113 protein-coding genes, 3 tRNA genes and 1 riboswitch (2 of these 117 only partly in view) are annotated in these 109,863 nt (G+C 70.4%); of the genes, 61 read left to right on the top strand and 55 right to left on the bottom strand.

From position 1 onward, the window contains the following. On the top strand, positions 1-218 hold the end of the coding sequence (gene motB / locus IE066_RS08155; protein WP_189448517.1) for a flagellar motor protein MotB. It extends 910 nt beyond the left edge of the window; 218 of the gene's 1,128 nt are visible here — the last part of the coding sequence; its start codon lies off the left edge, out of view; the stop codon is at positions 216-218. On the opposite strand, the gene IE066_RS08150 is transcribed toward motB, so the two are convergent. After that, on the bottom strand, positions 219-1,148 hold the full coding sequence (locus IE066_RS08150) for a peptidylprolyl isomerase (protein WP_189448515.1): 930 nt from the start codon (positions 1,146-1,148) through the stop codon (positions 219-221). Positions 1,149-1,299: 151 nt separating this feature from the next. On the opposite strand from IE066_RS08150, the gene IE066_RS08145 reads away from it, so the two are divergent. After that, a complete protein-coding gene (locus tag IE066_RS08145; RefSeq protein WP_189448512.1) occupies positions 1,300-1,728 on the top strand; it encodes a PadR family transcriptional regulator in 429 nt (142 codons plus the stop codon). Continuing rightward, positions 1,725-2,660 (top strand): sensor domain-containing protein, encoded by a 936-nt coding sequence (locus IE066_RS08140; RefSeq protein WP_189448508.1) that lies wholly within the window; start codon positions 1,725-1,727, stop codon positions 2,658-2,660. The genes IE066_RS08145 and IE066_RS08140 overlap by 4 nt, the downstream gene beginning before the upstream one ends. A 73-nt stretch (positions 2,661-2,733) precedes the next feature. Here the strand turns inward: IE066_RS08140 and IE066_RS08135 are convergent, their stop codons facing one another. Both IE066_RS08135 and IE066_RS08130 read right to left on the bottom strand, forming a co-directional pair. Beyond that, the gene (locus IE066_RS08135) at positions 2,734-3,975 is read right to left on the bottom strand and encodes a polyhydroxyalkanoate depolymerase (RefSeq protein WP_189448506.1); all 1,242 of its coding nucleotides are present in this window, start codon (positions 3,973-3,975) and stop codon (positions 2,734-2,736) included. 70 nt (positions 3,976-4,045) lie between these two features. Then, positions 4,046-4,654: a class I SAM-dependent DNA methyltransferase gene (locus IE066_RS08130; RefSeq protein WP_189448504.1), complete on the bottom strand. Its 609-nt coding sequence runs from the start codon at positions 4,652-4,654 to the stop codon at positions 4,046-4,048. Between the two features lie 91 nt (positions 4,655-4,745). Between IE066_RS08130 and IE066_RS08125 the strand changes: the two genes are divergently transcribed. Next, complete coding sequence (locus IE066_RS08125; RefSeq protein ID WP_189448501.1) at positions 4,746-5,195, top strand: CopD family protein; 450 nt, start codon at positions 4,746-4,748, stop codon at positions 5,193-5,195. Positions 5,196-5,211: 16 nt separating this feature from the next. Here the strand turns inward: IE066_RS08125 and IE066_RS08120 are convergent, their stop codons facing one another. After that, complete coding sequence (locus tag IE066_RS08120; RefSeq protein WP_189448498.1) at positions 5,212-6,894, bottom strand: alkaline phosphatase; 1,683 nt, start codon at positions 6,892-6,894, stop codon at positions 5,212-5,214. A 165-nt stretch (positions 6,895-7,059) separates the two neighbouring features. On the opposite strand from IE066_RS08120, the gene IE066_RS08115 reads away from it, so the two are divergent. After that, positions 7,060-8,385, top strand: coding sequence for a dicarboxylate/amino acid:cation symporter (locus IE066_RS08115; protein ID WP_189448496.1), 1,326 nt, complete (start codon positions 7,060-7,062; stop codon positions 8,383-8,385). Further along, entirely contained in the window at positions 8,385-8,879 is a 495-nt protein-coding gene (locus IE066_RS08110) for an acyl-CoA thioesterase (protein WP_189448493.1), read from the top strand. Before IE066_RS08115 ends, IE066_RS08110 begins: the two co-directional genes overlap by 1 nt. A gap of 52 nt (positions 8,880-8,931) precedes the next feature. Here the strand turns inward: IE066_RS08110 and IE066_RS08105 are convergent, their stop codons facing one another. Both IE066_RS08105 and IE066_RS08100 read right to left on the bottom strand, forming a co-directional pair. Continuing rightward, complete coding sequence (locus tag IE066_RS08105; protein WP_189448490.1) at positions 8,932-9,567, bottom strand: C40 family peptidase; 636 nt, start codon at positions 9,565-9,567, stop codon at positions 8,932-8,934. Positions 9,568-9,742: 175 nt separating this feature from the next. Further along, positions 9,743-10,318: a C40 family peptidase gene (locus IE066_RS08100; RefSeq protein WP_425488913.1), complete on the bottom strand. Its 576-nt coding sequence runs from the start codon at positions 10,316-10,318 to the stop codon at positions 9,743-9,745. A gap of 94 nt (positions 10,319-10,412) precedes the next feature. On the opposite strand from IE066_RS08100, the gene IE066_RS08095 reads away from it, so the two are divergent. The 4 genes from IE066_RS08095 to hutG all read left to right on the top strand — a co-directional run bounded on the left by IE066_RS08095 (position 10,413) and on the right by hutG (position 14,623). Further along, positions 10,413-10,892, top strand: a complete 480-nt coding sequence (locus IE066_RS08095) for an FKBP-type peptidyl-prolyl cis-trans isomerase (protein WP_189448485.1) — start codon at positions 10,413-10,415, stop codon at positions 10,890-10,892. A 217-nt stretch (positions 10,893-11,109) separates the two neighbouring features. Further along, entirely contained in the window at positions 11,110-12,381 is a 1,272-nt protein-coding gene (locus IE066_RS08090) for an NAD(P)/FAD-dependent oxidoreductase (protein WP_229790708.1), read from the top strand. Between the two features lie 63 nt (positions 12,382-12,444). Next, the gene (gene gorA / locus IE066_RS08085; RefSeq protein WP_189448481.1) at positions 12,445-13,800 is read left to right on the top strand and encodes a glutathione-disulfide reductase; all 1,356 of its coding nucleotides are present in this window, start codon (positions 12,445-12,447) and stop codon (positions 13,798-13,800) included. A gap of 13 nt (positions 13,801-13,813) precedes the next feature. Next, positions 13,814-14,623: an N-formylglutamate deformylase gene (hutG, locus tag IE066_RS08080; protein WP_189448478.1), complete on the top strand. Its 810-nt coding sequence runs from the start codon at positions 13,814-13,816 to the stop codon at positions 14,621-14,623. Positions 14,624-14,630: 7 nt separating this feature from the next. Here hutG and IE066_RS08075 read toward each other — a convergent pair whose 3' ends face one another. Further along, positions 14,631-15,035 (bottom strand): hypothetical protein, encoded by a 405-nt coding sequence (locus tag IE066_RS08075; RefSeq protein ID WP_189448476.1) that lies wholly within the window; start codon positions 15,033-15,035, stop codon positions 14,631-14,633. Positions 15,036-15,262: 227 nt separating this feature from the next. Continuing rightward, positions 15,263-17,173, bottom strand: coding sequence for a DNA topoisomerase IV subunit B (gene parE / locus IE066_RS08070; RefSeq protein WP_189448474.1), 1,911 nt, complete (start codon positions 17,171-17,173; stop codon positions 15,263-15,265). A 177-nt stretch (positions 17,174-17,350) separates the two neighbouring features. On the opposite strand from parE, the gene IE066_RS08065 reads away from it, so the two are divergent. The 9 genes from IE066_RS08065 (at position 17,351) to IE066_RS08025 (ending at position 24,730) form a co-directional block, all read left to right on the top strand. Further along, positions 17,351-17,821, top strand: coding sequence for a hypothetical protein (locus IE066_RS08065; protein WP_189448473.1), 471 nt, complete (start codon positions 17,351-17,353; stop codon positions 17,819-17,821). A 129-nt stretch (positions 17,822-17,950) separates the two neighbouring features. Continuing rightward, a complete protein-coding gene (gene pyrG, locus IE066_RS08060) occupies positions 17,951-19,624 on the top strand; it encodes a CTP synthase (RefSeq protein ID WP_189448471.1) in 1,674 nt (557 codons plus the stop codon). Between the two features lie 67 nt (positions 19,625-19,691). Then, positions 19,692-20,525 (top strand): 3-deoxy-8-phosphooctulonate synthase, encoded by an 834-nt coding sequence (gene kdsA / locus IE066_RS08055; RefSeq protein ID WP_189448469.1) that lies wholly within the window; start codon positions 19,692-19,694, stop codon positions 20,523-20,525. Between the two features lie 16 nt (positions 20,526-20,541). Further along, positions 20,542-21,828 carry a phosphopyruvate hydratase gene (gene eno, locus IE066_RS08050; protein WP_189448467.1) on the top strand — a complete coding sequence of 429 codons (1,287 nt, stop codon included), beginning with the start codon at positions 20,542-20,544 and terminating at the stop codon, positions 21,826-21,828. 3 nt (positions 21,829-21,831) lie between these two features. Continuing rightward, the gene (gene ftsB / locus IE066_RS08045; RefSeq protein WP_189448465.1) at positions 21,832-22,161 is read left to right on the top strand and encodes a cell division protein FtsB; all 330 of its coding nucleotides are present in this window, start codon (positions 21,832-21,834) and stop codon (positions 22,159-22,161) included. Continuing rightward, positions 22,158-22,850, top strand: a complete 693-nt coding sequence (ispD, locus tag IE066_RS08040) for a 2-C-methyl-D-erythritol 4-phosphate cytidylyltransferase (protein ID WP_189448463.1) — start codon at positions 22,158-22,160, stop codon at positions 22,848-22,850. The genes ftsB and ispD overlap by 4 nt, the downstream gene beginning before the upstream one ends. Before the next feature lie 13 nt (positions 22,851-22,863). Further along, on the top strand, positions 22,864-23,343 hold the full coding sequence (gene ispF / locus IE066_RS08035) for a 2-C-methyl-D-erythritol 2,4-cyclodiphosphate synthase (RefSeq protein WP_189448461.1): 480 nt from the start codon (positions 22,864-22,866) through the stop codon (positions 23,341-23,343). Beyond that, complete coding sequence (truD, locus tag IE066_RS08030; protein ID WP_189448459.1) at positions 23,343-24,377, top strand: tRNA pseudouridine(13) synthase TruD; 1,035 nt, start codon at positions 23,343-23,345, stop codon at positions 24,375-24,377. Before ispF ends, truD begins: the two co-directional genes overlap by 1 nt. Positions 24,378-24,490: 113 nt before the next feature. Beyond that, positions 24,491-24,730 carry a hypothetical protein gene (locus tag IE066_RS08025; RefSeq protein ID WP_189448456.1) on the top strand — a complete coding sequence of 80 codons (240 nt, stop codon included), beginning with the start codon at positions 24,491-24,493 and terminating at the stop codon, positions 24,728-24,730. Here the strand turns inward: IE066_RS08025 and IE066_RS08020 are convergent. Beyond that, complete coding sequence (locus IE066_RS08020; RefSeq protein WP_189448902.1) at positions 24,727-25,275, bottom strand: Smr/MutS family protein; 549 nt, start codon at positions 25,273-25,275, stop codon at positions 24,727-24,729. The genes IE066_RS08025 and IE066_RS08020 overlap by 4 nt on opposite strands. 133 nt (positions 25,276-25,408) lie before the next feature. Between IE066_RS08020 and surE the strand changes: the two genes are divergently transcribed. From surE to IE066_RS08000, 4 genes are read left to right on the top strand one after another with little or no spacing between them, the layout of a single operon-like run. After that, a complete protein-coding gene (surE, locus tag IE066_RS08015; RefSeq protein ID WP_189448454.1) occupies positions 25,409-26,194 on the top strand; it encodes a 5'/3'-nucleotidase SurE in 786 nt (261 codons plus the stop codon). Continuing rightward, positions 26,191-26,868, top strand: a complete 678-nt coding sequence (locus IE066_RS08010) for a protein-L-isoaspartate(D-aspartate) O-methyltransferase (RefSeq protein WP_189448452.1) — start codon at positions 26,191-26,193, stop codon at positions 26,866-26,868. Before surE ends, IE066_RS08010 begins: the two co-directional genes overlap by 4 nt. Positions 26,869-26,881: 13 nt before the next feature. After that, a complete protein-coding gene (locus tag IE066_RS08005) occupies positions 26,882-27,496 on the top strand; it encodes a YqaA family protein (RefSeq protein ID WP_189448450.1) in 615 nt (204 codons plus the stop codon). Next, positions 27,493-28,266 carry a peptidoglycan DD-metalloendopeptidase family protein gene (locus IE066_RS08000; protein ID WP_189448448.1) on the top strand — a complete coding sequence of 258 codons (774 nt, stop codon included), beginning with the start codon at positions 27,493-27,495 and terminating at the stop codon, positions 28,264-28,266. The genes IE066_RS08005 and IE066_RS08000 overlap by 4 nt, the downstream gene beginning before the upstream one ends. Positions 28,267-28,276: 10 nt before the next feature. Here IE066_RS08000 and IE066_RS07995 read toward each other — a convergent pair whose 3' ends face one another. Both IE066_RS07995 and yhbY read right to left on the bottom strand, forming a co-directional pair. Further along, a complete protein-coding gene (locus tag IE066_RS07995; RefSeq protein WP_189448446.1) occupies positions 28,277-28,660 on the bottom strand; it encodes an Mth938-like domain-containing protein in 384 nt (127 codons plus the stop codon). A gap of 37 nt (positions 28,661-28,697) precedes the next feature. After that, positions 28,698-29,006, bottom strand: a complete 309-nt coding sequence (gene yhbY / locus IE066_RS07990; protein WP_229790707.1) for a ribosome assembly RNA-binding protein YhbY — start codon at positions 29,004-29,006, stop codon at positions 28,698-28,700. Between the two features lie 79 nt (positions 29,007-29,085). Here yhbY and rlmE point away from each other — a divergent pair, with 79 nt between their 5' ends. The 12 genes from rlmE to IE066_RS07930 all read left to right on the top strand — a co-directional run bounded on the left by rlmE (position 29,086) and on the right by IE066_RS07930 (position 41,074). Further along, complete coding sequence (gene rlmE, locus IE066_RS07985; RefSeq protein WP_189448444.1) at positions 29,086-29,718, top strand: 23S rRNA (uridine(2552)-2'-O)-methyltransferase RlmE; 633 nt, start codon at positions 29,086-29,088, stop codon at positions 29,716-29,718. 165 nt (positions 29,719-29,883) lie between these two features. Next, positions 29,884-31,779: an ATP-dependent zinc metalloprotease FtsH gene (gene ftsH, locus IE066_RS07980; RefSeq protein WP_189448898.1), complete on the top strand. Its 1,896-nt coding sequence runs from the start codon at positions 29,884-29,886 to the stop codon at positions 31,777-31,779. A 64-nt stretch (positions 31,780-31,843) separates the two neighbouring features. After that, on the top strand, positions 31,844-31,999 hold the full coding sequence (locus IE066_RS07975; protein ID WP_189448442.1) for a hypothetical protein: 156 nt from the start codon (positions 31,844-31,846) through the stop codon (positions 31,997-31,999). Then, positions 31,999-32,895, top strand: a complete 897-nt coding sequence (gene folP / locus IE066_RS07970; protein ID WP_189448440.1) for a dihydropteroate synthase — start codon at positions 31,999-32,001, stop codon at positions 32,893-32,895. Before IE066_RS07975 ends, folP begins: the two co-directional genes overlap by 1 nt. A gap of 174 nt (positions 32,896-33,069) precedes the next feature. Continuing rightward, positions 33,070-34,572 (top strand): sodium/proline symporter PutP, encoded by a 1,503-nt coding sequence (putP, locus tag IE066_RS07965; RefSeq protein WP_189448438.1) that lies wholly within the window; start codon positions 33,070-33,072, stop codon positions 34,570-34,572. A gap of 3 nt (positions 34,573-34,575) precedes the next feature. Then, positions 34,576-35,532 carry a tRNA (adenosine(37)-N6)-dimethylallyltransferase MiaA gene (miaA, locus tag IE066_RS07960; RefSeq protein WP_189448436.1) on the top strand — a complete coding sequence of 319 codons (957 nt, stop codon included), beginning with the start codon at positions 34,576-34,578 and terminating at the stop codon, positions 35,530-35,532. Positions 35,533-35,681: 149 nt separating this feature from the next. Further along, a complete protein-coding gene (gene hfq / locus IE066_RS07955) occupies positions 35,682-35,960 on the top strand; it encodes an RNA chaperone Hfq (RefSeq protein ID WP_189448434.1) in 279 nt (92 codons plus the stop codon). Positions 35,961-35,984: 24 nt separating this feature from the next. Next, positions 35,985-37,289, top strand: coding sequence for a ribosome rescue GTPase HflX (gene hflX / locus IE066_RS07950; RefSeq protein WP_189448432.1), 1,305 nt, complete (start codon positions 35,985-35,987; stop codon positions 37,287-37,289). A gap of 118 nt (positions 37,290-37,407) precedes the next feature. Continuing rightward, positions 37,408-38,514, top strand: a complete 1,107-nt coding sequence (gene hflK / locus IE066_RS07945; protein WP_189448430.1) for an FtsH protease activity modulator HflK — start codon at positions 37,408-37,410, stop codon at positions 38,512-38,514. After that, positions 38,511-39,374 (top strand): protease modulator HflC, encoded by an 864-nt coding sequence (hflC, locus tag IE066_RS07940; protein WP_189448428.1) that lies wholly within the window; start codon positions 38,511-38,513, stop codon positions 39,372-39,374. Before hflK ends, hflC begins: the two co-directional genes overlap by 4 nt. Beyond that, positions 39,374-39,562 carry a DUF2065 domain-containing protein gene (locus tag IE066_RS07935; RefSeq protein ID WP_189448426.1) on the top strand — a complete coding sequence of 63 codons (189 nt, stop codon included), beginning with the start codon at positions 39,374-39,376 and terminating at the stop codon, positions 39,560-39,562. Before hflC ends, IE066_RS07935 begins: the two co-directional genes overlap by 1 nt. Positions 39,563-39,781: 219 nt before the next feature. Next, a complete protein-coding gene (locus IE066_RS07930; protein WP_189448424.1) occupies positions 39,782-41,074 on the top strand; it encodes an adenylosuccinate synthase in 1,293 nt (430 codons plus the stop codon). Between the two features lie 63 nt (positions 41,075-41,137). On the opposite strand, the gene IE066_RS07925 is transcribed toward IE066_RS07930, so the two are convergent. The 4 genes from IE066_RS07925 to IE066_RS07910 form a co-directional block, all read right to left on the bottom strand. Then, positions 41,138-43,183 carry a methyl-accepting chemotaxis protein gene (locus tag IE066_RS07925; RefSeq protein ID WP_229790706.1) on the bottom strand — a complete coding sequence of 682 codons (2,046 nt, stop codon included), beginning with the start codon at positions 43,181-43,183 and terminating at the stop codon, positions 41,138-41,140. Then, a complete protein-coding gene (locus tag IE066_RS07920; RefSeq protein WP_189448422.1) occupies positions 43,165-43,680 on the bottom strand; it encodes a hypothetical protein in 516 nt (171 codons plus the stop codon). Before IE066_RS07920 ends, IE066_RS07925 begins: the two co-directional genes overlap by 19 nt. Positions 43,681-43,801: 121 nt before the next feature. Continuing rightward, positions 43,802-44,437 (bottom strand): response regulator transcription factor, encoded by a 636-nt coding sequence (locus IE066_RS07915; RefSeq protein ID WP_189448420.1) that lies wholly within the window; start codon positions 44,435-44,437, stop codon positions 43,802-43,804. Continuing rightward, complete coding sequence (locus IE066_RS07910; RefSeq protein ID WP_189448418.1) at positions 44,425-45,789, bottom strand: CHASE3 domain-containing protein; 1,365 nt, start codon at positions 45,787-45,789, stop codon at positions 44,425-44,427. The genes IE066_RS07915 and IE066_RS07910 overlap by 13 nt, the downstream gene beginning before the upstream one ends. A 98-nt stretch (positions 45,790-45,887) precedes the next feature. Between IE066_RS07910 and IE066_RS07905 the strand changes: the two genes are divergently transcribed. Beyond that, on the top strand, positions 45,888-46,091 hold the full coding sequence (locus IE066_RS07905; protein WP_189448417.1) for a hypothetical protein: 204 nt from the start codon (positions 45,888-45,890) through the stop codon (positions 46,089-46,091). Here IE066_RS07905 and IE066_RS07900 read toward each other — a convergent pair. From IE066_RS07900 to modA, 3 genes are read right to left on the bottom strand one after another with little or no spacing between them, the layout of a single operon-like run. Then, positions 46,088-46,705, bottom strand: coding sequence for an ATP-binding cassette domain-containing protein (locus IE066_RS07900; protein WP_189448894.1), 618 nt, complete (start codon positions 46,703-46,705; stop codon positions 46,088-46,090). The genes IE066_RS07905 and IE066_RS07900 overlap by 4 nt on opposite strands. A gap of 5 nt (positions 46,706-46,710) precedes the next feature. After that, a complete protein-coding gene (gene modB / locus IE066_RS07895) occupies positions 46,711-47,403 on the bottom strand; it encodes a molybdate ABC transporter permease subunit (protein WP_189448414.1) in 693 nt (230 codons plus the stop codon). Further along, positions 47,400-48,173 carry a molybdate ABC transporter substrate-binding protein gene (modA, locus tag IE066_RS07890; protein WP_189448412.1) on the bottom strand — a complete coding sequence of 258 codons (774 nt, stop codon included), beginning with the start codon at positions 48,171-48,173 and terminating at the stop codon, positions 47,400-47,402. Before modA ends, modB begins: the two co-directional genes overlap by 4 nt. A 99-nt stretch (positions 48,174-48,272) precedes the next feature. Here modA and IE066_RS07885 point away from each other — a divergent pair, with 99 nt between their 5' ends. Next, a complete protein-coding gene (locus IE066_RS07885; protein ID WP_189448410.1) occupies positions 48,273-50,924 on the top strand; it encodes an excinuclease ABC subunit UvrA in 2,652 nt (883 codons plus the stop codon). Here the strand turns inward: IE066_RS07885 and IE066_RS07880 are convergent. Then, positions 50,894-52,384, bottom strand: a complete 1,491-nt coding sequence (locus IE066_RS07880) for an MATE family efflux transporter (protein ID WP_189448408.1) — start codon at positions 52,382-52,384, stop codon at positions 50,894-50,896. The genes IE066_RS07885 and IE066_RS07880 overlap by 31 nt on opposite strands. Before the next feature lie 106 nt (positions 52,385-52,490). On the opposite strand from IE066_RS07880, the gene IE066_RS07875 reads away from it, so the two are divergent. Continuing rightward, a complete protein-coding gene (locus IE066_RS07875; protein WP_189448406.1) occupies positions 52,491-53,669 on the top strand; it encodes a GGDEF domain-containing protein in 1,179 nt (392 codons plus the stop codon). Between the two features lie 202 nt (positions 53,670-53,871). After that, positions 53,872-54,243, top strand: coding sequence for a KGG domain-containing protein (locus IE066_RS07870; RefSeq protein ID WP_229790705.1), 372 nt, complete (start codon positions 53,872-53,874; stop codon positions 54,241-54,243). Between the two features lie 54 nt (positions 54,244-54,297). On the opposite strand, the gene gcvP is transcribed toward IE066_RS07870, so the two are convergent. After that, on the bottom strand, positions 54,298-57,210 hold the full coding sequence (gene gcvP / locus IE066_RS07865) for an aminomethyl-transferring glycine dehydrogenase (RefSeq protein ID WP_189448404.1): 2,913 nt from the start codon (positions 57,208-57,210) through the stop codon (positions 54,298-54,300). A 135-nt stretch (positions 57,211-57,345) separates the two neighbouring features. Further along, positions 57,346-57,461, bottom strand: a riboswitch (glycine riboswitch). A 172-nt stretch (positions 57,462-57,633) separates the two neighbouring features. Then, complete coding sequence (locus IE066_RS07860; protein ID WP_229790704.1) at positions 57,634-59,493, bottom strand: ABCB family ABC transporter ATP-binding protein/permease; 1,860 nt, start codon at positions 59,491-59,493, stop codon at positions 57,634-57,636. 163 nt (positions 59,494-59,656) lie between these two features. Between IE066_RS07860 and IE066_RS07855 the strand changes: the two genes are divergently transcribed. Beyond that, on the top strand, positions 59,657-60,886 hold the full coding sequence (locus IE066_RS07855) for a multidrug effflux MFS transporter (RefSeq protein WP_189448399.1): 1,230 nt from the start codon (positions 59,657-59,659) through the stop codon (positions 60,884-60,886). On the opposite strand, the gene IE066_RS07850 is transcribed toward IE066_RS07855, so the two are convergent. The 7 genes from IE066_RS07850 to IE066_RS07820 form a co-directional block, all read right to left on the bottom strand. Beyond that, positions 60,883-62,151, bottom strand: a complete 1,269-nt coding sequence (locus tag IE066_RS07850) for an amino acid permease (RefSeq protein ID WP_229790703.1) — start codon at positions 62,149-62,151, stop codon at positions 60,883-60,885. The genes IE066_RS07855 and IE066_RS07850 overlap by 4 nt on opposite strands. Positions 62,152-62,335: 184 nt before the next feature. Continuing rightward, positions 62,336-64,366, bottom strand: a complete 2,031-nt coding sequence (locus tag IE066_RS07845) for a M2 family metallopeptidase (protein ID WP_189448397.1) — start codon at positions 64,364-64,366, stop codon at positions 62,336-62,338. A 95-nt stretch (positions 64,367-64,461) separates the two neighbouring features. Then, positions 64,462-64,941, bottom strand: a complete 480-nt coding sequence (locus IE066_RS07840) for a hypothetical protein (protein ID WP_189448395.1) — start codon at positions 64,939-64,941, stop codon at positions 64,462-64,464. Between the two features lie 56 nt (positions 64,942-64,997). Next, positions 64,998-65,258, bottom strand: coding sequence for a cell division topological specificity factor MinE (gene minE, locus IE066_RS07835; protein WP_189448393.1), 261 nt, complete (start codon positions 65,256-65,258; stop codon positions 64,998-65,000). 2 nt (positions 65,259-65,260) lie between these two features. Next, complete coding sequence (gene minD / locus IE066_RS07830; protein ID WP_189448391.1) at positions 65,261-66,070, bottom strand: septum site-determining protein MinD; 810 nt, start codon at positions 66,068-66,070, stop codon at positions 65,261-65,263. An 85-nt stretch (positions 66,071-66,155) separates the two neighbouring features. Then, the gene (gene minC, locus IE066_RS07825; RefSeq protein ID WP_189448389.1) at positions 66,156-66,932 is read right to left on the bottom strand and encodes a septum site-determining protein MinC; all 777 of its coding nucleotides are present in this window, start codon (positions 66,930-66,932) and stop codon (positions 66,156-66,158) included. After that, complete coding sequence (locus IE066_RS07820; protein WP_189448387.1) at positions 66,929-67,531, bottom strand: GNAT family N-acetyltransferase; 603 nt, start codon at positions 67,529-67,531, stop codon at positions 66,929-66,931. Before IE066_RS07820 ends, minC begins: the two co-directional genes overlap by 4 nt. Positions 67,532-67,666: 135 nt before the next feature. Between IE066_RS07820 and IE066_RS07815 the strand changes: the two genes are divergently transcribed. The 5 genes from IE066_RS07815 to IE066_RS07795 all read left to right on the top strand — a co-directional run bounded on the left by IE066_RS07815 (position 67,667) and on the right by IE066_RS07795 (position 71,877). Continuing rightward, the gene (locus IE066_RS07815) at positions 67,667-68,872 is read left to right on the top strand and encodes a sensor histidine kinase (RefSeq protein WP_189448385.1); all 1,206 of its coding nucleotides are present in this window, start codon (positions 67,667-67,669) and stop codon (positions 68,870-68,872) included. Continuing rightward, on the top strand, positions 68,869-69,531 hold the full coding sequence (locus tag IE066_RS07810) for a response regulator (protein ID WP_189448383.1): 663 nt from the start codon (positions 68,869-68,871) through the stop codon (positions 69,529-69,531). The genes IE066_RS07815 and IE066_RS07810 overlap by 4 nt, the downstream gene beginning before the upstream one ends. A 186-nt stretch (positions 69,532-69,717) precedes the next feature. Then, the gene (locus tag IE066_RS07805) at positions 69,718-70,788 is read left to right on the top strand and encodes an SRPBCC family protein (protein WP_189448381.1); all 1,071 of its coding nucleotides are present in this window, start codon (positions 69,718-69,720) and stop codon (positions 70,786-70,788) included. 64 nt (positions 70,789-70,852) lie between these two features. Beyond that, a complete protein-coding gene (locus IE066_RS07800) occupies positions 70,853-71,203 on the top strand; it encodes a DUF423 domain-containing protein (RefSeq protein WP_189448379.1) in 351 nt (116 codons plus the stop codon). A gap of 2 nt (positions 71,204-71,205) precedes the next feature. Next, positions 71,206-71,877, top strand: coding sequence for a DNA-3-methyladenine glycosylase family protein (locus tag IE066_RS07795; RefSeq protein ID WP_189448377.1), 672 nt, complete (start codon positions 71,206-71,208; stop codon positions 71,875-71,877). Here the strand turns inward: IE066_RS07795 and IE066_RS07790 are convergent. From IE066_RS07790 to IE066_RS07755, 8 genes are all read right to left on the bottom strand, one after another. Continuing rightward, positions 71,814-72,242 (bottom strand): HAD hydrolase-like protein, encoded by a 429-nt coding sequence (locus IE066_RS07790; protein WP_189448376.1) that lies wholly within the window; start codon positions 72,240-72,242, stop codon positions 71,814-71,816. The two genes, IE066_RS07795 and IE066_RS07790, sit on opposite strands and share 64 nt — an antisense overlap. Then, positions 72,227-72,526, bottom strand: a complete 300-nt coding sequence (locus IE066_RS07785; protein WP_189448374.1) for an HAD family hydrolase — start codon at positions 72,524-72,526, stop codon at positions 72,227-72,229. Before IE066_RS07785 ends, IE066_RS07790 begins: the two co-directional genes overlap by 16 nt. A gap of 25 nt (positions 72,527-72,551) precedes the next feature. Beyond that, entirely contained in the window at positions 72,552-73,337 is a 786-nt protein-coding gene (locus tag IE066_RS07780; RefSeq protein ID WP_189448371.1) for a M15 family metallopeptidase, read from the bottom strand. A gap of 124 nt (positions 73,338-73,461) precedes the next feature. Continuing rightward, positions 73,462-73,638: a DUF4177 domain-containing protein gene (locus IE066_RS07775; RefSeq protein ID WP_189448369.1), complete on the bottom strand. Its 177-nt coding sequence runs from the start codon at positions 73,636-73,638 to the stop codon at positions 73,462-73,464. Then, a complete protein-coding gene (locus IE066_RS07770; RefSeq protein ID WP_189448367.1) occupies positions 73,635-73,823 on the bottom strand; it encodes a type II toxin-antitoxin system antitoxin in 189 nt (62 codons plus the stop codon). Before IE066_RS07770 ends, IE066_RS07775 begins: the two co-directional genes overlap by 4 nt. Then, entirely contained in the window at positions 73,820-74,128 is a 309-nt protein-coding gene (locus IE066_RS07765) for a hypothetical protein (protein WP_189448365.1), read from the bottom strand. The genes IE066_RS07770 and IE066_RS07765 overlap by 4 nt, the downstream gene beginning before the upstream one ends. Positions 74,129-74,231: 103 nt before the next feature. Then, positions 74,232-75,095 (bottom strand): SPFH domain-containing protein, encoded by an 864-nt coding sequence (locus IE066_RS07760; RefSeq protein WP_189448363.1) that lies wholly within the window; start codon positions 75,093-75,095, stop codon positions 74,232-74,234. A 49-nt stretch (positions 75,096-75,144) separates the two neighbouring features. Further along, entirely contained in the window at positions 75,145-76,077 is a 933-nt protein-coding gene (locus IE066_RS07755; RefSeq protein WP_189448361.1) for a hypothetical protein, read from the bottom strand. A 107-nt stretch (positions 76,078-76,184) separates the two neighbouring features. Between IE066_RS07755 and purT the strand changes: the two genes are divergently transcribed. Together purT and IE066_RS07745 are read left to right on the top strand one after the other, a co-directional pair. Further along, positions 76,185-77,384, top strand: a complete 1,200-nt coding sequence (gene purT, locus IE066_RS07750; RefSeq protein ID WP_189448359.1) for a formate-dependent phosphoribosylglycinamide formyltransferase — start codon at positions 76,185-76,187, stop codon at positions 77,382-77,384. A 7-nt stretch (positions 77,385-77,391) separates the two neighbouring features. Then, positions 77,392-77,814: a hypothetical protein gene (locus tag IE066_RS07745; protein ID WP_189448357.1), complete on the top strand. Its 423-nt coding sequence runs from the start codon at positions 77,392-77,394 to the stop codon at positions 77,812-77,814. A 6-nt stretch (positions 77,815-77,820) separates the two neighbouring features. Here the strand turns inward: IE066_RS07745 and IE066_RS07740 are convergent, their stop codons facing one another. Together IE066_RS07740 and IE066_RS07735 are read right to left on the bottom strand one after the other, a co-directional pair. Further along, positions 77,821-79,041, bottom strand: coding sequence for an endonuclease/exonuclease/phosphatase family protein (locus IE066_RS07740; protein WP_189448888.1), 1,221 nt, complete (start codon positions 79,039-79,041; stop codon positions 77,821-77,823). A 5-nt stretch (positions 79,042-79,046) separates the two neighbouring features. After that, a complete protein-coding gene (locus tag IE066_RS07735) occupies positions 79,047-79,790 on the bottom strand; it encodes an arginyltransferase (protein WP_189448355.1) in 744 nt (247 codons plus the stop codon). Positions 79,791-79,916: 126 nt separating this feature from the next. Between IE066_RS07735 and IE066_RS07730 the strand changes: the two genes are divergently transcribed. Continuing rightward, entirely contained in the window at positions 79,917-80,675 is a 759-nt protein-coding gene (locus IE066_RS07730) for an EF-hand domain-containing protein (RefSeq protein WP_189448352.1), read from the top strand. 54 nt (positions 80,676-80,729) lie between these two features. Here IE066_RS07730 and IE066_RS07725 read toward each other — a convergent pair whose 3' ends face one another. Genes IE066_RS07725 through IE066_RS07710 form a run of 4 tightly spaced genes read right to left on the bottom strand, consistent with a single transcriptional unit; the run spans position 80,730 to position 83,741 of the window. Next, positions 80,730-81,371, bottom strand: a complete 642-nt coding sequence (locus IE066_RS07725) for an HAD hydrolase-like protein (RefSeq protein ID WP_189448350.1) — start codon at positions 81,369-81,371, stop codon at positions 80,730-80,732. A 1-nt stretch (position 81,372) separates the two neighbouring features. Further along, positions 81,373-82,197: a putative signal transducing protein gene (locus IE066_RS07720; protein ID WP_189448348.1), complete on the bottom strand. Its 825-nt coding sequence runs from the start codon at positions 82,195-82,197 to the stop codon at positions 81,373-81,375. Then, entirely contained in the window at positions 82,197-83,096 is a 900-nt protein-coding gene (locus tag IE066_RS07715) for an acyl-CoA thioesterase (RefSeq protein ID WP_189448345.1), read from the bottom strand. The genes IE066_RS07720 and IE066_RS07715 overlap by 1 nt, the downstream gene beginning before the upstream one ends. 60 nt (positions 83,097-83,156) lie before the next feature. Then, positions 83,157-83,741 (bottom strand): N-acetylmuramoyl-L-alanine amidase, encoded by a 585-nt coding sequence (locus tag IE066_RS07710; RefSeq protein WP_425488910.1) that lies wholly within the window; start codon positions 83,739-83,741, stop codon positions 83,157-83,159. Between the two features lie 56 nt (positions 83,742-83,797). Between IE066_RS07710 and IE066_RS07705 the strand changes: the two genes are divergently transcribed. The 4 genes from IE066_RS07705 (at position 83,798) to IE066_RS07690 (ending at position 87,985) form a co-directional block, all read left to right on the top strand. After that, the gene (locus tag IE066_RS07705) at positions 83,798-84,295 is read left to right on the top strand and encodes an MOSC domain-containing protein (RefSeq protein WP_189448343.1); all 498 of its coding nucleotides are present in this window, start codon (positions 83,798-83,800) and stop codon (positions 84,293-84,295) included. Between the two features lie 55 nt (positions 84,296-84,350). Next, positions 84,351-84,875: an alpha/beta hydrolase gene (locus IE066_RS07700; RefSeq protein WP_189448341.1), complete on the top strand. Its 525-nt coding sequence runs from the start codon at positions 84,351-84,353 to the stop codon at positions 84,873-84,875. Further along, the gene (rlmKL, locus tag IE066_RS07695) at positions 84,875-87,046 is read left to right on the top strand and encodes a bifunctional 23S rRNA (guanine(2069)-N(7))-methyltransferase RlmK/23S rRNA (guanine(2445)-N(2))-methyltransferase RlmL (RefSeq protein ID WP_189448339.1); all 2,172 of its coding nucleotides are present in this window, start codon (positions 84,875-84,877) and stop codon (positions 87,044-87,046) included. Before IE066_RS07700 ends, rlmKL begins: the two co-directional genes overlap by 1 nt. Positions 87,047-87,145: 99 nt before the next feature. Continuing rightward, complete coding sequence (locus IE066_RS07690; RefSeq protein WP_189448337.1) at positions 87,146-87,985, top strand: pirin family protein; 840 nt, start codon at positions 87,146-87,148, stop codon at positions 87,983-87,985. A 32-nt stretch (positions 87,986-88,017) separates the two neighbouring features. Here IE066_RS07690 and IE066_RS07685 read toward each other — a convergent pair whose 3' ends face one another. The 7 genes from IE066_RS07685 to IE066_RS07655 form a co-directional block, all read right to left on the bottom strand. After that, positions 88,018-88,470 carry a hypothetical protein gene (locus IE066_RS07685; protein WP_189448335.1) on the bottom strand — a complete coding sequence of 151 codons (453 nt, stop codon included), beginning with the start codon at positions 88,468-88,470 and terminating at the stop codon, positions 88,018-88,020. A gap of 142 nt (positions 88,471-88,612) precedes the next feature. Further along, complete coding sequence (locus IE066_RS07680; RefSeq protein ID WP_189448333.1) at positions 88,613-88,981, bottom strand: hypothetical protein; 369 nt, start codon at positions 88,979-88,981, stop codon at positions 88,613-88,615. Between the two features lie 55 nt (positions 88,982-89,036). Then, complete coding sequence (locus tag IE066_RS07675; protein WP_189448331.1) at positions 89,037-89,555, bottom strand: histidine phosphatase family protein; 519 nt, start codon at positions 89,553-89,555, stop codon at positions 89,037-89,039. A gap of 72 nt (positions 89,556-89,627) precedes the next feature. Next, the gene (gene mfd, locus IE066_RS07670; RefSeq protein ID WP_189448329.1) at positions 89,628-93,143 is read right to left on the bottom strand and encodes a transcription-repair coupling factor; all 3,516 of its coding nucleotides are present in this window, start codon (positions 93,141-93,143) and stop codon (positions 89,628-89,630) included. A 46-nt stretch (positions 93,144-93,189) separates the two neighbouring features. Further along, on the bottom strand, positions 93,190-93,729 hold the full coding sequence (locus IE066_RS07665) for an N-acetyltransferase (protein ID WP_189448327.1): 540 nt from the start codon (positions 93,727-93,729) through the stop codon (positions 93,190-93,192). An 83-nt stretch (positions 93,730-93,812) separates the two neighbouring features. After that, positions 93,813-94,715 carry a DUF808 domain-containing protein gene (locus IE066_RS07660; RefSeq protein WP_189448325.1) on the bottom strand — a complete coding sequence of 301 codons (903 nt, stop codon included), beginning with the start codon at positions 94,713-94,715 and terminating at the stop codon, positions 93,813-93,815. 65 nt (positions 94,716-94,780) lie between these two features. After that, positions 94,781-95,638 (bottom strand): 23S rRNA (adenine(2030)-N(6))-methyltransferase RlmJ, encoded by an 858-nt coding sequence (locus IE066_RS07655; RefSeq protein ID WP_189448323.1) that lies wholly within the window; start codon positions 95,636-95,638, stop codon positions 94,781-94,783. A gap of 60 nt (positions 95,639-95,698) precedes the next feature. Between IE066_RS07655 and creB the strand changes: the two genes are divergently transcribed. From creB to creD, 3 genes are all read left to right on the top strand, one after another. After that, entirely contained in the window at positions 95,699-96,361 is a 663-nt protein-coding gene (gene creB / locus IE066_RS07650) for a two-component system response regulator CreB (RefSeq protein ID WP_189448321.1), read from the top strand. 1 nt (position 96,362) lies between these two features. Beyond that, entirely contained in the window at positions 96,363-97,790 is a 1,428-nt protein-coding gene (creC, locus tag IE066_RS07645; protein WP_189448320.1) for a two-component system sensor histidine kinase CreC, read from the top strand. 81 nt (positions 97,791-97,871) lie between these two features. Next, positions 97,872-99,230: a cell envelope integrity protein CreD gene (creD, locus tag IE066_RS07640; RefSeq protein ID WP_189448319.1), complete on the top strand. Its 1,359-nt coding sequence runs from the start codon at positions 97,872-97,874 to the stop codon at positions 99,228-99,230. Positions 99,231-99,273: 43 nt separating this feature from the next. Here the strand turns inward: creD and ppx are convergent, their stop codons facing one another. From ppx to IE066_RS07615, 5 genes are all read right to left on the bottom strand, one after another. After that, positions 99,274-100,803 (bottom strand): exopolyphosphatase, encoded by a 1,530-nt coding sequence (ppx, locus tag IE066_RS07635; RefSeq protein ID WP_189448318.1) that lies wholly within the window; start codon positions 100,801-100,803, stop codon positions 99,274-99,276. Beyond that, complete coding sequence (ppk1, locus tag IE066_RS07630) at positions 100,800-102,875, bottom strand: polyphosphate kinase 1 (RefSeq protein ID WP_189448317.1); 2,076 nt, start codon at positions 102,873-102,875, stop codon at positions 100,800-100,802. The genes ppx and ppk1 overlap by 4 nt, the downstream gene beginning before the upstream one ends. Next, on the bottom strand, positions 102,872-104,203 hold the full coding sequence (gene phoR, locus IE066_RS07625; protein ID WP_189448316.1) for a phosphate regulon sensor histidine kinase PhoR: 1,332 nt from the start codon (positions 104,201-104,203) through the stop codon (positions 102,872-102,874). Before phoR ends, ppk1 begins: the two co-directional genes overlap by 4 nt. A gap of 47 nt (positions 104,204-104,250) precedes the next feature. Next, positions 104,251-104,958, bottom strand: a complete 708-nt coding sequence (phoB, locus tag IE066_RS07620) for a phosphate regulon transcriptional regulator PhoB (protein WP_189448884.1) — start codon at positions 104,956-104,958, stop codon at positions 104,251-104,253. 65 nt (positions 104,959-105,023) lie between these two features. Beyond that, positions 105,024-106,628: a M48 family metalloprotease gene (locus tag IE066_RS07615; protein ID WP_189448315.1), complete on the bottom strand. Its 1,605-nt coding sequence runs from the start codon at positions 106,626-106,628 to the stop codon at positions 105,024-105,026. 162 nt (positions 106,629-106,790) lie between these two features. On the opposite strand from IE066_RS07615, the gene grxC reads away from it, so the two are divergent. The 3 genes from grxC to IE066_RS07600 all read left to right on the top strand — a co-directional run bounded on the left by grxC (position 106,791) and on the right by IE066_RS07600 (position 108,578). Next, the gene (gene grxC, locus IE066_RS07610) at positions 106,791-107,060 is read left to right on the top strand and encodes a glutaredoxin 3 (RefSeq protein WP_189448314.1); all 270 of its coding nucleotides are present in this window, start codon (positions 106,791-106,793) and stop codon (positions 107,058-107,060) included. Beyond that, positions 107,057-107,446 (top strand): carboxymuconolactone decarboxylase family protein, encoded by a 390-nt coding sequence (locus IE066_RS07605; RefSeq protein ID WP_189448313.1) that lies wholly within the window; start codon positions 107,057-107,059, stop codon positions 107,444-107,446. Before grxC ends, IE066_RS07605 begins: the two co-directional genes overlap by 4 nt. 124 nt (positions 107,447-107,570) lie before the next feature. After that, on the top strand, positions 107,571-108,578 hold the full coding sequence (locus IE066_RS07600; RefSeq protein WP_189448312.1) for an isocitrate dehydrogenase: 1,008 nt from the start codon (positions 107,571-107,573) through the stop codon (positions 108,576-108,578). A gap of 59 nt (positions 108,579-108,637) precedes the next feature. Here the strand turns inward: IE066_RS07600 and IE066_RS07595 are convergent, their stop codons facing one another. Further along, positions 108,638-109,396 (bottom strand): Bax inhibitor-1/YccA family protein, encoded by a 759-nt coding sequence (locus IE066_RS07595; RefSeq protein ID WP_189448311.1) that lies wholly within the window; start codon positions 109,394-109,396, stop codon positions 108,638-108,640. A gap of 132 nt (positions 109,397-109,528) precedes the next feature. On the opposite strand from IE066_RS07595, the gene IE066_RS07590 reads away from it, so the two are divergent. The 3 genes from IE066_RS07590 to IE066_RS07580 form a co-directional block, all read left to right on the top strand. Next, a tRNA-Pro gene (locus IE066_RS07590) sits at positions 109,529-109,605 on the top strand. A 39-nt stretch (positions 109,606-109,644) separates the two neighbouring features. Beyond that, positions 109,645-109,721 (top strand) — tRNA-Arg (locus IE066_RS07585). A 106-nt stretch (positions 109,722-109,827) separates the two neighbouring features. Next, positions 109,828-109,863: transfer RNA gene (locus IE066_RS07580), tRNA-His, on the top strand (it continues 41 nt past the right edge of the window).

The following is a 109,863-nucleotide window of genomic DNA, read 5'->3' as shown; positions in this document are numbered from 1 at the left end:
CGGACGATCCGCCGCCGTTGCCGAAGTCGCTGGACAACACGCCGCGCGCGGGGGCGCCTGCGCCGGCTGCAGCGGCACCCGCGACCGTAGCGGTGGCGCCGCCCGCCGCGAACGCCGGCAGCACCGCCGACGCCACGCGCGCCGCGCTCGAGGCCGCGAACGCGCGCATGCCGCGGCGCGCGCCGGAGCACGCGCCGCCGCCGGTGGTCACGCGCTGATCAGCGCTTCGCGTCGCGCACGGGCAGCGGCACGTTGCACAGGTCGATGTGCCCGGCCTGCACCTTGTAGAACGCATCGCGACGGTTGCGGCGCGCTTCCACCAGCTCGGCGAACAACGGGCTGTCGGTGCGCAGCAGCTCGACCTCGGTGCGCTCGGCGGCCGGCACGTCGCTCGCCAGGCGGATCGACCTGATCGCGACGCGCTGCTCCGGCTTCTCGAAGAAGCCCAGCGGTCCGGTACCGCGCGGGATCGTCGACAGCCATTCCATGCCCTGCACGACGCGGCCGACCATCGACATGTTGCGGTCGAGCTGGCGCGGCGACTGGCCGGTCACCACGTAGAGCTCGGTCGCGTCGCTGGAGTCCGCGGCCTCGTTGCGGCCGGCGCCCACCGCGCCGTAGCAGTGCGCCATCCAGTAGGTGCCGGCCTTCGGATCGCGGCCCACCGGCATGCCCGCCGCGAAGCCGACCTCCGGCGCCCAGCCGTCGACGTCGGGAAGGCGCGTCCAGCCCTTGGCCAGCGCGGCATCGCGGCTGGTGAACTCCGCCGGCAGCTTGGCCTTCGCGCTGCCGATCGGCTTGCGCTTCTTGGCGTCCTCTTCCGGGTCGCCCCATTGCACGACGAAATTGTCCTGCGAGCGCACGATCGACAGGCCGTTCCAGTAGCCCTCGCGCGCGAAGGTGCGCACGTTGGCGACGTGCTGCGGCGCCAGCGCGGGCGCGAGCTCGATCACCACGCGATGGCCGTCGGCGAGGTCCATGTACAGCGTGTCCTCGGGCGCCGGGCGCCGCCAGTCGGCGGGCGTCGAGGCGTCGAGGATCTCCTGCATCGAGCGCGGCTTGGCGGGAGCGGCGGGTCCGGCGGCCTGCGCGTCCAGGCAGGCAAGGACGAGGGACAGCGGGACGACGATCGTGCGCAGCTTCGGCATGGCGGGTTCCCCGGAAATGTCGACCGATTCTGTCGGAGCCGGCCGGTGGCTGCACGCGGGCGGCCATGACAATGGTGGTTATGACCAATGGCAGGTTCGGTATATCGGACTTCGCACTACATTGAAGTCGTACCCAGGGTGAGCCTCCGCCATGTCAGCCGAACCCCTTACCGATCCCGACCAGCAGTTGCGCAAATTCCAGAAGGAGCTGAGCGCCGGCACCGTCTCGCTGGCACTGCTCGCCGTGCTGGGCGAGGCCCGCGAGCCCATGTACGGCTACCAGATCGCCAAGCGGCTGGAGCAGCTCGAAGGCGTGCTCTCGGGCAAGCAGAGCGCGCTCTATCCCGTGCTGCGCGGGCTGGAAGGCGGGGGGCTGCTCGAGAGCTTCGTCGAGCCGTCCGTGTCCGGCCCGCCGCGCCGCTACTACCGCATCAACGACGGCGGCCGCGCCGTGCTCCAGCGTTGGGCCGCCGCCTGGCGCGGCACCCGCGACTCGGTCGACGCCGTGCTCGGCCCGCTCGCCACCGCCCCTTCCTCCGACCTTTCCGATACGACCGATCTCCGGGGAGATTCCGCATGAACGCCGCCCACTTCCAAGCCGACCCGCTGCGTGCGCCGGCCACCATCGCCGACTACCTCGACCGCCTGCGCGCTGCGCTCGCCGGTGCCGACCCCGCCCTGGTGCAGGACGCGCTCTACGACGCCGAGGACTACCTGCGCTCGGAGATGGCGGCCAATCCGGGCCGCTCCGAGGCGGAGGTGATCGCGGAGGTGGCGGGCAGCTACGGTGCGCCCGACGAGGTCGCCGACATCTACCGCGACACCGAAGCCCGCGTGCAGACCGCGCTGCAGCCCCCGAAGCCGCGCAAGCCGCGCACGCCGCTCGGCCGCTTCTTCGGCGTCGCGCTGGAGCCGCGCACGTATGCCGCGCTGTTCTACATGCTGCTGTCGATGGCGACCGGCATCTTCTACTTCACCTGGATCGTCACCGGCGCATCGATGTCGGTGGGGCTGTCGGTGCTGATCATCGGCATCCCGTTCCTGATCCTGTTCCTCGGCTCGGTGCGCGTGCTCTCGCTCGTCGAGGGGCGGCTGGTGGAAGTGATGCTCGGCGAGCGCATGCCGCGCAGGCCGACCTATGTCACGCGCGAAGGCACGGTGCTGCAGCGCATCGGCGCGATGTTCACCGACCCGCGCACGTGGGGAACGATGGTCTACATGCTGCTGATGCTGCCGCTGGGCATCCTTTACTTCAGTGTCGCGGTGACACTGCTGTCGGTCGCGCTCGCCTTCATCTTCGCGCCCGTCGCGGTGCTGCTGGACGCGCTGGGCTGGATCGGCTTCAGCAGCACCGTCGAGGTGAGCGGCGGGCCGTATTCGCTGCCCTTCCTGTTCGTCGGCGGCATCCTGCTGCTGTTCACCACGCTGCACCTCGCACGCGCGGTCGGCTATCTGCACGGCCAGCTCGCCAAGCATCTGCTGGTGCGTGCGGGCGCCGCGCAGGCGGTCTGACCGGCGCCATGCCGGAATGCGAAAACGAAAACGGGCGCCTTGGCGCCCGTTTTCGTTTGTGTCTGCCATCGCGTCAGGAATGCTCGGCGAAGAAGTCGCGCAACTTCGGATATACCTGCGTGCGCCAGCGGCGGCCGCTGAAGATGCCGTAATGCCCGGCGCCTTCGACGACGAAGTGCTCGCGGTCGGCATCGGGGATGCCGAGGCAGAGCTTCTGCGCCGCGCGCGTCTGGCCCCGGCCGGAAATGTCGTCGAGTTCGCCTTCGACGGTGAGCAGCGCGGTGCCCGTGATCCGTGACGGATCGACCTTCTGCCCGCGCACCTCCCATTCGCCCTTCGGCAGCAGGTGCTGCTGGAACACGATGCGCACGGTGTCGAGGTAGTACTCGGCCGGCATGTCGAGCACCGCGTTGTACTCGTCGTAGAAGCGCCGATGCGAGTCGGCGTCCTCGAGGTCGCCCTGCACGAGGTTCTGGTAGAAGTCCCAGTGCGACTGGAAATGCCGCTCGGGATTCATCGCCACGAAGCCCATGTGCTGCAGGAAGCCCGGATACACGCGGCGGCCCGCGCCCGGATACGGCGGCGGCACCGGATGGATCAGCTGCGTCTCGAACCACCACATCGGCTTGTGGGTGGCGAGGTCGTTGACCTGCGTGGGGTTCTCGCGGGTGTCGATCGGCCCGCCCATCATCACGAGCGACTTCGGCGTCGCCTCGCCGCGCGCGGCCATCAGCGACACCGCGGCCAGCACCGGCACCGTCGGCTGGCAGACGCTGACCACGTGCAGGGTCGAGGCGCCGATATGGCGGATGAACTCCTCGACGTAGGCGATGTAATCGTCGAGATGGAACGGGCCTTCGACGGCCGGCACCATGCGCGCGTCGATCCAGTCGGTGATGTAGACGTCGTGGTCGCGCAGCAGCGTGCGCACGGTGTCGCGCAGCAGGGTGGCGTGGTGACCGGAGAGCGGCGCGACCACCAGCACGGTGGGCGACTTCGCGAGCGTCTCGACGCCGGCCACGTCGTCGGCATAGCGCTTGAAGTGCAGCAGGCGGCAGAAGGGCCGGCGCAACGCCTCGCGCTCGACGACGGGAAACGCGCGGCCGTCGATCTCCACGTCGTGGATGTCGAATCGCGGCTTCTCGTAGTCCTTGGCGAGCCGGTAGAACAGCTCGTAGCCGGCAGAGAACTGCTGCGAGCCGGGCATGGCGTGCAGCCAGCTGCCCGGCGCGCCGAAGGCCTTGCTCATGGCATCGGCCCAGTAGGTCATCGGCGCGAGCCAGGCGCGGCCGATCTCGTGCATCTGATAGAGCATGGCGTCCCCTTGTCGCGCCGCAGCATAGCCCAGCGGCGCGGGCCCGGACCGTGAACCCGGTCGGGCGGGTTCAGCCCGCCGTTTCGAGCGCCGCGGCCTGCCCGGCGAGCGCCGGCGACAGCCAAAGGTGCGAGCCCAGCGCGACGAAGCCGGCGGCCTCGAAGCGATCACGGTAGAAGCGCGCCGGGCGGCGCCGGAAGCCCGCGGTATCGCCCTCGACCGCGTCCTCGCGGGTGAAGGTCTCTAGGAACGCGATGCCGGCGCAGAGCTCGGCGAGGCCCGGCAGGCCGGCGTCGAGCTCGCGGGTGTCGAGGTAGTGCATGACGTCGCTACAGACCAGAAGGTCGGCCGGCGCGCAGGGCCGCAGCATCGCGAAGTCGCCGAACGCGGCGCGATGCAGGCCGCGGCGACGCCCGAAGCGCTCGATCGCGTACTCGCTGCTGTCGAAGCCGAGGTAGGACGCGCGCGGCCGCAGCTTCTTCAGCGCGGGCTGCCAGGCGCCTTCGCCACAGCCCACGTCGAGCACGCTGCGCAGCGGGCGCTCCAGCCAGTACTCGGCCGTCGCCACGGCCAGCGCGACCTTGCGCGCGAGGCGCGCGCCGCCGCCGATCGCCTCGCGCTTCAGCGCGGGATCTCGGTACCAGCGTTCGAAGTAGTCGCGGTCGTACTGCTTGCTCATGGCGGTTCCGGCTTGTCGTGGCGTGCGCGCATCGGCGGGGGTCGCCGGCGGGCGTGGCATCCTAACGGCCCCGCAATGCCGACGCCGCGCCATGGCCTATTTCTGGATCAAGACCGCCCATCTCGTCTTCGTCATTGCGTGGATGGCGGCGGTGTTCTACCTGCCGCGCATCCTGGTCAACATCGCCGAGGCCGGCGACGTGGCCGTGGTGCGCGATCGACTGGTGCTGATGGGCCGACGGCTTTACCGCTTCGGCCACATGATGTTCGGCTTCGCCTTCGTGCTTGGCCTGCTGCTCGCACTGGGCGGCAAGGTGATCGCCGGCATGCCGGTGTGGTTCGCGCCGGGCAACGGCTGGCTGCACGCGAAGATCGGCCTGGTGATCGCGCTGCTGGTGTTCTTCGGCGTCACCGGACGCTGGCTCAAGCGCGCGGCCACCGGTGGCGCGCTGCCGTCGGCGCGCGCACTGCGTCTCTTCAACGAGATCCCGGTGCTGCTGCTGGTGGCGATCGTGTTCCTGGTGCTCGCCAAGCCGTTCTGATTCGGCGGCGCCCGGCTCAGATCTTCGGCGTGAGCGACGCCGGCATCGACACCGGCACGCCGTTGGCGTCGCAGCCGCCGGCCCGGCACACGGCCTCGCGCAGCCGCGGCGTGGCCTGCAGCAGGATGTGGAAGATCGCGTTCTCTTCCAGCGAGCCGCGAACCGCCTCGCTGCCCGGGCCGCGTGCCCAGATGCCCACGTCCTCGCCGCCATGCGATTCGTTGGCCATCGGCACCAGCGCTTCCTGCATGTAGCCCGGCGCCGTCGTATCGACGTTGCGAAGGTCCGGTCGACCGCTGGCGGCGCGCGCATCGGCGAGCGCATGCGGATAGCGCTTCGGCCCTTCGGGCTGCTGCGCGCTGGCCCCCACGTACCCGGGCCCGTTGGCATAGCTGAGCGTGGTGTAGGGCAGCCCGAGCGCATCGGTCGCGTAGGCGCCCGCGCCATCGCCTTCGCCGCTGCTGCCGCGCACCTTGTCGAGGATGGGATTGCCGCGCACCGGGTAGCCGACGAAGTTCAGCGTGTGCGAGTGGTCGGCGGTGACGAGGATCAGCGTGTCCTCCGGGGAGGTCGCCTGCATGGCCGCGCGTACCGCGTCGCTGAGCGCGATGGTCTCGTCGAGCGCGCGAAACGCATTGCCTTCGTGGTTCGCGTGGTCTATGCGACCGCTCTCGACGAGCAGCACGTAGCCGTCGCCACTGCGCGACAGGCGCGAGATCGCGGCGCGCGTCATCGTCGCCAGGTCGGGCTCGCCGCCGGCGTCCTTCGCGCGGTCGTGGGCGTACTGCATGTGGCTGGGGTCGAACAGGCCGAGCAGCGGCGCGTCGGGGCGCGCCTGCTCGAGCTGCTTCGCGTTCCACACGTAGGCGCCGCCAGGATGTCGCGCAGCCCAGGTGGCGATGAGGTCGCGGCCGTCCTCGCGCAGGCCGCGCTGCCCGGTCCATTCCGGGTCCTGCGCCGTGGCGGGCATGAAGTTCGCGCGGCCGCCGCCCATCAGCACCTTCACCCGGTCGGCGAGCGGCGATTCGACCAGCTGACGCGCGATATCCACGCACCCGGCCTCGCGCGCGGCCTGCGGCAGCTCGACATCGTTCTCCCAGCCGCGGCTGGGCACGTGGCTGAACGTGGCCGCCGGCGTGGCATGCGTGACGCGCGTGCTGGTGACGATGCCGACATCCATGCCGGTCGACGCGGCCAGCTCCCACAACGTGGTGCGCGGATGGCGGCGCGAAGCCTCGCAGTCGCCGCGCGGCACCTCGGGGCCCACCGAGATCATGCCCATGCGCGTCTTCACGCCGGTGGCGATCGCGCTCATGGTCCCGGCCGAGTCCGGCGTCTGCGCGTCCGTGTTGTACGTCTTGCTGAGCGCGGTGGCCGGGAAGGTCTCCCAGCTCAGGCGGTTCTCCTCGCCCGGACCGCCGCGGCGCTGGCCCTCGAGGATGCGCGCGGCCGCCACGGTGGTGAGGCTCATGCCGTCGCCGAGGAACACGATGACGTTCTTCGCACGCCCGCCCATCGCGCCGCGCGCCGCGGCCTGCGCCGCACCGTCGCGGAACCACCAGTCGCCGCTCTCGGCCTTGGGCCGCTCGACCACCGGCACGTCGACCGTGTAGGCGCGCGGCGCGGATGCGGTGGACGCGCAGGCGGCGCAGAGCAGGGCGGTGGCGAGCGCGAGGCCCGGGGCGACGTATCGGGACATGACAGGACGGCCGTGGTGCGAAGCCGTCGATTATGCCGAGTGCCGGCGACGGCCTTCGCCGGTGGTGCGCAACGCCGCGTCCGCGGGACGCTGCGACGCCACGGGCGTCGTCGTTCCATTACGCGCACCGCGCTATCGTGCCGGACCGACCCATCGGCCGCGCCCATGTCCCTCGTCCAGTCCTGGCTGAAAATCCGCTTCTGGAAGCGCGTGCTCGCCGGCTTCGTGCTCGGCGCGCTCGCCGGTTGGGCGCTGGGGCCCGACGCCGCGAAATGGTTCGGCCCGCTCGGCGACCTCTACGTCCGCCTGATCAAGATGATCGCGGTGCCGCTGGTGTTCTTCGCCGTGGTCAACGCGGTATCCGCGCTGCACGGGCAGAAGTCGATGGCGCGCCTCGGCGGCCGCACGTTCCTGTGGTTCGCATTGACCGCGGTGATGGCCGTCGCCATCGGCCTCGGTGTCGGCACGTTGATGCAACCGGGCACGGGCGTGGCGCGGCTGGCGGTCGATCCGTCGTTCGTCCCACGCGACGTCCCCAGCGTGGCCAACGTGCTGCTCTCGGTGGTGCCGGACAACCCGTTCCAGGCGATGACCGGCATCGGCGCGACCAGGAACGCGGCCGGCGAGACGATACTCGCGCTCGGCAAGGGTTCGATCCTGCCGGTGATCTTCTGGGCCGGCATCCTCGGCTTCGCGATGGTGAAGCTGGGCGAGCGCGTGCCGCGCATGCGCGAGCTGATGGGCGAAGGCCGCGACGTGATGGTGCAGGTCACGCGCTTCGTGCTCGAGGTCACGCCGATCGGCACGTTCGGCCTGATCGCCGCGCTGGTCGGCGAATTCGGCTTCGAGAAGCTGCTCCCGCTCGGCAATTTCGTGCTCGCGCTGTACATCGCCTGCGCGCTGCACATCGTGGTGACCTACGGCGGCCTGCTGGCGCTGCACCGGCTCAACCCGCTGCGCTTCTTCAAGGGCGCGTTCCCGGCGATGCAGGTCGCGTTCGTCAGCTCGTCGAGCTTCGCCGCCATGCCGGCCTCGCTCAACGCCGCCACGCGCAACCTCGGCGTCGACAAGGACTACGCGGCCTTCGCCGTGCCGCTCGGCGCATCGATCAAGATGGACGGCTGCGGCGCGATCTACCCGGCGCTGTGCGCGATCTTCATCTCGCAGTACACCGGCGTGCCGCTCACGCCCGATCAGTACCTGATCGTGCTGATCGCCTCGGTGCTTGGTAGCTTCGGCACCGCCGGCGTGCCGGGCACGGCGGTGATCATGGCGACGGTGGTGCTGTCGGCGGCGAACCTGCCGCTGGAGGTGATCGGCTACCTGTACGCGATCGACCGCGTGCTCGACATGATGCGCACCATGACCAACGTGACCGGGCAGGTGCTGGTGCCGGTGATCGTCGCGCGCGAGACCGGCCTGCTCGACCTCGAGCGCTACGACGCGGGCCACAGCGGCGTAGGCGCCGACGCGGACGCCGAGGTCGCCTGATGGCCGGGCGCGACCGCGAACTCACCCTGCGTTTCCTCGCGCAGCCCACCGACGTGAACTACGGCGGCAAGGTGCACGGCGGCGCCGTGATGAAGTGGATCGACCAGGCCGGCTATGCCGCGGCGGTCGCGTGGAGCGGGCACTACTCGGTGACGGTGGCCGTCGGCGGCATCCGCTTCCTCGCGCCGATCCGCATTTCCGACCTTGTCACGCTGCAGGCCAAGCTGGTGCATACCGGCACGTCGAGCATGCATTTCGTCGTCGAGGTGCGGGCGCGCGATCCGAAGGATCCGGCCTCGGGCGACCGCCTGTGCACGCACTGCGTCATCGTGTTCGTTGCCCTCGATGCGCCCGAGGGCCGGCCGGTGCCGGTACCGCCGTGGACGCCGGCCGACGAGGAGGACGTCCGGCTCGCCGGCTACGCGCAGCAGGTGATGGCGTTGAGCCGCGGCATCGAGCCGATGCTCGAACAGATCGCCGGCCAAGGTGCCTGAAACGACGAAGGCCGCCCGGAGGCGGCCTTCATGCGGCGTGCTGCGTCGAGGCTCAGATGCCGGCGACGCGGCGGCCCAGCAGGAACTTCTGGCTCCAGTAACCCGACTCCAGGCTCGAGACGGTCACGTCGCGGCCGGTGCGCGGGGCATGCAGGAACTTGCCCTCGCCGATGTAGATGCCGACGTGGTCGACGCCGTGGCTCTTGGTGCTGAAGAAGACCAGGTCGCCCGCGGTCAGCTGCGCACGCTCGACCTGCTCGCCGGTGCGCGCCATTTCGCGCGAGACGCGAGGCAGCTCGATGCCCAGCGAGTTGCGGAACACGTAGCCGACGAGGCCGCTGCAGTCGAAGCCGTCGGTCGACGTGCCGCCCCAGCGGTAGGGCGTGCCCAGCAGCGCGAAGGCGCGCGACAGCACGCTCTGCACGCGGCCGCTCGGCTGCGGGGCCGCATTGGCCTGGCGCGCGCCCGGCACGAGGAAGCGGTTGATGTCCGACGCCAGCATCAGCGCGCGGTCGGACAGGCTCTTCGATTCCGGCAGCGCGGCGCGCGTGTCGGCCACGCCGTCGGCGCTGTCCGCCGCCAGACCCGCCGTGTTCACCGGATCGGCGAACGCGGGGATCGCCGCCAGCGCCAGAAGGGCGGCCAGGGCGGCGCGGGTGAAGGAGCGGTTGAAATTCTTTCCGGTCATCACCGGGACCTCACAAGTTCGTCACCGGGGCATCATGCCCGCCGGACGGACCCGTTTGGTTAGCAACTCGTTAGGCGGGGTCTATCGAGTGTGGTCGTCGTCCCAAAAAGGGACTTCAGCGTTGTGATGGCGGCTGTAGTCCAGCCGCTTGCCGCAGCCGCTCGAAACGGCCGTTTCAACGCAGGATCCGGCGTGCGCCGCGGAAGTGATCGCGCCAGTACGGGCCGTCGATCCGGTCCAGCCGGACGGTGCCGCCGCTGCTGGGTGCGTGCACGAAACGGCCCTCGCCGACGTAGATGCCGACGTGGCTGACCGCCGCGGCGTCGCCGAAAATCACCAGGTCGCCCGTGGCCATGCGCTCCGGGCCGATGCCGGCGCCGGTACGCGCGAGTTCGCCGGAATTGCGCGGCAGGGCGCGGGCGAGCATGTCGCCGTAGACGTAGCCGACCAGCCCGCTGCAGTCGAAGCCGGTCTCCGGCGTGTTGCCGCCATATCTATAAGGTGTGCCGACCAGCGAAAGCGCGCGCATGAGCACCGCGTTCGCCGCGTCGGGCTGCTCGGGCGGCACGCTCGGCCAGACCGCCGGAAGCGCGATGCGGGCGGGCGCCGAGGCACGCACCGCCTTGGGCGCGGCGCCGCAGCCGGCCAGCAGCACGGCCAGCGCGAGCGCTGCGGCCATGCTCGCTGGCGCGGGGAAACGCTTGCCGGGATAATGCGACCCTTCCATCGTCGGCAAGCTTGACCGCTCCATCACGGGGCTTCAAGGCCGCTCGTCCAGCCTGCCGTCGCATCCGCGGCCCCGCCGGCGCCACCCTTTCCGCCGCCGGCGGTTCCAGGATTTCCCCATGAAGATCGATAAGAACAGCGTCGTCCGCTTCCATTACTCCGTCGCCGAGCAGGGCCAGGAGTCCATCGAGAGCTCCGAGGGCCGCGAGCCGATGGCGATCCTCGTCGGCCACGGCAACATCATCCCGGGCCTCGAGGAGGCCATGATGGGCCGCGAGGCGGGCGAGAAGTTCGAGGTGGACGTGCCGGCCGCGCAGGCCTACGGCGAGCGTCGCGAGGGCCTGACCCAGCGCGTGCCGAAGAAGCACTTCGAGGGCCAGCCGCTGCACCCGGGCATGCAGGTCGTGCTCAACACCAACTTCGGCCCGCGCGCCGTGACGATCGAGAAGGTCGGCATGACCGTCGTTGACGTCGACCTGAACCACCCGATGGCCGGCAAGGACCTGCACTTCGCGATCGAGATCGTCGACGTGCGCGAGGCCAATGCTGAGGAGCTGGAGCACGGCCACGTGCACGGCGACGGCGGTCACCACCACTGATCGACGCGCCCGCGCGTGATCGAAAGGCCCGCTTCGGCGGGCCTTTTTCGTGACTGCGATTGGCGGGAGCGGAACGCGGCGTGTCCCCGGCACCGGCGGGTAGCGGGTCACCGCATGCGAAAATCGCGGCATCGTCGTCGGCCGGTCGGTATCGAGACGCGCGCAGAGCGCGTCGGCAGGCGGTCGATCCACCCGCGAGGACACGATGGAAACGCCAGTGAGCCGGTCGACGCAGGACGTGCCCGATGTGCTGGTGATCGGCGCGGGTGCGGTCGGCCTCGCCAGCGCGCTCGCGCTCGCCGAATCGGGGCGCTCGGTGCGCGTACTGGACGCCGGCCGCATCGGCGGCGGCAGCTCGCACGGCAACTGCGGAACCATCACGCCCAGCCATGCGCCGCCGCTGGCCGCGCCGGGCATGGTGCTGCGCGCGCTGTCGATGATGCTGCGACCCGACGCGCCTCTTTACATCCGGCCGCGCGTCGACCCGCTGCTGTGGCGCTGGCTGTGGCGGCTGCGCGGGCGCTGCAATGCGGCGCACTGGCGCGAGAGCGCGCTGGCGAAGGCGTCGCTGCTGGCCGACTCGCGCCAGCGGCTGGAGGACTGGGTCGGCCGCCATGCACTGGACTGCGAATTCCTGCCCAGCGGCGAGGACTACGTGTTCCGCGACGCGCGCGCGTTCGCGCACGGGCAGGAGGAAATCCCGCTGCTGCGCGAGGTCGGCATCGACGTGCAGTTGCTCGACGGCCCCGCCTACGAGCGCGACGAGCCGGCGATGCGGCCGGGCGTCGCGGGCGCGATCCGCTTCGACGGCGATGCCGCGCTGCGGCCCGACCGCTACGTGGCCGAGCTCGCACGTGTGGCGCGCGCGAAGGGCGTCGTGATCGAGGAGCACCGCGCGGTGACCGCGCTGCAGGCCATGCGCGACGGTTTCGAGGTCGAGACCGCGGCCGGGCGCGTGCCGGCTCGGCGGGTGGTGGTCGCCACCGGTGCCTGGTCGGCGCGGTTCGCGCGCAGCCTGGGCCTGCCGTGGCTGGCACGCACGATCCAGCCGGGCAAGGGCTACTCGATCACCTACGACCCGCCGTCGTGGGCGCCGCGCCGCCCGCTGGTGCTGCGCGAGCGCGCGGTCTGCGTGACCGCCTGGGGCAGCGGCTACCGGCTCGGCAGCACGATGGAGTTCTCCGGTTTCGACGAGCGCCTCAACGAGCGTCGCCTCGGCGCGCTGGAGCGAGGCGCGGCCGAGTACCTGCGCGAACCGGTCGGCCCCCGCGTGCGCGAGCGCTGGTACGGCTGGCGCCCGATGTCGCTGGACGACGTGCCGCTGATCGGCGCGGTGCCGGGCCGACCGGGCCTGTGGCTGGCGACCGGGCACGGGATGATGGGCATCGGCATGAGCGCGGGCACCGGCCAGTTGCTGGCGGACCTGATGGCCGGGCGCGCGCCCGCGATCGACCCTGCGCCGTACCGCCCCGACCGTTTCGTGCACTGACACGCCGCGCGGCCGTGACGCGTTGTCGGGCCTAATGGCGGCAATGCTGCTGACCTACCGGACATGCCCCAACACAACGACTTCGATCTGATCGTCATCGGCGGCGGCTCCGGCGGCCTTGCCGGCGCCTTCCGCGCGGCCGAGCACGGCGCGCGCGTCGCGCTGCTCGAACCCGCCGCGCTCGGCGGCACCTGCGTCAACGTCGGCTGCGTGCCCAAGAAGGCGATGTGGCTGGCCGCCGAAGTGGCCGGCAAGCTGCGGCAGGCGTCGGTCCTGGGCTTCGACGCGCCCGACTGCGCGCTCGACTGGTCGACCTTCATCGGCCATCGCCAGCGCTACATCGAGGGCATCCATGCCGCCTACCGCCGTCGACTCGACGCTGCCGGCATCGCGCTGATGCCTACTCGCGGGCGGCTGCTGGATGCGCGGCGCGTCGTCACCGACGAGGGCCTGGTGTTGTCGGCCTCGCACGTTCTGCTCGCCACCGGCGGCCAGCCGGTGCGGCCCGATATCCCGGGTGCCGAGCTGGGCGGCGTGTCCGACGACTTCTTCACCTGGCGTGATGCGCCGGCCAGCGTCGCCGTGGTTGGCGGCGGCTACATCGCGGTCGAGCTCGCGGGCGTGCTGCAGGCGCTGGGCAGTCACGTGACGCTGCGCGTGCGCGGCCAGCGCGTGCTGGACGGCTTCGACGACGAGATCGCCGCGCAGCTCGTCGAGGACTACCGCCATCTCGGCGTGGACTGCCGCCTGTCCACCGCCACCACCGCGATCGAGCGGGTCGACGGCGGCCTGCGCCTGCGCGACGGCGCGGGTGAGTGGAGCGAGCCGGTCGACCGGGTGCTGTTCGCGACCGGGCGGCGGCCGAACCTCGTGGGCCTCGGCCTCGACGCGGCCGGCATCGCGCTGGACGCGCGCGGTTTCGTGCCCGTCGACGCGCATTTCCGCACCGCGGTGGACGGTGTCTACGCGGTCGGCGACATCACCCCGGCACCCGCGCTGACGCCGGTGGCGATCGCGGCGGCGCGTCGCCTGATGGACCGCGTGTTTGGTGGCCGCGAGCGCGCACCGCTGGCGCTCGACGACGTGCCGACCGTGGTGTTCTCGCATCCGCCGATCGGGCGCGTCGGCCTGTCGGAAGCACAGGCCCGCGCGCGCTTCGGCGATGACGTGCAGGTGCTGCGCGCGGGCTTCCGCCCGATGCTGCATGCGCTCGCCGGCTCGCCGCAGCGCAGCCTGTTCAAGATCGTCTGCACCGGCGAGGCGCGACGCGTGGTCGGCCTGCACCTGCTCGGCGAGGCCGCCGATGAGATGCTGCAGGGTTTCGCGGTCGCCATGCGCCGCGGCCTTACGCTGGACGACCTGCACGATACGATCGCGATCCATCCCACCAGTGCCGAGGAAGTCGTGCTCATGCGTTGAGCGCGCCATCGCGATGAACGACAACGACGTCGTCAGCACCGAGACATACACGCTCTACCGCGGCCGCGCGCCGTTGTTGGTGAGCCTGCCGCACGACGGCAGCGAGATTCCGACCGATCTCGCCTCGCGCATGACACCGCACGCGCAGCGCGCGCCCGACACCGACTGGCACGTCTCGCGCCTGTACGCTTTCGCACGCCACGAGCTCGGCGCGTCGATGCTGGTGCCGCGCTACTCGCGCTACGTCGTCGACCTCAACCGTCCGCCGGACGATACCTCGCTGTATCCCGGCCAGAACACGACGGGCCTGTGCCCCGCGCGCTGCTTCAGCGGCGATGATGTCTATGTCGACGGTGCGCAGCCGGACGAGGCCGAGGTCGCGCGGCGTGTCGACACGTACTGGCGTCCGTATCACGAGGCGCTGGCGGCGGAACTCGCGAGGCTGCGCGCCGCGCATGGCCGCGTGCTGCTGTGGGAAGGCCATTCGATCCGCGGAAGCGACCTGCCGTTCCTGTTCGAGGGGCGGCTGCCCGACCTCAATCTCGGAACGTCGGGCGGCGCGAGCTGCCGGCCGGCGATCCAGCAGTCACTCGAACTCGTGCTCGGCCGCCAGCACGCGTTCGACTGGGTGGCCAACGGGCGTTTCCGCGGCGGTTACATCACCCGCCATTACGGCCGGCCCGATGACGGCGTCGACGCCGTGCAGCTGGAAACCAGCCAGCGCACCTACATGGACGAGATGACGACCGACTACGACGACGAGGCCGCCGCACGGCTGCAGCCGCTGCTGTCGGAAATGCTGCGCGCCGCGCTCACGGCCTGACGCGCGTCTACCAGAGGCAGTCCTTGCAGCGGCGCTCGATCTGCGACACCACGCGGCCGAGGCCGTCGTGCGTGCGCAGCAGCGCCCGCGGCTTGTCGCCCAGCGACGGCTCGACGGCGTCCAGCCACTGGTTGGCCTGGTCGACCGAGCCGTAGACATCGCCCAGCGCACGCTGCAGCCGCACCAGCAGCAGCACGCGCGTCGCAAGCGCGCTGCCCGACTGGATACGCGCGCCGCCGGACCGGATGGACGCGGCGGTCGATGCGTCGATCTCCAGCAGCGCCTCGAGATCCGGCGCCGACAGCCCGAGCCCCGCCGCCGCGCGGCGCGCGTCGAGCGCGAGCGCCTCGGAGGACTCGCGCGCATTGCCGCGACGGACATCGACGGCCTGGGTCAGGGCATGGGTCTGCATGCCGTCAGCCTCGGCCATGGGCGATGACGGGGCCGTCGAATTCGACGAGATGACGGGGGGATCGTTCATCGATGGCGGGGCACATTCGCGTGGCATCAGCCCCGGCCGGTGCGCGCATCATCGCAGCCCTCGGCGTCCTTCAGGGCCGCCGCGATGCTCCTTGCGTATCGAATGCGGCAAGAAAAAGCCCGCCGAAGCGGGCCTTCTCGTCAACATGATCGACCAACTCAGACCTCGAGCGTCGCCAGGTCGCCCTTGGACTCCAGCCATGCCTTGCGGTCGGAGGCACGCTTCTTCGCCAGCAGCATGTCCATCAGCGCCTGGGTGGCGTCCTGGTCGTCGACGGTGAGCTGGACGAGGCGGCGCGTGTCCGGATGCATCGTCGACTCGCGCAGCTGCTCGGGGTTCATCTCGCCGAGGCCCTTGAAGCGGGTGACGCTGATCGCGCCCGTCGGCGTGCCCTTCTTCTTGGCCGCGCGGTCGCGTTCGATGCGGTCGATGAGGATGCGCTTCTCCTCCTCGTCCAACGCATAGAACACCTGCTTGCCGACGTCGACGCGGAACAGCGGCGGCATGGCGACGAACACGTGGCCGGCGGCGACGAGCGCGGGGAAGTGCTTGAGGAACAGCGCCGACAGCAGCGTGGCGATGTGCAGGCCGTCGGAGTCGGCGTCGGCGAGGATGATCACCTTGCCGTAGCGCAGGCCGGTGAGGTCGTCCTTGCCGGGATCGCAGCCGATGGCGACAGCCAGGTCATGCACTTCCTGCGACGCCAGCACGCCGCTGGACGCGACTTCCCAGGTGTTGAGGATCTTGCCGCGCAACGGAAGGATGGCCTGGAAGTCTTTTTCGCGGGCTTGGCGCGCGCTTCCGCCCGCCGAGTCGCCCTCGACGAGGAACAGCTCGGTGCGCGAGAGATCCTGCGAGGCGCAGTCGGCGAGCTTGCCGGGCAGGGCGGGCCCCTGCGTGACCTTCTTGCGCAGCACCACCTTCTCGCTCTTCAGGCGAGCCGCGGCGCGCTCGATCGCCAGCTGCGCGATCTTCATGCCGAGGTCGACGTGCTGGTTGAGCCAGAGCGAGAACGCGTCATGCGCGGCCGATTCGACGAAGCCCGCGGCCTGGCGCGACGACAGCCGTTCCTTGGTCTGCCCCGAGAACTGCGGGTCGGTCATCTTGATCGACAACACGAACGCGACCCGGTCCCACACGTCTTCCGGCGCGAGCTTCACGCCGCGCGGCAGCAGGTTGCGGAAGTCGCAGAACTCGCGCAGCGCGTCGGTAAAGCCCGTACGCAGGCCATTGACGTGCGTGCCGTGCTGCGCGGTCGGGATCAGGTTGACGTAGCTCTCCTGGACCAGCTCGCCTTCCGGCACCCAGGCCGCGGCCCAGTCCACGACCTCGGTTTCCTTCGCGAGATGGCCGACGAACAGCTGTTGCGGCAGCGCCTCGCGCTCGCCGAGCTCGCCGCGCAGGTAGTCACGCAGGCCGTCCTCGAAATACCACTCGTCGCGCTCGCCGGTGCTCTCGTCGATCAGGCGGACGGTCAGGCCCGGGCAGAGCACGGCTTTTGCGCGCAGCAGGTGGCGCAGTGCGCGGACGTTGATCTTCGGCGTGTCGAAGTACTTCGGGTCCGGCCAGAAATGCACGCGCGTGCCGGTGTTCTTCTTGCCGACGCTGCCGATGACCTCCAGTGGCGAGTCGCGGAAGCCGTCCTTGAACGTCATCCGGTACTCGTTGCCGTCGCGCTTGATGCGCACGTCGACGAGCGTGCTGAGCGCGTTGACCACGCTTACGCCGACGCCGTGCAGGCCGCCGGAGAACGTGTAGTTGTTGCCGCTGAACTTACCGCCCGCGTGCAGGCGGGTGAGGATCAATTCGACGCCGGGGATCTTCTCTTCCGGGTGGATGTCGACCGGCATGCCGCGGCCGTCGTCCTGCACGGAGCAGCTGCCGTCGGCGTGGAGCGTGACCTCGATGGTCTTCGCGTGGCCACCCAGGGCTTCGTCGACGGAGTTGTCGATGACCTCCTGGGCGAGGTGGTTGGGGCGGGCGGTGTCCGTGTACATGCCCGGGCGGCGCTTGACCGGGTCCAGCCCGGACAGCACCTCGATGTCGGCGGCGTTGTATCGCTTGTTCATTAGTCGAAATGCTAACAGAGCGCGTCGCACGGGCTTAGACCCGTCAACGAAAGATGAACGTCCGGTTGCAAGCTTAATTTCCGTTTCACGCGAGGGTTATGGGGAGGCCGCGTACGGTTCGCCCCCGAACGACGGCCCGTGACGGCCGCGTTCGTATCCCCCATGAAAGGAGGCTCCATGAAGAACCGCATTCTCGCCGCTTCGGTCCTGACCGCCCTTGCCCTGCCGGCTCTCGCCCAGGTCGCCGCGCCGGTCCCGGCACCGACGACCCCGCCGGTGGCCAACGCCCCGGTCGGCTCGACGGCCACCGGCAGCGAAGCGGTCGACGCCGTGACCGGTGCGGCCACCACGCCGCCGACGGCCACCGATGGCACGAAGCCGCGCACCGCCGCCACCACGACGACCACCACGATCCCGCCCGTGACCGGCGCCACGTCCACCACCGTCGACCCGGTGACGGGCACGACGACCACGACGGGTACCGCGTCGACCACCACGAGCGGCACCGTCGGTACGACGGCTACGACCACCACCACGTCGAACGACGACGCGCTGGCAGGCACCGGCCAGCTCAGCGAAAAGGCGGCAGCCGACAAGGACGCCAAGGACAAGGACAAGCGCGCCAAGAGCAAGGCCAAGCGCAAGTAAGCGTCCTGCCATGCGTCACGCCGCGCCCCGGTTCGCCGGGGCGCGGTCGTTTCCGGGCGTCGCGACGCGCCGGGTTAGCCCTCGGGCGAGCGGCCCGGTAAACTACGGGTTTCCAGCGCACCCCTGCCCATGACTTCCCCAAGCCATGTAACGCCGCTCGTGTTCGTCACCGGCGGCGTGGTGTCCTCGCTCGGCAAGGGCATCGCGGCGGCCTCGCTCGCGGCCATCCTCGAAGCGCGCGGCCTGCGCGTGACGATGATGAAGCTCGACCCGTACATCAACGTCGATCCGGGCACCATGAGCCCGTTCCAGCACGGCGAGGTGTACGTCACCGACGATGGCGCCGAAACCGACCTCGACCTCGGCCACTACGAGCGCTACGTGCGCACGCGGCTGAGCCGAAAGAACTCGATCACCACTGGCCGCATCTACGAATCGGTGATCCGCAAGGAGCGCCGCGGCGACTACCTCGGCGGCACGGTGCAGGTGATCCCGCACATCACCGACGAGATCAAGCGTGCGATCGTCGACGCGACGGACGGCTACGACATCGGCCTGGTCGAGATCGGCGGCACGGTGGGCGACATCGAGTCGCTGCCCTTCCTCGAGGCGATCCGCCAGCTGCGCAGCGAGCGTGGCCCCGAGTCGACGCTGTTCATGCACCTCACGCTGGTGCCGTGGATCGCCGCCGCCGGCGAGCTCAAGACCAAGCCGACGCAGCACTCGGTCAAGGAGCTGCGCTCGATCGGCATCCAGCCCGACGTGCTGCTCTGCCGCAGCGAGCAGCCGCTGCCGGATTCCGAGCGCCGCAAGATCGCGCTGTTCACCAACGTGTCCGAGCGCGCCGTGATCTCGGCGATCGACCTCGACAACATCTACAAGATGCCCCGCTTCTTCCACGAGCAGGGCCTGGACGACATCGTCATCCGCCGCCTCGGCCTTCAGGCCGGCCCGGCCGACCTCGCCGAATGGGACGCGGTTCTGGACGCCAGCGAGCATCCGGACGACGAGGTCACGATCGGCGTGGTCGGCAAGTACGTCGACCATCAGGACGCGTACAAGTCGGTCGCCGAGGCGCTCAAGCACGGCGGCCTGCGCCAGCGCACGCGCGTGCGGCTGAAGTGGCTGGAATCCAGCGATGTCGAGAAGCAGGGCGAAGCGGTGCTGGCCGATGTCGACGGCATCCTGGTGCCCGGCGGCTTTGGCGACCGCGGCTTCGAGGGGAAGGTGCTTACTTCGAAGTTCGCGCGCGAGCATGGCGTGCCGTACTTCGGCATCTGCTACGGCATGCAGGCGGCGGTGGTCGACTACGCGCGCAACGTCTGCGGACTCGAAGGCGCCAACAGCACCGAGAACGACAAGCACTCGCCGCACCCGGTGATCGGCCTGATTACCGAGTGGCGCACCCAGACCGGCGACGTCGAGCGCCGCAGCGAGGAGAGTGACCTCGGCGGCACCATGCGCCTGGGCCTGCAGGACCAGCGCATCAAACCCGGCACGCTCGCACACGAGATGTACGGCAGCACGGTGGTCGGCGAGCGTCATCGCCATCGCTACGAGTTCAACAACCGCTACCGCACGCAGCTCGAGGACGCCGGCCTGGTCATCTCGGCCAAGTCGATGGACGACCTGCTGGTGGAGATGGTGGAGCTGCCGCGCGATGCGCATCCGTGGTTCCTGGCCTGCCAGGCGCACCCGGAATTCCTCTCGACGCCGCGCGACGGGCATCCGCTTTTCATCGGTTTCATCCGCGCCGCGCGCGAGCATCGCAAGCGCGCCGGCGCGCGGGCCCCGCAGGCCTGACGCGCATGGCCGTCCCCCTTTCCAGCGCCGCGTGCGACATGCGCGACGCCCCGTTCCGGAGCATGCGATGAACCTTTGTGGATTCGAGGTCGGCCTCGACAAGCCGTTCTTCCTGATCGCCGGCCCCTGCGTCATCGAATCGATGGAGCTGCAGATGGAGACGGCCGGCAAGCTCAAGGAGATCACCTCCGAGCTCGGCATTCCCTTCATCTTCAAGTCGAGCTTCGACAAGGCCAACCGCACGTCGATCTCTGGCTTTCGCGGCCCGGGCGTCGAACAGGGCCTGAAGGTGCTGTCCGAAGTGAAGCGCCAGCTCGGCGTGCCGGTGCTGACCGACGTGCACGAGTACACGCCGATCGACGAGGTCGCGAGCGTCGTCGACGTGCTGCAGACGCCGGCCTTCCTCGTGCGCCAGACCGACTTCATCACCAAGGTCTGCAGCGCCGGCAAGCCGGTGAACATCAAGAAGGGCCAGTTCCTCGCGCCGTGGGACATGAAGCCGGTGGTCGAGAAGGCGAAATCGACCGGCAACCAGCAGATCATGGTCTGCGAGCGCGGTGCGAGCTTCGGCTACAACAACCTGGTGAGCGACATGCGCTCGCTCGCCGTGATGCGCGAAACCGGTTGCCCGGTCGTGTTCGACGCCACGCATTCGGTGCAGCTGCCGGGCGGGCAGGGCACGTCGAGCGGCGGACAGCGGCAGCACGTGCCGGTGCTCGCGCGGGCAGCGATCGCCGTCGGCATCGACGGCATCTTCATGGAGACGCATCCCGATCCGTCGAAGGCACTCTCCGACGGCCCGAACGCCTGGCCGCTGCCGAAGATGCGCGCGCTGCTCGAGACGCTCAAGGCGCTCGACGAAGTGACCAAGCGCAACGGTTTCCTCGAAAACTCCCTGTAAGGACGACGTTCCTCCGATGACGACGATCGCCAAGATCCACGCCCGCGAAATCCTCGACAGCCGCGGCAATCCCACGCTCGAAGCGGAAGTCACGCTCGCCGACGGCAGCTTCGGCCGCGCGATGGTGCCGTCCGGCGCCTCCACCGGCACCAAGGAAGCGGTGGAGCTGCGCGATGGCGACAAGACGCGCTACCTCGGCAAGGGCGTGAAGCAGGCGGTGGAGAACGTCAACACGACGATCGCCAAGGCGCTGGACGGTTTCGACGCCGCCGACCAGGCCGGCCTCGACCGTCGCCTGATCGATCTCGACGGCACCGACAACAAGGGCCGCCTCGGCGCGAACGCCCTGCTGGGCGTTTCCATGGCGAACGCGCACGCGATGGCGGCGTCGAAGAAGATGCCGCTGTGGCAGCACCTCGCGAACGGGCGCGAGGCGGTGCTGCCGGTGCCGATGATGAACATCATCAACGGCGGCGCGCATGCCGACAACAACGTCGACCTGCAGGAATTCATGGTGCTGCCGGTCGGTTTCGACCGCTTCTCCGAAGCGCTGCGCGCGGGTACCGAGATCTTCCACGCGCTCAAGAGCGTGCTGAAGGGCCGCGGCCTGTCGACGGCGGTCGGCGACGAAGGTGGCTTCGCGCCCGACCTGCGCAGTAACGAAGAGGCGCTGGAAACCATCCTCGAGGCGATCGGCAAGGCCGGTTACAAGGCCGGCGAGGACGTGCTGCTCGGCCTCGACGTGGCCTCCAGCGAGTTCTTCGAGAACGGCAAGTACAACCTCACCGGCGAGGGCAAGCGCCTGACGCCGGAGCAGTTCGTCGACTTCCTCGCCGACTGGACGCGCCGCTACCCGATCGTGACGATCGAGGACGGCATGGCCGAGCACGACTGGGCGGGCTGGAAGCTGCTCACCGAGCGCATCGGCGACAAGGTGCAGCTTGTGGGCGACGACCTATTCGTCACCAACCCGAAGATCTTCCGCGAGGGCATCGACCAGAACGTCGCCAACGCGATCCTGATCAAGGTCAACCAGATCGGCACGCTGACCGAGACGCTGGAAGCCATCGCGATGGCCGATGCCAACCGCTACGCCGCGATCGTCTCGCACCGCTCGGGCGAGACCGAGGACACGACGATCGCCGACATCGCCGTCGCCACGACCGCCACGCAGATCAAGACCGGTTCGCTGTGCCGTAGCGACCGCGTGGCCAAGTACAACCAGCTGCTGCGCATCGAGGAGCAGCTGGGTTCGGCCGCGCGCTACGCCGGCCGCGACGCGTTCGTTTCGCTCTCGCGCTGACCGATGACGCGCCCGCGCTACGGCCTGCTGATCCTGATCGGCCTGCTGGCGATGCTGCTGGTGGGCCTGCAGACGCGGCTGTGGCACGGCGAAGGCGGCCGCGAGGCGGTGGTCGCGCTGCAGGCGCAGGTCGATGCACTCGCGCACGAAAACGGCGGCCTGCGCCAGCGCAACGACGCGCTGGCCGCCGAGGTGCAGGACCTCAAGTCCGGCGAGGCGGCCGTCGAGGATCGCGCGCGCAGCGAGCTCGGCATGATCCGGCCGGGCGAGGTGTTCTACCGCGTGGTCGAGAACGTGCAGGCCGCCCCTGCGACGGCCGCGCCGGCGCCGTGACCGCGATCTGGGCGGTGGTGCCCGCGGCGGGATCGGGCAGCCGGTTCGGCGGCGATGTGCCGAAGCAGTACGTCGAAGTCGCGGGTCGGCCGCTGATCGCGCATGCACTCGACGCGCTGCTCGCGCATCCGCGCGTCGATGGCGCGATGGTCGCGCTCGCCGCGGACGACGCGCGATGGCCCGGTTGGACGTCGCATCACGACAAGCCGGTTCTGACCTGCCAAGGCGCCGCCGAGCGCGCGCTCTCCGTGCTCGCCGCGCTCGACGCCCTGCGCGAGCGCGCCGGCGACGATGCGCTCGTGCTGGTGCACGACGCCGCACGTCCAAACCTCGCTGCCGCGGATCTCGACCGAGTGATCGACGCCGCGCTGGAAACAGCGGATGGCGCTCTGCTCGCCGCGCCCGTGCGCGACACGCTCAAGCGTGGCGACCGCGACCGCAGCGCCGGCACCCAGCCACGGGACGGCCTGTGGCGCGCGCTCACGCCGCAGGCCGCGCGCCTTGGCGTGCTGCGCGACGCGCTGCGACGCGCGCTCGCCGACGGCATCGCCGTCACCGACGAGGCGATGGCGCTCGAGCACGCGGGCCTGCGTCCGCGCCTGGTCGAAGGCCGCGAGGACAACATCAAGGTGACGACGCCGGCCGACCGCGCGCTCGTCGAATACCTGCTGCGCGCAAGCGCTTCCTGACCCGGGAAATCCCATGAATCTGCGTATCGGCCAGGGCTTCGACGTCCACGCCTTCGGTGACGGCGACCACGTGATGCTCGGCGGCGTGCGCATCCCGCATGCGCGCGGCGTCGTTGCGCATTCCGATGGCGACGTCGTGCTGCACGCGATCTGCGACGCGATCCTAGGCGCGCTCGCGCTCGGCGACATCGGCCGCCATTTCCCGCCGTCCGACGAGCGCTGGCGCGACGCCGACAGCCGCGAATTCCTGCGCCACTGCCGCGCGCTCGCCGGCGAGCGCGGCTGGCACGTGGTCAACGTCGACGCCACCGTGCTCGCCGAGCGCCCGAAGGTCGGGCCGCATGCGCAGGCCATGCGCGAACGCATCGCCGAAGACCTCGGCATCGATGTCGACGCGGTCAGCATCAAGGCGACGACGACCGAGAAGCTCGGCTTCACCGGGCGCGAGGAAGGCATCGCCGCGATGGCGGTCTGCCTGCTGGCGACATCCTGATGAACGAACTGCCCCAGGCGCTGGGCCCGTCGGTCCTCACCGCGACGCTGCGCACGCGCCCCGAGGACTTCATCGTCGAGGAGATCGCCGGCTTCGAGGCCAGCGGCGTCGGCGAGCACCTGCTGCTCGACATCGAGAAGCGCGGCATGAACACCGCGTTCGCCGCGCGGCGCATCGCCGAATGGGCGGGCGTCAAGGAAATGGCCATCGGCTATGCGGGCCTGAAGGACCGCCACGCTGTCACGCGCCAGCGCATCAGCGTGCACCTGCCGGGGCGCGAGGCGCCGGACATCGCGACGCTGCAGGACGACTCGCTGCGCGTGCTGGCCGTGACGCGCCATTCGCGCAAGCTGCCGCGCGGCGCGCTGGCCGGCAACCGCTTCGTGCTGACGCTGCGCGAGGTGACGGGCGATCGCGACGCCGTCGACGCGCGCCTCGCCGCCATCGCCGCGCGCGGCGTGCCGAACTATTTCGGCGAGCAGCGCTTCGGCCGCGCGGGCGACAACGTGCAGCAGGCGATCGCGATGTTCGCGGGCCGTCGAGTTCGCCGCGAGGAGCGCAGCCTGCTGCTCTCGGCCGCGCGTTCGGAGTTGTTCAACCGCGTGCTCGCCGAGCGCGTGCGCCGCGACTGCTGGGACGCGCCGCTGGAGGGCGAGGTGTGGATGCTCGACGGCCGCCGCAGCATCTTCGGGCCCGAGCCGCTGACCGAGGCATTGCGCGAGCGCCTGGCGGCTTTCGACATCCATCCTACCGGTCCGCTCTGGGGGCGCGGCGAGCCGCGCACGACGGGCGAATGCCGGCAGCTGGAGGACACGGTGCTGGGCGACGACGTGCTGGCATTGCGTCGCGGCCTGGAGGCCGCCGGCCTCGAGCAGGAGCGCCGTGCGCTGCGGCTGCGCCCGGGCGCGCTGGCCTGGGCATGGCTCGACGCCGACGTCCTGCAGCTCACGTTCGAGCTGCCGCCGGGCGCCTACGCGACCACAGTGCTCGATGCGATCGGCGACACGCGGGCATCCGCCTCGCGCTACGCCTGACCGTTCGTCGACGCGCCGCCCGGGCCTGCGCCGGCGCTCTCCAGCGGGCGTATAACCGGGTCGACGCCCGCATCGGGCGGGCGCCGAACCGGATCTCCGAGGAGAAGACGGCCATGGCCATTTCGCGCATCGCCCTGATCGCCCTGACGGCATCGCTCTGCGCCGGTTGCGCCGGCACGCAGGAGCGCAGCGCCTATGTCCCGCCGCGGGCGGGCGCCAGCGGCACGATCTACACCGACGTCGCTTATATGCAGCGCGTGGAGGACCAGGCGCGCGCCCGCGGCATCGACGTCACCTGGATCAACCCGCCGATGAAGCGGACGGACCCGGCGTCGGCACCCACGCCGCGCTAGCGCTTCGCGAGCAGCACCACCACCGCGCCGGTGCCGCCCTGCGCGGGCGGCGCGGAGTGGAAACCGAGCACGTCGGCGCGGTGGCGCAGCACGCGGTCCACGAGGTTCTTCAGCACTGGTGCGCCGCTGCTGTCGAGCTCGGCCGCGCTGCGCCCCTTGCCGTGGATGATGCGCACGCAGCCCAGCCCGTGGCGGCGCGCGTCGGCGAGGAACTCGCGCAGCAGCGACTGCGCCTGCGTGGCGGTGAGCCCGTGCAGGTCGAGTTCCTCCTGCGCCGACAGCTCGCCGCGCTTGAGGCGCTGGAACGTCGCCGGCGGCAGCGATTCGGCGCGATGGCTGAGGACGTCGCCCGCACCGAGCAGTTGCTCGTCGAGCGCGAGGCGGAACTCGCTCGCCGCGGCGGCCTCGTCGCGTTCGGCCATGCGCGCGCGCGGCTTGGGCTTCGGCGGTGACGGCGGCAGCGGCGGCGCGTCGACCGGGCGCACCGGCCCGACGGCCTGCCGGAACAGTTCGAGGTCTTCGTCGCGCGGATCGTGCTCGCCCATGCGTTCAGCGTAGCGGCTCGCGATGCGGATCGTGCGACGACGCGACCGCGTGCCGGGAAGCGGGGCAGGGGGTTCGGCTATCATGGCCCCCCGCCGACGCCAGCGGTGCCCTCGACGCGGCGCCACGATCTTCATGCGAGTCCTGATCAGCAACGACGACGGCGTCGACGCGCCGGGCATCCGTGTCCTCGCGGAGCACCTGCGCGCCGCCGGCCATACCGTCATCACCGTCGCGCCCGATCGCGATAGATCCGGCGCGAGCAATTCGCTCACGCTCGATGCCCCGGTGCGCGTGCTCCAGCAGGACGAACACACCTGGCGCGTCTACGGCACCCCCACCGACTGCGTGCACGTCGCGCTGACCGGCATGCTCGAGGACGAGCCCGACATCGTCGTCTCCGGCATCAACAACACCGCCAATCTCGGCGACGACGTGATCTATTCCGGCACCGTCGCCGCGGCGATGGAAGGCCGCTTCCTCGGCCTGCCTGCGATCGCCGTGTCGCTCGCCACCGCCGACCACGTGGGGCTTCATTACGAGACGGCCGCGCGCGCGGCCGTCGAGCTGGTCGCGCGCCTGGCGACCGACCCGCTGCCGGCCGACACCATCCTCAACGTCAACGTGCCCGACGTGCCGTGGGACGCGGTGGCCGGCTTCGAGGTCGGGCGGCTGGGCAACCGCCACCGCGCCGAGGCCTGCATTCCGCAGGTCGATCCGCGCGGGCGGCAGTGGTACTGGATCGGCGCCGCCGGCGCCGAGCAGGACGCCGGCCCGGGCACCGACTTCCACGCGGTGCGCCGCGGCTGCATCTCCATCACGCCGATCCATGTCGACCTGACGCGCTACCAGGCGCTGGACCAGGTGGCCGGCTGGGTGGGCGGCCTTGCCGGCGCGCTGCGGCCGCGCGCGGAGGCATGAGCATGCGGATGCACATGAAGCCGGAAGCGACCGGCAGCGGACTGACCTCGCAACGCGTGCGCGACCGCCTGGTGGAGCGCCTGCGCGCGAACGGCATCAATGACGAGCGCGTGCTCAACGCGATCCGCACCGTGCCGCGCCACCTGTTCATCGACGAAGTGCTGGCCTCGCGGGCCTACGAGGACACTGCGCTGCCGATCGGCCAGGGGCAGACGATCTCGCAGCCGTGGGTGGTCGCGCGCATGACCGAGGCACTGATGGAGTCGGAGCCGCGGAAGGTGCTGGAAGTCGGCACCGGCTCGGGCTACCAGGCCGCGGTGCTCGCGGCGCTGGGCCTGGAGGTGCATACCGTCGAGCGCATCGGCGAACTGCTGCGCGTCGCGCGCAAGCGCTTCCGCACGCTCGGCCTCACCGTGCGCAGCAAACACGACGACGGCCGCGCGGGCTGGCCGGAGAACGGCCCGTTCGATGCCATCCTCGTCACCGCGGCGGCGCCCGCGCTGGTCGACGAGCTGAAGGCGCAGCTGGTGCCGGGCGGCGTGCTGATCGCGCCCGTCGGCCCCGCCAATTCGCAGTCGCTGGTCCGCATCCGCCAGCGCGCGGACGGCGGCTTCGACGAGGAAGTGCTCGCACCGGTGGTGTTCGTGCCGCTACTGTCGGGCACCGTGGACTGAACCGGAGACCGGCTTGAAGCTATTTGCCCCGTTGTACGACCGCGCCATCGGCTGGGCCCGTCACCGCCATGCGCAGCGCTACCTCGCCGGGCTGAGCTTCATCGAAGCGATCATCTTCCCGGTGATGCCGGAGGTGATGCTGGCGCCGATGAGCGTGGCGCAGCCGCGGCACGCGTTCCGCTTCGCGAGCATCAGCCTGGTGTTCTCGCTGCTGGGCTCGCTGGTCGGCTATGCGCTCGGCCACTACGCGTTCGAGGCGATCAAGCCGCTGTTCGCGACGCTCGGCATGCTGCCGGGCATCGAGTCGGGCATCGAGACCGTGCAGTCGCAGATGGCGGAATCGCCGTGGGCCGTGTTCTGGTTCCTGGTGCTCGGCGGTTTCATGCCGATCCCGATGAAGGTGTTCACCTGGGCCTCGGGCATCGTCGGCGTGCCGCTGCTTCCCTACGTGCTGGCGATGGCGGTCGGGCGCGGCAAGCGCGTCTACCTGCTGGCGCTGGTGATCCGCATCGGTGGCGAACGCGCGGAAGCGGCGCTGCGGCGTTACATCGAACCCATCGGCTGGATCGCGGTCCTACTCGTGGCGGCGGCGATCGGCTGGCTGCTCTGGAGGTCGCACGGCGCATGAGGCATACGATCGGTTTCCGCTCCCTCGCCTTGGGCGCCGCGCTGGCGGTGATCGCAGGCTGCTCCAGCACCGTGGTGCGCGAGAACGCGTCGTCCGGCCGTCCGGCGCCGCCGCGCGTGTCGACGCCCAAGCCCGGCGCTACCACGCTGGTGCAGCGCGGCGACACGCTGTATTCGATCGCCACGCGCAACGGCATCAGCGTGCTCGACCTCGCGTCGTGGAACTCGCTGGCGCCGCCGTACACGATCTATCCCGGCCAGCGCCTGCGCCTGTATCCGGGCGGCAGCCGCAGCGCGTCGCCCCCGCCGTCCCGCCCGTCCACCGGCAGCACCGCGGCGCCGCCGCGGCAAACGCCGCGGCCGGCGCCACCGCCGGTCGTGACCGCGCCGCCCGCCAGCGGCTTCGCGTGGCGCTGGCCTGCGGACGGCAGCCTTGTCGGACGCTTCGTCACCGGCGAGCCGACCAAACAGGGCATCGACATCGCCGGCAGCGAGGGCGCGCCGGTGCGCGCGGCCGCCGACGGCACCGTGGTCTATTCGGGCGCGGGGCTGGTCGGCTACGGCGAGCTGGTGATCATCAAGCACAACGAACAGTGGCTGTCGGCCTACGGCCACAACCGCAAGCGCCTGGTCAACGAAGGCCAGCTGGTGAAGGCGGGGCAGACCATCGCCGAGATGGGCCACAGCGGCGCACCGCGCGACATGCTGCACTTCGAGATCCGCTACACCGGCAAGCCGGTCGACCCGCTGCTCTACCTGCCCGCGCGCTGAGCGCGGGCGGTCAGGCGTCGGCCCGCGCCAGCACGAAGCCGGCCACCACGCGTCGCCCTTCGCCGGCCAGCACGACGAACGTGCGCGCCGCCGCGGCATTGGCCATCACCTCGAAGCCCACGCCGGCCTGCAGGCAGGCGGCCTGCGTGGCCGCGGGTGCGAACACCTGGCGGTCGCCGCTGCCGATCACGATCACGTCCGGGCCGAGTGCCAGCAGCGGCTGCAGCTGCTCGGGCGTCAGTGCGCCGGCATCGGTCACCGGCCAGTCCTCGATCAGCGTCTCGGTGGACACGGCGAAGCTGCTCGCCAGGCGGCGGTCGTTCACCAGCGCCGACCGGCCGTCGACGCTGCGCAGCACGTAGCGGTGGTCGGGGCTTTCGAGATTCAGTTGCATGCGGTCGCCTCGGGATCGGTGCGCTCGCGGCGCGGCCTCAGGGTCGCGGCAGGACGATCTGTCGCTTCTCGCGGCTCGGGCGGTAGAGCACTGCCGTATGGCCGATGCGCTGCACCAGTGCGGCCCCGGCCTCGCCGGCGAGCGCTTCGATCAGCGCCTCGCGCGTCTCGCGGTCCTCGGCGGCGACCTTGATCTTGATCAGCTCATGGTCCTCGAGCGCCTGGCCGACCTCCGCCACCAGCGCGGGCGTGACGCCCTTGCCGCCCACCTGCAGCATCGCCTTCAAGCCGTGGGCCTGGCCGCGAAGGAACCGGATCTGGGCATTGGTAAGGCTGGGAGCGGTCAAGCGGACGTTCCGGGAGCGTGGGGAGGCGCAGGGTATCATGCGGCTCCGCGCCGCTTTTTTCCGGCGCGTGCACACGCCGATGCCCACGCGCAGCAAGTCCAGCCACCGCTGGCTCAAGGAACATTTCTCCGACCCCTACGTGAAGAAGGCGAAGGCCGAGGGTCTGCGCTCGCGCGCCGCCTACAAGCTCGAGGAACTGGTCGAGCGCGACCGGCTGCTCAAGCCCGGAATGGTGGTGGTCGACCTGGGCGCCGCACCCGGCGGCTGGTCGCAATGGGTCCGCCAGGAACTCGGCGACCGCGGCCGCGTGATCGCGCTGGACATCCTCGCCATGCCGCCGCTCGCGGGCGTCGAATTCCTTCATGGCGATTTCAGGGAGGATGACGTCCTATCGCAGCTGGAAGCCATGCTCGGTGGACAGCCGGTGGACCTTGTCCTCTCGGACATGGCCCCCAACATGAGTGGAGTGGATTCGGTCGACCTGCCGCGCGCGATGTACCTGTCCGAGCTCGCGATGGATTTCGCCGACAAGCACCTGCGGGTCGGCGGCAACTTCCTGATCAAGCTCTTCCAGGGCGTGGGGTTCGACGAGTACGTGAAGGAGCTGCGGCGGCGCTACGACAAGGTGGTGATCCGCAAGCCGGCAGCCTCGCGCAAGCGCTCGCCCGAGGTGTACGCGCTCGCGCAGGGTCGGCGAGCGGCCATGAAGTAAGGTGCTTCGCGGGTCGTCATGGCCCGGGAGACAGCCACCGGCAGCGGTGGACGAATGCGACGGCGGCCGTGCAGCGGCCGTGGTCATCGAGGGCCGGTCGACCGGCCCGAAGCTTGAAGGGACGTACAGCCAGTACGTGCTCCAATGGCTCGACAAGGTATGAAGATGAACGACTTGGCCAAGAATCTTTTGCTGTGGGTGGTGGTCGCCGTCGTGCTGATGGTGGTCTTCCAGGCCTTCGGCCCGCGCAGCGCCGCCACGGAGACACTGGCCTATGACCAGTTCATCCAGCAGGTGCAGACCGACCGCGTCCAGGACGTGGTCATCAGCGACGACAAGACCACGATTACCGGCAAGCGCAAGGACGGCTCGCAGTTCGTGACCTATGCGCCGGCCGACCCGGGAATGATGTACGACCTGATGCATCACAAGGTCTCCATCACCCAGCGTCCGCCGCCGTCTGGTCCGTCGATCTGGGGCATCCTGCTGAACTTCCTTCCGATCCTGCTGATCATCGGCGCCTGGATCTTCGTCATGCGGCAGATGCAGCAGGGCGGAAGCAAGGGCGCGATGAGCTTCGGCAAGTCGCGCGCGAAGATGCAGGGCGAAAACGAGGTCAAGGTGACGCTGGCCGACGTCGCGGGCTGCGACGAGGCCAAGCAGGAAGTCGGCGAGCTCGTCGAGTTCCTGCGCGACCCGACGCGCTTCCAGAAGCTCGGCGGCAAGATCCCGCGCGGCGTGCTGATGGTCGGCCCGCCGGGCACCGGCAAGACGCTGCTCGCCCGCGCGATCGCCGGCGAGGCGAAGGTGCCGTTCTTCTCGATCTCGGGCTCGGACTTCGTCGAGATGTTCGTGGGCGTCGGCGCCAGCCGCGTGCGCGACATGTTCGACCAGGCGAAGAAGCACGCGCCCTGCATCATCTTCATCGACGAGATCGACGCGGTCGGCCGCCATCGCGGCGCGGGCCTCGGCGGCGGTCACGACGAGCGCGAGCAGACGCTCAACCAGCTGCTGGTCGAGATGGACGGCTTCGAGGGCGGCGAGGGCGTGATCGTCATCGCCGCGACCAACCGTCCGGACGTGCTCGATCCGGCGCTGCTGCGCCCGGGCCGCTTCGACCGACAGGTCACCGTGGGCCTTGCTGACGTCAAGGGCCGTGAGCAGATCCTCAAGGTCCACATGCGCAAGCTGCCGCTCGGCGACGACGTCGACGCGATGGTGGTGGCGCGCGGCACCCCGGGCTTCTCCGGTGCCGACCTCGCGAACCTCTGCAACGAGGCCGCGCTGTTCGCCGCGCGCGATAACGCCAAGCAGGTGCACATGGAGCACTTCGACAAGGCCCGCGACAAGATCCTGATGGGCGCTGAGCGCCGCTCGATGGCGATGAGCGAGGACGAGAAGCGCCTGACCGCGTACCACGAGGCGGGCCATGCGATCGTCGGCCGCCTCGTGCCCGAGCACGATCCGGTCTACAAGGTCACCATCATCCCGCGCGGCCGCGCGCTGGGCGTCACGATGTACCTGCCGGAAGGCGACAAGTACTCGTACAACAAGCAGACGATCGAGTCGCAGCTGTGCTCGCTGTACGGCGGCCGCGTCGCCGAGGAGCTGATCTTCGGCGCGAACAAGGTCACCACGGGCGCGTCGAACGACATCGAGCGGGCGACCAAGATGGCGCGCAACATGGTCACCAAGTGGGGCCTGTCGGACGAGCTCGGCCCGATCGCCTACGGCGAGGAGGAGGACGAGGTCTTCCTCGGCCGTTCGGTCACGCAGCACAAGAACGTCTCCGACGAGACGGCGCGCAAGATCGACGAGGTCGTGCGCGGGATCCTCGACCGGGCGTACGCGCGGTCGACGACGATCCTCACCGACAACATCGACAAGCTGCACGCGATGGCGAAGGCCCTGCTGGAGTACGAGACCATCGACGCCAGCCAGATCGACGCGATCATGGACGGGCGCGATCCGCCGCCGCCGAGCGGCTGGGGCCGCGGCGGCCCGGCGACCGAGGAGCCCAAGCGTCTCCACCTCGGCGGTGTTCAGCCCAGCGGCACCTGATCGACGTTGCCAGCAACACACGGAAAGGCCAGAGTCCGCTCTGGCCTTTTTCGTTGGAGCAGGCATGGACAGGCGTCGCCGCGGCGGCTTCCTCGCGATCGGACTCGGCGCGGGCATCGCGATCGGAGTGGGCATGCGCAACATCGCCGTCGGCGCGGCGCTCGGGTTGGCGTTCGGGCTTCTGCTGATGCGCCTCGCCGAACGACGCGAGGGCCGCTGATGTTCGACATCGCACCGTCCCTGGACTGCGGCGGCCGCCGCCTCCTGCTCGACGTGCCGCGCGTGATGGGCATCGTCAACGTCACGCCGGATTCGTTCTCCGACGGCGGCGAGCACTTCGACACGGACGCCGCGATCGCCCACGGCCTGCGCCTGGTGGAGGAGGGCGCGGACGTGCTCGACGTGGGCGGCGAATCGACACGCCCGGGCGCCGGCGAGGTGCCGGTCGACGAGGAGCTGCGCCGCGTCGTGCCGGTGATCGAGGCGCTGGCGGCACGCACGCAGGTGCCGGTGTCGGTCGACACGTCCAAGCCCGAGGTGATGCGCGCGGCGGTGGCGGCGGGCGCAGGCATGATCAACGACGTCTACGCGCTGCGGCGCGAGGGGGCGCTCGACGCGGCGGCCGCGCTCGGCGTGCCGGTGGTGCTGATGCACATGCTCGGTGAGCCGCGCTCGATGCAGGACGACCCGCGCTACGACGAGGTGGTGGACGAGGTGCATCGCTTCCTCGCCGAGCGCATTTTCGCCGCGCAGATGGCGGGCATCGACAAGAAGCACATCGTCGTCGACCCGGGCTTCGGCTTCGGCAAGACGCGCGAGGACAACCTGCAGTTGCTCGCGCGCCTCGAGCGGTTCACCGATCTCGGCGTGCCGGTGCTGGCCGGGCTGTCGCGCAAGCGCACGATCGGCGAGCTGACTGGACGCGACGCAGCGGAGCGGGTGCACGGATCGGTCGCGGCGCACCTGATCGCCGTGCAGCGCGGCGCGCGGATCGTGCGCGTGCACGACGTCGCGGCGACGGTGGACGCGCTGAAGGTGTGGAACGCGGTCGCCGCGCAGCCGATGCCCCGCGTCGCCGCGTCGATGCCGTCCATCCGATGGCCGGACGAGGACTGATTCGACCAGCGCGGTTATCGACAGGTGCTGTGGATAACCGCTTTGGTGGCCGTGTGGATAACCCGCGCAGCCCCCGCCACCACGGGCGGGCCCGCCATGCTGGCGAAATATTCGCCAGTCATGCGGAGGCATCGCCCGGTTAAAGTGCGCGCGGGGACTCCAGCAGGAACGCGAATGACCGCCAGCACTCCGCTTCTCGTCACATTCGGCCTGTACCTGGCGGCCATGGTGCTGATCGGCTTCCTCGCCTGGCGGTCCACCCGAAGCTTCGACGACTACATCCTCGGTGGGCGCTCGCTCGGCAGCTTCGTCACCGCGCTGTCGGCAGGCGCCTCGGACATGAGCGGCTGGCTGCTGATGGGCCTGCCCGGCGCGCTTTACCTGGGCGGCGTGTCGGAAGCCTGGATCGCGATCGGCCTCGTGATCGGCGCCTGGGCGAACTGGAAGTTCGTCGCCGGCCCGCTGCGCCTCTATACCGAGCGCACGCATAACGCGCTGACGCTGCCGGACTATTTCACCCATCGCTTCGAGGACGGCAGCCGCGTGCTGCGCGTGCTCGCGGCGCTGGTCATTCTGGTGTTCTTCGCGGTGTACTGCGCGAGCGGCATCGTGGCCGGCGCGCGCATGTTCGAGAGCGTGTTCGGTCTGCCGTACGCGCAGGCGCTGTGGTGGGGCGCCGCGGCGACGATCCTCTACACGCTGGTCGGCGGCTTCCTCGCGGTGAGCTGGACCGACACCGTGCAGGCCTCGTTGATGATCTTCGCGCTGGTGCTCACGCCGATCGTGGTGGTGCTGGGCAGCGGCGGTCCGGAGGCCAGCCTCGCACTGGTCGAGCAGGTCGACCCCGGCAAGCTGGACTGGTTCAAGGGCGGTTCGCTCGGCGTCATCGGCATCGTTTCGCTGCTGGCGTGGGGGCTGGGCTATTTCGGCCAGCCACATATCCTCGCGCGCTTCATGGCGGCGGACGACCTGGAGACGATCCCCAAGGCGCGCCGCATCGGCATGACCTGGATGGTGCTCTGCTTGTTGGGCGCGATGGCGGTGGGCTTCTTCGGCAATGCGTATTTCGCCGCGCATCCGGCGCAGGCGGGCGCGGTCACGCAGAACCCGGAGCGCGTGTTCATCGTGCTCTCGCAGCTGCTGTTCAATCCGTGGGTGGCCGGCGTACTGCTGTCGGCGATCCTCGCCGCGATCATGAGCACCCTTTCCTGCCAGTTGCTGGTCTGTTCGAGCGCGCTGACCGAGGACCTCTATCGCGGGTTCCTGCGCCGCAACGCCGGCCAGCGCGAGCTCGTGTGGGTGGGGCGCGCGGCGGTGCTGGGCGTCGCGCTGCTGGCGATCTTCATCGCGCGCGACCCCGAAAGCCGCGTGCTCGGCCTCGTGTCCTACGCCTGGGCCGGCTTCGGCGCAGCGTTCGGGCCGGTCGTGCTGATCTCGCTGTTCTGGTCGCGCATGACCCGGAACGGCGCGCTCGCCGGGATGGTGGCCGGTGCCGCGACCGTGATCGTGTGGGAAACGCTCTTCGCGGAGTCCACCGGCCTGTACTCGATGGTGCCGGGCTTCGCGATCGGTTGCGTCGCCATCGTGCTGGGCAGCCTGCTGGGCCGCGCGCCGTCGCCGGCGATGGCCGCGCGCCACCTGCAGGTGCGGGCGGCGCTCGACGCGCGGGGCTACTGACACGTGACGGCGGACGGCCGTCCTCTCGCGATCGCGCTGATGGGCCCGACCGCGTCGGGCAAGACGGCGCTGGCGGTGGACTGGGCGCGACGCTTCGACGGCGAGGTGGTGAGCGTGGATTCCGCGCTGGTCTACCGCGGCCTCGACATCGGCGCGGCCAAGCCCGACGCGGCCGAGCGGGCCGGCGTGCCGCATCACCTGATCGACATCCGCGAGCCGTGGCAGCCCTATTCGGCCGCCGAGTTCGCCGTCGACGCGCGTGCGGCGGTCGAGGCGATCGTGTCGCGCGGACGGTTGCCGATCCTCGCCGGCGGCACCGGGCTCTACTTCCACGCGCTGCTGCGCGGGCTCGCGCCGATGCCCGAGGCCGCGCCGGCGATCCGCGCGGCCCTTGAAGCGGAGGCGGCGGAACGCGGCTGGGCGGCGCTGCACGCCGAACTGGCGAACGTCGACCCGGAAGCCGCCTCGCGCATCCATGCGACCGACGCGCAGCGCATCCAGCGCGCGCTGGAGGTCTGGCGCGCGTCCGGGCGCACCATCAGCGACTGGCGGCGCAGTGCGCCGACGCAGCGCTTTCCCTGCCGTGTCCTCAAGATCGTGGTCGCGCCGACCGCCCGCGCGGTGCTGCACGAGCGCATCGCACGCCGGTTCGACGCGATGCTCGCAGCGGGCTTTCTCGACGAGGTACGACGCCTGCGCGAGCTGCCGGCGCTGCGCGCGCACCCGCGTCCGCTCGACCTGCCGGCGCTGCGCGCGGTGGGCTATCGGCAGGCATGGGAACATCTCGACGGCGCGTTCGATGCGCGCGAGCTGCGCGAGCGCGGCATCCATGCCACGCGACAGCTCGCGAAGCGGCAGCTCACCTGGCTGCGCGGCGAGCTCGATGCCATCGGCGTCGATCCGCAGCTGGACGCCACGCGGCTCGATCGCATCGTGACCGCCTTCGTGGATCGCCGCTGATACGCGCGCCTGCACGCCGCGGCCACGGGAAATCAGCGACTTTGCGCTACCATCGGACCGTCGCCGCCGTGGGGACGACCGCGGCGACACGGTCCGGCGTCGTCCGCGACCGCCCATAACGAGAACAATAGAAAGGTGGGGACTACCCAATGTCGAAGGGGCAATCACTGCAGGATCCGTTTCTGAATGCACTGCGCCGCGAGCGCGTGCCGGTCTCGGTCTACCTGGTCAACGGCATCAAGCTGCAGGGCACGATCGAGTCCTTCGACCAGTTCGTGGTGCTGCTGCGGAACACGGTCAGCCAGATGGTCTACAAGCACGCGATCTCCACCGTCGTGCCGGCGCGCAACGTTCGCGTCGGGCCGGGCGGCGGCTACGTGCAGCCGGGCGAGGGCGAAGGCGCCTCGCCGGAGAACGCGCAGGAATGACACATCGGCGTGCGGAGGTGAGGCTTGTTTGAGCGCTCCAAGAAGGGCGAGAACGCGCTGCTGATCCAGCCGCACGCCGGCCCCCTCGACGAGGCTGTGCTGGAAGAGTTCCAGGAGCTCGCCAGTTCGGCGGGCGCGAGCATCGCCGCCGTCGTCACCGCGCGCATCGACCGTCCGAACGCCGCCACGCTGATCGGCAGCGGCAAGCTGGACGAAGTCCGCGCCGCTGCCGAGGCGAGCGGCGCGGACCTCGTGATCGTCAACCATCCGCTCTCGCCGGGCCAGGAACGCAACCTCGAGCGCGCGCTCAGCCGCCGCGTCATCGACCGCACCGGCCTGATCCTCGATATCTTCGCGCAGCGTGCACGCAGCCACGAAGGCAAGCTGCAGGTCGAGCTTGCGCAGCTGCGCCACATGGCCACGCGCCTGGTGCGCGGCTGGACCCACCTCGAGCGCCAGCGCGGCGGCTCGATCGGCCTGCGCGGCCCCGGCGAAACCCAGCTCGAAACCGACCGTCGCCTGCTGCAGAAGCGGCTCGAGCAGTTGTCGAAGCGGCTCGACAAGGTCGAGGTGCAGCGCGCGCAGATGCGCCGCGCGCGCCTCAAGGGCGAGCTGCCGCGCGTTGCGCTGGTCGGCTATACGAATGCCGGCAAGTCCACCCTGTTCAACGCGCTCACCGGCGCCGAGGCCTACGCGGCCGACAAGCTGTTCGCCACGCTTGACCCGACCGTGCGCCGCATCGATCTGCCCGGCGGCGGCGTCGTGCTGGCCGACACGGTCGGCTTCGTACGCGACCTGCCGCACGAGCTCGTCGCCGCGTTCCGCTCCACGCTGTCGGAGGCCCGCGAGGCCGACCTGCTGCTGCACGTCGTCGACGCCGCCGACCCGCTGCGCACCGAGCGCATCGCGCAGGTGGACGCGGTACTGAAGGAGATCGGCGCCAGCGAGATCCCGCAGTTGCTGGTCTTCAACAAGATCGACCGGCTCGAGGACACCCCGCCGCGCTTCGACCGCTTTGTCGAGGAGCGTCCGCGGGTGTGGCTGTCGGCGCGCGACGGCACCGGGCTGGAGCTGCTGCACGATGCGCTCGGGCAGATGCTCGGCCTGGAGCGCATCGCCGGCCGCATCCACCTGCCCACCGAGGCGGCGCGACTGCGCGGGCGGCTGTACGAGATCGGCGCGATCCGGGCCGAGCGCGCGGAGGAGGACGGCTGGTGGCTGGACGTCGACCTGCCGCAGGCCGAGGCCCGCCGCATCGCCGCCGGCGCCGGGGGCCATCTGCTGGCCCCGCTGATTCCCGAACCGCCGGTCGAGCCGCCCCTTGGTTGAGGCGGCAGGACCCCCCACCTAGAATCCGACCATCCCAGCGCCGGCGAACCCGACGTCTCCATGAAGGCCCGCTCGCGCGCGCCGGTGACGGCGCCGCCGCGCATCCTCAGGAGCCCCCATGGCCTGGAACACGCCCGGCAGTGACAACGGCGACCGCGATCGACGCCCCCGCGGCGGCGGCCGTGGCCTCGCCCCCCTCGACCTGCTCGACCGCTTCCGCAACCTGCTCGACGGCAACGGCGGGCCGGTCCGCTGGATCCCACTGCTGCTCGGTGCGTGGCTGCTGTTCACCAGTTTCATCCTGATCTCCGAGCAGCAGCGCGGCGTGGTGCTGCGCTTCGGGCAGTTCGCCCGGGTGCTGCAGCCTGGCCCCCACTTCAAGCTGCCGTGGCCGATCGAGCGCGTGCAGAAGGTCAATGCGACGCAGATCAAGACCTTCACCCAGACCGTGCCGGTGCTGACTGCCGACGAGAACATCGTCCACGTCGACCTGAATGTGCAGTACCGCATCAGCGACCCGCAGCTCTACCTGTTCGGCGCGCGCGATGCCGACGCGGTGCTGCGCGAGGCGTCGCTCTCGACCGTGCGCGAGATGGTCGGCCGCTCCGACCTCGACACGGTGCTCGGCGCGCGCAATGCGCTCGCGGTGGCGGCGCGCACGCGCCTGCAGGACTCGCTGCGCGCCTACCGCACCGGGCTGGCCGTGACCGAACTCAACCTGCCGAACGCGCGCCCGCCGGAAGAGGTCAAGCCGGCCTTCGACGACGTCAACAGCGCCCAGCAGGACAAGGACCGCTTCATCAGTGAGGCGCGCGCCTACGCGGCCAAGGTCGTGCCGGAGGCCCGCGGCGAGGCGTCGCGCGTGCGTGCGACCGCCGAGGGCGAGAAGATCTCCGCCGTCGCCCGCGCGACCGGTGACGCCACGCGCTTCTCGCTGCTGGTGGAGCAGTACCGCGGCGCGCCCGAGGTCACCCGCAAGCGCCTGTGGCTGGAGACGGTGCAGCAGGTGCTTGGGAACAACCGCACGATCGTCGGCGGCGATTCGCGCCAGCTGATCTACGTGCCGATGGCGCAGCCGGGCGGCGCGACCACGCCGCCGCTGCTGTCGCCCGCGCAGCCGCAGTCCGCGCCTGCACTCGTGCCCGAGCTGCTCGAGCCGGTGACGGCCGAGGCCGATAGCCGTGGCCCGCGCGCGCCGCGTGCGCCCCGTGGAGAGACCCGATGAGATATCCCGCCCTGATCGCCCTCGCCGTCGCGACGCTGTTCGCGCTGATGGGCTCCGTGTTCGTGGTGCCCGAAGGCGGCGGCGCGATCGTGCTCAACCTCGGTCGCGTCGTGCGCACCGATCTCGGCCCCGGCCTGCACTTCAAGTGGCCGCTGGTGGAAACCCAGCTGACCTTCGACCGCCGCCTGATCGTGCTGCCGGCCGAGCCGGAGCGTTACCTCACGTCCGAGCGCAAGGACGTCAGCGTCGACTTCTTCGCGGTGGGCCGCATCGAGAACCTGCGCGCGTTCTACCGCGCCACCGGCGGCGACGAGAAGGTCGGCAACGAACGCCTCGCGCCGATCATCAAGGACTCGCTGCGCAACGAGATCAATACGCGCACGCTGTCGGAGGTGGTGTCGGGCGATCGTGGCGACATCGTCGCCAAGCAGCTGCAGGCCATCAACCAGGGCGCGGCCACGCTGGGCATCCGCATCGTCGACCTGCGCATCAAGCAGATCGACCTGCCGACCGACAGCCGCGTCATCAGCGACGTCTACAGCCGCATGCGTGCGCAGCGCCAGCAGGTAGCCAGCCGCCTGCGCGCCGAGGGCGCCGAGCAGGCCCAGCTGATCCGTGCGAATGCCGATCGCGATAGCGCCGTGATCGTGGCCGAGGCCGAGCGCGATGCGCAGCGCCTGCGCGGCGAGGGCGATGCCGAGGCCGCGCGCCTGTACGCCGACGCGGCGCAGAAGGACACCGGCTTCTACGCGTTCCAGCGCAGCCTCGAGGCTTACCGCCGCGCATTCGGCAATGGCCAGACGGTCATCGTCGTCGACAAGAACGACCCGTTCCTGCAGTACCTCAAGTCCGATCGTTGATGGCGCGTGAGTTGCTGTCGGCGCTGTGCCTGGTCGCGGTGCTGGAGGGCCTGTTCCTGTTCCTCACGCCTGAGGGCTGGAAGCGCACCGCCGAGCGGCTGTACGTGCTGACGACGCGGCAGTTGCGGGTGTTCGGCGCGGTGGTGGTGGCGTTGGGGCTGGCCTCGCTGTGGCTGGTTCGCCATTGAGCGACGGACGGGGTGGCCCCACCGGGACGAAACCCGGATAATGCACAAAAGCCGGACGGGGACACCCGCCGGCTTTTTCCGTGTCTGCGGCCCGCCATGGCGGGCCGGCCGGCAAAGGCGCGATGTGCACGCGCCATCGCGCACGCTGCTGCGCGTTGCCGGTGTCGCGCGTCGTCGCGGCCGGACGCCCTCATGCAAGCAGCGGTCTGGAGAGTGGTAATGGGTCAGTCAGTGGTGGTGCTCGGCGCGCAGTGGGGCGACGAGGGCAAGGGCAAGATCGTCGACCTTCTGACGAAGGAGATCGGCGGCGTCGTGCGCTTCCAGGGCGGCCATAACGCGGGCCATACGCTCGTGATCGGCGGCAAGAAGACCGTTCTGCACCTGATCCCCTCGGGCATCCTGCGTCCCGACGCGCTCTGCCTGATCGGCAACGGCGTGGTGCTGCATCCCGGCGCGCTGCAAAAGGAGATCGCCGAGCTCGAGGCCAACGGCGTCGAGGTGCGCTCGCGCCTGAAGATCTCGCCGGCCACGCCGCTGATCATGCCGTACCACATCGCGCTGGATCAGGCGCGCGAGAAGGCGGCGGGCGGCAAGGCGATCGGCACCACCGGCCGCGGCATCGGCCCGGCGTACGAGGACAAGGTCGCGCGCCGCGGCATCCGCGTCGCCGACCTGCATTACCCGCAGGAACTTGCCGAGAAGCTGCGCACGGCGCTCGACTACCACAACTTCGTGCTCACGAAGTACCTGGGCGTCGAGGGCGTGGACTTCCAGCAGACGCTCGACGAGGCTCTCGCGTTCGGCGAGTACGTCGAGCCGATGAAGGCCGACGTGGCAGGCATCCTTCATGACCTGCGCAAGCAGGGCAAGCGCGTGATGTTCGAAGGCGCGCAGGGCTCGCTGCTCGACATCGACCACGGCACCTATCCGTACGTCACGTCGTCGAACACGACGGTGGGCGGCGCCATCGCCGGCACCGGCGTGGGCGCGGATGCGATCGACTACGTGCTCGGCATCGCGAAGGCCTATGCCACGCGCGTCGGTGGCGGCCCGTTCCCGACCGAGCTCGACGACGAGGTCGGGCAGGGCATCCGCGACCGCGGCCAGGAATACGGCGCCACCACCGGCCGTCCGCGCCGCTGCGGCTGGATGGACATCGTCGCGCTCAAGCGCGCCGTGGCCATCAACGGCATCACCGGCCTGTGCATCACCAAGCTCGACATCCTCGACGGGATGGAGAAGCTCAAGATCTGCATCGCCTACGAGTACCGCGGCAAGCGCACCGAGTACGCGCCGCTGGACGCGGCGGGCTGGGAGGAATGCACGCCGGTCTACCTCGAATTCCCGGGTTGGGAAGAGACCACCGCCGGGATCACCGACTGGGACAAGCTGCCGGCCGCCGCACGCGCCTACCTGCGTGCGCTCGAGGAACTCGCGGGCTGCCCGATCGCGATCGTCTCGACCGGTCCCGATCGCGACGAGAACATCGTGCTCCACGACCCGTTCGCGTAAACGCCGCGTAGCGCCGAAGTTTCGAGGCCGCCTCCGGGCGGCCTCGTCCGTTCTGCGCCGGGATCAGGCCACCGCGCGCAGTGGCGCCGGCGCGCCCGATGTTCCCGTGCGGAAGCGCGCGATGGCGTCGGCGAGTTCGACCGCCTGGTCTTCGAGTGATTTAGCCGCCGCCGTCGCCTGCTCGACCAGCGTCGCGTTCTGCTGGGTCGAACCGTCCATATGGACGATCGCCTGGTTAACCTGTTCGATGCCGGCGCTCTGCTCCTTCGAGGCGGCGCTGATCTCCGCGACGATGTCGGCGGCGCGGGTGACGCTTCCAACGATGTCCTGCATGGTCCGGCCCGCCTGCGCCACCAGCGCCGTGCCTTCGCCCACGCGTTCGGCCGACTCGGCGATGAGCGCCTTGATTTCTTGCGCCGCGCGCGCCGAACGCTGGGCCAGTGCGCGCACTTCGGAGGCGACCACCGCGAAACCACGCCCCTCCTCGCCCGCGCGCGCCGCCTCCACCGCCGCGTTGAGGGCAAGGATGTTGGTCTGGAACGCGATGCTGTCGATGACGCCGACGATCTCCGCCACGCGGCGCGACGTCTCGGCGATCATGTCCATGGTGCTGACGACGCGTGCGACGACGTCGCCGCCCGCGGTCGCGACGTCCGCCGCGCCGGTGGCGAGATGATTGGCGCGCTGCGCGTTCTCGGCGTTCTGCCGCACCGTCGCGGTCAGCTCTTCCATCGAGGCCGCGGTCTCCTCCAGCGCCGCGGCCTGCTGTTCGGTACGGGTCGAGAGGTCCTGATTGCCGGTCGCGATCTCCGCGGCGGCGTTGCGCACGCGTCCACTGGTCGAACGGAACTGCTCGACGATCGACGCCAGTGCGTCGGCCGTCGAATTCGCCGCGCGCGCGAGGTCGCCGAAGACGCCCTGGGCGCCTTGGTCGATGCGCTGGCGCAGGTCATGGGCCGCCATGCGCTCGAGGAACGCGACGATCTCGACGAGGCTGCGGTCGGTGGTATCGAGCAGGCTGTTGAGCCCGGTGGCGATGTCGAGTGTGAAGCCGTCGAGCCCGTCGAGCGGGATGCGCACGGACAGGTCGCCGCTTGCGCCCGCGCGCACGGCGGCCGTCTGCGCGTCGATGAAGGTCGCGAGCGCGCGGGTGGTATCGGCGAGCTGATCGCGCAGGCGGGCGAAGTCGCCTTCCGCGGCGAAGTCGAAGTCATGGTCGAGCCGACCCGCGGACAGCGCTTCCAGCCCGTCCCGCACGTTGGCGATCGCCGTCGCGCTGCGCATGTTCGCCGCGTTGATGCGCTCGACCAGCGACAGCACGGTCCCTTCGCGCCCCTCGCGGGCGAGTGGGCGTCCGAAGTCGCCAGCGGCCTGGCGGTCCGCCGACTCGCAGACCTCGTCGAGCAACGATTTGACCTGTGCGGCGGCATTGCCCAGCGAGTCGGCGATGGAGCCGGCGGGGTAGGTGCGCGAGGCGTCTTCGGAGAGATCGCCGTTGGCGAGCGCGCGCGCCATGCCGGCCACCGCCTGCGGGGAAGCGCCCACGAGTTCCACTTCGGCGCGCAACTGCGCGCACATTACACACAGCACCGCCGTCTCCGCGACGACGTAGGCGGCATGGATTGCGACGATGCCGAACCCGCTGCCAGGCGCGAACGCATGCACCGGCAGACCGCCGGACTGCAGCAGGAAGAAACCGACGTGGTGGACGGCGATGGCCGCCGCGGCGGCCACGACGGGACGCCAGTCGCGGTAGTACAGCAACAGCGCCAGCAGCACGAACACGCCGAAGTGCATTTCCACAAGGCCGTTGGCCTGCTGGATCATCGCGGCCGTCAGCACCATGAAGCCGAGCGCGACGGTAAGCCGGGTCGACAGCGAGCCCGGTCGCAGGACGACCTGCGCGACGACGGCCGCCAGCGTGGGTGCCGTCACCGTCAGGAAGACCATCCAGTCGCCCTCGGTCCATGCGAGGCCAAGCGAGGCCGAGGCGAGCACGAGCGTGACGATGGCGAACAGCCGGTCGGCCTTCGCGCGTAGTTCGTCGAGGTAGGTGATGCCGGGCTGGCTCGCCGTCGAAGGCGGAACGGTCAGGGCGTGCGGGGACATGGACAGGGCTCGTCGAAATGAACGGGGATGCCGGAAATGAGTGCGAGCTCGGCGGGGTGATGGAGGCCGCAGCTGGCCGGTGCCGCGACCGGACCGGAGTAGATGACCTGACCGCGTGCGTCGAGCGCGAGCAGGCCGTTGGCCGCCAGGCCGGCGGGCAGGGGTGCGCCGGCGCGCAGTGCGAGGACCACGCCACGGGCGTTCCAGCGCTCGGCCAGCGCCGCCCAGTGGCGGTCGTCGTCGCAGCCGCACGGGGCGAGCCGCACCAGCAGGGGGCGATGCGCCTGGGCGCCGGGCAGCGCGCGAGCCCAGCGCGCCCAGCCTGCCGCGGTAGTTTCGGTGACGGCCGCTTGAGCCGGTGGCCGCGCGAACACCGCGAGGCCGCCGACCGCGACCGCCAGCCACAGCGCCAGCACCGCCCAGCCGAGGCGTCGGCCCGGGCGGGACGTGGTGGAAAGAACGCCCGTCGCAGCACGTGCTGCGGCGGAGCGCGACATTCGTGGGAGCCTGAGCATGACGTCGTTAACGGCGGCCCGCGGGCGCCGGCGGAGGGCGCGGACGCCGTATCCGACGAAGTCGATCGACGGATATGGATGTAGGGCGATCGCCTACACGGGGTCAGGGTTGGGGCAGCAGTCCGTGCTGAAGGCAGTAGCGGGCCATCTCGGCCGTGGTCCCCAGGCCCGTCTTCTCGATGATGCGCGCCCGGTAGGTGCCTACCGTCTTCACCGACAAGTGCATCGTCGATGCGATCTCCCCGGTGGCCTTGCCGGTGGCGACGAGGAGCAGCACGCGGTATTCCTGAGCGGACAGCGCTTCGTGCGGCAGGCCGGGCGGCGCTTCGCCCGCGAGCAGGCCGGCCAGCCGCTCGGCCAGCGTCGAGGTAACGTAGCGGCCGCCCTGCAGGATGCGGTCGATGGCGGTCAGCAACTCGGTGGTCGCGTGTTCCTTGGTGACGTAGCCCGAGGCGCCTGCCTGCAGCGCACGCGTCGCATAGGCCGACTCGTTGTGCATGCTCAGCACGAGGACGGGCACGGACGCCGTGCGGCGCAGCTTCATCAGCCCCTCCATGCCACTTGCATCGGGCAGCGAGAGGTCGAGCAGGACGAGATCCCAAGGGCCCTCCCGCACGCGCTCGAGGCCGGCGTGCAGGGTTTGCGCTTCGACGAAATCGCAGTCCGGCCAGTGCTGTTGCACAAGCTGGCGCACGCCGAAGCGCATCACCGGATGGTCCTCGATCATCAGGATTCGCACGATGTTTCCCCTTGCGGCCTCAACGGCAGGCGGACGTCGATCCGGGTTCCATGGCCGGGCGCGGAGTCCACCGCCAGCACGCCGCCCGACAGCAGCGTGCGTTCCAGGATGCTCAGCATGCCCAGCGAGGAGGGGCGTGGTTCGCCCATGCCGCGGCCGTCGTCCGCGACGACGAGCCGATAGGCCCCCTCGTCGATGCCGCCATCGATGGAGACCCGCGTCGCCCGCGCGTGCCGCGCCACGTTCGTGAGCGATTCCTGCACGATGCGGAACAACTGCAACGACTGCTCGGGCGTCAGCCGGTCCGCGTCGCGCAGGTCGACCTCGCAGCGCAACCCCGATTCCTCGTGGAAGCGCTGCGCACGATGCTCGATCGCGGCTGCCAGGCCGAGGTCGTCCAGCAACGGCGGCCGCAGCTCGCTGGCGATGCGGCGTGCGGTGACCACGCCCTCGTCGAGGAGGTCCATGGCGCCGCCGACCGGTGCGGCCGCTTCGGGATGCCGGGTCGCCAGGTTCGCCAGCGTGAGCTTCAGGGCCGTGAACACCTGGCCGAGCTGGTCGTGGACCTCTCGCGCGAGGCGCCGGCGCTCCCCTTCGACCTGGCGATCGAGCCGACGCGCGAACGTCTGCAGCTGCTCGCGCGCGAGTTCGAGCTCGGCGGTGCGCTGCGCGACCCGCGCCTCCAAACCGAGATTGGCTTCCTGCAGCGCCCTCTCGGCATCGCGCCGGCGCGAGCGTTCCTGTTCCATCACGAGGATGCCGGCGAGGATCAGCGCCGTGCCGAGCAGCGCGAGCGCCCCAGCGGTCCAGCGCGCGCGCAGGGTGACTTCCGCGGTGCGGGCCTCCCAGCCCGCGATCGCCTCCAGCAGACTGCGTTGCAGGCCCGCGACCTGGCGGCGGATCGCGTCGGTGACCTGTTTGCCCTGCAGCTCCTCCATCTGCCGGCGCGCGACACCCGCGCCGGCGGTCTCGCGCGTGGCGACGATGTGCCGCGCGATTCCGATGCGCTGGCGCACGCGCTCGTCCAGCCCGGCCAGGTGCGCGGCCATGCCGGGCAGCCCGGCGATGTCCCGATGCAGCGCCTGCAGCGCGCGGTCATGCCGCGCGAGTCCGCCGCGGTAGGGCTCGAGATAGGCGGGATCGCCGGTGAGGACGAAGCCGCGCTGGCCCGTTTCGACATCCACCACCGCCGCGAGCAGGCGCTCGCTGGAGAGAAGCGCGGCACGCGCGCTGTCGCGGGCACGGCTGGAGCGTTCGACCGACGCGACCGTGGCGAAGCCCACCACCGCGAGCAGTGCGAACAGGGCGAAGCCCAACAGGAGTGCGGCACCGGCGCGTGAGATCGTCGACACGGACGGATGTCGAAAGGCAAGCGGGCCTGCAGCCTATCGCAGGTTGGAAGCGGCCCGGCGTGACCGCCTCCTAACGGCGACGACCGCATGATCGCCGCATGCCGCATTCCGTCGAGTCGACCCCACGCCGTGCATCGCGCGGATGGCGCATCGCCGTCGCGACCGCGCCCCTGGGCCTCTGTACGGGCTGCAACATGCTCGGGGCGATGTTCGACGAGCACCCGCTCGGCGGCATCGCTTTCGTGGTGGTCGCGGTCGCGGCGCTCGGCTTCCTCGTGTCGCGCGGCGCGCGCAGGCGCTAGCCCAGGCGGTAGACGTCCTGCGCGATGCGCGCGACCTCGTCGGCGGCGTGGCTGACGTAGATCATCGGCAGTGCGTGCTCGTCGCGCACGCGCTGCAGGTAGGGCAGCAGCTCGTCGCGACGATCCGGGTCCAGCATCGAAAGCGGTTCGTCGAGCAGCAGCAGGCGCGGCGCCGAAAGCAGCGCGCGGCCGAGGGCGATGCGCTGGATCTCGCCGCCGGACAGGCCGACGGTGCGGCGCGACATCAGCGGGCCGAGCGCGAGCAGTTCGACGATGTGATCCAGCTGCGCGCGCGCCGCGGATGCGTCGCCGCGCGCGGCATAGAGGAGGTTGCCGCGGACGTCGAGATGCGGGAACAGGCGGCCGTCCTGGAACACGTAGCCGATGCGCCGCCGATGCGTGGGAACGTCGATGCGACGCCCGGCGTCGAACAGCCGCTCGCCGGCGATCTCGATATGTCCGCGCACGGGCCGCAACAGCCCCGCGATTGCATGCAGCAGCGAAGTCTTGCCGCTACCCGAGGCACCGACCAGCGCGAGCACGCGCGCGTCGCTCGACACCCGGACGTGGCGCTCGAAGCCGCCGCGCCTCAGCAGCACGTCGATGGAGTGCAGCGCGCTCACGCGGCGGGCTCGCGTCGCTGGCGCTGCGCCAGCGCCTCGGCGGCGAGCATCGCCGCGAACGAGATCGCCACCGACACGCCGCAGAGCAGCCAGACGCGTGCCTCCCCGCCGGGCACCTGCAGCAGCGCGTAGATCGCCGACGACAGCGTCTGCGTTTCGCCGGGAATGCTGGACACGAACGTGATCGTCGCGCCAAATTCGCCCACGGCCTTCGCGAAGCCCAGCACCGCGCCGGCGACGATCCCGGGCCATGCGAGCGGCAGCGTGATCCCGGTGAACACGCGCCAGGGCGATGCGCCCAGCGTGGCGGCGGCGTTCTCCAGCCGCGCGTCGACCGCTTCGATCGACAACCGGATCGCGCGCACCATCAGCGGAAAGCCCATCACCGCGCAGGCGAGCGCGGCGCCGGTCCAGCGGAACGCAAGGCTGACGCCGAGCGTGTCCTGCAGCCATGCACCGACGGTTCCCTGCCGGCCGAACAGCACGAGCAGCGCGTAACCGGTCACCACGGGGGGCAGCACGAGCGGCAGGTGCACGAGTGCGTCGAGCAGCAGCCGCCCGGGAAAGCGGCGGCGGGCCAGCAGCCAGCCCAGTGCGATGGCGAAGGGCAGGCTGGCGAGCGTCGCCACGCTCGCCACGCGCAGGCTCAGCACGACGGCCGCGATTTCCTCGGGCGTCAGCGCCGTCACGATGCGGGCGCGAAGCCGTGGCGGCGGAACACCGCCTGCGCCGCGGGCGATGCGAGCCACGCAACGAAGTCCGCCGCTCGCGGGTGTCGCGATGCGCGAACGCGAGCGGCGGGATACACGATCCGAGGATGCAGGCCCGGCGCGAAGCGCGCGACCACGCGCACGCGCGGCTCGGCGAGCGCGTCGCTGGCGTAGACCACGCCGAGCGCGGCCTCGCCGCGTGCGACGAGCTGCAGTGCCGCACGCACGTTTTCCGCTTCGACGACGCGCGGCCGCAGCGTCGACCACGCATCCAGCGACTGCAGTGCGAACTTGCCGTATTTTCCCGCGGGGACGCTGGCCGTGAGCGCCAGCGCGATGCGGCCGTCGCGGCCGAGGACTGGACGCAGGTCCACGCCGCGCCGCAACGCGATCGCCTGCGTGCGCGACGCGGCCGGCGCCACCAGCACCAGCGAATTTCCGGCGACGTCGCGGCGCGTGCGCGCGTCGATCAGGCCCCGGCGCTGCAGCGCGTCCATCCAGTCGCCATCCGCGGAGACGAAAACGTCCGCCGGTGCGCCGTCCTCGATCTGCCGCGCCAGCGCGGAACTCGCACCATAGGCCACGCGCACCGGGGCGCCGCCGCTGCGTGCATACAGTGCCGCGGCCTCGTCCAGCGTTTCCTTGAGGCTGGCCGCGGCGAACACCGTCAACGGCCGCGCGGCGCCGAATACCGGCAGCGCGAGGGCGAGCAGGCAGGCGAAGGCGATCAGGCGGGCGGAAAGGCGCATGCGTGGCGGTCCCGGGCAGGGCGGCATTACAGCAGACCGGCCCTTCACTGCGTTACCGTCGCGGCCGTTGTCCAATATCGCGCTCATCGCGAGGGCCGAATGCAGCAGGCAGACGCAGGCAAACCCGGGATCGCCCACGCGCAGGACGATGGCCACGTCCGCGTGCGCGGCGCGCGCGAGCACAACCTGCGCGACGTCGACGTGGCCATTCCGCGCCACGCGCTGGTGGTGTTCTCCGGCGTGTCGGGCTCGGGCAAGTCGTCGCTCGCGTTCGGCACGCTGTACGCGGAAGCGCAGCGGCGCTACTTCGAGTCGGTGGCGCCGTACGCGCGGCGGCTGATCGACCAGGTCGGCGTGCCCGACGTCGACGAGATCACCGGCCTGCCGCCTGCGGTGGCGTTGCAGCAGCAGCGCGGCACCGCGAGCGCGCGCTCGACGGTGGGCAGCGTCACCACGCTGTCGAGCCTGGTGCGGATGATGTACTCGCGCGCCGGCACGTATCCACCGGGGCAGGCCATGCTCTACGCCGAGGACTTTTCGCCGAACACGCCGCAGGGCGCGTGCCCGCACTGCCACGGCCTCGGGCACGTGTACGACGTCACCGAGGAATCGATGGTGCCCGACCCGTCGCTCTCGATCCGCGAGAAGGCGATCGCGTCGTGGCCGCCGGCCTGGCACGGGCAGAACCTACGCGACATCCTGGTGACGCTGGGCTACGACGTCGACCGGCCGTGGAGGGAGCTGCCGAAGAAGGACCGCGAGTGGATCCTCTTCACCGAGGAGACGCCGACGGTGCCGGTCTACCCCGGCTTCACCCCGGCCGAAACGCGCGCGGCGGTGAAGAAGAACGCCGAGCCCGCCTACATGGGCACCTACATGGGTGCGCGGCGCTACGTGCTGCACACCTTCGCCACCACGCAGAGCGCGCTGATGAAGCGGCGCGTGTCGCGCTTCCTCACCGGCACGCTGTGCCCCGTCTGCGATGGGCGCCGCCTCAAGCACGAGGCGCTGTCGGTGACGTTCGCCGGGCTCGACATCGGCACGCTGTCGCAGCTCTCGTTCGATCGTCTCGCCGACGTGCTGCGGCCCGTTGCGCAGGGCCGGTTCGACACGGTCGGGAGAAGGACCGGCGATGCCCGCGCCGCCGATGCCACGAAGCGCGACCGCGCGCGACGCAAGGCGGCGGGTGAGGCCACGCATGCGGCCGCGCCCGACGTGCACCGCACGCCGCCGCTGTCGGAGGAAAAGCGCCTCGCCGCGCAGCGCATCGCGGGCGATCTCGTGGCGCGGATCGACACGCTGCGTGCGCTCGGCCTCGGCTATCTGTCGATGGATCGCGCCACGCCGACGCTCTCGCCCGGCGAGGTGCAGCGCCTGCGGCTGGCCACGCAGATACGTTCGAACCTGTTCGGCGTGGTCTACGTGCTCGACGAGCCCTCGGCGGGCCTGCATCCGGCCGACAGCGAGGCGCTGTTCGACGCGCTGGAACAGCTGAAGGCGAGCGGCAACTCGATCTTCGTGGTCGAGCACGACCTCGCGATGATGCGTCGCGCCGATTGGCTGGTGGACGTCGGCCCCGGCGCGGGCGAGCGCGGCGGCTGCGTGCTCTACAGCGGCCCGCCGGACGGCCTCGCCGATGTCCGCGATTCCGAGACCGCGCGCTACCTGTTCAACCGCGCGCCGCCCGAGCCGCGCGAGCGCCGCGAACCCACGGGCTGGCTGGAGCTGCGGGACATCCATCGAAACAACCTGCACGGCCTGCGCGCGCGTATTCCGCTCGGCGTGCTGACCGCGGTGACGGGCATCTCCGGGTCGGGCAAGTCCAGCCTGATCAGCCAGGCACTGGTCGAGCTGGTCTGCGGCCACCTCGGCCACGAGCCCGAGGACGACGAGCCCGAGCCCGGCGATGCGCCCAGCGTCGTGCAGCGCACGCACGGTCACCTGGGCGGCGATGTCGATGCGATCCGTCGCCTGGTGCGCGTCGACCAGAAGCCGATCGGTCGCACGCCGCGCTCCAACCTCGCCACCTACACCGGCCTGTTCGACCACGTGCGCAAGTTGTTCGCGGCCACGCCGGACGCAAGGCGTCGTCGCTATGACGCCGGCCGTTTCTCGTTCAACGTCGCGAAGGGCCGCTGCCCGACCTGCGAGGGCGAGGGCTTCGTCAGCGTCGAACTGCTCTTCATGCCGAGCGTCTACGCGCCATGCCCCACCTGCCATGGCGCGCGCTACGACGAGGCCACGCTGAAGGTGCGCTGGAACGGCAGGAACGTCGCCGAGGTGCTGGCGCTCAACGTCGAGGAAGCCTGCGAGTTCTTCGCCGCCGAACCCGCGGTGCTGCGCCCGCTCGAGCTGCTGCGCGACATCGGCCTGGGCTACCTGCGGCTCGGCCAGCCGGCGACGGAACTGTCGGGCGGCGAAGCGCAGCGCATCAAGCTCGCGACCGAGCTGCAGCGCAGCCAGCGCGGGCGCGGCCTGTACGTGCTGGACGAGCCCACCACGGGCCTGCATGCCGCCGACGTCGACCGATTGATGGCGCAGTTGCACGGCCTCGTCGAGGCTGGCAACACGGTGGTGCTGGTCGAGCACGAGATGCGCGTGGTCGCGCAGAGCGACTGGGTGATCGATGTCGGCCCGGGCGCGGGCGAGGCGGGCGGCCGCATCGTCGTCGAAGGCACGCCCGAGGCGGTGGCGGCCAGCGACGCCAGCCGCACCGCGCCCTATTTGCGGACGGCGCTGGCGGCGGCGTAGGCGGGCGTCTCGGGCTCGCTCGTCGGGCCGACGTCGGCGACAGGCGAAGGCACCTGCGCGGGTACCTCGGCGGGAATGGCCACTTCCTCGGCCGCCGCGGGCAGCATGCGTGCGCGGCGCCAGCCGCCGTAGCGGTAGTACAGCACCGACAGCAGCATCGACACGAGCGCGCTGGCGGGAAAGCTCCACCAGATCGCATCGGCACCCATCGTCGGCTGCAGCAACGATGCGAACGGCACGCGCACGCCCCACAGCGCCAGCGCGAGGATGATCAGCGGCGGGACGACCGCGCCGGTCGCACGCACCACGCCCGACAGCACGAACGTGACGCCGAAGAACAGGAACGAGCTCACCACGATCGGATTCAGGTGGATGGCCTCGGCGAGCGCCGGGCTGCCGTCGGGCAGGAACAGCGAGAGCGTGTGCCGGTCGAACACGATCAGCGGCACGATCAGCGCGCCGGTCATGAGGAAGTTGAACAGCACGCCGGACTTCGCGGTCTGGTGCACGCGGTCCCAGCGGTCGGCGCCCACGTTCTGCGCCGCCATCGACGAGCAGGCCGCGCCGATCGCCATCGCCGGCATCTGCACGTAGGTCCACAGCTGCAGAGCCGCACCGTAGGCGGCCGTGGTGGCCACACCGTGGCGGTTGACCATGGTGATCATGGCCAGCATCGCCACCGAGATCAGCATCATCTGCAGGCCGATCGGCACTCCCTTGGAAATCAGCGACTTCAGTACCGTGAGGTTGGGCGCGTACAGCGCGCGGTCGTGGCGGCTGATCCACAGCCGATGGCGTCGATGGCGCAGCCAGAGCAGCATCGCGGCGAGACTCAGAGCATTGGCGACCAGCGTGGCGGTCGCCGCGCCCGCGATGCCCATGCGCGGGAAGGGCCCGAGGCCGAACAGCAGCACCGGGTTGAGGCCGATGTCGAACGCGACGGCGAGCAGCAGGAACAGGAACGGCGTGCGGGTGTCGCCCGAGCCGCGCAGGATCGCGGTGACGAAGGTGAAGGCATAAAGGAAGGGCAGGGCGAGAAAGATGATCCGCAGGTAGGCCTCGGCGAAGGGCAGCGCCGCCGGTGGCGTGTCCATCCACACCAGCACGTGGCGCGCCGCGGGCATGCCGATCGCGGCGATCACCACGGATAGCCCGATGAAGAACGTCGCGCTGGTGCCGATCACGCAGCGCGCCTGCTTCAGGTCGTCCCGGCCGATCGCCTGCGCGACCAGAATGCTCGCCGCCATGCCGACGCCGAACACCGCGCCCAGCAGCAGGAACATCACGTTGTTCGCATTGGCGGTGGCGGTGAGCGCCTGCTCGCCGAGGAAGCGGCCCACCCACACGGCGTTGATCGAGCCGTTGAGCGACTGCAGCACGTTGCCGCCGAGGATGGGCAGCGCGAATGCGAACAGGGTGCGGGCGATGGGCCCTTCGGTCAGGTTGGGGCGAACGGGCATGGAACCTCCTTGTCCTGCAGACTACGGATTGGCCGTGACCGTCGCGCAGCCTCAAGCCCTGCGACAACCGGCCGTTATCCTTGCGGACGCCTGACCTGGAGCGCGTGTGGATTCGGACGCAGTCGATTCGCTGGATCCATCGTCGGCCTCGCCGTTGCTTCCGGGCTGGGCGGCGCCGCGCTGGTTCGAGCGCGTGCTGCAGGCGCTCGCCGGTCGCGATCCGCGCCGCGCGATCCGCCTGGTCCAGTGGGTGACGGCCAGCGGCGTCTACCTGGGCTGCTTCCTGTTGATGGCGATCGGCGTGGCCGACGGCTGGATGGACTTGCCGCGCCTCGCCGGCTGGACCACCTTCGTGGTGCTGTCGACCGCCGTGTCCTACGCCGCGCTACGCAGCGGCTGGAGCGAACGCTTCTCCGATCCCGCGCTTACCGAGTGGCAGATCGTTATGGGCGTGATCGCCGCGGACTGGGGTTACCTGATCTGCGGGCCGCTGCGGACCATCGCGCTGTTGCCGCTGCTGGTGATCTTCCTGTTCGCCGCGTTCGCGCTGCGCTGGCGGCAGATCGCCATCCTCACCGTTTTCGCCTTGGCCAGCCTCGGGCTGGTGGTGTTCTGGCTCACCGCGTTCCCGCCGCCGTGGCGCGACAGCCCGGCCGCGGCCACGCTGCCGATTGACCAGCTGAACTACATCGTGGTGCTGGTGGTGCTACCGGCGCTCGCGGTGATCGCGGCGAGGCTGTCGGCGCTGCGCCGTGCGCTGCGCACGCGTCGCGAGGAACTCACCCAGCTGCTCGCCGAGGTGCAGCGCCTCGCGACCACCGATGAACTCACAGGGCTGCCCAATCGCCGCTGGATGACCGAGCGCCTGCGCCAGGAGCAGCAGCGCGCCGACGGCGAGGACACCACGTTCTGCGTCGCGATCGTCGACCTCGATCACTTCAAGCGCATCAACGACCGCCTCGGCCATGCCGAAGGCGACGCCGCGCTGGTCGCCTTCAGTCGCCGCGCGCGCAGCGTGCTGCCGGCGCGCGACGTGCTGGCGCGCTGGGGCGGCGAGGAATTCCTGCTGCTGATGCCCGCCGTCGAGATCGAGGAAGCGACGATCCGCATGGAATACCTGCGGCAGAGCATCCTGCGCATCATGGTCGACGGCCGCCCGCTGACGTTCTCCGCCGGCGTCGCGCAGCACGTGCCGGGGCAGGACGTGCTGGACGACCTGCGCACGGCCGACCAGCGCATGTACTCGGCCAAGCAGAGCGGCCGCGACCGCGTGCTCAACGCCTGACCGCACGCGGCTTAACCGTTTAGCGGGCGGCGACATGAACGGGCCTCGCGCACGTTTTCGCCACGCGCGATTGCCGCATCGATAACACGCCGCCGCCTAGCCTGATCGTGTTCGCGGCGCGGCGTCGATGCAGCGCATCGCGGGCGAAGGCCCTGCGTCGATCACGCGGCGCGGCCGGCGACACGACGATCGGAGAACGACCATGGCCAGCAACAAGGGCGGCGCCCACGGCGGCGGCTTCGGCAACATGGATCCGCAGAAGCAGCGCGAGATCTCGTCGATGGGCGGTCGTGCCGCCCACCAGAGCGGCCACGCGCACGAGTTCGATTCGCGCGAGGCCCGCGAGGCGGGCCGCAAGGGCGGTGAGGCGGTGAGCCAGGATCGCCAGCACATGTCGGACATCGGCCGCATGGGCGGCGAGGCCAGCCACGGCAGTGGACACGGGCGGAGCACCGGTGCGCGGCAGGGCGGCGGCCCGGGCAGCGGCCTGCAGGCGACGGGCCGTGAGGAGCAGCGCGAGCCTGCCCGCAAGGGCGGTGAATCCGGCCGCGGAGGCGGCAATCGCGACCGCTGAGCGCTGGCGAACAAAAAGCCCCGCCGGAGCGGGGCTTTTTCGTGGCGTCGCGGCTTACATCACGTTCGGTTCGCTGAAGGCCTCGGGCTCGCCCTCGAACGCCTCGATCGGCACGCAGGAGCAGAACACGTTCTTGTCGCCGTAGACGTTGTCCACGCGCGCCACCGGCGGCCAGTACTTGTGCTGGCGCAGCGTGGCGAGCGGGAACGCGGCGAGTTCGCGCGGATACGCATGCGTCCACTCGCTGGCCGACACCGCGGTCGCGGTATGCGGCGCATGGCGAAGCGGGTTGTCCTCGCGGTCGAGCTTGCCTTCCTCGATCGCACGGATCTCGTCGCGGATCTGGATCATCGCGTCGACGAAGCGGTCGAGCTCGTGCAGCGACTCGCTCTCGGTCGGCTCGACCATCAGCGTGCCGGCGACCGGGAAGCTCAGCGTCGGCGCGTGGAATCCGAAGTCGATCAGGCGCTTGGCGACGTCCTCGGCGGAAATGCCGGTGGCGTCCTTCAGCGGGCGCAGGTCGAGGATGCACTCGTGCGCGACAAGGTCGTTGCGGCCCGAATACAGCGTCGGGTAATGCGGCTCCAGGCGCTTGGCAATGTAGTTCGCATTGAGCAGCGCGACCTGCGTCGCGCGGCGCAGGCCCTCGGCGCCCATCATGGTGACGTACATCCAGCTGATCGGCAGGATCGACGCCGAGCCGAAGCTCGCCGCGGACACCATCCCGACGTCGCCATTGCCCACGCCCGGCGTGCGCACGCCGTCCTTGCTCAGCGCGCCCGGCAGGAACGGCGCGAGGTGCTCGCGCACCGCGCAGGGACCGACGCCCGGGCCGCCGCCGCCGTGCGGGATGCAGAACGTCTTGTGCAGGTTGAGGTGACTGACATCCGAGCCCCACTTGCCGGGCTTGGCCACGCCGACCAGCGCATTCATGTTCGCGCCGTCGGTGTACACCTGGCCGCCGTGCTTGTGCACGATCTCGCAGATCTCGACCACGTCCTCCTCGAACACGCCATGCGTGGACGGGTAGGTCATCATGATCGCGGCGAGGCGGTCGGAGTACTTTTCCGCCTTGGCGCGGATGTCGTTCACGTCGACGTTGCCGTTCGCATCGCACTTGGTGACGACGACCTGCATGCCGCACATCTGCGCCGATGCCGGGTTGGTGCCGTGCGCCGATTCGGGGATCAGGCAGATGTCGCGATGCGCCTCGCCGCGCGAGCGGTGATAGGCGCGGATCGCCAGCAGGCCGGCGTACTCGCCCTGCGCACCGGAGTTCGGCTGCAGCGACACGGCGTCGTAGCCGGTGCATTCGACGAGCATCTTTTCCAGGCTGTCGATCAGCTCGCGGTAACCGGCGGCCTGCTCGGCCGGCGCCAGCGGATGGATGTTGGCGAACTCCGGCCACGTCACCGGGATCATCTCGGCGGTGGCGTTGAGCTTCATCGTGCACGAGCCCAGCGGAATCATCGTGCGGTCGAGCGCGAGGTCCTTGTCGGCCAGCATGCGCATGTAGCGCAGCAGCTCGTGCTCGCTGTGGTGCGTGTTGAACGCGGGATGCGTGAGGAACGTCGACGTGCGCAGCAGCGACTGCGGCAGCGCATCGGCCGTCTCGCCGTCCAGCGCGTCGATGTCGCCGATCTCGGCGCCGAACACGCGGGCGAGGGCGGCCACGTCCTCGCGGGTGGCGGTCTCGTCGAGGCTGATGCCCAGGCTGCGGCCGTCGATGGCGCGCAGGTTGATGCCGGCCTCGATGGCACGGTCGTGGATCGTGTTCGCATCCACGCCGGTGACGTGCAGCGTGTCGAAGAAGTCGTCGCCGACTGCCACGCCCGCCTTGCGCAGCGAGGCGGCGAGAATCGCGGTGAGGCGATGCACGCGGCGCGCGATGCGGCGCAGCCCGTCGGGACCGTGGTAGACGGCGTACATCGAGGCCATCACCGCCAGCAGCACCTGCGCGGTGCAGATGTTGGACGTCGCCTTCTCGCGGCGGATGTGCTGCTCCCGGGTCTGCAGCGTCAGGCGGTAGGCGGGCTTGCCCTCGGCATCGATCGACACGCCGATAAGGCGGCCCGGCATCGAGCGCTTGAACGCGTCGCGGCAGGCCATGAATGCGGCATGCGGGCCGCCGAAGCCGAAGGGCACGCCGAAGCGCTGGCTGTTGCCGACGACGATGTCGGCGCCCCATTCGCCCGGCGCGGCGATCAGCGTCAGCGCGAGCAGGTCGGTGGCGACGGCGACTAGGCCGCCGCGCGCATGCACCGCGTCGGCGAGCGCGCGGTAGTCGCGGATCTCACCGAACGTGGTCGGGTACTGCAGCAGGATGCCGAACGCGTCGGCATCGGCGGCCTGCGCGTCGTCGCCGACCAGCAGCTCGATGCCCAGCGGCTCGGCGCGCGTGCGCAGCACCGCGAGCGTCTGCGGATGCACGCCGCTTGAGACGAAGAACAGGTTCGACTTCGATTTGGCCGAGCGCTTGGCCAGCGTCATCGCCTCGGCCGCCGCGGTGCCCTCGTCGAGCAGCGAGGCGTTGGCGATCTCCATGCCGGTGAGTTCGGCGCACATCGTCTGGAAGTTGATCAGAGCTTCCATGCGGCCCTGCGAGATCTCGGCCTGGTACGGCGTGTAGGCCGTGTACCACGCGGGGTTCTCGAGGATGTTGCGCAGGATGACGTTCGGCGTGTGCGTGCCGTAGTAGCCCTGGCCGATGAAGCTGCGGAAAACCTTGTTCTTCGACGCGATGGCGCGGATCTGGGCGAGCGCCTCGACCTCGGTCACCGGCTCGGGCAGCGCGAGCGGATTGCCGGACTTGATGGAGCCGGGGACGATCGCGTCGGTCAGCGCGTCGAGCGAGTCGTAGCCGACCGCCGCGAGCATGTGGGCGACCTCGGCATCGTTGGGGCCGATGTGGCGCTCGATGAAGCCGTCGTGGTGCTCGAGGGCGCGAAGGGAAGCGGGCTGGGTCATGGCGGACTCTGGGCGGCGACATGGAAGGGGAAGTGATCGCTTCGGCGACTTCCGTCGCGAATCGAACACCCGGCCCGCCGGCCTCGCGGCCGACGGGCGCTCGCAGGCTCGCGGCTGGCGCCGCTCGAAAGCCCTGCTCGCCCCTCTGTCCTTCTGCCTGAGAGTTTGGAAGCGCGGGGGAGGATGCGCTTCTTGCCCCTTCGGCGCCGGCGCGGGCCTCGCGGCCGTCCGGTCTCTCCAGAGTGTGTGCAACCGGCGGTGTGGGGGCCTGAGCGATTCCGGGCGATTGCGCCTTCGGCAGCGGGCCGGGGCCCGCTTCTCCCACCGGTTACGTCCATGCGGATTGTAGCCCGGCCGCGCGCCGCGACCGCATGTCGGCAGCCCCGGGGAAGCGGGAATTCAGGTGCCCGCGGCCGCTGGCGCTCAGGGCGCCGGATCGAGCCGGGCTTCCAGCAGCGCGCGCGCGGCGGCCGGCGGCGTCGGCGCGTTGGCCTGCTCCTGCGCGGCCTGCAACTGCAGCTGCCAGAGCTGCGCGTAATGGCCCAACGAGGCGATCAGTTCCTCGTGCGTGCCCTGCTCGACGATGCGGCCGGCGTCCATCACGAGGATGCGGTCGGCGTTCATCACCGTCGACAGCCGGTGCGCGATCACCAGCGTGGTGCGGCCCTCCGCGATGCGCTCCAGCTCGGCCTGGATCGCCTTCTCCGAGCGCGAGTCCAGCGCTGACGTCGCTTCATCGAAGATCATGATCGCCGGGTTCTTCAGCAGCGCCCGTGCGATCGCGACCCGCTGCTTCTCGCCGCCGGAGAGCTTCAGGCCGCGTTCGCCGACTTCCGTCTCGTAGCCATCGGGCATCGCGAGGATGAAATCGTGGATGTGCGCGGCCTTCGCCGCGGCTTCGACTTCCTCGCGGCTCGCGCCGGGGCGGCCGTAGAGGATGTTGTAGCGGATGGTGTCGTTGAACAGCACCGTGTCCTGCGGCACCGTCGCGATCGCCGCGCGCACGGACCCCTGGGTGAGGTCGCGCAGGTCGCGGCCGTCGATGGTGATGCGGCCGGCGTCGGGATCGTAGAAACGGTAGAGCAGCCGCGCCAGCGTCGACTTGCCCGAGCCCGAGTGGCCGACCACCGCGACCGTCTGCCCGGGGCGGATCTCGAAACTCACGCCCTTGAGGATCTCGCGGCGCGGGTCGTAGGCGAAGCGCACGTCCTCGAAGCGCACGTGCGCCTGACGCGTGTGCAGCGGTTCCGCGCCGGGGCGGTCCTGCACATCGAGCTTCTCGTCGAGCAGGCCGAACAGGCGCTCCATGTTGGTGAGCGCCTGCTTGATTTCGCGGTACATCATGCCGAGGTAGTTCAGCGGCGCCGCCAGCTGCAGCAGGTAGGCGTTGACCAGCACGAGGTCGCCCAGCGTGTAGTGCCCCGCGACGACGCCGGCCGCGGCGCGCCACATCAGCGCGGTGACGCCGAGCGAGACGATCGCGGTCTGGCCGACGTTGAGCACGGCCAGCGACTTGAGGCTCATCACCGTCGCTTCCTCGACGTGCTTGAGGTTCTCGTCGTAGCGGCCGGCCTCGTGTTCCTCGTTGTTGAAGTACTTCACCGTCTCGTAGTTGAGCAGCGAGTCGATCGCGCGCGCGTTCGCCTTCGTGTCCGCCTCGACCTTCGCGCGGTAGTAGCGCGTGCGCCACTCGGTCACCGCGAATGTCCAGCCGATGTAGCCGGCCAGCGTCAGCAAGGTGATGAGGCCGAACTGCCAGCCATAGGCGTAGACGAGAAAGCCGGTGACCAGCGTGACCTCGATGGCGGTCGGGATGATCGTGTAGATCGTCCAGTCGAGCAGGTCGGTGATTGCGGTTCCGCCGCGTTCGACGTCGCGCGACACGCCGCCGGTGCGGCGCTGCAGGTGGAAGCGCAGGCTGAGCGCGTGCAGGTGGCGGAACACCTCCAGAGTGACCTCGCGCGCGGTTCGCGCCATCACGCGCGCGAACACGACCTGCCGCAGCTCGGTGAACAGGTTCGAGCCGACGCGCGCGGCGCCGTAGGCGGCGAGCAGCAGCACCGGCAGCGCGCGCAGCGAGGCCTGGATGTCGAGCGAATCGACGATGCGCTTGAGCAGCATCGGCACCGTCAAACCCAGCAGCTTGGCGACCAGCAGGCAGCCGATCGCGATCGCGATGCGCGCGACGTGCGGCTTCAGGTAGGGCAGCAGCGAGGCGACGATGCCGAAATCGCTGCGCCGCGTGCCGCGCGCGGCAACGCTCAGGGGGTCGGGTGGACTCATGCGTACAACGTAGGCGCCGGCCGCGGGCGGAACAATCGCCATCCTGCCCACGGCCCGTTCCATGCGCCGTCACGAAGCGGTCACAACGGCGCGTTCGCACGATGATGACCGCCGCGGACGCCCGGGCGTTTACGCTGTCGCGCCCCGCCTGCCGTCCGCCCGCATGACGCCCATCGTTCCGCCGCCGACGCGCCGCCTCGCCCTGCTGCTGGGCGGCCTCGCGATGTTCGGGCCGTTCTCGATCGACACGATCTTCCCGGCGTTCCCGGCGATCGGGGTGCAGCTCGGCGCGGATCCCGTCGCCATGCAGCAGACGATCAGCGTGTACCTGATCGCCTATGCGCTGATGAGCATCGTGCACGGCCCGCTGTCGGACGCGATCGGCCGGCGGCGCGTGATCCTCGGTGGGCTGATCGTGTTCGCGCTCGCCTCGGCCGGCTGCGCGCTCGCCGAGGACCTGCCGACGCTGCTGGCCTTCCGCGCCCTGCAGGGCCTGTCGTCGGGCGTCGGGCTGATCGTCGGCCGTGCGGTGATTCGCGACGTGCTGCACGGGCCCGATGCGCAGCGCCTGATGAGCCAGGTATCGATGATCTTCGGCGTCGCGCCGGCGATCGCGCCGATCATCGGCGGCTGGATCCTCGGCTGGAGCCACTGGCCGATGATCTTCTGGTTCCTGGTCGTGTTCGCCGTCGTGCTGATCGTAGCGACGTGGAGCGTGCTGCCGGAAACGCATCCGCCATCGGCGCGGCTACCGTTCGTGCCGCGCTCGCTGCTGCGCGACTACGCGGCGATCTTCGTCAATCCGCGGTTCCAGCGCCTCGCCGCGGCGGCCTCGTTCAACTTCGGCGCGCTGTTCCTGTACATCGCCTCGGCGCCGGTGTTCGTGCTGGAGATGCTGCGGCTCGACGGCCGGCATCTGGACGAGACGCAGTTCGGCTGGTTCTTCGTGCCGACCATCGGCGGCATGATCGCCGGAGCTTTCGTCTCCGGGCGCGCGGCGGGGCGGCTCAGCGCCGATGCGTCCGTGCGCATCGGCTTCGCCTGCAGCGCGCTGGCGATGCTCTACAACGTCGTCTACAACGCGCTCGCGCCGGTGCCCGAAGTGCCGTGGGCGGTGCTGCCGATGACGCTGCACGCCTTCGGCATCGCGCTGGTGTTTCCGGTGCTCACGCTCGCCATCCTCGACATGTATCCGCGCCAGCGTGGCTCGGCCTCGTCGCTGCAGGCGTTCACCAGCCTGGTGATGAACGCGCTGCTGGCGGGCGCAGTGTCTCCGCTGGTCTCGCACCATCCGCGTTGGCTCGCGGCGGGCGCGGCGGCCATGATGCTGGTGGGCTGGCTGTTCTGGCGTTGGGAACGCGCGGTATCGGGCGCGGCGGTCGAAAGCGCCTAACGACGGCGCCTGCGCAGCAGCCAGTGCACCGGCAGGCCTGCCGCGACCAGCGCCGCGCCCCAGGCCAGCGATTCGCCACCGATGCCGGCGAGCGCGTACAGACCGTAGGCGAGCGCGGCGGCGGCGAGCCAGCGCGTCGGGCCCGTGCCTCGACGCAGCCAGGCCGCGCTGCCGGCCACGTAGGGCAGCAGCGTGGCGGCGGTCGACAGCAGGATCGAGAAGGTGAAGACCTGCACCAGCGAGCGGCTGTAGTTCGACATCACCAGCACCGAGGCGAGCAGGCTGCCCACCAGAACGCCCGGGACCGGGGTGCCGCGCGCATCGGTGCGGGCGAACAGCGACGGGAACAGGCCGTCGCGCGCGGCCGCCAGCGGCACCTGCGCCGACACCAGCACCCAGCCGTTGAGCGCGCCGAAGCAGGACACCGCCATCACTACCGCGAGCGCGATGCCTGCCCCGGGGCCCCACAGCGTGCGTGCCGCGTCGGCCATCGGCGCCGCGGAATTCTTCAGCGTTTCCGCCGGCAGAAGTCCGATGACGGCGGTGCAGGCCAGCACGGTGGCGAAGCCCGCGATCACGGTGCCGATCACCGTCGCGCGCGGCACGGTGCGCCCGGGGTTCTCGATGGTGCCGGCGGGCACGGTCGCCGCCTCAAGACCGATCAGCGCCCAGAGCGTGAGTGCGACGGTGGCATGCGCGACCTGCGGCAGCGAATCGGAGGTCGGATTGAACGGGACGAGGTTCGCCGGCTCGACGAACCACAACGCGACACCGCCGAACAGCACCAGCGGCAGCAGCTTCATCACCGTGGTGACGAGCTGCACGCGGCCGGCTTCGCGCACGCCGGCGATGTTGATCGCCGTGCAGGTCCACAGCGCCGCGAGTGCGCACAGCGCGCCACGCACCGGCGTGGCGGTGGCGGCGGGAACCAGCGCGCCGATGCTGCCGGCGAAGGCGACGGCGATCGCGGCGGTCGCACACCAGATCGAGATCCAGTAGCTCCACGCGACGAGGAAGCCCGGCAGCTCGCCGAACGCGTGGCGCGCGTAGACGTACGGCCCGCCGCTCTGCGGCCAGCGCATCGCCAGACGCGCGAAGGTGATCGCCAGCAGCACCGCACCGAGCAGGGTGATGCCCCAGCCGGTCAGGCTGGCGGCGCCGAACGGCGCGAGTGCGGCAGGCAGCAGGAACGCGCCGGAGCCGATCATGCTGCCGACCACCAGCGCGGTCGCGGACCAGAAGCCCAGGGGGCGTGAGGCGCTCATGCGCGTGCTCCGCAACTGCTGGGAGCGATGTGCATGGCGTAGGTGCGGGTCGGAGGTGTCATCGAGGTTTCGTTGCTGACGATCGCACTGCACGTACGCGATCGACGCGGCCATGGCGGACGCGATGGCCGGAAAGACGACAGGGCCGGCGAGCCGGCCCTGTCGAAGTGTCCCGCGGTGCGGATCAGCCCGCGGTCGGCTTCGCCGGTGCGGCCGGTGCCGTGGGCGCGGCGGGCGTCGCGGGTGCGGTGGCATTGGTCGACGCGGCCGCGTTCGCCTGCCAGCCGCAGGTCTTGCCCTCGTTCTGCTTCTTGAGCCATTCCTGCAGCGGTGCGAAGTACTCGAGCACGGCGGACGCGTCCATCTTCTCGCTGCCGGTCATGTCCTTGAGCGTCTTCTGCCACGGCTGGCTCGCGCCCTTCGACAGCATCGCCCAGTAGCGACGGCCGGCCTCGGGGTTCGCGTAGAAGCTGCATTCGTACAGCGGGCCCTTGTGGCCCGAGGCCTCGCACAGCGACTTGTAGAACTGGAACTGCAGCACGTGCGAGAGGAAGTAGCGCGTGTACGGCGTGTTGCCCGGCACGTGGTACTTGGCGCCCGCGTCGAAGAACTCCTCGCCGCGCGCGCTCACGGGCGCCACGCCCTGGTACTTCGCCTTCAGGTCCCACCACGCCTTGTTGTACTGGTCGGGCTTGATCGAGCCGTCGAACACGCCCCAGCGCCAGCGGTCGATCATCAGGCCGAACGGCAGGAACGAAACCTTCGCCAGCGCCATGCGCATCTGTGCGTTGATCAGCGCCTCGTTGCTCACCTGCGGCGTGTCGACCAGGCCGATGCGGTTGAGGTAGGCCGGCGTCATTCCGAGCACGATGGTGTCGCCGATCGCCTCGTGGAAGCCGTCGTGCGCGCCGGTCTGGAACAGCGGGGGGAGCTTGTTGTAGGCCAGGTAGTAATAGACGTGGCCGAGCTCGTGGTAGATCGTCGTGAAATCTTCCTCATTGAGCTTGGTGCACATCTTGGTGCGCACGTCGCCGGCCATGTTCATGTCCCAGGCCGACGCGTGGCAGACCACGTCGCGGTCGCGCGGCTTGATGAACTGCGCCTTGTCCCAGTAGCTCGCCGGTAGCTTGGGCATGCCCAGCGAGACGTAGAAATCCTGTGCGCGCTCGTTCATCTGCTTGGCGGTGACGAGCGCGGCGTCCTGCTCGGCCTGCGCGACGGCGGCCGGCGTGCGGGCACCCGGCTTGGCCATCTCGGCGTCGAGGTTGCGCTGGTACTGCGCCTTCAGCGCGCCGCTGATGTCGAGGCTGCCGGCGCCGGGGTAGGGCGCCATCAGGTCCCAGAGGTTGCTCCAGTCCTGCTGCCACATGTTGCCCATCAGGTGCGCCGGCAGCATGTGGCCTGCGACGTGGCCGCGCTGCGCGCCGTACTTGGCGTCGAGCTTGGTGCCGGCATAGCAGTGCAACTGCTCGTACAGCGGCTTGACCTGGCCCCACAGGCGATCGGTTTCCGCGGCCAGCTCGGCGGCCGGCATGTCATAGCCCGATCGCCACAGCTCGCCGGCGTCGGCATAGCCGAGGTCGCGCGCGCCCTCGTTCACCAGCGAGACGAAGCGCGTGTAGTCCTTGCGCTGGCCGACGGCGGTCGAGTGCCAGCCCTGCCATGCATCGAGCTGCGCGTCGTAGTCGCGGCTGGTCGCCAGCACTTCCTCGAGTTCGCCCAGCTGGCGGCAGGCCTTCGCGTCGGCATCGCCCGTGCAGTACTTGCCGGCGCCGTACGCGCCTTCCATTCGGGTGGCGATCTGCGTGAGCTCGGTGAGCTTGGCGGGATCGCGCGGCGGCGGCATCGCGGCCTGCAGTTTCAGCAGCTGGATGGCGCGCGCCGTCTCCGGCGACATCGGCTGGCCTTCGAAGCGGCGCGCCTGTTCGATCCAGCTGTTGAGCTGGGTCAGGAAGCGCTCGTTGGCCTTGGCGGCCAGCAGCTGGCTGTCGTCGTTGATGTAGGTCGAGGACAGCCACTGCGCGGCGGTGAGCTCGGGGTACATCGCCTTGAGTTCGGCATTGACGCGCGCGATGAACTGGTCGGCGTTCTCGTTGCCGCGGTCGGGCGTGGCGGCCGTGCCGCTGGCGGCATCGGGCGAAGGCTGACGGTCGCAGGCGGACAGGCCGAGGGCGGCGGCGATGCCCAGGACGAGAAGGGCGCGGACGGGTTTCATGCGTGGACTCCGGTGCGGGGGTGCGCGGTGAGGGCAGGCTAGAGGCCGCTTGTCGCGCGTGCAAGGCGGCGCTTAGGGTGGATCAGTCGAGGCGCTCAGCCCGGCAGGAGCAGCGTTCGCGTCGGCGCGTCGACCAGGCCTGCATGCGCGAGCCAGGTCCAGGCGTCGTCGGCATCGTGGTCGACGTAGGCCCGTGCCGAGCCGAGACGGAAGGTGTAGCCCCAGGCGTCCATGTCGGCCAGCACGCGATCGGCGCCGACGCCGGGCAGGGCGTCGCCAAGCAGCGCCTGCAGCACGCAGACGGCGTTCTCTTCCTCGATCGAGTCGGTGGCGTCGGTATGCACCAGCGCGCGCCGCTCCGGCGGCAGCACGATCAGGTGGCAGGCCTCGTGCAGCAGCGAATGCACGGGCGTGTCGCCGCGCGCGTAGACCGTCGCGCCGATCAGCCCGGCCTCGCAGTCGCCCCAGTAGCTGCCGGGGATCGGCTCGCGGTCGGCCACGCGCACGAGCGCGAGCCCGAAGCGCGCGAGCAGGGTGGCGGTGGCGTCGAAATCGATGTCGGCGAGGGTCAGCATGGCGGATACGAAAATGCCCCCGCGGGCGGGGGCATCATCGGTAACGTGCGTGAGGATCAGGACTGTGCGGTGTTCTCGGGCAGCGCCACCGAGATGTCGAGCACCTTGTTGTCGCCGTCGCCGATCAGGTCGACCTTGACGGCCTCCACGTCCACATTGACGTACTTGCGGATGACCTCGAGCAGCTCGCGCTGCAGCATCGGCAGGTAATCCGGGCCGCCGCGGCCGGCACGCTCGTGCGCGACGATGATGCGCAGGCGGTCCTTGGCGACGTTGGCGGTCGGCTTCTTGGCGGTGAGGAAATCGAAGATACCCATGGTCAGCCTCCGAAGAGCTTGCTGAGGAAGCCCTTCTTTTCCGCGGTGACGAAGCGCATCGGGCGGCTCTCGCCCAGCAGGCGCGCGACTGCGTCCTCGTAGGCCTGCGCGGCGTCGGAGGTGGTCTCGAGGATCACCGGCTCGCCCTTGTTCGACGCGTTGAGCACATCGCCGGATTCCGGAATGACGCCGATCGCCTTCAGGCCGAGGATCTCCTCGACGTCGCCGATGCTCAGCATCTCGCCGGTTTCCACGCGCTTGGGGCTGTAGCGCGTCAGCAGCAGGTGCTCCTTGACGCGCTCGCCGTTCTCTGCGCGGCGGGTCTTGGAGGCCAGCAGGCCGAGGATGCGGTCGGAGTCGCGCACCGAGGACACCTCCGGGTTCACCACGACGACCGCCTGGTCGGCGTAGTACATCGCGAGGAACGCGCCCTTCTCGATGCCGGCCGGGGAGTCGGCGACGATGTAGTCGAAGCCGTCGGCGGCGAGGTCGTTCAGCACCTTCTCCACGCCTTCCTTGGTCAGCGCGTCCTTGTCGCGCGTCTGGGAGGCGGCGAGCACGTAGAGGTTGTCGAAGCGCTTGTCCTTGATCAGCGCCTGCTTCAACGTCGCTTCGCCGTGCACGACGTTGACGAAGTCGTACACCACGCGGCGTTCGCAGCCCATGATCAGGTCGAGGTTGCGCAGGCCGACGTCGAAGTCGATGACGGCGACGCGGTGGCCGCGGCGCGCGAGGCCGGTGGCGAGGCTGGCACTGGTGGTGGTCTTGCCGACGCCGCCCTTGCCCGACGTGACTACGATGATTTCGGCCAACTGAGGTTCCTCCGGATTCGTTTGCCCGCCGGTCACGGCCGGTGCGGGCGACAGCATGCCTCAAAGCATGCGGATGTGTGACGGACTACGCGTCCAGCGCTTCGATCTTCAGCTGGCCGCGGTCGAGCCAGACCTGCACCGGCTTGCCGAGCAGTTCGGCCGGGATGTCTTCCGAGACCTTGTAGTGCCCGGCGATCGCGACGAGTTCGGCGTGGAATTCGCGGCAGAAGATGCGCGCCTGCTCGAAGCCCTGCGCGCCGGCGAGCGCGCGGCCGCGCAGCGCGCCGTAGATGTGGATCGAGCCGTCGGCGATGACTTCGGCGCCGGCGCCCACGGCGGAGAGCACGGTGAGGTCGCGGTTGTCGGCATAGACCTGCTGGCCCGAGCGGATCGGCGCGGCCTGCACCATGCCGGGGTTCGACGCATTCACGGCCGGCGCGGCCACCGGGGCCGGCTCGGGCGCGCGTTCGCGACGCGGCGGCGCCGGCTCGACCGGCGGCGGGACGGGCGCACCGTCGGCACGCTCGTACTGAGCGCGGAACTTGGCCAGCAGCGGCAGGCCGAGCTCGCGCGACAGCTCCTCGATCTCGGTGGTGCCATAGGCCAGCGCGACCGGCAGCGCGCCGGCGTCGCGCAGCGCATCGACCAGCGCCTGCGCGGTGGCCACGTCCGGCGTGCGCGTGAGGCCGCCGAAATCGATGACCACGGCGCCGCGCGCGAACAGGTTCGGTGCGCGCTGGACGCGGCTGCGCATCTCCTCGGCGAGGCGCTCGACGTCGAGCGTGCGCACGCGCAGGTTGGCGATGCCGACCTGGCCGATCTTGAGTTCGCCGGCGGGTTCGAAATCCATTTGCGCGCTCATGCGCGGCCTCCGGCGGCCCGGCTGCGGGCGACCTGCTGGGTGCGGGGGGTGTGGATCCACGGTTCCTGCGGCAGCTCGCGCCCGTAGGTATCGCGCACCCATTCGTAGCTGCACAGCGGCTTCATCAGCATCGACGCGCGCAGGCCGGTTTCCGGCATCACGTGCTGGCCGACCTCGGAAAAGCCGAACGTGCCGTGGAATAGCATCACCGGGTCGGTTCCGCCCTGCAGCAGGACCTCGCAGGCCATGCACGGGTAGCGCAGCTCGGCGTAGCTCTGCGCGTCGGCGTAGAACGCGCGGCCGACGCCGCCGCCGCGACGGCGGCTCGCCACCACGATGCGATCGATGTAGAAGAACTCGGAATGCCGTTCCTGGAACCAGCGGAAGTTCGAGCTGTCGTGGCCGGAGGCATCGCCCATGCCGACCAGGAAGCCGGCGAGCGAGCCGTCGCGCTCGGCCACGCGGAAATACTCCGCGCGCTCGAAGAAATACTGCAGGCGGTTCGCATCCAGCGGCAGGATCGCGGGTCCGGCGGCGTTGTTCAGGGCTAGGACGGAATCCAGCTCGTGCTCGCGCACGTCGCGGACGACGATCGACATTCTTTCCGGCTCCCGGGTGCAACCGCGCCAGTACGGCGCGGCCCCGGATTATCGCACGGCGGCCCGGGGCGGCCACCGCCGCCGCCATGACTTTCGGCCGGCAGGTCCCGCGGAAACCGAGCGTAGGATGCCTCGATGGCGGTCCAACTGAACCACACCCGACTTCTGCGCTACTCCGGCCTCGCCACTTGGGCGATGGTCGGGCTGCCGCTGGTCTACATGTCCCTCGGCCCCGACCTGCCGGTCGACGACCTCGCCGGCGAGGACGCACTCGGCCCACGCTCGATGTCGATGCTGGGCTGGTCGGTCTACCTGCTGTTCGGCGCGAGCTACTTCTGGCTCACGCGCGCGCTCGGCCGCCGCGAGGCGCGCCCGATCGACGTGGTGGGGCTGGTCGTGCTGACGCTCAGCGCGATCGGCGTCAGCTACTACAACCGCAGCGGCCTCGGCAGCGTGCTGCTGATGACCGCCGCCTGCCTGCTGCCGTGGCTGCTGCGGCTGCGCGCTGGCATCGCCTGGCTGGTGGCGAGCCAGTTCGCTGTGATGCCGGTGTTCGTCTACGGCTTCCATTTCCCGCTTTTCGAAGCGCTGATGCAGTCGCTTCTGTACACCGGCTTCTCGGTATTCGTGTTCGCCACCAGCCTGATCGCGCGCCAGCAGGCCGACGCGCGCGAGGAACAGCGCCGCCTCAACGCCGAACTGCGCGCCACGCGGCTGCTGCTGGCCGAGAGCGCGCGCGTCAACGAGCGCACGCGCATCTCGCGCGAGCTGCACGACCTCCTGGGCCACCACCTCACCGCGCTCAGTCTGAATCTCGAGGTCGCCGGCCACCTCTCCGAAGGGCGGGTCAAGGAGCACGTCACCCAGGCGCATACGCTCGCGCGCCTGTTGCTTACCGACGTGCGCGAGGCGGTGAGCCAGCTGCGCGAGGGCGGGGCGATGGACCTCTCCGTGGCGCTGCGCCCGCTCGCGGAGAACGTGCCGTCGCTGGACATCCGCATGGACATCGAGTCGCCGCTCACGCTCGACGACCCCGAGCGCGCGCACGTGCTGCTGCGCTGCACGCAGGAGATCATCACCAATGCCGTGCGCCATTCCGGCGCGCGCCACCTGTGGGTTGAGGCGCGCCGCGAGGACGGCCTGATCGTGATGACCGCGCGCGACGACGGCCGCGGCGCCGACCTGCTGGTCGCCGGCAACGGCCTGCGCGGCATGCGCGAGCGGCTGGCACAGCATGGCGGCGCGCTCGAAATCGATACCCGGCCGGGCGACGGTTTCCGTCTCCGGCTCGTCCTGCCCATCGCGGCCGTTCCGGCCGTCCGAGAAGGAGTTCACGCATGAACGCGTCATCCGCCCGCCGCATCCGCGTGATGCTGGTCGACGACCAGAACCTCGTCCGTCAGGGCGTGCGCTCGCTGCTCGCGCTGGCCGACGGCATCGACGTGGTCGCCGAGGCCGCCGACGGCCGCCAGGCCGTCGAGACGATCCCGCAGGTCAAGCCCGACGTCGTGCTGATGGACATGCGCATGCCGGTGATGTCGGGCCTGGAGGCGGTGCAGACGCTCGCCCGCCAGGGCCAGCTGCCGCCGACGATCATCCTCACCACGTTCGACGACGACCAGCTGGTGCTGGCCGGCATCAAGGCCGGCGCCAAGGGCTATCTGCTCAAGGACGTCTCGCTGGAGCAGCTGGTCGGGGCGATCCAGGCCGTGGCGGATGGCGGCTCGCTGGTGCAGCCGGCCGTCACCCAGCGCCTGCTTTCGGGCCTGGAACACATGCGCAACGACTTCGTCAGCCTCGACCGCCCGGACCCGCTGACCGAGCGCGAGACGGAGATCCTGCGGCTGATGGCCGGCGGCTTCTCGAACAAGGAGATCGCCAATTCGCTGGGCGTGGCGGAGGGCACGATCAAGAACCACGTCTCGAACATCCTCTCGAAGCTCGGCGTGCGCGACCGCACCCGTGCCGTGCTGAAGGCCTTCGAGCTGCAGCTGGTGTGACGCGGCGGGTAACGCCGACCAAGGCCGGCGCAGGCCAGCGCCGGTCCTCGAACCGCGCCGTGCTTCACGGCCTCGCCATCGCGTGCACACCGCCGTTCACGCCAGCGCCGCTGTCTTGATAGGATTGGCGGTCTGCGCCTCGGTCCTGAGACGGGTGGCGCGGGCCTGGCCCCGGAGAATCCCTGAATGACCCGTTTGATCGAGATCCTGATTTCCATCGCGATCGTGTTCGCACTGTTCGTGATCGTGGGCGTGTTCCTGCCCAGCAGCCGACACCTGTCGGAGTCCGTCCAGTCGAACCGCAGGCTCGCGATCGCGTTCGACCTGGTGAACAACGTCCGTCGCTTCACCGACTGGAACCCCATCCTTCTGCACGACCCGGCCGCGAAGATCCAGCTGTCCGGCAAGGACGAGGGCGTCGGCGCGAAGGTCGCGTACGAGTCCGACGTCCGCGGCGTCGGCAACGGCAGCTGGGAGATCGTCGAGAGCGAGCCGGGCCAGCGCATCGTCTACGCGATCGACACCGAATCGCCGGGCAGCAACAAGCGCAGCGTGTTCACCTTCAAGAAGGTGGGTAACCGCGGCCGCAACACCGAGATCACCCAGACGTACAACGTCGAGTACGGCTTCAACCCGATCGCGCGCTATGCCGGCCTGTACGTGAGCACCAGCGTGGGCGAGGACATCAAGCTGGGCCTCGGCCGCCTGAGCAATGCGCTCTCCGGCGTGCCGAACATCGACTACAGCCAGCTGCCGGTCGAGTACAAGTCGCCGGTGCCGAGCCTGGGCCAGCGCCCTGCCGAGACGCTGCTGACCGTCGGCGCCGTGGTGCCGATCGACCGCGACAAGATCCGCGGCCAGATGAACTCGAACCTGGAGTGGATCCGCAAGGTGATCGCCTCCAACGGCCTCGAGTCCGCCGGCCCGGTGCGCATCATCACCAACGAGCAGGGCTCGCAGAACTACTCGTTCGACGTCGCCGTGCCGGTGAAGAAGGCGGGCGCGGGCGAGAAGATCGAAGGCATCAACGTCGGCGGCACGCCGGTGAAGGTCGCCTACAACGACGCCTCGAAGGTGGTCGCGACCACGTTCACCGGCGACATGGGCAACCTGCAGCGCCTGCGCGACGCCATGCGCGCCTGGTCGCTGACGCACGGCTACGCCACGGTCGATCGTCCGTACGAGATCTGGAACGCGGGCATCGATGCCGGCTTCACCGAGAAGGGCGAGTTCACGATCCAGTGGGCCGTCAAGTAAGCCCTGATCGATTCGAAAACGCGCCGCTTGCGGCGCGTTTTTCGTTGTGCGCGGGCAATCGCGCATGAGCGTTGCCGACGCGCGCTGGCCGGGTGTCGTCGGCGGGCTGTTCGGGGCCGCGGGCGTCGGGCTGTCGGCCTATGCCGCGCATGCCGCCACCGCCGATGCGCAGCGCTGGCTGTATACCGCGGCGGCGATGGCGCTGGTGCACGGCCTGATGCTGGTCGCCTATGTCCCGCGCGGCGCGCGCCTCGGGCTGCTCGCGCGCCTGACGGTCGCGGGCGGCGTGCTGCTGTTCTCAGGCACCCTGGTCGGCGCGCACCTGTTCGGCTGGCCGACAAGGCTCGCGCCGAGCGGCGGCTCGCTGCTCATCCTCGGCTGGCTGCTGGTCGCAGCCGACCGCGCGAGGCGCTGACGATGCCGCGCTGGAGCCGGGGCTTCGACGTCGGCGCGGCCGCGCGCCATCTGCGCCGCCGCGATCGCGCGCTCGGTGCGTGGATGCGGCGCATCGGGCCGATCGAGGCCGAGCCGCGCTGGCGCCGCCCGTTCGATCCGGTCGACGCTCTGGCGCGCGCGATCCTCTACCAGCAGCTCTCGGGCAAGGCCGCGGCCACCATCGTCGGGCGCGTCGAGCAGGCCATCGGCAGCGATCGCCTGCATGCCGACACGCTGGGCCGCTGCGATGACGCCACGCTGCGCGCCTGCGGCGTGTCGGGCAACAAGCTGCTGGCGCTGCGGGATCTCGCACGGCGCGAGGCGACCGGCGAAATCCCCACGTTGCGGCAGATGTCGGTGATGGACGAGGCGTCGATCGTCGCCGCGCTGGTTCCGATCCGCGGCATCGGCCGCTGGACCGTCGAGATGATGCTCATGTTCCGCCTGGGCCGGCCGGACGTGCTGCCGGTGGACGACCTCGGCATCCGCAAGGGCGCGCAACTGCTCGACGGTCTCGATGCCATGCCGACGCCGAAGGCGCTGGCCGCGCGCGGCGAGGCCTGGGGTCCGTACCGCACCTACGCCAGCTTCTACCTTTGGCGGATCGCCGATTTCGCGGGACCGGCCGCGCCGGTGAAGCGCTCGCAGGACTGATCCGTCGCCGGCAGCGCGAAGCGATCGTGCAACTGCGCCGCGAGCGCCGCCAGATCGCGGGCCGTGTCGTCGAACAGGATCGTGTGGATGCCCATCGAGGCGGGCGCGACGAGATGGCGCGCGCTGTTGTCGATGAACACCGCGGCATTGGCCGGCACCTCCAGTCGACGCAAAACCTGCTCGAAGATCGGGGCGCTGGACTTGTCGCTGCCGCATTCGGCCGAAACCGCTACCACGTCGAACAGTTCGGCGAGCGAGTGCAGGCGGGCGAGGTGCGCGATGCGATCGGCTTTGTTGTCGGTGACGATGGCCAGACGGCAATGCGGCCGCAGGCGTCGCGCCAGGGCGATCATCGCCTCGTCCATGGCGTGGCGGCGAATGCGTCGTGCAGCCGTTCGATCGGCACGTCCTGGCCGATGGCCGCGCAGAACCCGGGCCAGATCGCCGCGTGCGTGGTGCGGCCCAGCAGCAGGTCGTGATTGAACGGTTGCAGCGCGGCCCAGATGCGGTCGCCGTCGAGCCCGGTCATCCGCGCCAGCGCCGCTACCGTGGTATGCGAGCCCGACGGGTCGGTCGTCAGCACGCCGTCGAAATCGAACAGGACGGCGCGGGCGAACAGCTGCGCCGCATTGCCGCCGTAGCCGCTCATGCGGACAGGGCGTGCAGCGTTCGCATCAACCCCGGAAGCACCAGTGCCACGGTTCGTAGACGATCCCGTGCGGGTTGTCGCGCGGATAGCTCATGACGAAGCCATGGCCGCCGGCGTTGCTCTGCAGCCAGGCGAAGGCGTCGGTGGCCTCGAAGGATTCCTCGGCGGGCGGCTCGCCGGGTGCGGAAATGTCGATGGCGAGGCCCGAGTGATGCTCGCTGTAGCCGGGGGCGGCATTGACGGTGAGGATTTCGGCCACGCACTGCCCGCGCGCGAGCTTCCGCTCGAAGATGCCGAGCTGGTAGTCGTGGCTGCGATAGCCGGAAATCGCCTCGAGCCGGATGCCGTCGCGCCGCGCGGCGTCGTGCAGGTGCTGCCAGGCGCGTGCGGCGGGAGGGCGCAACCAGAGCGGGCGGTGATAGCGGTCGAAGCCGGCGAGGGCGAGAGTGGCCGGCTCCGGCACAAGCACCAAGCCGCTGCGCTCGCCGTAGGCCTGCGCATCGAGGCCCAGCGCGTCGAGGCGGCGCTCGATGCGCGACAGAGGCAGGTCGCGGTCGTCCACGCGGCGCGGTGGGCCGTCGAGACGGCGCAGCGCGGCATCGATGCCCGGTTCGCGGCGCCAGGCGTCCGTCATGGGCACTGCGCCGCCGGCGGTGACGGCGACCAGGAAGCGGCCGTCGCGCTTGCGGCGCAGCACGTGCGAGGCGCGGGCCAGCAGGCGCGCATCGGCATTGGCGCGCGCGCGCAGCAGGTGCGCGGGCCAGACCTCGATATCGGGCGTGTTGAGCAGGAAGCGGGGGCGGACGTGCATGCGCGCAGGCGGTCGGCGGGTCGGGCGAGGCTAGCGCGTCGGCCGGGCGGGCGCGACGGCTGGCGTCACGACGTCGCGCATCCGCGGGCCGGAAGGCCGGCGCGAAGGCGCCATGCCAGCGTAGTCAGGCAGGCTTCTTGAAATACAGGCGGGTGGCGTCGGCCGGCGAGGCCTGCACGACCGACACCAGTTCCCATCCCTGCGCGCCTAGCCGATCGAGTTCGGCCTGCACGCGATCGGTGAGCTTGCCGAACATCTTGAAGGGCATTTCGACGACCTTGTACTGCCAGCGGTTGCTCATGGATCCGGGTCTCCTGAAGGGTTGTCGGCCTCCGGCTTCGGCAGCCGGCCGGCCTTGCGCAGCGCATCGCGCAGCACGTATTCGATCTGGGCGTTGAGGCTGCGCAGCTCGTCGTCGGCCCAGCGCTGCACCGCCGACAGCACGTCGGCATTGATGCGCAGCGGATAGGCCTTCTTCTCGCTCACCGGCGGCGCCCGCGCACGACGGCGACCAGCATGGCCACGGCGAGTCCGTTCACCGCCAGCGCGACGCCGAGCACCACCATGACCACGCGCGACGGGTCGTTGCCGGCCCAGAGCATCGCCGCGGCGGCGACCAGCATGGCGACGCCGACCACGCGCATCAGCCGTGCCAGCAGCAGCGCGAGGTTCGACTGGCGCGGGTCGGGATCGTGGCGCTGTCCGCTGCGTGCGAGGGAACGGGCGACGAGGAAGGCCGGCACGCTGGTGAGCGCGAAGGCCAGGGCGAGCGTGCCGCCGTCGAAGGCCATGATTCAGCGCTCCCGACGGCGGCGGCGCGCGGCCGCGGCGCCGAAGATCACGATGAAGACCACGGCGACGCCGCCGACTGCGGAAAGGCTCATGCGCGCGTCCTCAGTACAGGCTGCCGGCGTTGACCACGGGCTGGGTGCCGCGGTCGCCGCAGAGCACGACGAGCAGGTTGCTGACCATCTGCGCCTTGCGCTCCTCGTCGAGCTGCACCACGCCGTTCTTCTGCAGCTCCGCGAGCGCCATCTCGACCATGCCCACGGCGCCCGAGACGATGCGCGTGCGCGCGGCGATGACGGCATTGGCCTGCTGGCGCTGCAGCATCGCGTGGGCGATCTCCGGCGCGTAGGCGAGGTGGCTGATGCGTGCGTCGATCACCTCCACGCCGGCGTCGGCCAGGCGCTCGGCCAGTTCCTGCGCGAGGTGATGGCTGATCTCGGTGGCATGGCTGCGCAGCGCGAGCTGGCCGTCCTCGTGCTGGTCGTACGGATAGCTGGTGGCCATCGCGCGTAGCGCGGACTCGGCCTGGATGTGCACGAAGCTCTCGTAGTCGTCGACGTTGAACACGGCCTCGGCAGAGTCCGCGACCTGCCACACGATCACCGCGGCGATCTCGATCGGCGAGCCGTCGAGCTCGTTGACCTTGAGCTTGCCGCTCTCGAAGTTGCGCACGCGCATCGACACCTTCTTCTTCGAGTAGAAGGGGTTGTTCCAGCGCAGGCCGTCGGTGCGGTCGGTGCCGACGTAGCGGCCGAACAGGCTCAGCACCGCGGCCTGGTTGGGCTCGACCATGTAAAGGCCGAACAGGCAGACGAACAGCACGGCGCCGATCACCGCCGCGGCGACGATCTGCAGCGGCGACGGCCCGGCGACGGCATTGATGAAGAAGGCGGCGTCGGCAAGGCCGGCGACGATGAGCGCGAGCAGCACCGGAATACCGGACAGCGAGCGGGCCTGGATCTCTTTCATGGCATATCCCCTGATTGACGAGGGGAAGATATCAGACTGATATCAGAATCTACTGCCGTTCGTCGGCCGCGGCGTCGACGTCGATGCGGTATAGAGGCGCAGGGACGAATTCGCCGGTCGCGAAGACGTGGCGCGAGTCGGTGTCCCAGCCCATCGCCTCGGCCTGCGGCAGCCAAGGCAGGGCCTCGACCTTGGGCGACCGGGCGACGGCTCGCGCCCAGTCCTCGTCACCCTGACGGTCGTAGACCAGCAGGTAGCGGTAGGTCATCACTGCCAGACGGCGGCCGTCGGGCGACACCGAGGCGGCGGTGACCTGCGCGGCCAGCGGCGCGCGCTCGTCCGTGCCGCCGCGCGGTGCGAGCTCCGCCGGCATGCGCAGCCGGCCGATGCGCTCGGCGACGGCGGGCGGGTCGACATGCGGCTTCAGCGGCAGCCGGAACAGCTCCGGCGGCTGCCGGCGCTTGGACACCAGCAGCACCTCACCCCGGCGCGGGTCGACGGTGACCGCCTCGCAGTCGCGCGGGCCGTCCGGCCAGCGGAACACGATCGACCAGGCCGGCTTCAGTCGCGCGTTCTCGAGCTGGGTCGGCTCCTCGATCGCATGCAGCTGCAGCGTCTTGCGCAGCCCGCCGTTGTCGCCGGTGTCGGCGAGCAGCAGGTAGCTGCGACCGTCGCGCTCGAACGCGGCGATGTCTTCCCAGTCGGTCTTCGGCACGCCTTCCACGCGCAGCGTGGCCACGCGATCGCCGTCGCGGTTCACCGCGAACAGGCGCGCGGGATTGCCGCCATCGTCGTGCAGCCAGAGGATGCCGCGGTGGCGCCTCGAGACCACCAGCCCGCTGGTCTCGCGCAGCTGCGGGTCGAGCATCAGCCCGGTCACGCGGGTATCGCCGCTGCCGGTCGGGTTGCGCGAGCACGCCGCCGCCGCGAGCACGGCGCCCGCGATGACGATTCCCTTGCCCCAGACCCGGCGTCGACCCATGCGCACAGGATCGCATGCATGCGCACGCGCATCGACGACATCCGCGTGACGGATGCCGGCTGCCGATGCGCGTCCTAGACTGTGCGTTTTCCGCTGGACGCCGCCCCATGCCGACGATCGGAACGCCGCTTTCCCCGCATGCCACGCGCGTGCTCCTGCTCGGCTCGGGCGAGCTGGGCAAGGAGGTCGCCATCGAGCTGCAGCGCCTGGGCTGCGAGGTGATCGCCGCCGATCGCTATGCCGACGCGCCCGCGATGCACGTCGCGCACCGCAGCCACGTGCTGGACATGCTCGACGGCGAGGCGATCCGCAAGCTCATCGACCTCGAGAGGCCGCATCTGGTGGTGCCCGAGATCGAGGCCATCCACACCCAGACGCTGGTGGAGCTGGAACTGCAATACCGGGAGGACGGCACGCCCACCCGCATCGTGCCCACCGCGCGCGCCACGCGCCTGAGCATGGACCGCGAGGGCATCCGCCGCCTCGCCGCCGAGACGCTCAGCCTGCCGACCTCGCCTTACCGCTTCGTCGACACCTACGAGGAATACGTGGAGGCGGTGAAGGCCGTCGGACTGCCGTGCGTCGTCAAGCCGGTGATGTCGTCTTCGGGCAAGGGCCAGTCGACGGTGCGCGCCGAGGGCGAGGTCGACCGTGCCTGGGAATACGCGCAGACGGGCGGCCGCGCCGGCGCGGGGCGCGTGATCGTGGAGGGCTTCGTCGAGTTCGACTACGAGATCACGCTGCTCACCGTGCGCCACGCGGGCGGCACCACCTTCTGCGCGCCGGTCGGCCACCTGCAGCGCGACGGCGACTACCGCGAGAGCTGGATGCCGCAGCCGATGAGCACGCGCGCGCTGGCCACCGCGCAGCGCATCGCGCGTTCGATCACCGAGGAGCTCGGCGGCTGGGGCCTGTTCGGCGTCGAGCTGTTCGTGCGCGGCGACGAGGTCTGGTTCAGCGAGGTCTCGCCGCGCCCGCACGACACCGGGCTGGTGACGCTGGTCGCGCAGGATCTCTCCGAGTTCGCACTGCACGCGCGCGCCATCCTCGGCCTGCCTGTACCGGCGATCCGCGAGTACGGCGCGGCGGCTTCCTGCGCGGTACTGGCCGAGGGCCACGGGGTGCCGGTGTTCGGCAACCTCGGTGAAGCGCTGTCGCATCCGGACACGCACCTGCGCCTGTTCGGCAAGCCGCGCGTGGCGGGGCAGCGGCGCGTGGCCGTCACGCTCGCGCTCGGCGCCGACGTGGAAGATGCGCGCGAGCGCGCGCGGCAGGCCGCGGCCGCGCTGACCATCGATCTACGCTGAGGGCCGCATGAGCGAAACCACCGACGGCTATGCCGTATTCCTGTACGACCAGGCCATCGAGGTTCTGGGCGCCGCCATCAAGCCGCTGCTGGAGGAGGGGCCGGGCGGGCTGCACATTCCCTGCATCGAGGTCGATACCAGTGGCGCCTTCGTCGAGATGACGCTGCGCTCGCGCCCCGAGAACGCACAGGATGCGGAGATCGAAGTGATGGTGCCGACCGGCATGGTGCGCATGATCGCGTCGATGCGCACCAGCACGGCGTTCGGCTTCGCAGCCACGCACCTGGAGCCCGGGCTCACCGCGCTGCCAGCGGTGGGACCTGATGCGCCTGCGCCGGAGGCGCCGTCGACCGCGATGCCGCATGCAACGAGGCCGTCGGGCGCGAATGCCTCGGCGGGCGACGACCGCCGCGGCCCGCCGGAAGGCTGAGGCCGCCTAACGCGGCCCGATGTCCAGCCAGACCAGGTGATGGTCGCTGGCGTCGAGCAGTTCGCTACCAGGCGCGCCCTTCTCCGGCCAGAACACGCCGCCGCCGCGCACAGGCAGGTTCTTCGACGGCAGCACGTAGTCCAGCCGCAGCGTGCCCGTGTTCGGACCGAAGTCGCCGGTGTGCGTGGCGACGTCGCCACGACGCGGAAAGCCGTACTCGCGTGCGCGCTCGGCCGCGCCCTCGCTGGTCGGCGCCACGGCGGCGTTGACGCGCGGGTGGTCGATCATCTGTGCCGCGGCGCCCGGCTCGCCGTCGCCGTCCACGGGATCGGCGTTGTGGTCGCCGAGGATCACGAACGCGGCTTCGGCCGCCAGGCCGCCGCAGCGGCCCGCGTCGTCGCAGAGCCAGGGCCGGTCGCCCGACGACAGGTACTCGGCCCAGAAGCGGATTTCGTCGTGGTTGCGCAGGCCGTTGCGGTTCTCCGGGCCGTCGAACACCGGCGGCGTGGGATGCGCGGCCAGTACGTGGATGCGGCCGGCCGGTGTGTCGATCGGCAGGTCCCAGTGCGACTTCGACGACAGCGGGAAGCGGGCCCATACCTCCGGCGCGTACCAGGCCTCCCCGGTCTTCGGGTCGCGCGGCGCGCGCGCGCCGGGCAGGTCCTTCCAGCGGAAGCGCTGGAACGTGCGCGCCTCGCTGCTCGCGATCGGATACCGCGACAGCACCAGCATCCCGTACTGGCCGGGATGAAGGCCGAAGCCCCAGGCATCGTTGCCCGCCTCGCGGCCGTCGCCGCCGACGCGCCCGTTGCGGTCGAGGTCGTAACCGCTGGGCACGCCCGTGTTGACCGGCGCCAGGTAGCGGTACGGATAGCGCAGCGCCTCGCCGCCGCCCGCCTGCCGCACGTCGAGGTAGCGCTGCTGGAAGAGGTCGGCGGCGCGATGCGCCTCGTCGTAGTCGAACTCGTTGAGCAGTACGACGTCCGGCCGCACGCGCTGCAGCACGGCGGCGACCTTCATCGCATTGGCGTCGCCGGCTTCGAGCCGCGCGACCAGGCCGCCCGCGCGGTCGTCGTTGAGCGAGGTGTTGTAGGTGGCGATGCGCAGCGCGGCCGGGCCGTTGGCGAGCGTGTCGCGCGCCCAGGCGTCGCGGTCGCCGTGGGTGCGCACGCGCACGCAGGCGGCGACCAGGAGCAGCGCCGCGACGAGCAGCGCGGCCGTAAGCATTCGGGTCATGGGATCTCGTCGGGGAAAGGCAGCCACTGGCGGCCGTCGAAGGCTTCCAGCGGGCGGAAGCGCCGCTTGTAGTCCATCTTCGCGTGGCCGGCGATCCAGTAGCCGAGGTAGAGATGCGCGCGGCCCTCGTCAGCGGCCCATTGCAGCTGGCGCAGGATCGCGTACGTGCCAAGGCCGCGGTCGGCTTCGGCCGGGTCATAGAACGTGTAGACGGCCGACAGCGCGTCCGGCGTCATGTCGGTGACGGCCACCGCGAGCAGGCGGTGCTCGGGCGTGTCGGTGCGGAATTCGAGGAAACGCGTGCGGCTCCAGCGGCCGACGAGGAACTGGTCGAACTCGGTGCCACCGTGGCCGTCCATCCCGCCGCCGGCGTGGCGCGTGGAGAGATAGCGGCGGTAGAGCTCGAGATGCTCCTCGGTGCGCTCGGCCGGGCAGATACGCATCAGCACATCGGCATTGCGGCGCAGGTTCTTGCGCTGGCTGCGGTTGGGCGCGAAGGCATCGACTGGAATGCGCACCGGCGTGCACGCGCGACAGCTGGCGCAGTGCGGCCGGTAGACGATGTCGCCGGAGCGGCGGAAGCCCCACCCGAGGGCCAGCGGGTACCAGTCGGGCAGGCGCGGGTCGCGCGGATCGAGCACGAGGTCGCGCGCCTGCCGTTCCGGCCAGTAGCCGCATTCGTGCAGGCCCGTATGGAAGAGGCGGAGATCCTCGCCTTCGCGCGCCGGGGTGTTGCCCATGCAGGCAGCTTACCGCGCGCGGCGGCTGGCCCGTGGCTGAACGCGATAGGGAACACGTCAACGCCGCAGCAAGGCGGGCGTTTCCACCTGCATCGGCGGCAACGCCCGCAACCGGAGCCACTCCACGTGAAGAAGTCCAACATCCTCGTTCTCGCCATCGCCTCCGTCCTTGCCGCGGGCGTGGCCATCGCCGCTCCGGCCACCGCACCGGCGCAGAAGGCGCGCGTGGACGCTAACGGCGACGGCGTCATCAGTCGCGCCGAAGCGGCCGCGCATCCGCGCCTGGCCGAGCGCTTCGACCAGCTCGACAAGAACCGCGACGGCCGCCTCGATGCCTCCGAGCGTCCGCAGTTCAAGGGCCGTGGCTATCGCGGCGGTGGCATGGCGATGCTCGATGCCAACAAGGACGGCGTGATCGATCGCGCCGAGGCCGCCAAGTTGCCGAAGTTCGCGCAGCGCTTCGACCAGCTCGACAAGAACCGCGACGGCCGCATCGATGCCTCCGAGCGTCCGCAGTTCAAGGGCCACGGCCGCCACGGCCGCGGCATGGCGATGCTCGATGCCAACAAGGACGGCATGATCGATCGCACCGAGGCCGCCAAATTCCCGCAGTTCGCGCAGCGCTTCGACCAGCTCGACAAGAACCGCGACGGCCGCCTTGATGCTTCCGAGCGTCCGCAGCGCATGGGTCGCGGCGGTGGCATGGCGAAGATCGACAAGAACGGCGACGGCCGCATCAGCCGCAACGAGGCCGTGGGCTCGCCGTTCGCGCAGCGTTTCGACCAGCTCGATGCGAACCGCGACGGCTACATCACTCGCGAGGAAATGCGTGCCTCGTTCCAGAAGATGCGCGAAGCGCGCGCCACGGCGCCCGCCGTGCGCTGATCGCAGGCCTCGTCGCTTCGAGGGAGCCCGCGTCTTCGGACGCGGGCTTTTTTGTCAGGCCGCGGTGGATGCGCCCGCGATGCGCACGAGCTCGGCCGGCGTCTCGAACCACTCGCTCGGCTCGCAGCGCGCGAGGCCTTCGCGCGAGGCATAGCCCCAGGCGACCGCGCCGAATGCCATGCCGGCGGCGCGCGCGGCCTCGCCGTCGGGAATCTGGTCGCCGACGTAGATCGCGCGGTCGGCGGGTATCCCCGTCGCCTTCAGCACGCGTCGCAGGCGACGCGCCTTGCCGAACATCGACGCGCCGCATTCGACGTGGCGCAGGCGACTGAAATGCGGCTCGCCCAGCGCACCGCGCGCGTTGTCGACGGCATTCGAGGTGACCACCGCGAGCGTCACGCCCTGCGCGTGCAGCCGGCCCATCGCGTCGGCGATGCCGTCGAACAGTGGCACAGGCTCGGCGCGCTCGCGCATCAGCTGCATGAAGCCGCGCGCGACGAACGGCAGCTTCCAGCGCGGAAGGCCGACGTGCCGCATCAGCTCGCGCGGCGACAGCGCGCGCAGGCGCTCGACGTCGTCCGGATGGATCTCGGCGAAGCCGTGCCTGCGCGCGAGCGTGTTCTGCACGCTCACGAAGAATGGAAACGAATCGGCAAGCGTGCCGTCGAGGTCGAACACGGCAAGCTCGTAGCGCATGTCAGGGCGCGACCGTCTTCAGCGTGCGAGTCACCTGCCAGCGGCCTTGGACGCGTTTGACCTCGAGCGTCTTGTAGGTGGCCCACATGCGGTGGTGATAGGCGGTGTACTCGACGGTGCCGGCTTCCGGGCCTGTCGGGCGGAAGCTGTCGACCTCGACGAACGTGGCTTTCTGCTTCGACGGCGGATGCACGCTGCCGACGTCCTCGTCGGCGATTCGCTGGCAGTGCGAGGCCGGCACGATGGTCTCGCCCGAGCGCGGGCGCAGGACGTCGCGCACCTCGCGCGGCGCATCGCGGCGATCGACGGCGACGCAGGCCACCGGCGTGTCCACGGCGCCGATCTCCTTCTGCAGCACGGCCTGCGCGACCGGCACCAGCATCGGCACCGCGCGGCCGTCGAACGGGCCGGCGGCGACCTGCGGCGGCAGCGGCGTTCGGCCGGTGCGGAAGAAGGCCATCACGACCACGATCACGATGCCGGCGAGCAGCGCGAGCTTGATGCGCGTCGCGCGGCGCTGCGCGGGCGTGCGCGTGGTCTCGTCGCCGAACTGCGAGCGGAAGCTGAGCTTGGCGTCGGACGGGCGGGTGGAATCGAGCAGGCCCGCGTCGCGCAGGATCTCTCGCGCGCGCGCCGAGTCCTCCGAACGCACCACCCACAGCGCAGGGCGCACGGCTTCGCCTTGGTCGCGGTAGCTGATCGTGGCGCGGCGGCCGCCCTTGTAGGAGCGGCCATCGGTGATGCGCACCTCGATGTCGGCCTCGCGCAGCAGCGCGGCGACGCGTTCGACGTTCTCGAGGCGGGCGCTGGAGAAGACCTGGCGCATCAGCCCACCTGCGGCGGACGGCCCGCCGATTCGGGCAGCACGCGGATCATGCCTTCCTGCGCGGTGCTGGCCACCAGTCGGCCCCGGCGGTCGTAGATCGAGCCGCGGGCGAGGCCGCGCGCGTGCTGGGCGCTGGGGCTGTCGATCGAGTAGAGCAGCCAGTCGTCGGCGCGGAACGGGCGGTGGAACCACAGCGCGTGGTCGAGCGAGGCCATCTGCACGTTGGGCTGGTAGTAGCTGATGCCGTGCGGGAAGGTCGCGGTGCCGAGCAGGTGGAAGTCCGACGCGTAGGCCAGCAGCGCGCGGTGCAACTCGGGCGCGTCGTCGACCTTCTCGCTCAGGCGGAACCACACCTGCTGGTACGGCGGGCGCTTGGGCGGGCGCAGCTCGTCGCGGGGGTAGACATGACGGAACTCGAACGGTCCCTGGCGCGACAACCAGCGCTGCACCTTGGTCGGCAGTTTCGCAAGCACTTCCGGCGGCACCGCATGCGCGGGCTCGATGTCCTCGGGCATCGGCACTTCCGGCATCGACAACTGGTGCTCGCTGCCGTCCTCCTCGTGCTGGAACGAGGCGGCGAGGAACAGGATCGGCTGGCCGTGCTGGATCGCCGTCACGCGGCGCACCGAGAAGCTGCCGCCGTCGCGCGTGCGGTCCACGGTGTAGAGGATCGGTGCGTCGATGTCGCCGGCGCGCAGGAAGTAGGCGTGCAGGGAATGCGCGGCACGCGCGTCCTTGGCCGAATCCATCGTGCACTGGGCCGCCGACAGCGCCTGCCCGATCACCTGCCCGCCGAAGACGTACTTGGTGCCGATGTCGCGGCTCTGGCCGCGGAAATAATTGTCTTCGAGGCGTTCGACCGCGAGCAGGTCGACCAGCTCGGACACCGGAGAGGTCATGCGCGGGATTTCCAGGCGGAAAGGCGGCGAATTATAGCGGCCGCCTGCGCGTGCCCCGGTTCAGGGCGGCGGCGCGTTCAGGCGCTGCAGCGGGACCCGTTCGAGCACGTAGTCCCACGGGAACAGCGGGCCCGGGTCGCGCTTGCGGCGCACCTGCTTCGACGGGTCGTCGGTGGCCCCGACCATCGCGGTGTCCAGGTCCTCATGCCCGGCGATGAAGCGCAGCGACGGGTGCTCGGCCGCGAGCCGTGCCAGCAGCGCGACGAGCGTGTCGATCTGCGCGGGCGTGTAGGGCTCGTCCATCGCCTGGTGGTCGCTGTCGAGCCAGCGCGGATAGCGGCCGGTGTTGACGATCTCGATGCCGATCGAGCGCGGGTTGTAGCCGCGCACGTGGTGCGCGACGCGCTCTGGTGCCACGTAGCGATGCAGCGAGCCGTCCCGGTCGATGTAGAAGTGCCCGCTGTTGCCGGTGCCGCTGTCCTCGTACAGCACCTTCTCGCCGAACGTGCGCGACTCGGCGAGCGTGGGCACTTCGGTGCAGTGGATGACGACGAGGTCGATCTGCGACAGCGGGCGCGGCTCCAGCCGCGACTCGTAGGGCAGGGGATCGACGTGGACGGGCAGGGGCGGCAGGTCGGGCAGCATGGGCCGATGCTAGCGCGGCGGGCCGGCTTTCATCCGCGCCCGCCTATGCTCGGCGCATGGCACGTTTTCCCGACCGTTCGATGCTCGGCGAGCTGATGGCCCGCTTCCCCCGCGAGGGCCGCGTGGAGTGGCTGGGCGTGCGCCCGGCGCGCGAGGCGCCGGTCGAGGTGCGCGAGGCCGTCGAGGCGGTCGCGGAGAAGGGCCTCGTCGGCGATCGCTACGCCGGCGGCAGCGGCAAGCGTGGCGTCACCCTGCTGCAGGCCGAGCACCTGCCGGTGATCGCGGCGCTCGCCGGGCTGCCCGCGGTCGAGCCCGAATGGCTGCGGCGCAACGTGCTGGTCAGCGGCATTCCGCTGATCGCGCTCAAGGGCCGGCGCTTCCGCATCGGCGACGTGCTGCTGGAAGGCACCGGTCCCTGCGATCCCTGCTCGAAGATGGAGACCGCGCTGGGCCCCGGCGGCTACAACGCGATGCGCGGCCACGGCGGGCTGTGCGCGCGCATCGTCGAGGGCGGCAGGATGCGGCTGGGCGACGCCGTCGTCGCGGTGGACTGACGCGCCGTCGGCGCGGACAGGCGACAATGCCGGTCCTTCTTCGTACGACCCCGGCATGCGCGGACACTGCATCCTCTCCCACGGCTTCGAAAGCGGCCCCGACGCCACCAAGGTGACGGCGCTGGCCGAGGTCGCCGCGCGCCTGGGCTTCAGCCACGCACGGCCGGACTACACCGACCTCGACGCCAAACGCGAGATCAGCCCACTCGGCGACGTGGCGGCGCGCCTCGAGCGGCTGCGGGGTCTCGTGCGTGGGGCCGCCGCGAACGGGCCGGTCGTGCTCGCGGGATCGAGTCTCGGTGCCTGGATCAGCGGCCGCGTGTCGCAGGAGTTCGACATCGCCGGCCTGTTCCTGATGGCGCCGCCGGTGCGCCTGGATACCGCGCATCCCCTGGAGGCGGCGAACGTGCCCATGTCGATCGTGCACGGCTGGGGCGACGAGCTGATCCCCGCCGCCGATGTGGTGCAGTGGGCGCAGCCGCGGGGCGCGACGCTGCTGCTGGTCGACGACACGCACCGGCTGTCGAACCACGTCGAGGCGAGCGCGCGCGCGTTCGCCGCATTGCTGGAGACGCTGTGATGCGCTTCTTCGCCAGCTGCGGCAAGGGCCTGGAATACCTGCTGGTCGACGAACTGGTCGCGCTCGGCTGCACGCATGCCACCGCGACGGTCGCGGGCGCGAACGTCGAGGGCACGCTCGTCGACGCGCAGCGCGCCGTGATGTGGTCGCGTCTGGCCAGCCGCATCCTCTGGCCGATCGCCGAGTTCGACTGCCCCGATGAGCACGCGCTGTATGCGGGCGCATCGAAGGTCGACTGGACCGCGCATGTGCCGCCGCGCGCCACGATCGCCGTGGACGCGCACGTCTCCGGCAGCGCGCTGACGCACGCGCAGTACGCCGCGCAGCGCGTCAAGGACGCCGTCGTCGACACGCTGCGCGTCGCCACCGGCGAACGCCCCGACGTCGATCTCGAATCACCGGACGTGCGTTTGAACCTGGTGATCCGCAAGGGCCGCGCGATCCTGTCGATCGATCTCTCCGGCCGCCCGATGCACCGCCGTGGCTGGCGCCGCAAGCAGGTCGACGCGCCGCTGAAGGAGAACCTCGCCGCCGCCGTGCTGATGCGCGGTCGCTGGCCCGAGGTCTACCGCGAGGGCGGCGCGCTGCTCGACCCGATGTGCGGCAGCGGCACGTTGCTGATCGAAGGCGCGCTGATGGCCGGAGACGTCGCACCGGGCCTGCTGCGCCATATCGACGACGTGCCCACGCGCTGGGCCGGCTTCGACGTGGCGGCCTGGACGGACCTGCACGTCGAGGCGATCCGCCTCGAAGCCGAGGGCCTCGCGGCGCTGCGGCCCGTGTTCTTCGGCCGCGACGTCGACCCCAACGCGATCCGCGCCGCGCGCGACAACGCGATCACCGCGGGCCTCGTCGACGTCATCGACTGGAAGGCCGCCGACGTGCGCGACGTGGCCGCGACGCTGCCGCCGGAGATCACCGCGGGCCGCGGGCTGGTCGCCAGCAATCCGCCCTACGACGCGCGCCTGGCCGCCGATCCCGCGCTGTACCGCGCGCTCGGCGACGCGCTGCGCGCGGCGGTGCCAACCTGGCGCGCGAGCCTGCTCTGCGGCGACGAATCGCTCGCGCGCGCCACCGGCCTGCGCGCGAAGAAGACGTACGCGCTGTTCAACGGTGCGATCGAAACGGTGCTGCTGACGGTCGATCCCGTCGCGCCGCCCGGGCGTACCGTCGCGGCCGATGCGAACGGCGCGGCGCCCGTGCAGGCGTTGTCGCCCGGCGCGGAAATGGTGGCGAACCGACTGCGCAAGAACCTCAAGCGCCTGAAGGCATGGCGCGAGCGCGAGGGTGTCACCTGCTTCCGCGCCTACGACGCCGACCTGCCCGAGTACGCGGCCGCGATCGACGTCTACGCCACCGACGAGCGCGAGCCGCGCACCTTCCTGCACGTGCAGGAATACGCGGCGCCCGCCGACATCCCCGAGACCGACACCCGCCGCCGTCGCAACGAGCTGCTCGCCGCCGCGCGCGAGGTGTTCGGCGTGCCGCGCGAGAACGTCGCGGTAAAGACCCGCGAGCGCGGCAAGGGCGGCAGCAAGTACGGGCATTTCGATCGTCGCGGCGAGTTCGTCGCGGTGCGCGAGGGCCAGGCGCGCCTGCGCGTGAACCTGTTCGACTACCTCGACACCGGCCTGTTCCTCGACCACCGCCCGATGCGCCTGCGGCTGTTCGAGGAAGCCCGCGACGCCCGCTTCCTCAACCTGTTCGCCTACACCGGCGCGGCCACCGTGCATGCCGCGCTCGGCGGCGCGCGCTCGACGACCACGGTCGACCTCTCGGGCACGTACCTGGACTGGTGCGCGGACAACCTGCAGGAAAACGGCCTCGGCGGCGCGAAGCATCGCCTGGTGCAGGCCGACGCGATCGCGTGGCTGGAGGGTGACACGGGCCAGTACGACCTCGTCTTCTGCGACCCGCCGACGTTCTCGAATTCCAAGCGCGCCAGCGACTTCGACGTGCAGGCCTCGCACGTGCGGCTGCTGCGCGCGGCCGTCGCGCGGCTGGCGCCGGGCGGCGTGCTGTATTTCTCCAACAACTACCGCCGCTTCAAGCTCGACGAGGCGGAGATCGCGACGTTCGCGAACGTCGAGGACATCAGCGCGTCGACCATTCCGCCCGATTTCGAGCGCGACGCGCGCATCCACCGCTGCTGGCGGATCACGCGGGCCTGAGCCGTCGTCCCGGCGCTGCAACGACCCGTTGCAGGCCGGGTGCGTGGCGACGGGCCGCATGGCTCCACATTTGGTGTCGAACCCTCGCGAGGCACGACCATGACTTCCACCGAACCGCGTCCCGCGCGCATCGCGCGACTGGCCACCGGCATGCCCGCGTCCGATGGCGCCGGCGTCAAGCTCACGCGCGTGATCGGCACGCCGCAGCTCGACTATCTCGATCCGTTCCTGATGCTCGACGAGTTCGGTACCGACCGGCCGCAGGACTACCTCGCCGGCTTCCCGGACCATCCGCATCGCGGCTTCGAGACCGTCACCTACATGCTCGACGGCCGCATGCGCCATCGCGACAACCATGGCAACGAGGGCGTGCTGGTGCCCGGCAGCGTGCAGTGGATGACCGCGGGCCGCGGCCTCGTGCACTCGGAGATGCCGGAGCAGCAGGAGGGCCGCATGCGCGGCTTCCAGCTGTGGGTGAACCTGCCGGCGCGCGACAAGCTCTGCGAGCCGAAGTACCAGGAATTCGCGCCCGAGCGCATTCCGGTGGCGACGCCGGCCGCAGGCGTGTCGGTGAAGGTGATCGCGGGCGAGGTGGACGGCGCCGTCGGCCCGATCGCGCAGCCGGCGACGTCGCCGGTCTACCTCGACATCGCGCTCGACGAGGGCGCGACGTGGACGTATGCGCTGCCCGTCGGCCATGCCGGCTTCGTGTACGCCTACGAGGGCGCGGTCGAAGTGGGCGGCCAGCCCGTGGCCACGCGCCAGCTCGGCGTGCTCGACGGCGAGCTGGTGTCGCTGCGCGCGACGTCCACCGCGCGCCTGCTGCTGATCGCGGGCCGCCCGCTGCGCGAACCGGTGGCGCGTTACGGCCCGTTCGTCATGAATACGCGCGAGCAGCTCCAGCAGGCCTTCGCGGACTTCCAGGCCGGCAGGTTCTGAGCGACGGCCGGGCATGCCCGGCCGTCCTCACCTCAATTGCTCGACAGCTGCGCGCCGGTGCCGAAGCGCAGCGCGCTGGTCTGCTGCATGGCGCTGGCCAGGTCGTCTTTCGACTTGGCCTGGATCCACAGGTAGGCCACGCGGCCGTCGGGCAGGGCGATCGCGGTCTCGCGCGCCTGCAGGTCCGGCTGGCCGGCGATCTCGCTGCGGTACCAGTAGGTCTCGTGGCCGTCGATCCGCACTTCCTCGCTGCGCATGCTGCGGACCGGCTTGAACGCCGTCTGTGCCGCGATGTACAGCCCGAACGCCTCGCTTCCATCCGCGCGCAGTGCGCGGCAGAACTGGGTGTTCCCGGCGGTCTTGGTTTCCCACGTGAGGCCGGCGTCGGCCGGCAGGGCGGGACAGTTGCCCGCGGTTTGCGCCTGAGCGATGCCCACGAAGGCGAGCAGCGCCAGGCCCGTCGTTGCGCGAATGCGGTTGACCATGTTTTTCCCCTGCGTGCCGCGGCGACATCCGCGGCCACGCACCGACCATAGTCCAGCCGGCGGCGCTTGACAAATCAGGGGTGTTCAGGCCGTGAAGGCCTGCGCGTCCACCGCGCGGACGTCCGACGGACGGTTGCCGGGCTCAGCGCGCCGCGTCGATACGCACGGTGGCCTTGGGCGGCGCCGAGAAATCCAGCGATGCGAGCGTCAGCCGCCAGGCGCCGAGGTCGGCGGTGCCCTGGCGGGTATCGACTGCGACGTCGTGCGAGTCGGCGCCCGCCACGTGCCGGAACGCCACCACCGCGTGGCCGGCCTGGATGCACTGCACGTCCGGGCGGCAGCGCGAGTCGGAGGTCACGCCGACGTAGGTCAGCCGCGAGGCGTCGGGAAGCGCGACGGTTTCGCCGACCGACAGCGTCGCCTCGGTGCCGGCCACGAGCACGCGGGCGTCGCCGGCGGTGGCGCAGCCGGCGAGCAGGGCCAGGGGAAGCAGGAAGGCGAGGTGGCGCATGGGGCGGCTCCGGAGGGCGATGCGCGAGCCTAACCCCGGCCGCGTGGGCGCCGTTTCACGGCTCGCGGCGGTCGTCCACCGTGGTGCGGCCGTCCGGCAGCACGGTGACGGCGATGCGGCGCCCGTACTCGCTGTCCGACGTCGGTGCGATCGCGCAGCCGCACAGCGCCTGCGCGATCGGCGCCATCGTGTCGCTGTGCGCGACGATCAGCACCGTGCCGGCCGGATGCTGCCGGCGCAGCAGCGCCGCGAACTCGGCGGCGGGCTGCGCGGCGTCGTAGGACGACAGGGGCAGACCGTGATCCTGGGCGATCGGCTCGCCGGTCTGCCGCGAGCGGCGGTAGCCGGTGGCGTAGACGGCGACCAGCGCGTCGTAGTGCAGGCGGTCGACCAGTCGCTCGACGCGCTTGCGACCGAGCTCCGACAGCGACGGGTCGCGGGGATCGTCGCTCGCCTTCTCGGCGTGACGCACCACCACGTAGGTCGCGCCGTCCTCGGCCACCGGCCGCGAGACGCAGCCGGCGAGCAGCACGAGGGCGGAGAGCACGGCGAGCCGGAACATGAAGCGGCGCATGACGGTTTCCCCAAACCGGATCCGGTGCATCAGACCGCGTCCCGAGCGTCGTTGCATGTGACGCAGGTCATGTCAGCGCGCGGCCAGCGTGATCAGCAGGCCACGGGCGGCGGCGATGCGCTGGGCGGCCTCGGGCAGGTCCAGCGACAGCTTGAGCTTGTCCGGACCGTCCATGCGGTAGAGCTTGGGCTGGCCCTGGATGAGCTTGATGATGGCCATCGGGTCGACGTTCGGCTTCTCGGCGAACTGCACGCGCCCGGTGCTCTCTGCCATCTCCAGCTTGCGGATGCCCAGTTCGGTGGCGTCGAGCTTGAGCTCGGCGATCGCGAACAGGTTCTTCGCGGCATCGGGAAGCAGGCCGAAGCGGTCGATCATCTCCACCTGCAGCTCGCGCAGTTCCTCGGCGTTGCGAGCGCCGCTGATGCGTTTGTAGAGCGTCAGGCGCGTGTGCACGTCGGGCAGGTAGTCGTCGGGAATCAGCGCGGGGATGTGCAGCTCGACGTCGGCGCCACGCGCCTCGACCATGTCGACATCCGGCAGCTTGCCCTGGCGGATCGAGCGCACCGCGCGCTCGAGCAGCTCGGTGTACAGGCTGAAGCCGACCTCCGCCATCTGGCCGCTCTGCTCCTCGCCGAGCAGTTCGCCCGCGCCACGGATCTCGAGGTCGTGCGTGGCCAGGGTGAAGCCCGCGCCCAGCTCGTCCATCGCGCTGATCGCGTCGAGGCGCTTGCGCGCGTCCTCGGTGATCGCCTTGCGGTCGGGAATCACGAGGTAGGCGTAGGCGCGATGGTGCGAGCGGCCGACGCGGCCTCGCAGCTGGTGCAGCTGCGCCAGGCCGAACTTGTCGGCGCGGTTGATGATGATGGTGTTCGCGTTCGGGATGTCGATGCCCGACTCGATGATCGTCGTCGACAGCAGCACGTTGAAGCGCTGCTTGTGGAAGTCGAGCATCACCTTCTCGAGCTCGCGCTCCGGCATCTGCCCGTGCGCGACGCCGATGCGTGCGTCGGGCACCAGCTCCTGCAGCTCGCGCTGCATCCGCAGGATGCTTTCGACGTCGTTGTGCAGGAAATACACCTGGCCGCCGCGCGAGAGCTCGCGCTGGAAGGCCTCGCGCAGTTGCGCGTCGTCCCAGGGCACGACGAAGGTCTGCACGGCGAGGCGATGCGCAGGCGGCGTCGCGATGATCGAGAGATCGCGCAGGCCGGCCATGGCCATGTTGAGCGTGCGCGGGATCGGCGTCGCGGTCAGCGTGAGCAGGTGCACGTTGGCGCGCAGCGCCTTCAGCGCCTCCTTCTGGCGCACGCCGAAGCGCTGCTCCTCGTCGACGATGACGAGGCCCAGGTCCTTGAAGCGCACGTCGGGCTGCAACAGGCGATGCGTGCCGACGATGACGTCGATCTTGCCCTCGGCGACCTTCTCCAGCTCCGCCGCGATCTCCTTCTTCGACTTGAAGCGCGACAGCACCTCGACGCGGATCGGCCAGTCGGCGAAGCGGTCGCGGAAGTTGCGGTAGTGCTGCTCCGCGAGGAGCGTCGTGGGCACCAGCAGCGCGACCTGCTTGCCGCCCGCGGCCGCGGTGAACGCGGCGCGCACGGCGACTTCGGTCTTGCCGAAACCGACGTCGCCGCAGACCACGCGGTCCATCGGCTGGCTGCTCTGCAGATCGCGCACCACGGCGCTGATCGCGGCCGCCTGGTCCGGCGTTTCCTCGAACGGGAACGCGGCGGCGAAGGGCTCGTACATGCTGCGGTCGACGTCGATCGCGAGGCCCGCGCGCGCCTGGCGCTTGGCCTGGATCTCCAGCAGCTCGGCCGCCACGTCGCGGACCTTCTCCGCCGCCTTCTTCTTCGCCTTCTGCCACTGCTCGCCGCCGAGCGAATGCAGCGGTGCGGTTTCTTCGGACGCACCGGAGTAGCGATTGATGAGGTGCAGTTGCGAGACGGGAACGTAGAGCCGGTCGCCCTTGGCGTACTCGATGTCGAGGAATTCGCCCGGCGTGCCGCCGACGTCGAGGGTGACGAGGCCGCGGTAACGGCCGACGCCGTGATCCTCGTGGACGATCGGCGCGCCTTCCGTGAGTTCGCCGAGGTCGCGGATGATGGCTTCGGGCTCGCGACCCACCCGCTTGCGACGACGCGGCTGCGAGGCGCGCTCGGGGAACAGCTGGCGCTCGGTGAGGACGGTGAAGGTCGGCGTCGAGATCGCGAAGCCGTCGTCGAGCGCAGCGACGGCGATGGCGAACAGCTTCTCGGCCGGCTGGACGTCGGCCGGCGCCTCCTTGGTGGCCGGGCCGCGCTCGTAGAACGCGGTCCAGTCGGGCAGCACGGCGGGCTTGAGGCCGACGGCGTCGAGCAACTCCAGCAGCGCCTCGCGGCGGCCGGCCGAATCCGCGGCGATCAGGACGTCGCCCGGATAGGCGGCAAGGAACGACTTCAGCGAGTCGGCGGCGGCCGGATCGCGCGGCGCGAGCGGCAGCGGCATCGCCGGCTGGTCGCCCAGCGGCTGCGCGCGGTCGAGCTGCGCGTGCTCGGCGCCGCAGACTTCGATGCGCGAGGTCTCGTTGAAGATGCCGCGCAGCGCGTCGGGCGCGAGGTACAGCTCGGACGGCGGCAACACCGGGCGCTCGACGTCGTGGCGGCGCTGCTCGTAGCGGTCGCCGGTCTGCGTCCAGAAGTGCTCGGCCGCCTCGAAGCTGCCTTCGGTGACCACGGGCAGCACGTTCTCGTGCATGTAGTCGAACAGCGTCGCCGTCTCGTCGAAGAACAGCGGCAGGTAGTACTCCACGCCGCTCGGTGCGAGCCCGGACTTGAGGTCCTGGTAGAGCGAGCTGCGCCGCGTGTCGACGTCGAAGCGCTCGCGCAGGCGTTCCAGCGCGCCCTTCAGCGACGCCTCGTCGAGCGGAAGCTCGCGGCCAGGCAGCAGGTGGATGCGCTCGATCTTCTCCAGCGATCGCTGCGACTCGGGATCGAACACGCGGATGGTGTCGATCTCGTCGTCGAGCAGCTCGATGCGGTAGGGCTGATCGGCGCCCATCGGGTAGACGTCGAGCAGGCCGCCGCGCACGGCGAAGTCGCCCGGGTCGAGAACCTGCGGGACGTGGCGGTAGCCGGCCGATTCGAGGCGCCGCTTCTCGGCGTCCATGTCGAGCCGCTGGCCCACGCGCACGTCGAAGCTGCCGCCCACCACGTGCCGCGGCGGCGCGAGGCGCTGCATCAGCGTCTGCACGGGCAGCACCACCACGCCGCGCTTGAGCGGCGGCAGGCGGTGCAGTGTCGCCAGGCGCTGGCTGACGATGTCGGGATGCGGGCTGAAGGCGTCGTAGGGCAGCGTTTCCCAATCGGGGAAGGCGAGCACGGGGACGTCGCCCTCGACGCCGGCGCGCGCACCCAGCAGCGTGCGCAGGTCGCCTTCGAGCTGGTGCGCGGACTGGTTGTCGCGGGTGATCGCGAGCAGCGGGCCGTCGTGCGCGGTCGCGGCGGCGGCGATGTGGAAGGCAAGGGCCGAAGGCGAGGCGGGCGCGCGCCACCAGGCGCGCTGCTGGCCGGCCTTGGGCAGCGGCGGGGCGGGAAGGAGAGGGGCAGGCATCAGGCGCGCGATTCTACGCAAGCCGGTCGCACAGCCTGCGCGAAGCTCATCGCGCGGGCAGGGTGAGCGAGACCTGGACGAGCGCGGCGTCGGTGGTCGCGTCGTCGAGCTGGAAGCCGAGCGAGGACGCGAGGTCCAGCAGGGCAGGATCGCGCGGCAGTTCGCCCCGCAGCAGCCCCAGCCGGCGGCTGCGCGCCCATTTGACGATCCGCGTGAGCAGGTAGCGCCGCATGCCCAGTCCGGTGATGAAGCGGCTGACCAGCAGGATGAAGGCACCCTCGTGCGCGGCCGGGTCGGTGCGCACGTGCGCGACCGCCGCGATCACCGCCTCGCCCGGACCTTCGAGATCCGTCGTCACCAGCGTGAATTCGGTGCGCGGATTCGGCCGCGCCACGCGGCCGGCATCGGCCGTCCCGAGATCCCGGCCGCCGGCCAGCCGCGCCCGCAGCGACTCGGGCTCGAGCAACGCGAAACCCGCGCGCAGCGGTTCGGCGTCCTCGGGACGGATCGGTCGGATCAGCACCTCGCGGCCGTTGGCCAGGCGATGGTGCTCGTGCCAGGGCGGGAGACGTTCGCGAGCGGCCATGCGCCCGCATCATCCCCATTCGCCGTGATATCTCCGTCAGATGGCGGCGGTTGGCCGACCTCCGGCTAACCGGCGTTGCGTGTTCAGCGGCGGCCGCGCAGCTTCGAGAACGCCTGCACCGCGAGCAGCACGACGATGCCGGCGACGATGCCCACCGCGGCATCGAAGGCCATCGACAGCAGCCCACCGCCGGCGCGCGCCGTGTACGGCTCGATGATGTGATGCAGCGCCGGCACGCCGTGCACGAGGATGCCGCCGCCGACCAGGAACATCGCAACGGTGCCGGCGATCGCCAGGAACTTCATCAGCAGCGGTGCCGCGCTTACCAGGCCGCGGCCGATCGAGCGGCTGGCCGTGCCGCCACGACGCGCGAGCGCCAGGCCCATGTCGTCGAGCTTCACGATGCCGCCGACCAGGCCGTAGACGCCCACCGTCATCACCAGCGCGATCGCGGCCAGAACGGCCAGCTGCGTCATCACCGGCCGGCCGGTGACGGTGCCGAGGCTGATCACGATGATCTCCGCCGACAGGATGAAGTCGGTGCGGATCGCGCCCTTCACCTTGTCCTTCTCGAACGCGACCATGTCGACGTTCTCGTCCTGAACGGCGGCGCGGAGCTCGGCGTGCGCCTTCTCGTCCTCGTCCTTCGGATGTAGGAAGCGGTGCGCGAGCTTCTCCACGCCCTCGTAGCAGAGATAGGCGCCGCCGACCATCATCAGCGGGGTCACCGCCCATGGCGCGAACGCGCTGATCAGCAGCGCGGCCGGTACCAGGATGGCCTTGTTGACCAGCGAGCCCTTGGCGACCGCCCAGACCACCGGCAGCTCGCGGTCGGCGCGGATGCCCTGCACCTGCTGCGCGTTGAGCGCGAGGTCGTCGCCGAGCACGCCCGCGGTCTTCTTGGTCGCCACCTTGGTCATGGCGGCAACGTCGTCGAGGACGGTCGTGATGTCGTCGAGCAGGGCGAGGAGGCTGGCGCCGGCCATGGGTCTTCAGGTCTGGAAAGTGGGCGCCGAGTGTCGCATACGGCCGGTGTGGGACCGTGCGGTGATCATTCGGGTGCTTTCAGCCAGTCCATGCGCCAGCCGGCGCCCGCATCCTCGCCGAGCGCCTGGGTCAGCGCCGGCAGCAAGGCGCGCAGGCGCTCGTCGAATTTCCAAGGTGCGTTGAGCAGCAGCAGGCCACTGCCGTTCATGCGCAGCGGCGAGTCGTCGCGGCGCACCAGCAGCTCGGCCACCATCACCGACCTGGCCGGGATGGTCGCCGCGCGGCGGTACATCGACTGCAGCGCGCGGCGGGTCTTGATCGGATACCAGAGCGCGTACGTTGCCTGCGGCCAGCGGCCCATGGCCTCGCGCAGGGCCGAGAAGGCCTCGTCGTACTCGGCCAGCTGCGCCTCGTACGGCGGGTCGATGAGCACCAGCCCGCGGTTGAAGCGCTCGTCGCCGACGCGCGGCGGCAGCAGCGCGCGCATCGCGGCGTAGCCGTCGCGCTGGTGCACGCCCACGCGCGGGTCGTCGCCCACGCGCGATCGCAGCTCCGTCGCCTCGTCGGGCTGCAGTTCGCAGCAGGCGATGCGGTCCTGCGCGCGCAGCGCATGCGCGAGCAGCCACGGCGAGCCGGGATACGACTGCAGGCCGTGCGCGCGGCGGCAGGCGGCGATGGCCGACAGGTAGCGGCGCAGCGGCGCGGGCGCGGTGGCACCGTCGAAGCGGCCGATGCCGCCCTGCGCCTCCTGCGTGCGCTGCGCCTGCGGGTCGTTGAGGAAATAGAGCCCGCGCCCGGCATGGGTATCCAGCGCGAACAGCGGGGCCGGCTTGGCGCAGAGCGCGTCGCAGAGCTCCAGCAGGGCGGCGTGCTTGAGCACGTCGGCATGGTTGCCGGCGTGGAAGGTGTGGCGGTAGTTCATGCCGATAGGGTACGCGGACCGGCGATGGCACACTGGCGCCGGCAACTTACGGAGGCACGAATGGGGCGGATCCTGCTGGTCGAGGACGAGAGCGCGATCGCCAGGACGGTCGAGTTCGCGCTGCGCGAGGACGGCTTCGAGGTCGAGCACGCGCTTACGGGCCGCGACGCGCTCCGCCTGGCCGCGGCACGCCGGCACGACCTCGCCATCCTCGACGTCGGCCTGCCGGACATGGGCGGCTTCGCGCTCTGCCGCGAGCTGCGCCGCGGGCGCGACCTGCCGGTGATCTTCCTCACCGCGCGCGACGCCGAGGCCGACCGCGTGCTCGGATTCGAGATCGGCGCCGACGATTACGTCGCCAAGCCCTTTTCGCCACGTGAGCTGGTGGCGCGCGTGCGCGCCGTGCTGCGACGTGCGCGTGGCGCGGCGCCGAGCGGCGCATTCGTGCACGACGCCGAGGGCCATCGCATCAGCTGGCGCGGCCGCGCGCTCGACCTCACCCGCTACGAGTACGGCCTGCTGGCCGCGCTGCTGCAGCGGCCGGGCGCGATCCTCTCGCGCGCGCAGCTGATGGACCGCGTCTGGGGAACCGACAGCGACAGCACCGACCGTACCGTCGACACCCACATCAAGACGCTGCGCGCCAAACTGCGCGAGGTCGATGCCGAGGCCGATCCCATCCGCACCCAGCGCGGGCTCGGCTACTCGCTGCACGTGGACTGACATGCGCATCGGCCTGCGCATCTTCCTGGGTTACTTCGCCATCGTCGCGCTGGCCGGCCTGCTGGTGACGCGCGTGTTCGTGGCCGAGGTAAAGCCCGGCGTCCGGCAGGCGATGGAAGACACGCTGGTCGACACCGCCAACGTGCTGGCCGAGCTCGCCGCGGACGACTTCGCCGCGGGTCGCATCGCCGACGGCCGCTTCGCGCAGCGGGTGCGCGCGCTCCACGGGCGCGACCCGGGCGCCGCGATCTGGGGCTTTCCCAAGCGCACGGCGACCTACCGCATCTACGTCACCGATGCACGCGGCACCGTCGTTTTCGACAGCACGGGGCGCGACGTGGGCCGCGACTACTCGCGCTGGAACGACGTCTACCTGACCCTGCGCGGGCGCTACGGCGCGCGCTCAACGCTGGATGACCCGAATAATCCGCAGTCGAGCGTGATGCACGTGGCCGCGCCGGTGCGCGACGCGCAGGGCCGCATCATCGGCGTACTCACCGTCGCAAAGCCAAATCGCGTGCTGCAGCCCTTCATCGAGCGCAGCCAGTCGATCATCGGCCGCTGGGGCGCGCTGCTGCTGGGCGTCGCGCTGCTGACCGGCATCGCGGCGGCGTGGTGGCTGTCGCGCCAGCTGGGGCTGCTGCGCCGCTATGCGCAGGCGGTCACGGCGGGTGAGCGCGCCACGCTGCCCGAAACCGCCGGCGAATTCGCGGAACTCGGCCGCGCGCTGGAAACGATGCGCGCGCGGCTCGAGGGCAAGCAGTACGTCGAGCAGTACGTGCATTCGTTGACGCATGAGATGAAGAGCCCGCTCGCCGCGATCCGCGCCAGCGCCGAGCTGCTGGAGCGTCCGATGCCCGAAGCCGATCGCGCGGAGTTCGTCGCCGGCATCCGCGCGCAGAGCGAACGCCTCGCACAGATGATCGACAAGCTGCTCGCGCTGGCGGCCGTCGAGCATCGGCAGAAGCTCGACGACGCCATGCCGATCGACGTGAGCGCGCTGCTGCAGGACGTGGCCGGCGATTGCCGGGAAACGCTGCGCAGACGCGGCCAGACGCTATCCGTCCGCGTCGACGATGGCCTGGCGCCGCCGCGCGGCGATGCGTTCCTGCTGCGACAGGCGGTGGCCAACCTCGTCGAGAACGCGTCGGACTTTTCGCCGCAGGGCGCGTCGATCGAATTGCGGGCCGAACATGCGGACGGCGCTCTGGCGATCCGCGTGCTCGACCGCGGCGCCGGCGTGCCGGATTACGCCGCCGGCCGCGTATTCGAGCGCTTCTACTCGCTGCCGCGTCCGGACGGCGGCAGCCGCAGCAGCGGGCTCGGGCTGTGCTTCGTCGCGGAAGTCGCCGACCTGCACGGCGCCGCCGCCCAGCTTCTGCCGCGCGATGGCGGCGGCACCGAAGCGCGCCTCGTGCTGCCCGGCTGACTTCATACCCGCTTCACCGTCCGGCCATCGCCGGCGCACGTCGCGACGCGACAGTGGCCGCCTCTTCCACGGAGCGGTGCGATGCGGATCTGGCTGAAGATGGTGCTGGTGGCGGTGATGACGCTGGTCATCCTGATCCCGCTGGCGATGGTGAATGCGGTGATCACCGAGCGCGCGGCCTACCGGCGCGAGGCGGTTGCGGACGTCGTACGCGCCTACGCCGGCGCGCAGGCGGTGACGGGCCCCGTGCTCACGGTGCCCTATTCGGAGTTGGTCGACGTCGAGGAAACGGGGCGCGACGGCGTCGTGCGCACCGTACGCCGGCGGCAGGCGTCGCATTGGACGTTCTTCCCCACGCGCCTCGACGCCTCGGGCCCGCTCGCCCCTTCCACGCGTAAGCGCGGCCTCTACGAGGTGGCGGTCTACGAATGGGCGGGCGTGCTGGCCGCCGACTTCGACGTGCGCATTCCCGACGTCGCCGCGCCCGGCGCCGAGCGCATTGTCGGTACGCCGGTGCTCGGCTATGCGATCGCCGATGTGCGCGGTCTGCAGGGCACGCCGCGGCTGCGGGTGGAGGGCGCCGACGTCGCGCTGCGCGAAGGCTCCGGGGTGCGCGAGGGCAGCGGCGTGCATGCGCTGCTTGACCGCCCACAGCCGGGCGAGCGGCTGGCCTTCCAGGCTCGGCTCGACGTGCAACTGGCGGGCACGGAATCGCTCGCGATCGTGCCGATCGGCAAGCGCAACCGCATCGCGCTGTCCTCGCGTTGGCCGCATCCGAGCTTCCAGGGCAAGTCGCCGTGGCGCAGTTCGGTGTCGGGCACGGGCTTCAAGGCCGAGTGGCAGATCGCGTCCGTGGCCACCGACGCGCAGCGCCAGTACCTGGCAGGCGCGTCGGCCGCCCCGTTCGGTGATGCCTCGCGCGCGCAGGCGGCCGGCGACGGCGGGCTGGAGCGGCTCGGCGTCGTGCTGGCCGACCCCGTCGACGCGTACACGCGCGCCGACCGCGCGACCAAGTACGGCGTGCTGTTCGTCGTGCTGACATTCGTCGGGTTCTTCATGTTCGAGGCGGTCAAGCAGCTGCCGATCCACCCGGTCCAGTACGGTCTGGTGGGCCTCGCGCTGGTGATCTTCTTCCTCCTGCTGGTAAGCCTGAGCGAGCACGTGGGCTTCGACATCGCCTACGTGGCGGCGAGCCTCGCCTGCATCGGGCTGATCGGCTTCTACCTGAGCGCGGTACTGCGCAGCGCGCTGCGCGGAACGGCCTTCGCGACGATGCTGGCGCTTCTGTACGCCGCGCTCTACGGCCTCCTGATCTCGGAGAACAGCGCTCTGATGCTCGGCTCGGGCCTGCTGTTCGCGATCCTTGCCGGCATCATGATCGTCACGCGTCACTACGACTGGTACCGCCTGGGCGGCCAGTCGGCGACTCGAACAGACTGACACTGGGAGACAACGCCCGCGGCATGCGCCGCGGGCATTCCCGTCAGTGCGCCTCGATCTCCAGTGTCATGCCGAGCCCCGGGAAGTACGCCTGCTCGCCCTGCAGGTCCGCCTTGAGCAGCGGCCGGCGGTCGTACCAGCGCGCGGCGAGCGTCAGCACCAGGCCGTCCTTCCCGGCGCGCGCGCCCAGTTCCGGAATCGGGTCGGAATCGCGCGCGCGGTGCAGGACGACGGCTACGCGCAGCAGCGCCGCGAGGCGTCGTGCGGCCGGCAGAAGGCGGTCGGGCAGGGCATCGAAATCGGATTTGTGCACGCGGCGGCGATGCGTGCGCACCAGCGCCGCGAGGAACTGCTGCTGCTGTTGCGAGAAGCCGGCGATGTCGGAATTCTCGATCACGTACGCGCCGTGCAGGTGGTACTTGCTGTGCGCGATGGCGAGGCCGAGCTCGTGCAGGCGCGCGGCGCGGATCAGCATGAGGCGATCGTCCGCATCCAGTGCCCAGTCCTGCGCGACCTGGTCGAACAGGCGCAGCGCACTGCGCTCCACGCGCTCGGCCTGCGCGCGGTCGATGCCATAGCGCTCGGTCAGCGCGGTCACCGACGCCTCGCGCGGGTCGTCGGAGCCGCCGCGGCCGATCATGTCGTGCAGGATGCCCTCCCGCATCGCGGCCTTGCTGACCGCGAGGCGCGTCAGGCCGAGCGCGTCGAAGGCCGCTTCCATCACCATCAGCCCGCCCGCGATGATCGGGCGGCGCTCGTCCGACAGGCCGGGCAGGTCGATGTCGTCGACGTGGCCGGCGGCGAGCAGGCGGTCGCGCAGCTGCGGCAGGGCTTCGGCGGTGATTGCGCCCTTGGTGAGCTTCATCGCCGCGCAGATCTCGCCGAGCGCACGCGCGGTGCCCGACGAGCCCAGCGCCTCGTTCCAGCCCAGCGAGCGGTAGGTGCCGGTGAACTGCTGCAGCTCCGCGCGCACCGCCGCCATGCCCTGGCGCCACTGGCGCTTGGACAGGCGGCCGTCGGGAAAGAAGCGGCGTGTGGTGGCGATCGCGCCGACCTGCACGCTCTCGCGCTCGATCGCCTCGAAGCCGCTGCCGATAATGAATTCGGTCGAGCCGCCGCCGATGTCCATCACCAGCCGCAGGTGGCCCGGCTTGGGCGGTTGTTCGTGCGCGACGCCGAGATAGACCAGGCGCGCCTCCTCGCGGCCGGAGACGACTTCGATCGGGTGCCCGAGCGCGCTTTCGGCTGGCGTCAGATACGCCTGCGGCATCGACAGCCGCCGCACCGTATTGGTCGCGATCGCACGCACGTGCGAGGGCGGGATGTCGCGCAGGCGCTGGCCGAAGCGCGCGAGGCATTCCAGCGCGCGCTCGCGCACCGCCGGATCGAGCCCGCCCTTGCCGTCGAGGCCCTCGGCCAATCGCACCGTCTCCTTGATGCGATCGACGATGCGCAGCTGTCCCAGCAGATAGCTGGCCACCACCATGTGAAAGCTGTTGGAGCCGATGTCGACGGCGGCGAGCAGGTCGCCGTCCTTCAACGGAAGGCGGGCGGTGTGGAGGAGGCCATTCATCCGCAGATTTTATGCAGGAGCTTCATCTGCGCCGAGTGCGGCGCCGCGCCTTCGGCCGGCGCCACGCGCTCGTAGTGGCCGTCGGACATCAGCTCCCATGCATTGCAGTTGTCGGCCAGGTAGTTCTCCAGCGCCTCGGCGTGCACGCGACGCGCGACGCGCGGGTCGACGATGACGAAGCCGGTTTCCACGCGCCGCAGCAGGTTGCGCTCGAGCCAGTCCGCGCTGCCGCAGAGCAGTTCCGGCTCGCCGCCGTTCTCGAACCAGTAGACGCGCGAATGCTCGAGGAATCTGCCGACGATCGAACGCACGCGGATGTTCTCCGATACGCCCGGTACGCCCGGCCGTAGCGAGCAGGCGCCGCGCACGATCAGGTCGATGCGCACGCCGGCCTGCGAAGCCTTGTAGAGCGCGCGAATCACCTGCGGCTCGTTGAGCGCGTTCATCTTGGCAACGATGCGTGCCGGCAGCCCGGCCTTGGCGTTTCGCGCCTCGCGCTCGATGCGCATCAGCATCCCGCTGTGCAGCGTGAACGGTGCCTGCAGCATGCGCTTGAGCTCCAGCGACGGCGCGAGGCCGGAGATCTGCTGGAAAATCAGGTGCACGTCGTGGCCGATGTCCGCATCCGCCGTCAGCAGGCCGATGTCGGTGTACGCGCGCGCCGTGCCCGAGTGGTAGTTGCCCGTGCCCAGGTGAACGTAGCGGCAGAGCTTCGAGCCTTCGCGGCGCACGATCAGCATCATCTTCGCGTGCGTCTTGTAGCCCACCACGCCGTAGACGACCTGCACGCCAGCGGCCTGCAGGCGATCGGCCAGGCCGAGGTTCGCCTCCTCGTCGAAGCGTGCGCGCAACTCGACCACGACGGTGACGTCCTTGCCGTTGCGCGCCGCCTGGATCAGGTGCTCGACGATGGGCGAGTCCTTGCCGGCGCGGTAGAGCGTCTGCTTGATCGCGAGTACGTGCGGGTCCTCGGCCGCCTGCCGGATCAGCTCGAGTACTGGCGAGAACGAATCGAACGGGTGGTGCAGCACCACGTCGTGCGACGCGATGGTTTCGAACATCGCGTCGGTGCCCGGCAGCACGCGCGGGGTGAACGGCGGGAACTTGAGGTCGGGGCGCCTGACCAGGTCGTACACCTGGATGGCGCGATTGAGGTTCACCGGCCCGTTGATGCGATAGACGGCGCTCTCGTCGAGGTCGAAGTTCTCCAGCAGCAGCGCGACGATATCGGGCGGGCACTGCTCCGCAATTTCCAGACGCACCGCGCGCATGTAGCCGCGGCCGAGCAGCTCGTCCTTCAGTGCGAGCGCGAGGTTCTCGACCTCTTCCTCGTCGACCAGCAACTCCGAGTTGCGCGTGACGCGGAACTGGTACGCACCCTTGACCTCCATTCCCGGGAAGAGCTCGTCGACGAAGGCCGACAGCACTGCCGACAGAAATACGAAATCGCTGGCGCCGCCGGAGATCGCCTCGGGCAGCTGGATGATCCGCGGCAGCGAGCGCGGCGCGCGCACAATGGCGAGGTGGCCGGCGCGCCCGAATGCATCGCGGCCTTCGACCACCACCACGATGTTGAGCGACTTGTTGAGGATCTTCGGAAACGGATGCGCCGGATCGAGCCCCAGTGGCGACAGCACCGGCAGGATCTCGTCGAGGAAGTAGCCGCGCAGCCACTCGGTCTGCGCATCGGTCCAGCTGTCGCGATGCAGCACGCGCACGCCGGCATCGGACAGCGCCGGGCGCAGCACGTCGTTCCAGCATTCGTACTGCGCCTGCACGAGATCCGCGGAGCGCTCGTGGATACGCGCCAGCGTCGCCGACGGCACCAGCCCGTCTGGGCCGGCCGCGAGGCCGAGCTGCTGCGCGTGCTGCAGCGTGCCGGCGCGGATCTCGAAGAATTCGTCGAGGTTGGTGCAGCTGATGCACAGGTAGCGCAGGCGCTCCAGCAGCGGCACCGACGGGTCCTGCGCCTGCGCCAGCACGCGGAAGTTGAAGTCCAGCTGCGACAGCTCGCGGTTGAAGTAAAGCGATGGCTCGCGCAGCAGGTCGTCGTTCTCGACGGCGGAACTCATGCGAAATGCTCCAGTGGACGCCGCGTGCGCACGCGCGCGGCGCCGAAATGACAGGAGAACGTGCTGCCGCTGCCGACCTCGCTGCGGATCTCCAGCCGCGCCTGGTGCAGGGCGAGCACGTGCTTGACGATGGACAGCCCGAGCCCGGTGCCGCCGCTCTCGCGCGAGCGGCTGTTGGACACGCGGTAGAAGCGCTCGGTGATGCGCGGCAGGTGCGTGGCGGGAATGCCGTAGCCGGTGTCCGTGACAGACAGCGCAACGCCCACGCCGCCGTCCGCATCCGCCTCGCGCGCGAACGACACGCGGATGCGGCCGCCGGCCGGCGTGTAGCGCACCGCATTGGCGACGAGGTTGGAGAACGCGCTGTGCAGTTCCTTGGGCGAGCCCTGCAGGTCGACGCAGGCATCGTCGACCACGTCGATCTCATGCCGGCCCTGGCTGAGCGCGAGCGCCTCCCGGCGCAGCGCGGCGAGCATGCCCGCCATAGGCACCACCTCGTCGTTGGGCAGCTCGGCGCGCGATTCCAGTCGCGACAGCGTCAGCAGGTCCTCGACCAGCTGCGCCATGCGGGCAGACTGCCGCTGCATCTCGTCGATCATCGGCGCCCATTCCGGCTGCTCGGCCGGGTCCAGCATGTCGAGGTAGCCGTGCAGCACCGTCAGCGGCGTACGCAGTTCGTGCGACACATTGGCCACGAAATCGCGCCGCATCTGCTCGAGCTGCAGCAGGCGGCTGACGTCGCGCGCGACCAGCAGCCACAGCTCCTCCGAGTACGGCAGCAGGCGAAGGCTGAGCGTCACCGCCGGATCGAGCGGCGAGGGTATGTCGAGAGGCTCGGCGTTGCGCCCGCGGGCCAGCCAGGAGGCCAGCGGCAGCCCCGGGAGGCGCTCGACGATCGACGCTTCGATGTCCGGCGGATAGCGCAGGCCCAGCAGCGTCGTGCCTGCCTCGTTGAACCAGACGATGCGCTGCGTGTCGCGCTCGACCACGATGACCGCATCAGGCAGCACCGTCGCCGCGGCGCGATAGGCGCGCAGCATCGTGACCAGCCGGCGCTTGCGCAGGCGCGCACTGGTTTGCCGGCGATGCAGCAGGCGCTCGATGTCCCCGTAGAAGTCCCGCGACCCGTCGGGCCGCGCTCGCCGGGTCGAGGTCAGCCGGGCGACCAGCCGGCGCATGCGCCACATGTGCCAGCCCAGCGCAGCGAGGGCGCCGCAGGCCACGCCAAGTTCGGGCCGCCCCAGCGTCGCGCCCGCGAGCAGGCCGATGGCCGCCGGCAGCGCCAGCAGGCCGATCGTGCGCAGCCAAGCGGAGCGGGCACTGGACATGTCCCGCAGTCTAAACGCCGCCGGTCGACGGGCGGCCCGGGCCATTCTCAGCCCTCCGGCGAAGCGGAGAACCGGTAGCCGGCGCCGCGCACCGTCTGCACCATGCCGTCGAGCCCGTGCGGCTCCAGCGTCTTGCGCAGGCGACGGATGTGCACGTCGATGGTGCGTTCCTCGACGTAGACGCTGCCGCCCCACACGTGGTCGAGCAGCTGCGAGCGGGTATAGACGCGGTCCGGATGCGTCATGAAGAAGTGCAGCAGACGGTATTCGGTCGGGCCGATCTGCACCGGCTGCTCGGCGCCCTCGACACGCGCCATCACGCGGTGCGCGGCGCCGTCTATGCGCAGGTCGCCGATGGCGATCGAGCCGTCCTCGTCGTCCTCGCGGGTGCGCCGCAGCACGGCGCGGATGCGTGCGAGCAGCTCGCGGGCGGAAAACGGCTTGACCACGTAGTCGTCGACGCCGGCCTCCAGCCCGCCCACGCGGTCGTTCTCCTCGCCGCGCGCGGTGAGCATGATGATCGGCACCTCGCGGGTCAGCGACTCGCGCCGCCAGCGCCGCGCGAGCTCCAGCCCGCTGCTGCCCGGCAGCATCCAGTCCAGCAGGATCAGGTCGGGCACGCGCTCGGCGATGGCTTCCTGCGCCTGGCGCGCGTCGCCGGCATGGACGGGTTCGAACTCGCCCTTGCGCAGGGCGAAGGCGACCATGTCGCGGATCGCGGGCTCGTCTTCGACGATGAGGATGCGCTTGTGCACGCGGCTACCGGGCTGTTCGGACGCGGTCACTACACTACCGCCCGGTTACAGCGCGATGACAGTCGTCAGCGGCGCAGGTCGTCGTCGCGGATGCCCTGGCGGCGCAGTTCCAGCACCGTCGGCGTGATGGCGGCGATGCGCGCGTCGATGCGGGCGCGCGCGTAGTAGTCGAGGTCGTCGCGCTTCTTGAGCGTGTTGAGCTGCGCGAGCGCCAGTTCCGGCCGCCCGCTGAGGTAGGCCGCCTCGGCATGCGCCTCGCCCGCGCGGACGGGGTCGCCGGCGCTCTCGCTGGCGCGGGCGAAGGTGCGCTGGAACACCGGGTCGTCGGCGAGCGAGCCCATCAGCGGCCTAAGGATCGCCTGCGCGCGCTTGCCGGCCGCCGCGCCGCTGCGCTCGCCCAGCACCTGCGCGTAGGTCAGTGCCACGGCGCGGCTGGCCGGGGTCTTGGCCAGCAGGGCCTCGAAGCGGGCATCGGCCGCCGCCCCGTTGCCGCTCGCGGCCTCCGCCTGCCCGAGTGCGAGCTGTGGCCAGGCCTCGGCAGGCCGGCGCTCGACCAGCGCGGTCAGCAGGGGCATCGCCGACTTCGGCTGGCCCGCCCTGAGATGCGCGACGGCCAGCCCGTACTGCTCGGCGTCGGTCAGCGCACGTGCGCGACGGATGGCTTCGTATTCCTGGATCGCCATCGCCGGAGTGTCGGCGCTGAGTACCCGCAGCCGCTCGCGGGCGTAATCGAACAGGCCGGTCGGGCCCATGCCGGTGCTCGCGTCCACCCGCACGCCGCCGGGCAGCAGGGGATGGTCAGCGCCGAAACCGCCGCTGAACTCCGGCCGCGCACGCAGCCGCTCCGCGCGGTCCTTGGCCTCGGTGATGCGCGTGAGCGTCATCGGGTGGCTGCGCAGGTAATCCGGCGTCTCGCCGAACAGGCTGGCCTCGTTGGCGCGCGAGCGCGCCTGCAGCTTGGCGAAGAAGTCGGCCATGCCGGTCGGATCGAAACGGCTGCGCGAGAGCACCTGCATGCCGACGCGGTCGGCCTCGGACTCGTTCGAGCGCGTGTAGTTGATCTGCCGCTGCTGCGCGAGGCCCATCGCGGTGACGATTGCCGCCTGCGCCGCGTCGCCGGATGAGTTTCCGCCGGCCTGCTGCGCCACCACGATCGCGCCCAGCATCGCCAGCACCATCGGCAGCTGATCCTGCTTGGCGCGCTCGACGCTGCGCAGCACGTGTTGCTGGGTGACGTGCGAGATCTCGTGCGCCAGCACGCCGGCCACCTCGTCCTCGCGGTCCGCCGCGAGCACCAGCCCGGAGTTCATGCCGATGTAGCCACCGAGCGTCGCGAAAGCATTGATCTGCCGCTCTCGCAGCATGAAGAAGGTGTAACTGCGGCGGCTGTCGTCGCTCGCGCCGGCGAGGCGGTGGCCGAGCGTGTCGAGCCAGCTGTCGATCAGCGGGTCCTCGAGCACGTAGTCGTAATGGCGCAACTGGGCGAGCGTCATCGCGCCGTATTCGGCCTCCTGCGCGGGCGTGATGAGCCCGCCGGCGGACGAGCCGATGTCGGGCAGGCGGTTTTCCTGCGCGGCGACGGGCAGCGCGATCGCGGTGACGAGGCCGGCGGTGAGCAGGGCGGTGCGAAGCAAGGCGGTTCCCCGTTGGGCGCGGGCGGTGCCGCGCATCGCGAGGATGCCGTGGCGCCGGCCCGCAGGCGTGAATCCAGTGTTAAGCGTCCGACCGCGCGAGCGCCGCTTCGTTCCACGGCGCCGCAGCGTTCCGGCACCAGGGGTGGAAATGGTCGTTCGCGGTCGCCATAGTCCCGCGATCCCGACCGGAGAGTCCCTGTGAGCGCCCCCGCGAACATCGTCATCTACACCACCGCCGTCTGCCCCTACTGCGTGGCGGCGAAGAATTTCCTGCAGAGCAAGGGCCAGACCTGGGAGGAAGTCCGGGTCGACACCAATCCCGATATCCGCCGGAAAATGACCGAGATGACCGGCCGGACGAGCGTGCCGCAGATCTTCATCAATGACACCCACGTGGGTGGCTACGACGACATGATCGCGCTGCACCGCAAGGGCGGCCTCGAGCCGCTGCTGGAAGGCCGCGCATGAGCGGCGCGACCGAGAAGGATCGGGTCGCCGAGTTCACCGCGTTCCGCAAGCGCATGAATGAGCGGATCCTGGCCGAGCCGAACCAGGTCGTCCGCCGTTTCTTCGCGCTCGATACGCAGACCTACCAGCCCGGCGCGCTCGACGTGAAGACCAAGGAGCTGCTTGGCCTGGTCGCCTCGATGGTGCTGCGCTGCGATGACTGCATCAGCTACCACGTCGCCCAGTGCAGGGAAGCGGGCGTCAAGCGCGACGAGATGTTCGAGGCGTTTTCGGTCGGCCTGGTGGTCGGCGGTTCGATCGTCATCCCGCACATGCGCCGTGCTGTCGATTTTCTCGACCGGCTGGAGCAGGGCGAAGCGGCGCCGGCGGCCCACGACCACGGCTGACCCGGCGATTCAAGCGGCTGTTCGAGACGGAGGCCCGGGCAGCCAGCCCGGGCCTCCGGCATAATGACGGGCTCTAATACGGCGCCGTATGCATCCGTTGGGCGCCATTTCCCGGAAATCAGAAATGACGCAAACCATCACGGTCATCCGCGGCGACGGCATCGGCCCGGAAATCATGGACGCCACGCTCCATGTGCTGGATTCGATGAATCTCGGCCTGTCCTATGAATTCGCCGATGCCGGCCTGGTCGCGCTCGAGAAGCATGGCGAGCTGCTGCCGGCCGCGACGATGGAGTCGATCCGTCGCAACCGCATCGCCCTCAAGAGCCCGCTGACCACGCCGGTCGGCGAGGGCTTCTCGTCGATCAACGTCGAGCTGCGCAAGCGCTTCGACCTGTACGCGAACGTGCGCCCGGCGATCTCGTTCCCGAATACGAAGTCGCGCTTCGCTTCGGGCGTCGACCTGATCACCGTCCGCGAGAACACCGAAGGCGCCTACATCGGCGAAGGCCAGTCCGTGTCCGAGGACGGCGAGACGGCCGTCCTCACGCAGAAGGTCACGCGCCGCGGCTCCGAGCGCATCGTGCGCTACGCCTTCGACCTCGCGCGCCGCACCGGCCGCAAGAAGGTCACGGTGGTGCACAAGGCGAACATCCTGAAGTCGACGTCGGGCCTGTTCCTCAAGACCGCCCGCCTCGTCGCGCAGGAATATCCGGACATCGAGTGCAACGAGATGATCGTGGACAACTGCTGCATGCAGCTGGTCATGAAGCCGGAGCAGTTCGACGTCATCGTCACCACGAACCTCTTCGGCGACATCATCTCCGACCTCTGCGCCGGCCTCGTCGGCGGCCTCGGCCTCGCGCCGGGCGCAAATATCGGCACCGATGCGGCGATCTTCGAGGCCGTGCACGGGACCGCCCCGGACATCGCGGGACAGGGCAAGGCAAATCCTTGCGCGCTGCTGCTCGGCGCCGCGCAGATGCTCGACCACCTCGGCAAGGTCGAGGAGGCCGATCGCCTGCGCAAGGCGATCGTCGCGACGCTCGAGGCGAAGGATTCCCTGACGCCCGACCTCGGCGGCACCGGCAACACCATGTCCTTCGCCAAGGCGATCGCCGGTCGCATCTGACCCGGACGCCCGCGCATAAAAAGGCCGCCCCCCGGGCGGCCTTTTTCGTTGCGGCCGGCTCAGCGGCGCGATTGCAGCTTCGACAGCAGCCGGAGGATCTCCATGTACAGCCACACCAGCGTGACCAGCAGACCGAACGCCGCGTACCACTCCATGTACTTCGGCGCGCCGGCCTCGACGCCCTGCTCGATGAAGTCGAAATCCAGCACCAGGTTCAGTGCGGCGATCGTTACCACGAACAGCGAGAACACGATGCCGATAGTGCTGCTCTCGTGAATGAAGCCGAAGCCGCCGAAGCCGAACAGACGCATGCCGAGGTTGACGAGGTAGAGCAGGGCGATGCCGCCCGTTGCCGCGACGATGCCCAGCTTGAAGTTGTCCGTCGCGCGGATCAGTCCGCTGCGGTAGGCCAGCAGCAGCGCCGCCAGCGTGCCGAAGGTCAGCCCGACCGCCTGGACCACGATGCCCGGATAGCGCGTCTCGAACACGGCCGAGATCGCGCCGACGAAAAGGCCCTCCAGCAGCGCGTACAGCGGTGCGGTGACGGGCGCCCACGTCTTCTTGAAGATCGTCACCAGCGCGACGACGAATCCGCCGAGGCCGCCGACGAGCACGTAGGGCATCGGGTTCATGGCCGCCGGATTGGCGAAAAGCTGGCTCCAGGGCCACAGCGCCGCGCCCAGCGTCAGCACGAGCAGCAGCGCCGTGCGGTTCACCGTGCCGTTGAGGCTCATGGTGCCCGACGGCGAGGAGACGACGGCGCCCGAGCCGAGGTCGAGGAAGGTGGAGGCCTTCAGGGCCGGATTGCCGCTTCGCATGACGTCTCCCGCAGAATTCGATGTCCCGAGCATACCGGCTCGCCCGGCGCGACTCCGCATTGACACCGCGGCGGCGGCCGTCGAGAATGCTCGACTCTTTCGCGGCGCTGGCGCGCGACGAAAGATACCGGCCGGGGCATAGCGCAGTCTGGTAGCGCATCTGGTTTGGGACCAGAGGGTCGGGGGTTCGAATCCCTCTGCCCCGACCAATCCCGGTCCGGACGGGTCGTACGGTTCCGCCCTGACAGGCGCCCGTAGCTCAACCGGATAGAGCACCGGCCTTCTAAGCCGGTGGTTGCAGGTTCGATTCCTGCCGGGCGCGCCAGGCAAGGCTGACTTGGAATCGTCGGCGAATGAGCGCGCAGTCGCGCGTTGCGTTACAAAATACCGGCGGGCTGTTGCTGCATGACGGCCGCCAAAGAAGCTTTATGGTGGCTGTAGCTCAGTTGGTTAGAGTACTGGATTGT

The sequence above is a fragment of the Cognatilysobacter xinjiangensis genome (assembly GCF_014651995.1).
Lineage (GTDB): Bacteria > Pseudomonadota > Gammaproteobacteria > Xanthomonadales > Xanthomonadaceae > Cognatilysobacter > Cognatilysobacter xinjiangensis.
The sequence above is the reverse complement of the archived record's forward strand: the minus strand, read 5'-3'. Positions and strand labels throughout refer to the sequence as shown.

Bases quoted from the DNA above. Each gene is read 5' to 3' on its own strand.
- IE066_RS08150 (WP_189448515.1), bottom strand. From the start codon at position 1,148: ATGCCGAAGCTGCGCACGATCGTCGTCCCGCTGTCCCTCGTCCTTGCC.
- IE066_RS08145 (WP_189448512.1), top strand. From the start codon at position 1,300: ATGTCAGCCGAACCCCTTACCGATCCCGACCAGCAGTTGCGCAAATTC.
- IE066_RS08140 (WP_189448508.1), top strand. From the start codon at position 1,725: ATGAACGCCGCCCACTTCCAAGCCGACCCGCTGCGTGCGCCGGCCACC.
- IE066_RS08135 (WP_189448506.1), bottom strand. From the start codon at position 3,975: ATGCTCTATCAGATGCACGAGATCGGCCGCGCCTGGCTCGCGCCGATG.
- IE066_RS08130 (WP_189448504.1), bottom strand. From the start codon at position 4,654: ATGAGCAAGCAGTACGACCGCGACTACTTCGAACGCTGGTACCGAGAT.
- IE066_RS08125 (WP_189448501.1), top strand. From the start codon at position 4,746: ATGGCCTATTTCTGGATCAAGACCGCCCATCTCGTCTTCGTCATTGCG.
- IE066_RS08120 (WP_189448498.1), bottom strand. From the start codon at position 6,894: ATGTCCCGATACGTCGCCCCGGGCCTCGCGCTCGCCACCGCCCTGCTC.
- IE066_RS08115 (WP_189448496.1), top strand. From the start codon at position 7,060: ATGTCCCTCGTCCAGTCCTGGCTGAAAATCCGCTTCTGGAAGCGCGTG.
- IE066_RS08110 (WP_189448493.1), top strand. From the start codon at position 8,385: ATGGCCGGGCGCGACCGCGAACTCACCCTGCGTTTCCTCGCGCAGCCC.
- IE066_RS08105 (WP_189448490.1), bottom strand. From the start codon at position 9,567: ATGACCGGAAAGAATTTCAACCGCTCCTTCACCCGCGCCGCCCTGGCC.
- IE066_RS08100 (WP_425488913.1), bottom strand. From the start codon at position 10,318: ATGGAGCGGTCAAGCTTGCCGACGATGGAAGGGTCGCATTATCCCGGC.
- IE066_RS08095 (WP_189448485.1), top strand. From the start codon at position 10,413: ATGAAGATCGATAAGAACAGCGTCGTCCGCTTCCATTACTCCGTCGCC.
- gorA (WP_189448481.1), top strand. From the start codon at position 12,445: ATGCCCCAACACAACGACTTCGATCTGATCGTCATCGGCGGCGGCTCC.
- hutG (WP_189448478.1), top strand. From the start codon at position 13,814: ATGAACGACAACGACGTCGTCAGCACCGAGACATACACGCTCTACCGC.
- IE066_RS08075 (WP_189448476.1), bottom strand. From the start codon at position 15,035: ATGCAGACCCATGCCCTGACCCAGGCCGTCGATGTCCGTCGCGGCAAT.
- parE (WP_189448474.1), bottom strand. From the start codon at position 17,173: ATGAACAAGCGATACAACGCCGCCGACATCGAGGTGCTGTCCGGGCTG.
- IE066_RS08065 (WP_189448473.1), top strand. From the start codon at position 17,351: ATGAAGAACCGCATTCTCGCCGCTTCGGTCCTGACCGCCCTTGCCCTG.
- pyrG (WP_189448471.1), top strand. From the start codon at position 17,951: ATGACTTCCCCAAGCCATGTAACGCCGCTCGTGTTCGTCACCGGCGGC.
- kdsA (WP_189448469.1), top strand. From the start codon at position 19,692: ATGAACCTTTGTGGATTCGAGGTCGGCCTCGACAAGCCGTTCTTCCTG.
- eno (WP_189448467.1), top strand. From the start codon at position 20,542: ATGACGACGATCGCCAAGATCCACGCCCGCGAAATCCTCGACAGCCGC.
- ftsB (WP_189448465.1), top strand. From the start codon at position 21,832: ATGACGCGCCCGCGCTACGGCCTGCTGATCCTGATCGGCCTGCTGGCG.
- ispF (WP_189448461.1), top strand. From the start codon at position 22,864: ATGAATCTGCGTATCGGCCAGGGCTTCGACGTCCACGCCTTCGGTGAC.
- truD (WP_189448459.1), top strand. From the start codon at position 23,343: ATGAACGAACTGCCCCAGGCGCTGGGCCCGTCGGTCCTCACCGCGACG.
- IE066_RS08025 (WP_189448456.1), top strand. From the start codon at position 24,491: ATGGCCATTTCGCGCATCGCCCTGATCGCCCTGACGGCATCGCTCTGC.
- IE066_RS08020 (WP_189448902.1), bottom strand. From the start codon at position 25,275: ATGGGCGAGCACGATCCGCGCGACGAAGACCTCGAACTGTTCCGGCAG.
- surE (WP_189448454.1), top strand. From the start codon at position 25,409: ATGCGAGTCCTGATCAGCAACGACGACGGCGTCGACGCGCCGGGCATC.
- IE066_RS08010 (WP_189448452.1), top strand. From the start codon at position 26,191: ATGAGCATGCGGATGCACATGAAGCCGGAAGCGACCGGCAGCGGACTG.
- IE066_RS08000 (WP_189448448.1), top strand. From the start codon at position 27,493: ATGAGGCATACGATCGGTTTCCGCTCCCTCGCCTTGGGCGCCGCGCTG.
- IE066_RS07995 (WP_189448446.1), bottom strand. From the start codon at position 28,660: ATGCAACTGAATCTCGAAAGCCCCGACCACCGCTACGTGCTGCGCAGC.
- rlmE (WP_189448444.1), top strand. From the start codon at position 29,086: ATGCCCACGCGCAGCAAGTCCAGCCACCGCTGGCTCAAGGAACATTTC.
- ftsH (WP_189448898.1), top strand. From the start codon at position 29,884: ATGAACGACTTGGCCAAGAATCTTTTGCTGTGGGTGGTGGTCGCCGTC.
- IE066_RS07975 (WP_189448442.1), top strand. From the start codon at position 31,844: ATGGACAGGCGTCGCCGCGGCGGCTTCCTCGCGATCGGACTCGGCGCG.
- folP (WP_189448440.1), top strand. From the start codon at position 31,999: ATGTTCGACATCGCACCGTCCCTGGACTGCGGCGGCCGCCGCCTCCTG.
- putP (WP_189448438.1), top strand. From the start codon at position 33,070: ATGACCGCCAGCACTCCGCTTCTCGTCACATTCGGCCTGTACCTGGCG.
- hfq (WP_189448434.1), top strand. From the start codon at position 35,682: ATGTCGAAGGGGCAATCACTGCAGGATCCGTTTCTGAATGCACTGCGC.
- hflK (WP_189448430.1), top strand. From the start codon at position 37,408: ATGGCCTGGAACACGCCCGGCAGTGACAACGGCGACCGCGATCGACGC.
- hflC (WP_189448428.1), top strand. From the start codon at position 38,511: ATGAGATATCCCGCCCTGATCGCCCTCGCCGTCGCGACGCTGTTCGCG.
- IE066_RS07935 (WP_189448426.1), top strand. From the start codon at position 39,374: ATGGCGCGTGAGTTGCTGTCGGCGCTGTGCCTGGTCGCGGTGCTGGAG.
- IE066_RS07930 (WP_189448424.1), top strand. From the start codon at position 39,782: ATGGGTCAGTCAGTGGTGGTGCTCGGCGCGCAGTGGGGCGACGAGGGC.
- IE066_RS07925 (WP_229790706.1), bottom strand. From the start codon at position 43,183: ATGTCCCCGCACGCCCTGACCGTTCCGCCTTCGACGGCGAGCCAGCCC.
- IE066_RS07920 (WP_189448422.1), bottom strand. From the start codon at position 43,680: ATGTCGCGCTCCGCCGCAGCACGTGCTGCGACGGGCGTTCTTTCCACC.
- IE066_RS07905 (WP_189448417.1), top strand. From the start codon at position 45,888: ATGCCGCATTCCGTCGAGTCGACCCCACGCCGTGCATCGCGCGGATGG.
- modA (WP_189448412.1), bottom strand. From the start codon at position 48,173: ATGCGCCTTTCCGCCCGCCTGATCGCCTTCGCCTGCCTGCTCGCCCTC.
- IE066_RS07885 (WP_189448410.1), top strand. From the start codon at position 48,273: ATGCAGCAGGCAGACGCAGGCAAACCCGGGATCGCCCACGCGCAGGAC.
- IE066_RS07880 (WP_189448408.1), bottom strand. From the start codon at position 52,384: ATGCCCGTTCGCCCCAACCTGACCGAAGGGCCCATCGCCCGCACCCTG.
- IE066_RS07870 (WP_229790705.1), top strand. From the start codon at position 53,872: ATGGCCAGCAACAAGGGCGGCGCCCACGGCGGCGGCTTCGGCAACATG.
- gcvP (WP_189448404.1), bottom strand. From the start codon at position 57,210: ATGACCCAGCCCGCTTCCCTTCGCGCCCTCGAGCACCACGACGGCTTC.
- IE066_RS07860 (WP_229790704.1), bottom strand. From the start codon at position 59,493: ATGAGTCCACCCGACCCCCTGAGCGTTGCCGCGCGCGGCACGCGGCGC.
- IE066_RS07855 (WP_189448399.1), top strand. From the start codon at position 59,657: ATGACGCCCATCGTTCCGCCGCCGACGCGCCGCCTCGCCCTGCTGCTG.
- IE066_RS07850 (WP_229790703.1), bottom strand. From the start codon at position 62,151: ATGAGCGCCTCACGCCCCCTGGGCTTCTGGTCCGCGACCGCGCTGGTG.
- IE066_RS07845 (WP_189448397.1), bottom strand. From the start codon at position 64,366: ATGAAACCCGTCCGCGCCCTTCTCGTCCTGGGCATCGCCGCCGCCCTC.
- IE066_RS07840 (WP_189448395.1), bottom strand. From the start codon at position 64,941: ATGCTGACCCTCGCCGACATCGATTTCGACGCCACCGCCACCCTGCTC.
- minE (WP_189448393.1), bottom strand. From the start codon at position 65,258: ATGGGTATCTTCGATTTCCTCACCGCCAAGAAGCCGACCGCCAACGTC.
- minC (WP_189448389.1), bottom strand. From the start codon at position 66,932: ATGAGCGCGCAAATGGATTTCGAACCCGCCGGCGAACTCAAGATCGGC.
- IE066_RS07820 (WP_189448387.1), bottom strand. From the start codon at position 67,531: ATGTCGATCGTCGTCCGCGACGTGCGCGAGCACGAGCTGGATTCCGTC.
- IE066_RS07815 (WP_189448385.1), top strand. From the start codon at position 67,667: ATGGCGGTCCAACTGAACCACACCCGACTTCTGCGCTACTCCGGCCTC.
- IE066_RS07810 (WP_189448383.1), top strand. From the start codon at position 68,869: ATGAACGCGTCATCCGCCCGCCGCATCCGCGTGATGCTGGTCGACGAC.
- IE066_RS07805 (WP_189448381.1), top strand. From the start codon at position 69,718: ATGACCCGTTTGATCGAGATCCTGATTTCCATCGCGATCGTGTTCGCA.
- IE066_RS07800 (WP_189448379.1), top strand. From the start codon at position 70,853: ATGAGCGTTGCCGACGCGCGCTGGCCGGGTGTCGTCGGCGGGCTGTTC.
- IE066_RS07795 (WP_189448377.1), top strand. From the start codon at position 71,206: ATGCCGCGCTGGAGCCGGGGCTTCGACGTCGGCGCGGCCGCGCGCCAT.
- IE066_RS07790 (WP_189448376.1), bottom strand. From the start codon at position 72,242: ATGGACGAGGCGATGATCGCCCTGGCGCGACGCCTGCGGCCGCATTGC.
- IE066_RS07785 (WP_189448374.1), bottom strand. From the start codon at position 72,526: ATGAGCGGCTACGGCGGCAATGCGGCGCAGCTGTTCGCCCGCGCCGTC.
- IE066_RS07780 (WP_189448371.1), bottom strand. From the start codon at position 73,337: ATGCACGTCCGCCCCCGCTTCCTGCTCAACACGCCCGATATCGAGGTC.
- IE066_RS07775 (WP_189448369.1), bottom strand. From the start codon at position 73,638: ATGAGCAACCGCTGGCAGTACAAGGTCGTCGAAATGCCCTTCAAGATG.
- IE066_RS07765 (WP_189448365.1), bottom strand. From the start codon at position 74,128: ATGGCCTTCGACGGCGGCACGCTCGCCCTGGCCTTCGCGCTCACCAGC.
- IE066_RS07760 (WP_189448363.1), bottom strand. From the start codon at position 75,095: ATGAAAGAGATCCAGGCCCGCTCGCTGTCCGGTATTCCGGTGCTGCTC.
- IE066_RS07755 (WP_189448361.1), bottom strand. From the start codon at position 76,077: ATGGGTCGACGCCGGGTCTGGGGCAAGGGAATCGTCATCGCGGGCGCC.
- purT (WP_189448359.1), top strand. From the start codon at position 76,185: ATGCCGACGATCGGAACGCCGCTTTCCCCGCATGCCACGCGCGTGCTC.
- IE066_RS07745 (WP_189448357.1), top strand. From the start codon at position 77,392: ATGAGCGAAACCACCGACGGCTATGCCGTATTCCTGTACGACCAGGCC.
- IE066_RS07740 (WP_189448888.1), bottom strand. From the start codon at position 79,041: ATGCTTACGGCCGCGCTGCTCGTCGCGGCGCTGCTCCTGGTCGCCGCC.
- IE066_RS07735 (WP_189448355.1), bottom strand. From the start codon at position 79,790: ATGGGCAACACCCCGGCGCGCGAAGGCGAGGATCTCCGCCTCTTCCAT.
- IE066_RS07725 (WP_189448350.1), bottom strand. From the start codon at position 81,371: ATGCGCTACGAGCTTGCCGTGTTCGACCTCGACGGCACGCTTGCCGAT.
- IE066_RS07720 (WP_189448348.1), bottom strand. From the start codon at position 82,197: ATGCGCCAGGTCTTCTCCAGCGCCCGCCTCGAGAACGTCGAACGCGTC.
- IE066_RS07715 (WP_189448345.1), bottom strand. From the start codon at position 83,096: ATGACCTCTCCGGTGTCCGAGCTGGTCGACCTGCTCGCGGTCGAACGC.
- IE066_RS07710 (WP_425488910.1), bottom strand. From the start codon at position 83,741: ATGCTGCCCGACCTGCCGCCCCTGCCCGTCCACGTCGATCCCCTGCCC.
- IE066_RS07705 (WP_189448343.1), top strand. From the start codon at position 83,798: ATGGCACGTTTTCCCGACCGTTCGATGCTCGGCGAGCTGATGGCCCGC.
- IE066_RS07700 (WP_189448341.1), top strand. From the start codon at position 84,351: ATGCGCGGACACTGCATCCTCTCCCACGGCTTCGAAAGCGGCCCCGAC.
- rlmKL (WP_189448339.1), top strand. From the start codon at position 84,875: ATGCGCTTCTTCGCCAGCTGCGGCAAGGGCCTGGAATACCTGCTGGTC.
- IE066_RS07690 (WP_189448337.1), top strand. From the start codon at position 87,146: ATGACTTCCACCGAACCGCGTCCCGCGCGCATCGCGCGACTGGCCACC.
- IE066_RS07685 (WP_189448335.1), bottom strand. From the start codon at position 88,470: ATGGTCAACCGCATTCGCGCAACGACGGGCCTGGCGCTGCTCGCCTTC.
- IE066_RS07680 (WP_189448333.1), bottom strand. From the start codon at position 88,981: ATGCGCCACCTCGCCTTCCTGCTTCCCCTGGCCCTGCTCGCCGGCTGC.
- IE066_RS07675 (WP_189448331.1), bottom strand. From the start codon at position 89,555: ATGCGCCGCTTCATGTTCCGGCTCGCCGTGCTCTCCGCCCTCGTGCTG.
- mfd (WP_189448329.1), bottom strand. From the start codon at position 93,143: ATGCCTGCCCCTCTCCTTCCCGCCCCGCCGCTGCCCAAGGCCGGCCAG.
- IE066_RS07665 (WP_189448327.1), bottom strand. From the start codon at position 93,729: ATGGCCGCTCGCGAACGTCTCCCGCCCTGGCACGAGCACCATCGCCTG.
- IE066_RS07660 (WP_189448325.1), bottom strand. From the start codon at position 94,715: ATGGCCGGCGCCAGCCTCCTCGCCCTGCTCGACGACATCACGACCGTC.
- IE066_RS07655 (WP_189448323.1), bottom strand. From the start codon at position 95,638: ATGAACTACCGCCACACCTTCCACGCCGGCAACCATGCCGACGTGCTC.
- creB (WP_189448321.1), top strand. From the start codon at position 95,699: ATGGGGCGGATCCTGCTGGTCGAGGACGAGAGCGCGATCGCCAGGACG.
- creC (WP_189448320.1), top strand. From the start codon at position 96,363: ATGCGCATCGGCCTGCGCATCTTCCTGGGTTACTTCGCCATCGTCGCG.
- creD (WP_189448319.1), top strand. From the start codon at position 97,872: ATGCGGATCTGGCTGAAGATGGTGCTGGTGGCGGTGATGACGCTGGTC.
- ppx (WP_189448318.1), bottom strand. From the start codon at position 100,803: ATGAATGGCCTCCTCCACACCGCCCGCCTTCCGTTGAAGGACGGCGAC.
- ppk1 (WP_189448317.1), bottom strand. From the start codon at position 102,875: ATGAGTTCCGCCGTCGAGAACGACGACCTGCTGCGCGAGCCATCGCTT.
- phoR (WP_189448316.1), bottom strand. From the start codon at position 104,203: ATGTCCAGTGCCCGCTCCGCTTGGCTGCGCACGATCGGCCTGCTGGCG.
- IE066_RS07615 (WP_189448315.1), bottom strand. From the start codon at position 106,628: ATGCGCGGCACCGCCCGCGCCCAACGGGGAACCGCCTTGCTTCGCACC.
- IE066_RS07605 (WP_189448313.1), top strand. From the start codon at position 107,057: ATGAGCGGCGCGACCGAGAAGGATCGGGTCGCCGAGTTCACCGCGTTC.
- IE066_RS07600 (WP_189448312.1), top strand. From the start codon at position 107,571: ATGACGCAAACCATCACGGTCATCCGCGGCGACGGCATCGGCCCGGAA.
- IE066_RS07595 (WP_189448311.1), bottom strand. From the start codon at position 109,396: ATGCGAAGCGGCAATCCGGCCCTGAAGGCCTCCACCTTCCTCGACCTC.